This is a genomic window from Shuttleworthella satelles DSM 14600, assembly GCF_000160115.1.
GTDB lineage: Bacteria > Bacillota > Clostridia > Lachnospirales > Lachnospiraceae > Shuttleworthia > Shuttleworthia satelles.
This window is the reverse complement of the sequence record NZ_GG665867.1, coordinates 415,396-530,738: the sequence shown is the minus strand read 5'-3', so window position 1 is coordinate 530,738 and position 115,343 is coordinate 415,396. Positions and strand designations below refer to the sequence as shown.

88 protein-coding genes and 1 pseudogene (2 of these 89 only partly in view) are annotated in these 115,343 nt (G+C 51.3%); 22 read left to right on the top strand and 67 right to left on the bottom strand.

Annotated features, from left to right (window positions below; translation table 11 throughout):
- On the bottom strand, nt 1-632 hold the 5' portion of the coding sequence (locus GCWU000342_RS09135; protein ID WP_006907138.1) for an ABC transporter permease. It extends 358 nt beyond the left edge of the window; only the first 632 of its 990 coding nucleotides appear in the window; the start codon lies at nt 630-632; the stop codon falls past the left edge of the window.
- Nucleotides 632-2,140, bottom strand: coding sequence for a sugar ABC transporter ATP-binding protein (locus tag GCWU000342_RS09130; protein ID WP_045001190.1), 1,509 nt, complete (start codon nt 2,138-2,140; stop codon nt 632-634). The genes GCWU000342_RS09135 and GCWU000342_RS09130 overlap by 1 nt, the downstream gene beginning before the upstream one ends.
- 144 nt (nt 2,141-2,284) lie before the next feature.
- On the opposite strand from GCWU000342_RS09130, the gene GCWU000342_RS09125 reads away from it, so the two are divergent.
- Both GCWU000342_RS09125 and GCWU000342_RS09120 read left to right on the top strand, forming a co-directional pair.
- Complete coding sequence (locus GCWU000342_RS09125) at nt 2,285-3,880, top strand: response regulator (RefSeq protein ID WP_207635027.1); 1,596 nt, start codon at nt 2,285-2,287, stop codon at nt 3,878-3,880.
- A gap of 91 nt (nt 3,881-3,971) precedes the next feature.
- Nucleotides 3,972-5,759, top strand: a complete 1,788-nt coding sequence (locus GCWU000342_RS09120) for a sensor histidine kinase (RefSeq protein ID WP_006907135.1) — start codon at nt 3,972-3,974, stop codon at nt 5,757-5,759.
- Nucleotides 5,760-6,091: 332 nt separating this feature from the next.
- On the opposite strand, the gene GCWU000342_RS09115 is transcribed toward GCWU000342_RS09120, so the two are convergent.
- The gene (locus tag GCWU000342_RS09115) at nt 6,092-7,033 is read right to left on the bottom strand and encodes an ROK family glucokinase (RefSeq protein ID WP_006907134.1); all 942 of its coding nucleotides are present in this window, start codon (nt 7,031-7,033) and stop codon (nt 6,092-6,094) included.
- Nucleotides 7,034-7,327: 294 nt separating this feature from the next.
- Nucleotides 7,328-8,020, bottom strand: a complete 693-nt coding sequence (locus GCWU000342_RS09105; protein ID WP_006907132.1) for an MgtC/SapB family protein — start codon at nt 8,018-8,020, stop codon at nt 7,328-7,330.
- A 442-nt stretch (nt 8,021-8,462) separates the two neighbouring features.
- On the opposite strand from GCWU000342_RS09105, the gene GCWU000342_RS09100 reads away from it, so the two are divergent.
- Nucleotides 8,463-9,677, top strand: coding sequence for an ATP-binding protein (locus GCWU000342_RS09100; RefSeq protein ID WP_006907130.1), 1,215 nt, complete (start codon nt 8,463-8,465; stop codon nt 9,675-9,677).
- 137 nt (nt 9,678-9,814) lie between these two features.
- Here GCWU000342_RS09100 and GCWU000342_RS09095 read toward each other — a convergent pair whose 3' ends face one another.
- From GCWU000342_RS09095 to GCWU000342_RS09080, 4 genes are all read right to left on the bottom strand, one after another.
- Nucleotides 9,815-11,419, bottom strand: a complete 1,605-nt coding sequence (locus tag GCWU000342_RS09095; protein WP_045000995.1) for a UxaA family hydrolase — start codon at nt 11,417-11,419, stop codon at nt 9,815-9,817.
- A 326-nt stretch (nt 11,420-11,745) separates the two neighbouring features.
- Complete coding sequence (locus GCWU000342_RS09090) at nt 11,746-13,242, bottom strand: tagaturonate reductase (RefSeq protein ID WP_006907127.1); 1,497 nt, start codon at nt 13,240-13,242, stop codon at nt 11,746-11,748.
- Nucleotides 13,243-13,327: 85 nt separating this feature from the next.
- Nucleotides 13,328-14,767, bottom strand: a complete 1,440-nt coding sequence (gene uxaC / locus GCWU000342_RS09085; protein WP_006907126.1) for a glucuronate isomerase — start codon at nt 14,765-14,767, stop codon at nt 13,328-13,330.
- Between the two features lie 133 nt (nt 14,768-14,900).
- Complete coding sequence (locus tag GCWU000342_RS09080) at nt 14,901-15,128, bottom strand: hypothetical protein (protein WP_006907125.1); 228 nt, start codon at nt 15,126-15,128, stop codon at nt 14,901-14,903.
- 101 nt (nt 15,129-15,229) lie between these two features.
- Between GCWU000342_RS09080 and GCWU000342_RS09075 the strand changes: the two genes are divergently transcribed.
- The 4 genes from GCWU000342_RS09075 to GCWU000342_RS09060 all read left to right on the top strand — a co-directional run bounded on the left by GCWU000342_RS09075 (nt 15,230) and on the right by GCWU000342_RS09060 (nt 19,531).
- A complete protein-coding gene (locus GCWU000342_RS09075) occupies nt 15,230-16,279 on the top strand; it encodes a TRAP transporter substrate-binding protein (protein WP_006907124.1) in 1,050 nt (349 codons plus the stop codon).
- Nucleotides 16,276-16,788, top strand: a complete 513-nt coding sequence (locus tag GCWU000342_RS09070; protein WP_006907123.1) for a TRAP transporter small permease — start codon at nt 16,276-16,278, stop codon at nt 16,786-16,788. Before GCWU000342_RS09075 ends, GCWU000342_RS09070 begins: the two co-directional genes overlap by 4 nt.
- Before the next feature lies 1 nt (nt 16,789).
- On the top strand, nt 16,790-18,097 hold the full coding sequence (locus tag GCWU000342_RS09065) for a TRAP transporter large permease (protein WP_006907122.1): 1,308 nt from the start codon (nt 16,790-16,792) through the stop codon (nt 18,095-18,097).
- A 354-nt stretch (nt 18,098-18,451) separates the two neighbouring features.
- The gene (locus GCWU000342_RS09060) at nt 18,452-19,531 is read left to right on the top strand and encodes a LacI family DNA-binding transcriptional regulator (RefSeq protein WP_006907120.1); all 1,080 of its coding nucleotides are present in this window, start codon (nt 18,452-18,454) and stop codon (nt 19,529-19,531) included.
- Nucleotides 19,532-19,536: 5 nt separating this feature from the next.
- Here GCWU000342_RS09060 and GCWU000342_RS09055 read toward each other — a convergent pair whose 3' ends face one another.
- Nucleotides 19,537-19,809 carry a YbbN family protein gene (locus GCWU000342_RS09055; protein WP_242650002.1) on the bottom strand — a complete coding sequence of 91 codons (273 nt, stop codon included), beginning with the start codon at nt 19,807-19,809 and terminating at the stop codon, nt 19,537-19,539.
- Between the two features lie 119 nt (nt 19,810-19,928).
- On the opposite strand from GCWU000342_RS09055, the gene GCWU000342_RS11065 reads away from it, so the two are divergent.
- Nucleotides 19,929-20,129 (top strand): helix-turn-helix domain-containing protein, encoded by a 201-nt coding sequence (locus tag GCWU000342_RS11065; RefSeq protein ID WP_083790767.1) that lies wholly within the window; start codon nt 19,929-19,931, stop codon nt 20,127-20,129.
- Nucleotides 20,130-20,189: 60 nt separating this feature from the next.
- A complete protein-coding gene (locus tag GCWU000342_RS09050) occupies nt 20,190-21,689 on the top strand; it encodes a response regulator (RefSeq protein WP_006907118.1) in 1,500 nt (499 codons plus the stop codon).
- 140 nt (nt 21,690-21,829) lie between these two features.
- Here the strand turns inward: GCWU000342_RS09050 and GCWU000342_RS09045 are convergent, their stop codons facing one another.
- Both GCWU000342_RS09045 and GCWU000342_RS09040 read right to left on the bottom strand, forming a co-directional pair.
- A complete protein-coding gene (locus tag GCWU000342_RS09045) occupies nt 21,830-22,885 on the bottom strand; it encodes a nucleotidyl transferase AbiEii/AbiGii toxin family protein (protein ID WP_006907117.1) in 1,056 nt (351 codons plus the stop codon).
- Nucleotides 22,882-23,622 carry a DUF6577 family protein gene (locus GCWU000342_RS09040; protein WP_156784545.1) on the bottom strand — a complete coding sequence of 247 codons (741 nt, stop codon included), beginning with the start codon at nt 23,620-23,622 and terminating at the stop codon, nt 22,882-22,884. Before GCWU000342_RS09040 ends, GCWU000342_RS09045 begins: the two co-directional genes overlap by 4 nt.
- Before the next feature lie 183 nt (nt 23,623-23,805).
- Between GCWU000342_RS09040 and GCWU000342_RS10595 the strand changes: the two are divergent.
- Nucleotides 23,806-24,258: pseudogene (locus GCWU000342_RS10595) on the top strand (DDE-type integrase/transposase/recombinase); the annotation flags it as partial.
- A 167-nt stretch (nt 24,259-24,425) separates the two neighbouring features.
- On the opposite strand, the gene GCWU000342_RS09035 reads toward GCWU000342_RS10595, so the two are convergent.
- Both GCWU000342_RS09035 and GCWU000342_RS09030 read right to left on the bottom strand, forming a co-directional pair.
- Nucleotides 24,426-27,209: an alpha-L-rhamnosidase gene (locus GCWU000342_RS09035; protein WP_045000993.1), complete on the bottom strand. Its 2,784-nt coding sequence runs from the start codon at nt 27,207-27,209 to the stop codon at nt 24,426-24,428.
- 81 nt (nt 27,210-27,290) lie between these two features.
- Nucleotides 27,291-29,069, bottom strand: a complete 1,779-nt coding sequence (locus GCWU000342_RS09030) for a sensor histidine kinase (RefSeq protein ID WP_006907113.1) — start codon at nt 29,067-29,069, stop codon at nt 27,291-27,293.
- Between the two features lie 218 nt (nt 29,070-29,287).
- Between GCWU000342_RS09030 and GCWU000342_RS09025 the strand changes: the two genes are divergently transcribed.
- The 4 genes from GCWU000342_RS09025 to GCWU000342_RS09010 all read left to right on the top strand — a co-directional run bounded on the left by GCWU000342_RS09025 (nt 29,288) and on the right by GCWU000342_RS09010 (nt 33,149).
- Nucleotides 29,288-30,601 carry an ABC transporter substrate-binding protein gene (locus GCWU000342_RS09025; RefSeq protein ID WP_006907112.1) on the top strand — a complete coding sequence of 438 codons (1,314 nt, stop codon included), beginning with the start codon at nt 29,288-29,290 and terminating at the stop codon, nt 30,599-30,601.
- A gap of 104 nt (nt 30,602-30,705) precedes the next feature.
- On the top strand, nt 30,706-31,569 hold the full coding sequence (locus tag GCWU000342_RS09020) for a carbohydrate ABC transporter permease (RefSeq protein WP_006907111.1): 864 nt from the start codon (nt 30,706-30,708) through the stop codon (nt 31,567-31,569).
- Nucleotides 31,566-32,396, top strand: coding sequence for a carbohydrate ABC transporter permease (locus tag GCWU000342_RS09015; RefSeq protein ID WP_006907110.1), 831 nt, complete (start codon nt 31,566-31,568; stop codon nt 32,394-32,396). The genes GCWU000342_RS09020 and GCWU000342_RS09015 overlap by 4 nt, the downstream gene beginning before the upstream one ends.
- A 63-nt stretch (nt 32,397-32,459) precedes the next feature.
- Entirely contained in the window at nt 32,460-33,149 is a 690-nt protein-coding gene (locus GCWU000342_RS09010) for a D-lyxose/D-mannose family sugar isomerase (RefSeq protein WP_006907109.1), read from the top strand.
- Between the two features lie 133 nt (nt 33,150-33,282).
- On the opposite strand, the gene GCWU000342_RS10865 is transcribed toward GCWU000342_RS09010, so the two are convergent.
- The 20 genes from GCWU000342_RS10865 to GCWU000342_RS08920 all read right to left on the bottom strand — a co-directional run bounded on the left by GCWU000342_RS10865 (nt 33,283) and on the right by GCWU000342_RS08920 (nt 56,472).
- Nucleotides 33,283-33,411, bottom strand: a complete 129-nt coding sequence (locus GCWU000342_RS10865) for a hypothetical protein (RefSeq protein WP_006907108.1) — start codon at nt 33,409-33,411, stop codon at nt 33,283-33,285.
- On the bottom strand, nt 33,412-34,626 hold the full coding sequence (locus GCWU000342_RS09005) for a DUF4261 domain-containing protein (RefSeq protein WP_006907107.1): 1,215 nt from the start codon (nt 34,624-34,626) through the stop codon (nt 33,412-33,414).
- Between the two features lie 547 nt (nt 34,627-35,173).
- Nucleotides 35,174-35,905 carry a response regulator transcription factor gene (locus GCWU000342_RS09000; RefSeq protein WP_006907106.1) on the bottom strand — a complete coding sequence of 244 codons (732 nt, stop codon included), beginning with the start codon at nt 35,903-35,905 and terminating at the stop codon, nt 35,174-35,176.
- Nucleotides 35,902-37,491 (bottom strand): ADP-ribosylglycohydrolase family protein, encoded by a 1,590-nt coding sequence (locus tag GCWU000342_RS08995; protein WP_156784543.1) that lies wholly within the window; start codon nt 37,489-37,491, stop codon nt 35,902-35,904. Before GCWU000342_RS08995 ends, GCWU000342_RS09000 begins: the two co-directional genes overlap by 4 nt.
- Nucleotides 37,492-37,493: 2 nt before the next feature.
- On the bottom strand, nt 37,494-38,570 hold the full coding sequence (locus tag GCWU000342_RS10665; RefSeq protein ID WP_169304673.1) for a sensor histidine kinase: 1,077 nt from the start codon (nt 38,568-38,570) through the stop codon (nt 37,494-37,496).
- Nucleotides 38,571-39,481: 911 nt separating this feature from the next.
- Nucleotides 39,482-40,273: a carbohydrate ABC transporter permease gene (locus tag GCWU000342_RS08985; protein WP_006907103.1), complete on the bottom strand. Its 792-nt coding sequence runs from the start codon at nt 40,271-40,273 to the stop codon at nt 39,482-39,484.
- Entirely contained in the window at nt 40,270-41,133 is an 864-nt protein-coding gene (locus GCWU000342_RS08980; protein ID WP_242650000.1) for a carbohydrate ABC transporter permease, read from the bottom strand. The genes GCWU000342_RS08985 and GCWU000342_RS08980 overlap by 4 nt, the downstream gene beginning before the upstream one ends.
- Nucleotides 41,134-41,281: 148 nt before the next feature.
- Nucleotides 41,282-42,619, bottom strand: a complete 1,338-nt coding sequence (locus GCWU000342_RS08975; RefSeq protein WP_006907101.1) for an ABC transporter substrate-binding protein — start codon at nt 42,617-42,619, stop codon at nt 41,282-41,284.
- A 305-nt stretch (nt 42,620-42,924) separates the two neighbouring features.
- Nucleotides 42,925-43,701 carry an alpha/beta hydrolase gene (locus tag GCWU000342_RS08970; protein ID WP_006907100.1) on the bottom strand — a complete coding sequence of 259 codons (777 nt, stop codon included), beginning with the start codon at nt 43,699-43,701 and terminating at the stop codon, nt 42,925-42,927.
- Between the two features lie 165 nt (nt 43,702-43,866).
- Nucleotides 43,867-43,995, bottom strand: coding sequence for a hypothetical protein (locus GCWU000342_RS10860; protein WP_278081905.1), 129 nt, complete (start codon nt 43,993-43,995; stop codon nt 43,867-43,869).
- Nucleotides 43,996-44,328: 333 nt separating this feature from the next.
- Nucleotides 44,329-44,577, bottom strand: a complete 249-nt coding sequence (locus GCWU000342_RS08965; RefSeq protein ID WP_006907097.1) for a hypothetical protein — start codon at nt 44,575-44,577, stop codon at nt 44,329-44,331.
- Between the two features lie 103 nt (nt 44,578-44,680).
- Nucleotides 44,681-45,913 (bottom strand): ATP-binding protein, encoded by a 1,233-nt coding sequence (locus tag GCWU000342_RS08960; protein WP_006907096.1) that lies wholly within the window; start codon nt 45,911-45,913, stop codon nt 44,681-44,683.
- Between the two features lie 807 nt (nt 45,914-46,720).
- Nucleotides 46,721-47,035 (bottom strand): TfoX/Sxy family protein, encoded by a 315-nt coding sequence (locus GCWU000342_RS08955; RefSeq protein WP_044960167.1) that lies wholly within the window; start codon nt 47,033-47,035, stop codon nt 46,721-46,723.
- A 311-nt stretch (nt 47,036-47,346) separates the two neighbouring features.
- Nucleotides 47,347-48,633: an ATP-binding protein gene (locus tag GCWU000342_RS08950; protein ID WP_006907093.1), complete on the bottom strand. Its 1,287-nt coding sequence runs from the start codon at nt 48,631-48,633 to the stop codon at nt 47,347-47,349.
- Nucleotides 48,634-49,138: 505 nt separating this feature from the next.
- Entirely contained in the window at nt 49,139-50,155 is a 1,017-nt protein-coding gene (locus tag GCWU000342_RS08945) for a carbohydrate kinase family protein (protein WP_006907091.1), read from the bottom strand.
- Nucleotides 50,156-50,272: 117 nt separating this feature from the next.
- Nucleotides 50,273-51,727, bottom strand: coding sequence for a glycoside hydrolase family 32 protein (locus GCWU000342_RS08940; protein WP_006907090.1), 1,455 nt, complete (start codon nt 51,725-51,727; stop codon nt 50,273-50,275).
- Nucleotides 51,724-52,563, bottom strand: a complete 840-nt coding sequence (locus GCWU000342_RS08935; protein ID WP_006907089.1) for a carbohydrate ABC transporter permease — start codon at nt 52,561-52,563, stop codon at nt 51,724-51,726. The genes GCWU000342_RS08940 and GCWU000342_RS08935 overlap by 4 nt, the downstream gene beginning before the upstream one ends.
- 12 nt (nt 52,564-52,575) lie before the next feature.
- On the bottom strand, nt 52,576-53,448 hold the full coding sequence (locus GCWU000342_RS08930) for a carbohydrate ABC transporter permease (RefSeq protein WP_006907088.1): 873 nt from the start codon (nt 53,446-53,448) through the stop codon (nt 52,576-52,578).
- 167 nt (nt 53,449-53,615) lie between these two features.
- Nucleotides 53,616-54,926 carry an ABC transporter substrate-binding protein gene (locus tag GCWU000342_RS08925; RefSeq protein ID WP_045000986.1) on the bottom strand — a complete coding sequence of 437 codons (1,311 nt, stop codon included), beginning with the start codon at nt 54,924-54,926 and terminating at the stop codon, nt 53,616-53,618.
- 22 nt (nt 54,927-54,948) lie between these two features.
- The gene (locus GCWU000342_RS08920; protein ID WP_045000984.1) at nt 54,949-56,472 is read right to left on the bottom strand and encodes a family 43 glycosylhydrolase; all 1,524 of its coding nucleotides are present in this window, start codon (nt 56,470-56,472) and stop codon (nt 54,949-54,951) included.
- Between the two features lie 200 nt (nt 56,473-56,672).
- Between GCWU000342_RS08920 and GCWU000342_RS08915 the strand changes: the two genes are divergently transcribed.
- Complete coding sequence (locus GCWU000342_RS08915) at nt 56,673-57,707, top strand: LacI family DNA-binding transcriptional regulator (protein ID WP_006907085.1); 1,035 nt, start codon at nt 56,673-56,675, stop codon at nt 57,705-57,707.
- A gap of 360 nt (nt 57,708-58,067) precedes the next feature.
- Here GCWU000342_RS08915 and GCWU000342_RS10700 read toward each other — a convergent pair whose 3' ends face one another.
- From GCWU000342_RS10700 to GCWU000342_RS08890, 4 genes are all read right to left on the bottom strand, one after another.
- Entirely contained in the window at nt 58,068-60,971 is a 2,904-nt protein-coding gene (locus GCWU000342_RS10700; RefSeq protein ID WP_049921712.1) for a hemoblobin-interacting domain-containing protein, read from the bottom strand.
- A 457-nt stretch (nt 60,972-61,428) separates the two neighbouring features.
- On the bottom strand, nt 61,429-62,319 hold the full coding sequence (locus tag GCWU000342_RS08905) for a hypothetical protein (protein ID WP_006907083.1): 891 nt from the start codon (nt 62,317-62,319) through the stop codon (nt 61,429-61,431).
- 153 nt (nt 62,320-62,472) lie between these two features.
- Nucleotides 62,473-63,720 carry a 2,3-bisphosphoglycerate-independent phosphoglycerate mutase gene (apgM, locus tag GCWU000342_RS08900; RefSeq protein WP_045000982.1) on the bottom strand — a complete coding sequence of 416 codons (1,248 nt, stop codon included), beginning with the start codon at nt 63,718-63,720 and terminating at the stop codon, nt 62,473-62,475.
- 348 nt (nt 63,721-64,068) lie between these two features.
- Nucleotides 64,069-65,514, bottom strand: a complete 1,446-nt coding sequence (locus tag GCWU000342_RS08890) for an SLC13 family permease (protein WP_044960156.1) — start codon at nt 65,512-65,514, stop codon at nt 64,069-64,071.
- A gap of 357 nt (nt 65,515-65,871) precedes the next feature.
- On the opposite strand from GCWU000342_RS08890, the gene GCWU000342_RS08885 reads away from it, so the two are divergent.
- The 3 genes from GCWU000342_RS08885 to GCWU000342_RS08875 all read left to right on the top strand — a co-directional run bounded on the left by GCWU000342_RS08885 (nt 65,872) and on the right by GCWU000342_RS08875 (nt 68,568).
- A complete protein-coding gene (locus GCWU000342_RS08885) occupies nt 65,872-66,816 on the top strand; it encodes a LysR family transcriptional regulator (protein ID WP_006907079.1) in 945 nt (314 codons plus the stop codon).
- A gap of 157 nt (nt 66,817-66,973) precedes the next feature.
- The gene (locus GCWU000342_RS08880; protein WP_049921710.1) at nt 66,974-67,903 is read left to right on the top strand and encodes a putative ABC transporter permease; all 930 of its coding nucleotides are present in this window, start codon (nt 66,974-66,976) and stop codon (nt 67,901-67,903) included.
- A 194-nt stretch (nt 67,904-68,097) separates the two neighbouring features.
- Nucleotides 68,098-68,568, top strand: a complete 471-nt coding sequence (locus GCWU000342_RS08875; RefSeq protein WP_006907076.1) for an HD domain-containing protein — start codon at nt 68,098-68,100, stop codon at nt 68,566-68,568.
- 414 nt (nt 68,569-68,982) lie between these two features.
- Here the strand turns inward: GCWU000342_RS08875 and GCWU000342_RS08870 are convergent, their stop codons facing one another.
- The 4 genes from GCWU000342_RS08870 to GCWU000342_RS08855 all read right to left on the bottom strand — a co-directional run bounded on the left by GCWU000342_RS08870 (nt 68,983) and on the right by GCWU000342_RS08855 (nt 72,753).
- Nucleotides 68,983-69,744 (bottom strand): amino acid ABC transporter ATP-binding protein, encoded by a 762-nt coding sequence (locus GCWU000342_RS08870; RefSeq protein ID WP_006907074.1) that lies wholly within the window; start codon nt 69,742-69,744, stop codon nt 68,983-68,985.
- 9 nt (nt 69,745-69,753) lie between these two features.
- Nucleotides 69,754-70,404, bottom strand: a complete 651-nt coding sequence (locus GCWU000342_RS08865) for an amino acid ABC transporter permease (protein ID WP_006907073.1) — start codon at nt 70,402-70,404, stop codon at nt 69,754-69,756.
- Nucleotides 70,405-70,487: 83 nt separating this feature from the next.
- Nucleotides 70,488-71,363: a transporter substrate-binding domain-containing protein gene (locus tag GCWU000342_RS08860; RefSeq protein WP_045001176.1), complete on the bottom strand. Its 876-nt coding sequence runs from the start codon at nt 71,361-71,363 to the stop codon at nt 70,488-70,490.
- A gap of 379 nt (nt 71,364-71,742) precedes the next feature.
- A complete protein-coding gene (locus tag GCWU000342_RS08855; RefSeq protein WP_045000980.1) occupies nt 71,743-72,753 on the bottom strand; it encodes a helix-turn-helix transcriptional regulator in 1,011 nt (336 codons plus the stop codon).
- 455 nt (nt 72,754-73,208) lie between these two features.
- On the opposite strand from GCWU000342_RS08855, the gene GCWU000342_RS08850 reads away from it, so the two are divergent.
- The 3 genes from GCWU000342_RS08850 (at nt 73,209) to GCWU000342_RS08840 (ending at nt 76,606) form a co-directional block, all read left to right on the top strand.
- Nucleotides 73,209-74,783 (top strand): NAD(P)/FAD-dependent oxidoreductase, encoded by a 1,575-nt coding sequence (locus tag GCWU000342_RS08850; RefSeq protein ID WP_006907069.1) that lies wholly within the window; start codon nt 73,209-73,211, stop codon nt 74,781-74,783.
- A 13-nt stretch (nt 74,784-74,796) separates the two neighbouring features.
- A complete protein-coding gene (locus GCWU000342_RS08845) occupies nt 74,797-76,152 on the top strand; it encodes an NAD(P)/FAD-dependent oxidoreductase (protein WP_006907068.1) in 1,356 nt (451 codons plus the stop codon).
- A 76-nt stretch (nt 76,153-76,228) separates the two neighbouring features.
- Nucleotides 76,229-76,606, top strand: coding sequence for a DUF1667 domain-containing protein (locus GCWU000342_RS08840; RefSeq protein ID WP_045001174.1), 378 nt, complete (start codon nt 76,229-76,231; stop codon nt 76,604-76,606).
- A gap of 215 nt (nt 76,607-76,821) precedes the next feature.
- On the opposite strand, the gene buk is transcribed toward GCWU000342_RS08840, so the two are convergent.
- The 3 genes from buk to GCWU000342_RS08825 all read right to left on the bottom strand — a co-directional run bounded on the left by buk (nt 76,822) and on the right by GCWU000342_RS08825 (nt 80,351).
- On the bottom strand, nt 76,822-77,889 hold the full coding sequence (buk, locus tag GCWU000342_RS08835) for a butyrate kinase (RefSeq protein ID WP_006907065.1): 1,068 nt from the start codon (nt 77,887-77,889) through the stop codon (nt 76,822-76,824).
- 132 nt (nt 77,890-78,021) lie between these two features.
- A complete protein-coding gene (gene ptb / locus GCWU000342_RS08830) occupies nt 78,022-78,948 on the bottom strand; it encodes a phosphate butyryltransferase (RefSeq protein WP_045000978.1) in 927 nt (308 codons plus the stop codon).
- Nucleotides 78,949-79,151: 203 nt separating this feature from the next.
- Nucleotides 79,152-80,351 (bottom strand): pyridoxal phosphate-dependent aminotransferase, encoded by a 1,200-nt coding sequence (locus tag GCWU000342_RS08825; RefSeq protein ID WP_045001172.1) that lies wholly within the window; start codon nt 80,349-80,351, stop codon nt 79,152-79,154.
- 394 nt (nt 80,352-80,745) lie between these two features.
- On the opposite strand from GCWU000342_RS08825, the gene GCWU000342_RS08820 reads away from it, so the two are divergent.
- Nucleotides 80,746-82,377, top strand: a complete 1,632-nt coding sequence (locus GCWU000342_RS08820; protein WP_006907061.1) for an RsmB/NOP family class I SAM-dependent RNA methyltransferase — start codon at nt 80,746-80,748, stop codon at nt 82,375-82,377.
- A gap of 48 nt (nt 82,378-82,425) precedes the next feature.
- On the opposite strand, the gene coaBC is transcribed toward GCWU000342_RS08820, so the two are convergent.
- The 23 genes from coaBC to GCWU000342_RS10030 all read right to left on the bottom strand — a co-directional run.
- A complete protein-coding gene (gene coaBC, locus GCWU000342_RS08815; protein WP_006907060.1) occupies nt 82,426-83,628 on the bottom strand; it encodes a bifunctional phosphopantothenoylcysteine decarboxylase/phosphopantothenate--cysteine ligase CoaBC in 1,203 nt (400 codons plus the stop codon).
- Nucleotides 83,629-84,228: 600 nt separating this feature from the next.
- On the bottom strand, nt 84,229-84,951 hold the full coding sequence (locus tag GCWU000342_RS08805) for a ferredoxin--NADP reductase (RefSeq protein ID WP_242649999.1): 723 nt from the start codon (nt 84,949-84,951) through the stop codon (nt 84,229-84,231).
- Between the two features lie 190 nt (nt 84,952-85,141).
- A complete protein-coding gene (locus GCWU000342_RS08800; RefSeq protein ID WP_044960136.1) occupies nt 85,142-85,510 on the bottom strand; it encodes a DUF1304 domain-containing protein in 369 nt (122 codons plus the stop codon).
- Nucleotides 85,511-85,607: 97 nt separating this feature from the next.
- Complete coding sequence (locus GCWU000342_RS08795; RefSeq protein ID WP_006907055.1) at nt 85,608-86,918, bottom strand: hypothetical protein; 1,311 nt, start codon at nt 86,916-86,918, stop codon at nt 85,608-85,610.
- Nucleotides 86,919-86,977: 59 nt separating this feature from the next.
- Entirely contained in the window at nt 86,978-88,330 is a 1,353-nt protein-coding gene (gene larC, locus GCWU000342_RS08790) for a nickel pincer cofactor biosynthesis protein LarC (protein WP_006907054.1), read from the bottom strand.
- A 126-nt stretch (nt 88,331-88,456) separates the two neighbouring features.
- The gene (locus GCWU000342_RS08785) at nt 88,457-90,157 is read right to left on the bottom strand and encodes an alpha-glucosidase (RefSeq protein WP_006907053.1); all 1,701 of its coding nucleotides are present in this window, start codon (nt 90,155-90,157) and stop codon (nt 88,457-88,459) included.
- A gap of 104 nt (nt 90,158-90,261) precedes the next feature.
- Complete coding sequence (locus tag GCWU000342_RS08780; RefSeq protein ID WP_045001166.1) at nt 90,262-91,929, bottom strand: glycoside hydrolase family 13 protein; 1,668 nt, start codon at nt 91,927-91,929, stop codon at nt 90,262-90,264.
- 429 nt (nt 91,930-92,358) lie between these two features.
- The gene (locus tag GCWU000342_RS08775; RefSeq protein ID WP_006907050.1) at nt 92,359-93,228 is read right to left on the bottom strand and encodes a carbohydrate ABC transporter permease; all 870 of its coding nucleotides are present in this window, start codon (nt 93,226-93,228) and stop codon (nt 92,359-92,361) included.
- A complete protein-coding gene (locus GCWU000342_RS08770; protein WP_006907049.1) occupies nt 93,228-94,277 on the bottom strand; it encodes a carbohydrate ABC transporter permease in 1,050 nt (349 codons plus the stop codon). Before GCWU000342_RS08770 ends, GCWU000342_RS08775 begins: the two co-directional genes overlap by 1 nt.
- 104 nt (nt 94,278-94,381) lie before the next feature.
- Nucleotides 94,382-95,686: an ABC transporter substrate-binding protein gene (locus GCWU000342_RS08765; RefSeq protein WP_006907048.1), complete on the bottom strand. Its 1,305-nt coding sequence runs from the start codon at nt 95,684-95,686 to the stop codon at nt 94,382-94,384.
- A 316-nt stretch (nt 95,687-96,002) separates the two neighbouring features.
- Nucleotides 96,003-97,196 carry an AI-2E family transporter gene (locus GCWU000342_RS08760; protein ID WP_006907047.1) on the bottom strand — a complete coding sequence of 398 codons (1,194 nt, stop codon included), beginning with the start codon at nt 97,194-97,196 and terminating at the stop codon, nt 96,003-96,005.
- A 114-nt stretch (nt 97,197-97,310) separates the two neighbouring features.
- A complete protein-coding gene (locus GCWU000342_RS10045; protein WP_006907046.1) occupies nt 97,311-98,003 on the bottom strand; it encodes a phosphatase PAP2 family protein in 693 nt (230 codons plus the stop codon).
- A 126-nt stretch (nt 98,004-98,129) separates the two neighbouring features.
- Nucleotides 98,130-98,918 (bottom strand): hypothetical protein, encoded by a 789-nt coding sequence (locus GCWU000342_RS08750; protein WP_006907045.1) that lies wholly within the window; start codon nt 98,916-98,918, stop codon nt 98,130-98,132.
- Nucleotides 98,919-98,994: 76 nt separating this feature from the next.
- Nucleotides 98,995-100,398, bottom strand: coding sequence for an MFS transporter (locus GCWU000342_RS10040; protein ID WP_006907044.1), 1,404 nt, complete (start codon nt 100,396-100,398; stop codon nt 98,995-98,997).
- A 12-nt stretch (nt 100,399-100,410) separates the two neighbouring features.
- Nucleotides 100,411-100,647: a hypothetical protein gene (locus GCWU000342_RS10570; RefSeq protein ID WP_156784539.1), complete on the bottom strand. Its 237-nt coding sequence runs from the start codon at nt 100,645-100,647 to the stop codon at nt 100,411-100,413.
- Nucleotides 100,648-100,771: 124 nt separating this feature from the next.
- Nucleotides 100,772-101,395 carry a class I SAM-dependent methyltransferase gene (locus GCWU000342_RS08730; RefSeq protein WP_006907042.1) on the bottom strand — a complete coding sequence of 208 codons (624 nt, stop codon included), beginning with the start codon at nt 101,393-101,395 and terminating at the stop codon, nt 100,772-100,774.
- A 367-nt stretch (nt 101,396-101,762) separates the two neighbouring features.
- Entirely contained in the window at nt 101,763-106,733 is a 4,971-nt protein-coding gene (locus GCWU000342_RS10035; protein WP_006907041.1) for a Cna B-type domain-containing protein, read from the bottom strand.
- A gap of 246 nt (nt 106,734-106,979) precedes the next feature.
- The gene (locus GCWU000342_RS08715) at nt 106,980-108,599 is read right to left on the bottom strand and encodes a hypothetical protein (RefSeq protein WP_006907039.1); all 1,620 of its coding nucleotides are present in this window, start codon (nt 108,597-108,599) and stop codon (nt 106,980-106,982) included.
- A 145-nt stretch (nt 108,600-108,744) separates the two neighbouring features.
- Nucleotides 108,745-109,458, bottom strand: a complete 714-nt coding sequence (locus tag GCWU000342_RS08710) for a tRNA threonylcarbamoyladenosine dehydratase (protein ID WP_006907038.1) — start codon at nt 109,456-109,458, stop codon at nt 108,745-108,747.
- Between the two features lie 92 nt (nt 109,459-109,550).
- The gene (locus GCWU000342_RS08705; RefSeq protein WP_006907037.1) at nt 109,551-111,563 is read right to left on the bottom strand and encodes a homocysteine S-methyltransferase family protein; all 2,013 of its coding nucleotides are present in this window, start codon (nt 111,561-111,563) and stop codon (nt 109,551-109,553) included.
- A gap of 168 nt (nt 111,564-111,731) precedes the next feature.
- On the bottom strand, nt 111,732-114,257 hold the full coding sequence (locus GCWU000342_RS08700; protein WP_006907035.1) for a homocysteine S-methyltransferase family protein: 2,526 nt from the start codon (nt 114,255-114,257) through the stop codon (nt 111,732-111,734).
- The gene (locus GCWU000342_RS08695; protein WP_006907034.1) at nt 114,247-114,921 is read right to left on the bottom strand and encodes a vitamin B12 dependent-methionine synthase activation domain-containing protein; all 675 of its coding nucleotides are present in this window, start codon (nt 114,919-114,921) and stop codon (nt 114,247-114,249) included. The genes GCWU000342_RS08700 and GCWU000342_RS08695 overlap by 11 nt, the downstream gene beginning before the upstream one ends.
- Before the next feature lie 267 nt (nt 114,922-115,188).
- Nucleotides 115,189-115,343, bottom strand: the final stretch of a protein-coding gene (locus GCWU000342_RS10030) for a glycerophosphodiester phosphodiesterase family protein (RefSeq protein ID WP_006907032.1). Its footprint extends 1,789 nt past the window's final position; the window shows 155 of its 1,944 coding nt (coding positions 1,790-1,944); the start codon falls outside the window, past its right edge; the stop codon is at nt 115,189-115,191.

The following is a 115,343-nucleotide window of genomic DNA, read 5'->3' as shown; positions in this document are numbered from 1 at the left end:
ACATTGATTCCGGAAATCCCCGCCGCCTCTTCATTGGAGCCGACCGCGTAAATATTGCGGCCGAACTTGGTCCACTTCAAAATAACGAAGAAGAGCAGATAGCAGACAATCGTGACCAGGATGACATTGTTGATGCCCAGACTGCTCGTCAGAGCGAAGCTCTTGAACTCTCCCAGGGCGTCCGCACCGGCCCACTGGTCATTAGCCACAAGGTAGGCCAGACCCCGATAGATATACATGGCGCCCATGGTACAGATGATGGGAGCCACCCTTCCATAGGAGATAATCAGGCCGACCACAAGTCCGCAGACCGCCCCCATACCGATGGCGATGACAAAGCCCAGAAGCGTGCTTGACACCAGGCCGGTCTTAAAGAGCATGCCGACCGTCATCCCGGCAAATCCCAGGGTGGAGGCCACAGAGATATCAATCCCCCCGATCAGAAGAACCATGAGCATCCCTAACGAGAGGATCATGGTCACGGAATTGTTCTTGAGAATTTCCGTGATATTCTGCATGGACAAAAAGCCGGGGGACTTGATGGACACCAGCCCGATCAGGACAAGCAGGATCAGAAGGAGGGATATCTCTCTTGATCCGCCGATTTTCTTCAAAAATGACTTCTTCTCCATTAGACTTCTCTCCCCCCAGACTCCTTTTCCATGGCGAGCTCTAAAATCTTCTCCTGGCTCGCCTGGTCGACGGGCAGCTCTCCTGTGATTCTGCCCTTGCACATGACGTAGATCCGATCGCACATCCCCAGGATTTCAGGCATTTCCGAGGAGACCATGATGATGGCGTAGCCCTGTTTGGCCAGCTTGCTCATGATGCCGTAGATCTCCGACTTGGCGCCGACGTCAACACCCTTGGTCGGCTCGTCCATGATGACCACCTTCATGTTGTCCTGGGCCAGGGCCTTGGCCACGACCACCTTCTGCTGGTTGCCGCCGGAGAGGGTCGACGCCGCGTCGAAGATGCTGACCGCCTTGGTATCAACCCCTTCGAGGACCTCCTTGGCCAGCGTCCTCTCCCGGTTCTCATCGGTAAATCCCCGCTTAGAGAGCCGGTCATAGATGGGAAGGGTGACATTGCGTCCCAGTCCCCAGCTCATGATCAGCCCCGTCTTCTGCCGGTCCTCCGGCAGAAGAACCAGACCCAGGTTCTTGGAGTCCGTGGGATTCTTGATGCGAACCTCCTTGCCCTCGACAAAAACCCGGCCATCCTTGTATCCTGTGATCCCGCAGATCGCCTCGACGACTTCCGTTCGTCCTGCGCCGACCAGCCCGGTCAGTCCGACGATCTCGCCGGCCCTGACATGGAAGCTGACATCCTTGAAATAGCCCAGCCTGGAAAAGTTCTCGACGCGGAGCATGTCTTCTCCGACCTCCACCTTCTCCTTGGGATACATATCGCTGATTTCCCGGCCGACCATGTGCTTGATCAACTGGGCATTGCTGATCTCATCAACCTGATAGGTGCCAATGTACTGGCTGTCGCGAAAGACCGTAACCCGGGAGGCCAGCCGGTACATATCCTCAAAGCGGTGCGAGATGAAGATGACGGAGACCCCGTCGTCCCTTAATTTCTCTACAATTTTGTAGAGCTTCTCGGACTCATTGGCCGTCAGAGCCGCTGTCGGCTCATCCAAAATCACGATCTTGGCACATGTTGACACCGCCTTGGCGATCTCAACCATCTGCTGCTGGGCGACGGACAGGGTTCCCATTTCCGCTGTGCTCTCGAAATCGGCATCCAGCTGATCCAGATAGTCCTGGGCCAGGCGGTTCATCTCCTTCCACTGCATGAAACCGCCCTTGACCCGCTCATGATTCATAAAGATATTTTCCGTCACGGACAGATCCGGGTAGGAGGTCGGATGCTGATAGACCGCGGCGATTCCCGCTGCCTGGGCATCCCTCGGCCCCCGGAAGGAGACCTTCTTGCCATCCAGATACATCTCTCCCTCTTCCGCCTGGTGTACCCCTGTGATCACCTTGATAAAGGTTGATTTTCCGGCTCCATTCTCTCCCATCAGGGCATGAATCTCCCCCGGCTTGAGTTGGAACTGCACATGATCCAATGCCTTGACGCCGGGAAAAATCTTAGTAATTCCCTTTAATTCCAATACATAATCAGACAAGTTCACGCCCCCTTTTCCTGGTAGATACTCTCTCTGAAATTAATGCTAACAGCCGGAGTCATCCGCCAAAAGAGGAAATTTTTCTGATCCCGGGTATTATTTTTCTGTCATTCGGCCGGGCAATCTTGTAGACTGAGAGCGAGGGTGAGAGGAGAAATTGGGATTATTATGACTTTACTGATCGTTGACGACGAAGAACTGACCAGGCAGGGGATCCTGGGCTCGGTTGATTTTGCCGGATTGGGAATCGATCAGATTCTCAGCGCGAGAGACGGGGCGGAGGGAATACGGATCGCTTGTGAGCAGCCGGTTGATCTCCTTCTCTCGGATATCCGCATGCCCAAAATGGACGGCCTGACCATGGTCGGCGCCCTGCAGAAGACGAATTCCGACCTGGTCACCATCTTCATGAGCGGCTACACCGACCGGGAATACGTAAAGACCGCCCTGCGGCTCGGCGCTGTCAACTACATTGATAAGCCCATCGATATTGAAGAGCTGAGGAACGCCCTGCGAAAAGCCGTATCTCAGGTTCAAGCCAACCGCCTGCAGCAGGACAGTCACAAGCGGTCTTTAGAGCAAATTTCCGAGACCCTGGCTTTTCAGCTGACCGTTCCCTACGCCCAGGACGCCGACCGGGTCGATCGTCTCTGGGCCGATTACTGCAGCTACTGCCGGGAAGACAAGGAAGATAACTTTCTCTATGTAAACTCCATTGTCGTCCAGTTAGAGGACGTCTCCTCTGTGATTCCACAGCTTCCCTCCATCCATCAGAGGCTTGCGCAGATGCTGGCCCCCCACGGTCTTTATGTCATCTCCAGCGAGAAACACCTCTACTATGTGGTCTACCATATCTATAGCGGTCAGAGATCCCAGCCCCGACAGATAGAGCTGGCCGCCAATTTCCTGCGGGAGGCCTACCTCCCCTTCAGCCGCTCTTATGTCGCCGTCGGAGAAATGGAGCGGGGAATCAGCCGGGCCTATCTCTCCTTTCAGTCCGCTGTCCTCCTCCTGCAGAGGGCTTTTTCCTGTCCACCCGGCAGCATCTTAAACCAAACCGACTGGTCTGAGATCCCAGAAGGTTCTCTGTCAGACCTGCAGAACCTTGGCCGCCTTCTGACAGATGCCCTGGCTGACGGACGAAAAGAAGACGCCAACCAGTACAGAGCAGAGCTTTCCGATCTCAGCCGCAAATCCCGGGCTCTGCTTCCCAGCCAGATCAAGTCCCTCTATATCGATCTCTTTCGCGAGCTCGACCATATCCGTGAAAAGCAGGGAATTGTCCCCTCGCCATTGACCCCCACGGAATCCGTCATGGATCAGGTCAATGCCTGCTTCTGCCTGGATGACCTGAACCGGGGACTCAAGGACCGTATCCGGGCGTATTTCGAGGACCTCTCCTCTCAGAAGGCCGAAAACCAGACCATCTATCTGATCCGAAGCTATATCGGGCAGCATTACAGCCAGTCCTCGCTCTCCGTCAAGGACATCGCCGACTATGCCAACCTCTCCGTCTCCTACCTCTGCACCTTCTTCAAGGGCGAGACCGGGCAGACCCTGAATGCCTATCTGACCGATTTTCGGATGGAACGGGCCAAGCAGCTCCTGTCTGACCCCCGCAACCGGGTCAGCGAAATCTCCGGCATGGTCGGCTACAACGACGGCAACTATTTCAGCAAGAGCTTTCGAAAGTCGACCGGGCTCTCTCCCACAGAATTCCGCGAGAAACTCTGGAAATAGTAACCCCACAGCGCCAGGTAACCGCCTCTCTTTTCGCCCTCGGTGAGAAATTCCGGGACAGCGCCTGTAAAGGTCATAACGAGGCTTCGCAATGAAAAAGATCCTTCTGAACCTGAAAATACGAACCAAGCTATCCCTTGTCCTCCTGGCCGCTGTCGTCATACCCGCTCTCTTCATCGGACTTGCCTTCTCCGCGGACTTTCGCGATATGGTGATCTCCAACACCATCTCCCAGGCTCAGAAATCCTCCGCCAAGGCCTCTCCGATTCTGCGGGCCCTTGCCGTCCGCGCCCAGAATGTCGCCAACGACCTGTCCTCCTGTGCCTACTACCAGGAGCTCTTCTCATCCGCCTCCCCTGCCGATTTCAAAGAGGCGGCGCAGACCTCCCTGGCACAGGACTTTCTGACCAAGGCGCATTCCTATCAGTCAGAGGGCTATCAGACCCGGATCTACATCGATCTTCCGGAGGGGGACAACTTCTTCGCCAGTCCCACTGCTTCTCCTATATTCGCGCCCCTGACCCAGGCCAGAGGCCGCTATTGGTACGGCATTTTCCAGGCCTCTTCTGTCGATCACCTCTACTGCCCCTCCTCTTATCTGGGACCGATCGAGGCCAGCACCTACGGCGACAGCGCCTACATCCGCCGTTTTCGTTTTCTCTATCAGGGAAAGTCCCTGTCCGGCTATCTGGCTGTCTACTATTCCTCAGGCCTCTACCGACAGGCCCTGCGCGACAATCTGACCTTTCCCGACGGGGTCTCCTATCTGATCAACGACCGCAATCAGATCATCGCCGAGACCGACAGGGCCCGGTCCGCCACCTACCGCATCGACTACGGCCAGATCACCGACTATCTGGAGTCTTCCAACGCCTTTGTCGAGAAAAATGTCCTCGGATCCGATGTCTACGCCGCCTTCCACAGGATCCCCGGCCCCTCCTGGTACCTGGTGATCATCATCCCCAAGAGCAGCCTGATCCGCCAGGGCAATCAGATCATCCTGCGCTATCTCGCCATCATTTTTATCTGCATGGTCGGCGGTATTTTCATCGCCGAGCTTCTGGCCGGGTCTATCGTCCGGCGAATCCGCCAGGTCTCCGCCCAGATGTCCCAGGTCAAAGCCGACGATACTCCCTCTCCTATGCCCCCCTCTCCCTATAAGGATGAGGTGGGGCAGCTGGTGGATTCCTACAACTATATGGCCGGCCGCATCAACGCGCTTGTGGCCGAACAGCAGCGGATTTCCGAGGAAAAGACTATCGCTGAGTTCAACGCCCTGCAGGCCCAGATCAACCCCCATTTTCTCTACAACACCATGGATATGATCCACTGGATGGCTCAGGCCCGGCAGTACGACAAGGTGAGCGAGATTGTCATGCGCCTGTCCCGCTTCTACAAGCTGACCCTGTCAAAAAAAGATCCCGTCTCCACCATCGGAGACGAGATCGAACACGCCAGTATCTATGTCCAGCTGCAGAATATGCGCTTTGAAAATGCCATCGACCTGGTGGTGGACGTCCCGGACGAGCTGAACTCCTGCCATATTCCCAAGCTCACCCTCCAGCCCATCCTGGAGAATGCCATCCTCCACGGCATCCTGGAGAAAAACCCGCCGACCGGAACCATCGTCATCACTGCCTGGGAGGATGACGCCCTCTATCTGCTGATCTCAGACGACGGCGTCGGCATGGATCAGGAGCTTCTCGATCATCTTCTGACCTACACCCCCATGTCCAAGGCAAGCGGCTCCAATGTCGCCATCTACAACATCCACTCCCGCCTCCGCCTCCTCTACGGCGAGGGCTATGGGCTCAGCTACCAGTCAATCCCCGGCCGGGGGACAGAGGTGACCATACGAATCCCCAGGGAAAGGAGGTAAAAACTTATCTTACGTTATGTCACTACACAAGTCTTTACTGCAGGATCTTCGCTCCACAGAGGCTTAAGATCCACAAAGACATACAAGTAATTCGACGTCTGCCGCTCTGTTATTTGTGATCTGACGATCGTATTTCCGCAGGAAATAAGCCGAAGCACAGCTCCAGGCATATGACAATAGCTGTTGATAATCGCAATACTACAACCAAAGCAGAGCTGCTTACCGCATATCGCACTTACTCAAACTGTGTATGTGCGATATGCGGCGCGCGGCTCTCACAGGATTTCATTGTCCTGGTTTTGGATTTAAGGAGGTGCCTGCTCAGATCTCCCTTACAGAACCATCTTCACCGCGCCATACATACCGGCATCATTGCCCAGGGTTGCCAAAGCAAAGCGAGCCTCCTCAGAAGCGTGGAAGGCCTCCTCGACAAAATGCTTCTTGATGCTCTCAAGCAGGATGTCACCCGCCTTGGACACTCCGCCCCCGATCACATAAATCTCCGGATCAATCACACAGGAGATACGGGCGCAGGCCAGGCCGAGCATTCGCCCAACGAAATCCGCAATCTCCAGCGCCAGCGGATCACCTGCCTTAGCCGCGTCGTAGACATCCTTGGCCGTCAGCTTCTTATGCCTGCGAAGGGCAGACTCTCTCTGATCCGCCGACAGCACTTCATTGGCCTTGCGGACAATGCCTGTTGCTGAGGCATACTGCTCCAGATGCCCTTTCTTGCCACAGCCACAAGCCTGCTTCTCATGGGGATTCATAATCATATGCCCGATCTCTCCGCCTGCGCCGAAATTCCCCTCCACGATCTGACCATTCAGGATAATGCCTCCGCCAACGCCAGTTCCAAGAGTAATCATAACCACATTATCATGTCCCTGGCCTCCCCCCTGCCACATCTCGCCGAGTGCGGCTGCATTGGCATCGTTGGCCACCTGGACATTTTCAACATCGGTCAGCATGCGCATCTTGGAAGCGACATCCGTCACGCCCCAGCCCAAATTGACGCACTTGTTGACGACCGAAGCGCCTAAAACCGGTCCCGGCACATCAATTCCAATGCCCAGCACCTTGTCCGAAGTAATTTCCTTCTTCTCAAGATATTCCCGAATCGAGGCAGCAATATCATCTAAGATCATTTCTCCATTATTCTCGGTGCGAGTCGGAATCTCCCATTTATCCTCCAACTTGCCGTCATCTGTAAAAATACCGATTTTAACCGTTGTTCCACCAATATCGATCCCGAATGCGTATTCTACTGCCATGTTCTTCCTCCCTCATACTCACTCGCTCCGGCTTTTTCAACAGACCCGGGCATGAACCCTGTATCATCTGACTTCCAGCCGCGGTCCAAAGCGGCTTCCAACACGCTATCATTCTTTTCTGTTATATTACCTCTTTTGCATGTTCTCTGCAGGGATTTTGATCGTTTTTCAATCCAGATCTCAAGACGGTGGAGTCCCTGCGAAGCACGGATTCCGCTGTCAGGAATACATTTCCTGTCAAAGGTCTGGCGGACCGATCCCCTCCTCATGCGAGGGCCCCTATGCTTTTGCTCCTCACATCTCCTCCACATAATGCACATAATCAAGTTCCCGGATCTCCTTGATCAGATCCGCCCGCTTGCCAAAGCGGTCCATCTCCAGTGAGATGACCATGGACGCATACTTCCAGGGATCCTGCATTTTCCTGGTCTCAATGATCTCTGTCTTCACATTGTGATCCCGCATCTTCTGCAGAAAAAACTCTATACTCTTGCCGTCCTCCAGCTCCAGATACAGATCGAAGACCTTAGCGTGTTTCTGTAAAAAGAGGTCAAAGCGGTTGAGAATGCGAAGCACAAGGGCAATAAAAATCAGGGCATAAACTGCCCCCTCCACGAAGCCGATGCCGATCGCCAAGCCCACGCAGGCGCAGGTCCAGAGCCCCGCCGCTGTCGTCAGTCCCTTGATCCGCTGCTTCTCCGTCACCAGAATCGTTCCGACGCCCAGGAAGCCGACGCCGCTGATAACCTGGGCGCCCAGCCTGGCCAGGTCGGCCTGATGGTCAAACTGTATCATCATATACTGGCTGGTCAGCATCACAAGGGCCGATCCCAGACAGACAAGGGCATGCGTCTTAATTCCGGCCCCGCGCCGTTTCAAGCCGCGGTCAATTCCAATGATGGTACCCATAACGGTGGCAATTGCCAGGCGGCCGATGATCGCCGTAGTGGACCAGCCTGACAGGATATTCATCCACTCTCTCCACATGCTCTGCTTCTCCTATCTGCTTATATGGATTTCATCGCCAAGGCACTGTTGCATTACTCCTGAAGGCCTCCTGTACACGGCTCCTCTTCAGTGCCTTGCCGTCTTTACAACCATTATGCAAAAAGTCCTATGATTTTTGCAAATCACAAGCACAGATCTGACAATGCATATACTTACTTCCCGAACTCCTGGGCCATGACCTCCCTGACATAATCGCAGACAACCTTCATTCCACAGATATCGCAGTCCTCCATGACCTCGCGCGCCAAATGATCCAGCGCCCTGGTAATCTGCTCCGATTTATTTTGTCAGTTATAGCTGATAAAATATCCATATTTTATTCTTTGTCAGTTGTAGCTGTCATAAATTATATTTTAAGCTGGTTTGTCAGTTATAGATATGCTATGCTCTTGACAGATTTCTCTAGAAAGGCGGTGAGGACATGATTCCACGTGAACAGTACATGCAGCGCATTCGGCCTTTTATCGGGAACGAACTGATCAAAATCCTGACGGGAATGCGCCGATCCGGCAAATCTGTCATGCTCGATCTGATCAAGGATGAACTGCGAGGCCAGGGTATTTCTGATGACAACTTCATCTCCTTCAACTTTGAGTCGCTTGCGAATACCAAATTCTGCAATGCAAGAGCTCTCTATGGGGAACTCAGCCGACGTATTGCATCGATCTCCGGCAAGTCCTATCTCTTCTTTGACGAGATCCAGGAGGTGACCGATTGGGAGCGCTGCATCAATTCTGCCCGTGTCGATTTCAACTGCGACATTTATATCACCGGTTCCAATGCCCATCTGCTCTCAACGGAACTGGCCACCTACCTGGGTGGGCGTTACACTGAATTTGTCATCTATCCCTTCTCTTTTCAAGAGTATCTAATAGGACGAAAGCAGACGGCCACCCGGATTGATCCCGCGAAGGAATTTCACAGCTATCTGGAGCTGGGCGGTATGCCCTTCCTGATCAATCTCCATGAGGAGCGGGAGGCTTCCCTTCAGTATCTGCGTGATGTATATAGTTCTGTCATCCTAAAGGATATCATCAAACGAAATAAGATTCGCGATGTCGATCTTCTCGAGCGAATAATCACCTACGTCATGGCCAATATAGGGCACACCTTCAGCGCACGGAGCATTTCCAACTACTTCAAGAGTGAAAATCGCAGGGTTGCTCCCGAAACAGTCCTCAACTACATCAGGGCCTGTTGTGACGCTTTTCTCTTTTGCAAGCTGCGTCGCGAGGATCTTGTCGGCAAGCGCATCCTGTCTGTCAATGAGAAGTACTATCTGGTGGATCATGGCATTCGGCAGGCAGTCTATGGCGGAAACAATCGTGATATTGATCAGCTCCTTGAAAACATTGTCTGCATCGAGTTGATCCGTCGCGGCTACAATGTCACAATCGGTAAGGCCGGCGAGCAGGAAATCGACTTCGTCGCGGAGAGAGCCGACAAGAAGCTCTATGTCCAGGTTTGCTATCTGCTCTCGTCTCCCGAGACAATTGCCCGGGAATTCGGCGCCTATAAGCCTATCCGCGATCACTTCCCCAAGTACGTTATCTCTATGGATGAATTTGATATGAGCCGGGATGGTATCAAACACCAAAATATCAGAGACTTTCTGCTGGCGAAAGCATGGGACTAAATGAGCCAAAAGGCTTAAGACAGACAGGGGAAGGCATCGGTCCCAGAGCACCAGTGCCTTCCCTCTTAATTTAAACTCAATTTTTCCCTATGCCTTTAAATTGGTAAACACCCCGGTTCAAATCTGCGAATACCGATTCACAGCGTCACCCCGTCCTTGAAGATGGCGATATCCCTGCAGCCGCTCTTCTCAGCCTGGGTTCTCTGGCCGGAAGCCACAGCGAGGACAAAGTCCAAGAGCCTGTCGCCGGCCTGGTCCAGTGTCTCAAGTCCATCCGCCACGGTGCCCGCGTTAAAGTCAATCCAGTTCTTCTTCCGGGCGGCCAGCGGGCTGTTGGTCGCGATCTTGGCAGTGGGTACCGGCGCCCCGAACGGGGTGCCCCGCCCTGTGGTGAAGAGAATCATATGGGCTCCGCTGGCCGCGAGGTCTGTCGAAGAGACTAGATCATTGCCCGGCCCATAGAGGATATTCAGTCCCTTCTTGCTGACCGGGCAGGCATAATCTAAGACATCCACGATCTGGGCCGAACCGCCCTTCTGAACGCAGCCGCAGGACTTGTCCTCCAGTGTTGTGATCCCTCCCGCCTTGTTGCCCGGACTGGGATTCTCGTAGACAGTCTGTCCGTGATCCACGAAGTACTTCTTGAATCGGTTGACCATGGCGACGGCCTTGTCAAAGGTCGCCTGATCCTTGCACCTCGCGAAGAGAATATTCTCTGCCCCGAACATCTCCGGGACCTCCGTCAGAACCGTCGACCCTCCCAGGGCAATCAGGCGGTCAGAGAGACGTCCCACCGTCGGATTCGCTGTGATTCCGGAGAGGCCGTCGGACCCCCCGCACTTGAGTCCGACCACCAGCTCTGAGGCAGGAATCGGCTCCCGTTTAAAGCGATCGGCATAGGAGGCCAGTTCCTTTAGGAGCTTCCGCCCCTCCTCGTACTCGTCCTCCACATCCTGGCAGACCAGAAATTTAACCCGATCGGGATTATAATCTCCTAAAGCTTCTAAGAAGAGTTCCCGGGTCAAATTCTCACAGCCTAAGAAGACACAGAGAACCCCCGCCGCATTGGGATGGCGGACCAATGACGTCAGCAGGCGTCTGGTAGCGTCCAGATCTCCGCCCAACTGTGAGCATCCATAGGGATGGGCAAAGGAATACATGCCCTCGATATTTCCCTGGACCAGATCCTGATTCTCCCTTGCCAGGCCTCCTGCAATATCATTGACACAGCCGACGACGGGCAGGATCCAGATCTCATTGCGGATGGCCACTCTTCCGTCCGCCCGGCGATAGCCCTCGAAGGTGCGCTCAGGCAGCTCGGGCAGAGGAAAGACCTGGTGATCATAGTGATAGTCCGCTGTCTCGGTCAGAGCCGTCCTGGCATTGTGGGTATGCACCCAGGCGCCGGCCCTGATCTCCTCTTTGGCAATGGCGATTGGGTTGCCGTACTTGATCACCCGGCCCCCGGCAGGGATGTCTGTCAGAGCAACCTTGTGTCCTCTCTTTACATCCTCAAGGAGGGTGAGCGATCCGGCTCTTATCGAGACATCCCTGGCTGTATCCGGCTGATTTGAATATGCATTTCCCTGACCCGGATTTGAGACGGCATCCGCCTTCCCCGCCATCTGTCCCTGGTCCATTTGAGACAGGTCAATTTCAGACAGATTGATCTGCTCTCCCTCTTTTAAGTCCTCAAGAGCTACCAGGACATTGTCTCTGGGGTGAATATGAATATATCGCATTGTTCTACCTCTCGCTCCCTGCGCCTCCATCGTCTTTCAAGGGCGCACTTGCCAGCACCTCCATCACGTTTCAAGAATGCGCTTGGCCGCACCGCCATCATGTTTCAGGGACGCGCCTGACCACACCGCCGTCGTATTCCAAGGACGTGCTTGACCGCACCGCCGTCGTATTTCAAGGATGCGCCTGACCGCACCGCCGTTGTATTCCAAGGACGCGCTTGACCGCACCGCCGTCGTATTTCAGGGACGCACCTGCCCTTGCCGCGGATGGCGCTTTTCTAACCCGATCAGGTATTATTCAGGACAGTTCTATCTCCCTTCGGAGCTCAAAGCACTGAGGCATAGGCTTCCCTTGCCCCCTGCTCCCGGATCAGCTCCAAATCGCGGCTGACCTGCTCTGTCAGACCCGGAACAGCGTTCAGATTCTGATCCCACATCTTCTCATTTCCAAGGGCAGCCGCGGTCAGTGTCGCCGCGTCATCCTTCCTGTGCTCCCAGTAGAAGTCCAAAACCCAGTCATCATCCTGGATCTGATAGTCATCTCCTGCCGGGCGACGGGCCAGGATCGCGTCCGCGGTCCTCTCCTTCAAGTCATTGCTGAAGAAGGCGATATAGGCGGCGAAGCCCATGCAAAGAGCCTGCGGCAGCTTGCCAAATTTCTCCTGATATTCCAGGAGTGAGGGCAGGTCTCTGGCCTTCCACTTGGACGTGGAGTTCAAGGAGATGGACAAAAGCTGATGATCGACAAAGGGATTGTTGAAGCGGTCTGTCACTGCCGCCGCGAAATTCTCGCAGTCCTCCCGGTCCAGAGGCAGGATGGGAATGACCTCATCATAGAGAATCTTGTTCATGAATCCGTGGATAACCTCGTCCTCCATACAGTCGCGGACGATATTCTCCCCGGCCAGATAGGCTCCCAGAACAAAACCCGTGTGGGCGCCATTTAAGATGCGCACCTTGCGTTTCTTATAGGGGGCAACCTGCTCGACCACGTGGACATTGAGTCCCGCTCTCTTAAATGGCAGACGATCCTCAAGTTCCGCGGGTCCCTCAATATACCAGACGCCGAACACTTCTCCTACGTCTAACAGCTGATCTTCATAGCCGTTGATTTGGTTTAATTCGTCGACTTCTCTCTGATCGCGAATGCGCCCCGGGACAATCCGGTCTACCAGGGTTGAGCAGAAGAGGTTCTCCTTCTCGATCCATCTGGCGAATCCCGTCTCGAGATGCCAGTCCTCAATGTGCTTTTGAACGATCTTCTCAAGCTCTCTTCCATTGTTGTCGATCAACTCGCAGGAGAGGATGGTCAGCCCCTTCTTTCCCGCCTTGTAGCGCTCGTAGAGCAGGGCGGTCAGCTTGGCCGGGAAGGAGGCAGGCGGCGCCTGATCCAGGCTTGCCTGGGGGTCGTACGCGATCCCGGCCTCCGTCGTATTGGACGCGATGTATTCCAGGTCATCCGAGCAGGCAATCACCTTGACCTTGAGCCAGTCCTCGACATTGTATGGATTATAGCAGGCGTCAATGGCGGAGATCACCCGCTTTCGGTCCACCTTCTGCCCCTTCTCAGAGCCCCGCAGATAGAGAGTGTAGAGCCCCTCCTGCTGGTTGATCTGCTGAGTCAGTCCCTGGGCAATAGGCTGAACCACGGCCACCTTGCCATTGTAGCCCGCCTTCTCATTGGCCATGTCAAACCAGTAGTCCACGAAAGCCCGCAGGAAATTCCCCTCGCCGAACTGAAGAACCTTGACCGGAGCTCCCGGCTTCAGGATATACCCCTGGTAGTTGCTCTTTTCCAATACCCGATAATTAAGTAGACTCACTTGTGCACCTCTCCTGATTTTTCTGAATATCCCTTTTTACTGAATTTTTGTTTTTGCGAAAATAAAATATCCCCTTTTCCTTCCTTTATTCATGAATCCCGAAATAGCGCTCGGCATTGTAGTAGCTGATCCCCTCCACAATCTTCTTCAGGGAGGACTCGATGGCGGGATACTCTCCCTTCTCTACCCACTCTCCGATCAGATTGCAGGCGATCCGGCGGAAGTAGTCATGCCTTGTATAAGAGAGGAAAGATCTGGAGTCGGTCAGCATGCCGACGAAATTGCCTAAAAGTCCAAGGTTCCCCAGAGACTTCATCTGCTTCTCCATCCCATCGCGCGTATCCTGGAACCACCAGGCAGCCCCCATCTGTATCTTGGAGGGAATCTCCTCAGACTGGAAACAGCCCAGCATAGCTCCGATGCGGTCGAAGTCAGCGGCATCCAGGGAGAAGAGGATGGTTCTGGGCAGTTCATTTGTCTCGTCCAGATCGCTCAAAAGGGAAGCCAGCGCCGGAATACAGTCATTCTGCGCGATCGTATCAAATCCGGTGTCCGGTCCCTCTGCGGCAAACATGCGGGCATTGGTATTGCGCAGGCAGGAGTAGTGGATCTCCATTACCATCCCCTCCCTGTGATAGGTTCTGGCCAGATGGGTCAGAAGAGTGGTCTGGTACTCCTCCCTCTCCTCATCACTCAGGCTCTCCCCCTTCAGAGCCTTCTGATAGACCCTGTTTGCCTCCTCCATCGAGCAGGGACGATACATGACGTAGTCAAGTCCGTGATCCGTCGCACGGCATCCGTGCCCCTTGAAGAAGGAAACCCGCCGATCTAAGGCGTCAAGAACATCCTCCATCGTATCCAGGGACTTTTTGCCCACCGCCTGAGCCAGCTGCTTCATGTAGTCGGCGAATCCCTCGCGGTGAATATTGATAGCCTTGTCCGGGCGGAAGGATGGGCATACCTGGAAGGAAACGCCCGGATCCGCCGCAATCTTCTCATGCCACTTGAGATCGTCGACAGGGTCGTCTGTCGTCCCGACGAAGCGGACATTGGACTGCTCGATCAGGCCGCGGACTGTCATCTTCGGGTCATGCCGCAGCATATCATTGCAGTGATTGTAGATTTTCTCGGCATTCTCCTCCGTCAGAGGCTCCGTGACACCGAAGTACTTCTTCAATTCCAGATTGCACCAGTGATACATGGGATTGCCGATAGCCATCTCCAAAGCCTTCGCAAATGCCTTAAACTTGGTCAGAGGATCCGCCTCTCCGGTCACCAGATCCTCCGGTGTCCCGTTCGACCGCATGACTCTCCACTTATAGTGATCCCCGAAATAGGTCCCGTCGGGATTGCGCCCTCCCAGCCAAATCTGGGATATATTGTCGAAGCGGCGATCCTCATAGATCTCCTGTGGGGAGATATGACAGTGATAGTCGATGATCGGCAGCTGCTCCGCATAGGTATGGAAGAGACGTCTTCCTGTCTCGTTGTAAAGCATAAAGTTCTCATTCAAAAACTGACCCATACAATACCTTCTTTCTTAATGAAAGCACTTACATTACACTCCCAAATTAGCCCAGCTATTTTCATCTGTCAAGCCCTCAATTTCTTCTCCTTTCAGCAGCCATTTGCTCTTCTTTTTTCTTTCTCTCTTCCTTTTACATCCCCTTCTCTTTTCCCTTTTTAAGGATATGTCCTATCCGTAAAAGCCCCGTAAATACTGCATTTTCTCTCCATCCGTCTTCCCGGCGGAAATGTTTTTTCTCCTTTTCTGCAAGAGCTTTTACAGGCATTTTCCTCTCTGATTTTCGCTCTTGACCCTCTCCCACAGATCCATTTTCGGAAGACTGTACAAATTCCCAGTTCGTTTTTCTTGCAGCTTGCACAAATCTCTTTGCATACGCTCATTTCTCATTGACTTCAAAAGAATGGAACCCTATATTCAGTTAATGTAATCGCTTACATTTACGGGAGGTAACAAGACCATATGAAAAAATCCATTAAGAGATTCCTTGCCCTGGCTCTGACCGCCTGCATGGTTCTCCCCCTGGGAGCCTGCGGTTCCGGCAAGAGCGGATCCAGTCTGACTGGAGGGAAAAGAATCATCCGCATCTCGCACGCCCAATCTGAAACACACCCGGAGCACCTGGGACTTCTGGCATTTAAGAAGTATATTGAAGAGCGTCTGGGGGACAAGTACGAAGTACAGATCTTCCCCAATGAGCTCCTAGGCTCCGCCCAGAAGGCCATTGAGCTGACCCAGACCGGAGCCATCGACTTCACCGTCGCCGGGACAGCCAATCTGGAGAACTTCTCCCCCGTCTATCAGATCTTCTCCATGCCCTATCTCTTCACCTCAGAGAAGGCCTACATACAGACCATGAACGACACGGACTATATGGAAAAGGTCTACAACTCCACCGATGAAGCCGGCTTCCGCGTCGTCACCTGGTACAATGCCGGAACCAGAAGCTTCTACGCCACCAAGCCCATCAACAGTCCCGAGGATCTCAAGGGCTTAAAAATCCGTGTGCAGCAGTCCCCCGCCTCCATCGCCATGTGCAACGCCTTTGGAGCGGCCGCTTCTCCCATGAGCTTCGGGGAGGTCTACACCGCCATCCAGCAGGGCGTCATCAACGGGGCCGAGAACAATGAGCTGGCCCTGACCAACAACAAGCACGGCGAGGTGGCCAAGTACTACTCCTACACCAAACACCAGATGATCCCCGACATGCTGATCGGCAACGTCAAGTTCTTAAAGAGTCTGTCCCCGGAGGAATATCAGATCTTCAAGGAGGCCGCCGCCCTCTCCACTCAGGTGGAGAACAGCGCCTGGGATGACCAGGTCGCCTCCGCCAAGGCAACCGCGCAGAACGACATGGGCGTTCATTTCTCAGATGTGGATCTGACCCCCTTCCAGGAAGCCGTCGCCCCTCTGCAGAAGTCTATGCTTGAGAAAAATCCCAAGATCGTCGATCTCTACAACCACATCCAGGAGATCAATCAAAAGGTTAGCAAGGAGGGCTCCAAATCATGAAAATCCTGCATCAGATTCGTCACATCATTGACAAGGTCTTAGCCGCAGTCTGCATCTTCCTCTTCGCCCTGATGGTCGTCGTCGGAACCTACCAGATTGTCACCCGCTATTTCTTCAACCGCCCGTCTACGGTCTCTGAGGAGCTCTTGACCTACTCCTTCACCTGGATGGCCCTGTTGATCTCCGCCTATGTCTTCGGCAAGAGAGATCACATGCGCATGGCCTTTCTGGCCGACAAGGTCACCGGCAAAGCCAGAGTCGCTCTGGAATCTGTGATCGAGCTTCTCATCACCGCCTTCGCCGCCATCGTCCTGTTCTACGGTGGCATTTCCATCACCCGTCTGACGATGACTCAGTCTACCGCTTCTTTAGGCGTTCCCATGGCCTATGTCTACTGTGTGGTGCCCATTACCGGTACCCTGATCGTCATCTACGGCATCTTAAATATCATCGATCTGCTGACCGGCTCTATCGACGCCTCTGCATCAGCAGAAGGACAGGAGGCATAATATGAACATTGCAATTGTATGCGGCCTGATCATCCTGATCACCCTGGCCATCCTCTTGATCGCCGGCGTCCCCATCGCCGTCGCCCTCGGAATCTCTTCCATCGCGGCAATTCTGCCCGTCTTAAATGCTGACGCCACCGTCGTCACCGGAGCCCAGCGAATTTTTTCCGGCATTTCCACCTTCTCGCTTCTGGCCATTCCCTTCTTCATTCTGGCCGGAAACATTATGAATAAGGGAGGAATTGCCGTCCGCCTGATCAATTTGGCCAAGCTGATTACCGGCCGTACCCCAGGCGCTCTGGCTCAGACCAATGTCGTCGCCAACATGCTCTTCGGAGCCATCTCCGGTTCCGGCACAGCCGCTGCCTCCGCCATGGGCTCCATCATCGGCCCCATCGAGAAGGAGGAGGGCTACGACCCCAACTTCTCCGCCGCGGCCAACATCGCGACCGCTCCCACCGGCCTTCTGATTCCCCCCTCCAATGTCATGATCACCTACTCTCTGGTGTCCGGAGGAACTTCTGTGGCGGCCCTCTTTATGGCCGGCTACATCCCCGGCATTCTCTGGGGTCTCGCCTGCATGGTTCTGATCTACTTCACCGCAAGAAAGCTCGGTTACCGCAACCGCCAGCATTTCTCCGCCAGAGAGGCCGGTAAGATCCTGTTCCAGGCCATCCCCTCTCTTCTTTTGATCATTATCGTCATCGGCGGAATCATAGCCGGAATCTTCACCGCGACCGAGGGTTCTGTCGTCGCAGTCGTCTACAGCCTGGTTCTCTCCTTCATCTACCGCACCATCAAGGTCAAGGATATCCCAAAGATTCTTCTGGACTCCGCTGAGATGACCGGCATCATCATCTTCCTGATCGCCACATCCTCCATCATGTCCTGGGTCATGGCCTTCACCGGTATCCCCTCCGCGGTATCCGCCGGCCTGCTGGCCTTAACAGGCAACAAGTACGTGATCCTTCTGATCATCAACATCGTTCTTCTGATTGTCGGCACCTTCATGGATATGACTCCGGCCTGCCTGATCTTCACACCCATCTTCCTTCCCATTGTGAAGACCCTTGGCGTCAGCCCCATCCACTTCGGTATCTTCATGATCTTCAACCTCTGCATCGGCACGATCACCCCGCCCGTCGGCACAACCCTCTTCGTCGGCGTCAAAGTGGGGCGGACCAAGATCGAGAGCGTCTTCCGCTTCCTCTGGCCCTACTTTGTCGTCATCGCAGGCGTCCTCATGCTGGTCACCTACATTCCACAGCTTTCCCTCTTCCTTCCCGGACTCATGGGCTACGTGAAGTAGGATACTCCTGCGACAAATGGGTAAACGCTCACAGGCACAGCATTTTCTCTGACCTGCTGCCGCTGATCCGTATAGCCCTGTATTAACTTCCGGCAGGAAGATATAAAGAATCGCTTTCTGGATTACAGCTATGCTCTTCTGCGCGAAATCCCTTCCTTCCTGGGTTCCGCGCGGGAGGGCATTCCTGCTTTTGGGATTAAATCGGTTCAAAAAGGCGGTCGAGGGTTTTTCTTGCGAAAAAAATCCTCAATCCCCTATACTTGGTACATGAGCGGCACGGATCACTGGCGCCGACTCTCAAACATTAAACAGCGCAATCATCAGACAACGCGATGCTTTCCCCGGGGAGAAGTCATGGGAATCAACGAAAAGCACAGTCAAGTGAATATTTACGATGTGTCGGAGCACGCCGGCGTCTCCATCGCCACCGTCTCCCGGGTCCTCAATCAGAGCGACAAGGTAACCGCGAAAACAAGAGACAAGGTGCTTGCCTCGATCAAGGCGCTCGGCTACCAGCCCAACGTCTTCGCCAGGGGTCTGGGGCTGGGCTCCATGAAGACCATCGGCATCATGGTGACAGACGCCTCGGACACCTTTCTGGCCAAATGCGTCTACCACACAGAGCAGGAGTTAAAGCGTCACGGCTACTCCGCCATCCTCACCTGCACGGGAGAAGAGCTCTCCTCCAAGAAGCGGTCGCTGAAGCGGCTGATGTCCAAGCAGATCGACGGGCTGATCCTAATCGGGTCCTCCTACGCAGAGGAAAAGGTCTCAGACCAGGATTATCTGCGCAAGGCAGCCAGATCCATCCCCGTCGTCCTAATCAACGGCCGTATGGATGGGAAGGGCATTTACTGTATCTACAGCAATGACTTTGAGGCCATGTTCCAGACGACCAGCGCCCTGCTCGCGGCAGGCAGACGGCGGATCCTCTATCTCTACTGGGCGGACTCTTACAGCGGCAGACAGAAATTGGCCGGCTACAGGGCAGCTATGGGAGCAGCCGGGGTTCGCGTAAACGGCCGCTATCTGATCCGAATTTCCAAAGAGCTGGCCGCCATTGACTCCTGTCTTAGAAATCAGATTGCTTCCATGTCTGATGAGCAGTCCGATTCCAATCCCCACTCCTGCCCCGTCGACGCCGTTATCGGGGCGGAGGACATCTTCGCTGTGGCCGCCCTGAAACTGGCGCAGGAATACGGCGTCGCCATCCCCGATCAGGTTCAGATCATCGGTTACAACAACTCCATTCTCTCCCAGTGCACCATGCCGGAGCTGACCACCATTGACAACCACTGTGCTGACATGGCAAAGGGAGCTGCTTCCATTCTGATCCAGGTTCTCGAAGGTCAGCAGACCTCACAGGAGACCATGGTTCCCTGTCGCCTGGTGCAGAGGGGTACAACCCATTTTGCGGGAGATATAGGGATTTAACAGGTTTAAAATGTCAACCGCATTTGATTCCACACCACGTCGCCGTGCTCGAATTTATCCATATTGTCCATTGTCGCTGTTCTAATCGTCATTTCTGTCTTCTCCGTCATTTTCATGTATTTCTCCAGACGAAAGAGAAGCTCATCCAGACTGAAATAACCGGATTCTCTTGCCGTCTCTGCCCCATCGATTGTGACGATCACCGTTGGAACAGACAGGATCCCCTTCTGGGCCGCTTCCTCCAGATATTCTTCAATGGGAAGATAGCGGTAGGTCACCTCTGGATGATCCTGCTGCCACTTCTCAAGCTTTTGTCTGATTGCCGCACAGGGAGCACAGGTGTCCGATCCATATTGTCTGATTTCGATTTTCATAACTATAGTGGTTAAAAGAGCCCATCTATCGAAGCACCGGCCGCTACTACACGGACATTGTCAACACCTATCGCATCGACAAGGCGCGCGGACTCTTACAGTATTCCGGCAAAACCATAGCAGCGATTGCGGAAGACTGCGGATATCACACGGTCTACCATTTTAACCGCACCTTCAAAAAAATCATGCATATGTCCGCAGCAGAATATCGCAGGAAGAAATGAGGTCTATCCATACATCTGATATATTTTATATAATTTCATCCATAAGAGGTGAGGTATACTATGTACAATGTTATTGTTGCTGATGACGAAAAAACTGCACGAGAACTTCTTTTAAATCTCATTCAAAAAAGAGAACCGGATCTGCAGGTTATTGCAGAAACAGAAAATGGCTCCAAAGCACTGGAAGCCATTTCTTCAACCCACCCAGATATTCTGATTACAGATATCTGCATGCCAGGCGTCAATGGCCTGCAACTATGCCAGGAAGCTCATAATCTTGATCCTGACATACAGATGATCCTCTTAAGCGGATATCAGCGTTTTGAATATGCTCAAGAAGCGATTCATATCGGTGTGAGCGAATATCTTCTGAAACCGATTACACCGAAAAAATTTCATCTTGCCGTTCAGCGGGCAGTGACTCGTTTGGATAACGCAAGACTTCAAAAGAGAAACCATTTAATCAAAAATCTTTCCTCTGGGAAAATTACGTCTGTTGCCGATCTGCATGAAATATTCGCTTTTTCCCGTTACTATCTTGTTTTTATACGCCAAAACGGCTTATTATCTCGTTTCCATACGGACTCAATGCATGAGGTGTATTCGGAAATTGAGGAAGACGTGATCTTCTACGGTCGTGACGAGAGTGAAGCTTTTATATTCATTCCAGAGAAGATTCTCTCCCAAAATCACCTTCCAAGTACCATACAGCATCTACAAAATAAGTATTTCCGGCAGAGCGATTCCTACATTACAGCCGTTTACTCATCTGTTGCCTGTGCGACTTGTGAAATTCCCTCACTCATGAATCAAATCTATCAAGTTGAGCGAGAGCTCTCCACGCCAGGAGAATCCCAGAGTGTAGACATCGCAAATACATATTCCCTGCCAAGGACTCGACTCAATCGCGACGAAATCCAACATCTCGAAAATCGATTGATTCCTCTTCTTGACCGGGCAAATTACGCTGCAACTTTGGACACGATATTAACCCTCTTTCAGGCATGGGAAAAAGAACACCACTCTCAGTTGTGGTTGGAACATGCTGACCAAATCATCCTGGATCTCATTACAAAGTATGGTGTAGACGAAGTCGATTGCACTGTCTGTGATCGCCAGCTGGTTCAGGATATTTTTGAAAATGCAACAAGCTTAGATATTCTTGCCAATAATTTACTGCAACTATATCGTGAGCTCCTAACCTCTGCACAAACTGAATTCGATATTACTTCCAGGAACTCTTTTTCCCTTGTCACAACTTATCTGAGGAATCATCTGCAAGACCACATTACCATTCAGGATCTGTGTGACCACTTTTCTGTCTCTCAGGCATCCCTGAGCCGCATGTTTCGCAAGCACGAGGGCGCTTCTTTTGTCCAGATCCTGACAAAGCTTCGAATGGAAGAAGCTACAAAAATTATCCAGGAGACCCCTTCCACCCTCATCAAAGATGTGGCCGCCATGGTTGGCTTCGACGATCAATTTTACTTCAGCCGGGTTTTTCGAACCTACTTTGGGAAATCCCCCAGTACCTATGCAGAAGAAGTTCTTTCCAATTGATGGTTCTACAATAAATGTTGGGCGAATAGATGTTTCCATTCGCTCCTAAGCGTATGATTAAACACAAGAAGTCCCCGAACGCCATGTAACTCTTCTGACCCAAGGGGAGGGTTAATACCCATTTTAGATGATTTTTTGCTCTATCTGCTCCTATAATCGGTTAGTAACCTGTCAGCGCAGGCAAGATATGCATAACCAACAGGGCTGACGCGCCTTAAAGATTTCATTATCATCATATCCGGCTGTGTGAGCTTTTCTTTCAGATACGGCTGTGGATCATCGACACGAGTATATGTCGATCCCGTGAGCAGGCACGCTGCAAAGTAAATAACCTGTGGAGCCATTAACGCCGCCCTTTCCATACTGAAGCCCGATACATATATGTGCTGTGAAACATCCCTCGTTCCTCTCAGGTAGCTCGAGAAATCATCTTCATTAGACTTTCCACGGGAACCAATGCATACGGCTGCCTGTATGGAATCCAACAATGCATCTGCAGGAGTAATATTCTGCTCCCGATAGCCGATTTCCGTATTGCAAATATCAAAGTATGTTCTTCGGACAAGGTCAAAATCAGTTATCTCATTCATCAGCGTACTGACATCAAAGAATTGTTTGATGACCTCCATGTCTTTGTCCTTACGGAGCGGGATGCCAGTTGTATACGGAGCAAATGCTGTCAGCTTATCACCCAGCACGCAATCGACCGAGGGAATGCTTACCACTTGATTTTCACCATCGGTAAGCAGCAGATCATTTGCTATTTCCCTCTGGACGAGCTGTGCATAGTGATTTTCTTCGAACAACACATCCAGCAAAATATATAGCTCTTTCCCTCTTCTTACCGGTGAATCATAGAAAAACTTGAAGTGGCGCTTTTCAATCTTTCCACGGGCTTTACGTTCCTTCTCTCCACCGGATTTAAACGGAAAGATTGCAGCAGCTTTTTGGATATATGCGTCAATATCGGTTCCGGGTTCGACAACAATGTCGATATCTGTTGATAACCGCATCGGCTTGGAAAGCAGCAGCATCAGGCTGGTTCCACCCTTGAACGTAAATGACAGACCTACTTTTGACAGTGCCTCAAGAAGGCCGAATGCAAACAAGGTGCGTTCTATCAGACCGGGATCGCATTTGCTTTCTCTTTGGAGTTCCCTGATGTGTTCTTCACTGTAATTCTCTCTGATAATCATTGCTCGTCATCCTCCAGATTGATCTTGTATTTTTCCAGGAAAGCACGGAATTTTTCCTCCGCACCCTTTCGCTTTGTGTATCGGAACATTCCCTTTGTATCTAGGAAGTACCTGTCTATTGAATCCGTGAAAATATTCCGATATTCTCCCGCCGGAACAATCTGGCTGAGCAGCTTATCTACAGCGATGTCAACCAGAATTTTTTCCAACCTGGTCTCCCACGGCTGCTCCAGTCCCTTGGGAGATTCAGACGGCAGACGACCTACAACGATTTCGTCATCTAGCAAATATCTATAATACTCAGTAATTGATGGCTTTAACATAATCCTGCCAGCATATTCCCGTTTCATGGCATCAAAGGCATAATCTACGACATCATTCTCCACATACAGGAAGATGGTATTATGTGCAATCAGATGATTGACGAACTCGTTAAGCTGTATCAACTCAAAAATCTGAAAACGCACATCAGAGAATGCTTCCTGCATCTTTGCTGCTACTTCTTTAGCCGCCTCAGAATAATCATGTCGATAGATTCGTTTCTTTGCTGGAACGGCATACTGATTCCATGACACTCTTACGATGTCTCCATCCGATAGAGATTTACGCAGGGAATACGCAAGGGCATCTTCTTTTAACAATATTTCCGAGCCATTTTGAATTGCTGCATAGTATTCTTCTCTAGAAAATGTTCGGCCCGGTTCTATTGCTGACAGTCCCTTCTGGATATTCTGCATGTCGATCTTCTCCCTACGAAACACCATTTCCGCAGTATAATGTAATTACTGCTGATTTGGTGTTATGAGTATACAGCAAATCTGCCGGAACATCAACACCACTTTCGCAGTATTTTTAATTTACCGCGAAAGTGGTGTAGGAGAAGGAAGCCCTGCTTTGCAACGAATGTATGGTATAATTTTTTCTCAAAGCATCCTGTCTCTCTATATCGTATCTTTGCCAAACTGGGATATCGTAAATCAGCTATCAAAAAGAAGAAGTCGTACACACCAAAACCTTATCTCACGCCGACACAACTCGGCGTCAAATGGCAAATGGATGTAAAATACGTTCCAACGACCTGTTATACAGGACAAATGCCTGATAAGCTTTATCAGTACACTGTGATTGATGAGGCCTCACGAGAACGCTTCATCTATCCGTATAAAGAACAGAGCAGCTACAGTACAGTGGATTTCTTAAAGCGTGCGATCGACTACTTCGGATACTGTCCTTTGACTCTTCAAACAGATAACGACAGTGAAATGAAACGATATTTAAGACGTTCAAACCGGATCCCCATGAAGATACTTGGATGGAGCAACCCCATTCAAAAACGCGAGCAGTTACTTGACAATCGGCAATGCTGGTGGTGATATTTCTTCTTCTATCATGGCTCACTAGCTTTGTTCATCTGGTATCACATCATTTACAAACCAGCTAATCTGTATTGTTCAAACACAATATTGGAGCGGGTCCCCGAAGGATCCCGCCCCAACATTCAACATAGAGTCCTATTGATTACAAGGAACTCTTCCGCTTATTATTTCTTGGTGAATATCAAAGTTAACTGCTCATTGATCTTTTCCATCTCCTCCTCACGCATCTCCGGTTGATACTTACGGAGTAAGTCACGAAATGATTTACCCCTCATCTCGACCGGGACATTATCATGTGGCATAAAGCCTGCCATGAGCTGCATTGCCCTGGGATTCTTCGCCAGGCGTAAAACCGGAAGATCAACCGTATATCTTGGTGTGAGTTGCTTATCCGTCACATACTGAATTTCATAATGTCCGCTTGCCACAAAGTAGCGGCCATCCACTTCCTTTTGAAGAAGAGAATTCCCTTTATTGGGATATTTTTCCCTCTCAAAGTATGGAAGTTCAATATATGCCTCCGCCCCAAATGGAATATCAAAGGAAAGATATAAATGATTCAGATCTACGATCTTCCAGACGCTGCGATATAGTCCTGCCGGCGAATCGTACTCTGCCTCCAGCTCCTGTAAATCCCAGTGAATTTTTGGAGCGATCAGCGCTTTCTTAAATCCAACTTCCCCCTCCAATTGGGCAATACCTGCAACATGCCGATACATCCACTCCACAATGGAACCATAAGAATAGTGATTCATTGAGTTCATATCCATTCCAGAGACTCTCCCATCACTCAAGAGAGAGTTCCAGCGTTCCCAAACCGTCGTTGCCCCAAGCCTAACTTCATTCAGCCAGCCCGGATATCCCTCATAGAGGAGTAACTCAAAGGCAAGCTCAGCGAATCCATGCTCCGTCAAAACATTCCCAAGGAGCGGCGTCCCCGTAAATCCTGTTCTCAATTGATGATCGGATGCTGTAAACAAATCCCACAAAGTCTCCTTTATCAGCTTTTCATTGTCTGACAGATGATACTTTAAAGTCAGAATCATTGCGGTTTGCGTCTGAATACAGCAGCGACCAGTCGCAGAATAGTACTCCTTTCGAACTGCATCGAATTGATACTCAGATAATTTCAAGAACTCCTCCGCATCTTCCAGTTTCCCGAGAATTTTTGCGGCTTTTCCAACAATCTCTGCGCTCGCCGCATAGTAAATACTTGAGATAAACCCTTCATTTGTCGCTCCCATTGCATGCTGTGGATCCTGCTCCATCGCGTCCAACGCAAGCCAGTCTCCGTAGCTGAAAGCCGTTCGCCAGCGGAAATCATCTCCGTCATAGTTGCGAACCCAGTTCACCCATGCCTTCATACTTTCATATTGGTCTTCAAGAATCGTTCTATCCCCATAAAACTGATACAGGGTCCAAGGAATAATGCAGGCAGCGTCACCCCATACCGAAGATGTGGAGTGAATTCCTGCGGATGGAATGACATCCGGAACCATTCCGTCCAGTTGTAATTGCTCCGTGTACATATCAAAAAGATACTTGGCATAAAAGGCATAGGCGTCTGTAAGATATAAGGCGGTTGCCGTAAACACCTGCGTATCTGCTGTCCATCCCATTCTCTCATCGCGCTGTGGACAATCGGTCGGAACGTCTAAAAAGTTATCCTTTAGTCCCCAGGTTACATTCGACAGAAGCTGATTGACGAGCTTATGGCCCGTTCTCATCCTTCCCGTCATCTCAACATCGCTATAAATACAAAGTGCCCTGAACTGCTCTCTTTGAAAATTTGTAAGGCCTTCAACCTTAACATAGCGATAACCATAGTAGGTAAAATGCGGACGAATCGTTCTTTTTTCCCCATCTGAAACATAGATGAATTCGGACCTTGCCGTTCTCAGGTTGTCATTATAAAAATTCCCCTCCTGCAATATTTCACCAGTCTGAAGGTGAATCTTCGTTCCATAATCCTCCTTTAGATCCAACTCAAAAATTCCTGTGACCTCTTGCCCCAGATCAATGACAAGTTCTCCTTTTGGCGTACGAATGACTTCAACCGGTCTCAAGACCTCATGTACTGTCAGATAAGGACTCATCCGGTCCATGAGCTTTCCTTCCGGCCCCTGGGCAAGAGTCACTTGTTCTTCTGGCAAAAGAGCTAAGGTATCATCTATATGCTCTCCATCGTAGAGATTGGAAAAAGTAATATTACTAAATGTGAGCTTCCAGTCCTCATCTGTCTTAATTAATTCTTCTGATCCATCCCTGTATCGAATATGAAGCTCAGCTATCAAATGCCAGCAGTCCCCATAGAATCCCTTGTCCTCATGTGCGGTAAAACCAAATCTCCCCTTATACCATCCATTCCCCATGAGAACAGATAACTTGTCATCATGATTGAGTTGCTCTGTGACATCAATTGTCTCTACCTGCAACCACTGCCTGTAATTGTTAGAAAAAGGAGTCAGATACTCGTCTCCTAATTTTTCATCTCCATAATAAGCCTCATAAAGTCCTAAGCCGCATATATAAAGCCTCGCAGAGGCAACCTCTGCTCTTAGCTGAACCTCTCTCTGAAAAATCGGATGTCGCTTCTGATTTTGACAGCTGATCCAGGAAGCCTGCCACGGCTCATCCATCTTACCGGTTTCAAACCATGTCACCTTTGATTTCGCAATCTCGTTTAAATCCGAGATCACAATAATCTGCACATAATATCGTGTCCTCGGTTCCAGACGGATCGGAATATCACTCCCCAAAGAAGACAGATCTCTATTCCCACTATCCCATAAGAAGGTGGACATATTCTCCTGATCCGAGACAAGAATCCGAGCCGATTGTTGCCGCTTTCCCCTCGCATTTCTTATCTTCCAGGAGATCCGGGTATGTAACATACAAAAGCCCAATGGGCGTTGAATATGATTGATTCTGACATGATAAATTTCCATAGATAGATTACCCCCTTCTGTAGAATCCACATTTTGATTCTATCCGGTAAATAACCCGGTATCCATGGATTTGATCCTCATCTAGTCATGGATTTTTGAATCATCTAAGCTCTTTCGGAAGATAACCTTGATAAATGCGCTTCCTTTTTCGTTATTGCCGATAAACATATGCATATAAGTTCCATACAGAATATAAAGTCTTGCATACGCATTTTTCAGCCCCATGCCACCGATTTTATCCTCGATATTACGATCCAGATTTTTAAGTTTCCTCTTCACACGATCAAAGGCCCCTTGCAACCGAACCAGACTCTCTTCAGAGAACCCCGCACCATTATCAAAAACTTCCAGGACATAATATCCTTCTTCATTGATATAGCCCTTTACTACAACTTCGCGAATATCCTTAATTTGAGTAAAAGCATGTGAGACACAATTCTCAATAAGCTGTTGCAGGAACATTTTCGGAACAAGAATCGACTGCATATCCTCTACAATTGATATCTCAAACACGATCTTATCCTGCCATCTTGCCTGCAGTAAATAGATGTAGTGCTCCAGCCCTTCGATTTCTTTTTTCAAGGGAACGTATCGTTCTGTGGTATCCGTAGAATAACGAAGCATTTCCGCCAACTCGCTACAGGTATCACAAATCTCCTCACTGTTCTCTGCGACCGCTTGCGCAGAGATAATATTAAGTACATTGTAAATAAAGTGAGGATTCACCTGAGCCTGTAGCATGTCAAACTGTGCCTGCAGGCGAAGAAACTCCGCACTGTTTTCCTTGCTGATAGCCTCTCTCAGTCTCTGTGCCATGTGGATATATGCCTTTTGAATGTGTACGAACTCTTCGCTGTCATAATTGTGATAATGCAATTCCAGATTCGGAATCGTCTCCAGACTTGTTTGCTCTATCATCCCCTGGATCAAGGATAAGGGTCTGAGGAGCCGCCGTATTACTAAAAGCAACAGCAGAATAGAACAAATAATAAAAAGCAGAATACTCCCAATAAAAACAGGTGAAAACTTCAAGTACGATAAAAGTGCGATCTCCTCACTACAGGAAACCACAATACACACATCACGTTTCTTATCCCTGGAAATCACTGTAAGTTTGCGATCTCCCTGATAGCTGTTCTCCATCGTGGAATTCCCACTGGCCGCCATGGACGTTTGATATTTCACAAAATCCGAATCTGCCGCATTCGTGAAAAGAATGTCCTTCCCATTTAATAAAATCGTGACAAAAAAACCTTTGGGGATATCGGTTATGTTCATTCCATGATCCTGTTTATTTTGGACTTCCAAATAGCCGAGATTCTCTCCATAGATTTCTTTGACTACGGAATAAACCATTGGTTTTTCTGAATATCCCCAATTATCGGTATGTGGCGCCACCAGAATATTTTTTCCCGGTTTTTTATTTGCAGATGTAATATAAGGGATTTTCGTCAAATCAAAAGTCTCGACAATTCTTCCTGTCTGCGCATTCGATGAGCTATACACCTGGCCGAACTCATTATAATAAAGAACCCGATAGACATTTTGTCCCAAATAGTTCAGACGCATCTCACGGGCAAGTGATTTTTTCGCTGTGTTAATGTAATCTGTCGAGTAATGCGAATCTCCTTCATGACTCAACGCCGTAATTGATTGAAGCATCTCCGGATTAGAGAGAATAAACTGAATGGAATCCTCCATCACATTATATTGAGCACTGACTTGCCCCAATTTGTTATTTGCGACCTGCCCCATTGCCTGTGTCAACTGCAGTTTGGAGTGATCACTTACAGAATAGATCGAGATCACCGTCAGCAGCAGAGTAGCCAGCAATGTAAGAAGTAATAACAGTGCAATCATCTTTGATCGAAAGGTTCGAAACAATCGACACATATGCATAAAGCCATCCCCTCTTCCCTTATTTCTTTTAGGCTAACAGACTCTCATATTCACTTCCACTATTTTGAAAAATCCATGCCTTCTGCCATTATTGTCCATGTATTCCCGGGACATATCCTGTTATCTTTTATACAGTTGATCGAGTTTAGCTCGAAATCTACAATTCCAGGAGGGTATCTATGAGGGCGAAGAAACTAGTATCTATGTTACTTGCATTGTCTTTATCTGTTGGTATGCTCGCCGGGTGCGGAACATCTGGCAACGACAAAAAGAGTAGCCAGGGTGATAAGCCCTACACCGGCGTAACCTTAAAAGTTTGGGGTGGCAATATCGAGATAAACTCTACCACCAGGGCAATCATGGATAAAGCAACCGAGAAGCTTGGTATGCAATTTGAGATTGAAATAGCTCCCAGTGGCAGTGATGGGGATAATGTCTTAAAGACCAAACTCGCCTCAGGCGATTTACCCGATATCTTCAACTATAACAGCGGCTCAAAATTTTTATCCTTAAATCCGACACAGTACTTTGCTGATATGACGGATCAAAAAATGACAGCCCGCTTCGATGATAACTTCAAAAAGTGTGTCTCCGTAAATGACAAAATTTATGGTGCGCCATTCTCAACAACACAGGCCGGCGCTATTGTATATTGGAAACCTGATTACGAATCCCTGGGACTAAAAGTTCCCAATACCTGGGACGAATTTCTAAAGAACTGTGAAACACTCAAAAAGGCCGGAAAAACTCCCTGTTATCTGTCCAATGGCGACACCTGGACCACACAGGTTCTTTTCCTGGGTGACAATCATAATGTGATAACAAGCGACCCGAATTTTGCCCAGGAATTCGAGGCTGGGAAAGCAAAATTCGCCACAACAAAAGCCGCTTTGGAGAGTTTCCGAAAATATGAGGATCTTACTTCATATTATAATGCCGACGGATCAGCCGCCAAGTATCAGGATGGCATTGAAGATATGTCTGTTGGAAAAGCCACTCATTGGATTATTCTGACCCAGGCAATTGGAGAAATGATCGCAAAGCACCCTGATTGTGCTGATAAACTCGGTGTATTCCCTATTCCCGGAACGGATGCCAGCAAGACAGGTCTCACCGTATGGGAGCCACAGGCATGGTATGTCAGCAAAGACAGCCAGCAAAAAGAGGCTGCCATGGCCTTCCTTAATTTCTGGTATGAGGATGAAAATGTCAATGAATACGTAAAGGCGATGGGAGCAAATGGTCCCTCCTGTCTCAAGGGCTACAAGCTTCCTGACACCGTATGTCCTGCCATTCGTGTCGACATGCAAAAATACTTCGATCAGGGAAAAACCACCCCCGCACTAGAGTACCAGACCCCTATAAAGGGAAATAGTTGTGAGCAGATCACATCTGCCCTCTCCCTTGGTCAGCTAAATGGGAAAGATGCGGCCCAAAGATACGATGACGACTGCAAGCTCTCCGCAAATCAGCTGGGATTCAATTGGAAATAACCCTTCTACTCCCTGCAGCAGTGGTTTAACCACTGCTGCAGAACCTTTATACACGACAATGGAATACTCGCGAAGTATATATTCCATTGTTATGGAGGACTCCCATGAAAAAAAAATCGAGATATTCCTTTTGGTTTTTAGTCCCGGCGCTGGCTATTTTTTTGATCTTTTTTCTGATTCCAATCATCCAATCCTTCTACTATAGCCTGACCGTGTGGACGTTTGATTCAACGCGTTTCTGTGGACTTAATAACTACATTACTTTTTTCAAAGACAAGTCCCTGAACTCTTCGATTCCTCATACACTTATTTATGCTTTTCTGACGTCAGGCTTAAAGGTAGTGATTGCTTTTTTTATCGCTGTCTTCCTCTGTGGCAAGGTAAGAGCCAAGGGCTTTATCCGCTCTGCCGTCTTCTTTCCAAACCTTGTCTCTGCCATGGCAATCGGGCTGGCCTTCGGCTATCTTATGCACCCAACAAAAGGCCTTTTCAACCACCTGATTACATCCCTCGGACTTCCTGCCATAAATTTCCTCGGCGATGAGAAGCTGGCCCTATTTAGCATCATTGCTGTAGACGTCTGGAAGGGCCTAAGCATCTCCCTCGTCATCTACATTGCCGGCATCCAGTCCATCAATTCCAACTACTACGAGGCGGCTCAAATTGACGGTGCAAACTTTTGGCAGAAAATCCGTTACATCACTCTCCCCTTGGTAGCACCGGCACAGAACTCAATCATCATCCTGTCTCTCATTGGTGGCCTGCGCTCATTTGACCTGATCTGGGCAATGACCGGAGGTGGCCCCGGCTTTTCGACTGACGTCATGGCCTCTGTCATCTATAAGCAGTATGCATTTGGCTTCTATGGACTTTCAACAGCGGGTAATGTCATTATGCTGATCCTGATCTCGCTGATTACATTCCCCCTGCAACACTTCTTAAATAAACGTGAGGAGGCGATTCAATGAATAAACCCAAGAGAGAAGGCCTGATCAGCGGGGTTATAGGGAGTATTTTCGCTATTTTTCTCTTCATCGTCCCCTTTTACTTCATGTTTGTGAATTCCATAAAATCATCCGCAGAGGCAAACAAACTCAGCATCGCCTGGCCAAGCGAATTGCATTTTGAGAATTATATCCAGGTTTTAGTGAAAAACAATTTTCAGTTGCTGACGGCATTCAAAAACAGCACCATCCTTACCATATGTTCCGTCATCGGTTTGATCATCTGCAGTTCCATGGCCGGATATGTCATTCAACGCAGGCACGACAAGCCTACTCGAGCGATACAGTGGCTTATTATGCTTGGACTGATGATTCCTGCTGCCATTCTGCCAACCATATCTCTTCTTCAGAAAATGCATCTCTATAAAACGATGTTCGGAATGGTTATGATTGAGATTGCTCTTCAACTTCCATTCACCATCATGCTCTACAGGGGCTATATGGCTTCTATCCCGGTCGAACTGGAGGAAGCCGCCTGCATCGACGGCTGCAGTAACACGCGCATCTTCTTCGACATCATTCTTCCACTGCTGAAACCGATACATGCAACCGTCCTCATTTTAGATGCAGTGACCATCTTCAACGACTTCACCAATCCTCTATATTTTCTTCCCGGCGCAAAAAACGCGACCGTCCAGCTCACCCTCTACAACTACAAGGGGCAGTTCTCAAGTGACTACAATCTGCTCTTCGCAGATGTCATCTTAATTACACTCCCGATGTTGGTTCTCTTTCTCCTCTTCAACAAAAAAATTGTTGCCGGGATGGTTGCCGGATCGGTGAAGGGATGAAGACTGTACACTTGTTGTGCTGACAAACATAAGCGGAATAGGAAAAACAATGAGGGGTATCACATGAAGCGTTCAGAGATCAACAAAGCCTTAAAAGAGATGGAAGCCATGATCCGGGAGTACCGGATTGCGCTGCCGCCATTTTGCAATCTGACGCCGGAGGATTGGCAAGGCATGGATCATGAGTATGATGAGATCAGGGACAATATGCTTGGCTGGGATATCACGGATTATGGTCTGGACCGATTTGACAAAGTGGGATTTTCCCTGATTACTTTGAGAAATGGCAATCCGAAGAAAAAAGAGCAGTATCCGAAGCCTTATGCGGAAAAGCTCCTGTATATCAAAGAAGGACAGATGGCTCCTATGCATTTTCATTGGTATAAAATGGAAGATATCATCAACCGAGGCGGTGGAAATGTGCTGATCCGTGTATACAATTCTACGCCGGAGGGCGAGTTTGCCGATACGCCAGTGACCGTGCATTGCGATGGACGTGCCCATACAGTGCCCGCAGGAACCCAGGTACGGCTGACTCCGGGAGAAAGTATCACGGTTTTCCAGAATATGTACCATGATTTCGAACTGGAACCAGGAAGCGGCCCTGTGCTGCTGGGAGAAGTTTCCATGTGCAATGACGATGAGCACGACAACTGCTTCTATGAACCAATTGGAAGATTCCCGGAAATCGAAGAAGATGAGCCGCCTTATCGCCTGCTCTGCAATGAATATCCAAAGTGGGAAGATGATTGATAAGAGAGCCTTCCAGTGGTTTTCAATGATTAACTGAAACTTCCCACACGGGAAATGTCCGCGAACCTTGAAAACTCACTTTTGATGTAGGAAGTTTGAGTTACTCATTTGTAAAGGAATCTTCCTCCTCGTTTTATTCTTTTATAATGGCGCCTTTCTTTTTATAGTATATCGGAAAATTCATGATCCTCCTCATGCTCTTATAATGCTTTTTCCCAGGATCTGACCCAAAGACCCCCAGCCTGCAATAGCTCTCCTGCATCTACTCTTCCCGCTTCCCGGCCGCATACTCTCCTGTATCTACATCAACAACCTGGCGAACCGGCTGAATCAAGGCTTCCTCATAATATACTTTCCAAGGCACCGCATCATCATACTGACCCTCTCGCAGGCCTGCGACAGAATCCCCATTCTCAAAAGGGCAGTCCTGCTCAAACATATAGATCAGTACATCATAGGCATGTTTTACGACCTCCTCCACTTTCAGTCCGTGGTAATGATACTGCACATCCGGCAGGAAGAGGGTGCTCATTCCGACCGAGTCCACCATACAGTCGTCTGTCCCCCGAATCTTAAAGAATCGAATATTCACTGCATAACGAAGAAAGCATAGTTCCCCGTCCTGCTCGCAGGAGGCAATCTCCTCTGTAGTCAGCATCTTCTTGGATGTCTCAAAAACAAATGCCCTTGCTGTCGGGAACAGCTCCGCCAGGGCTTGCATATAGCGAACCAGCATCTTGGCTCTCTGCTTATAGTCAAGGCATGCCGCCATCATATCCGATGCAATGATTTGATAAGGACAGGACGCCAGAATCTCCTCCCCATCAGGGCAGTCCCATAGCTGGGTTAATTCCAGCTCATTTAAGATGGGCTTCTCAATCTTTTCGCAGACAGATACAAAGAGAATGGGCGAAAAGCTTTTTCCGTCTTCGCTTTCCATGAAATATTCCCTGGGAGAAAAGCAGGCCGCGCTCTTGTCGTCATAGTTGACACAGTCAAGCACCCCCAAATGCCTGGTCATGGTCTCCATCATCTTCTCCCTTGAAGGGAGGGCACAGGCTTCCTCCATCAATAGATGAACCAGAAAAATTCCGCCTGGACGCTCCTCCTTTTCAGATAAATCCTGACGGAGGATTTGTTGCTTTTCATTGTGTTTTTTTCTTCCATAATTTACGCTCCTCACATACATCTGTTTCCTGCTCCTGGGTTTCTGCGGAATCGTCATGTTGACAAGTCCTCGTTCAATAAGCGGATGAATATAAGCCTGTATCGCATAGCTCACTGTTCCGATCCCCAAATATTCGGCGATCTCCTGTCTGTTCCTTGGTTCCTCTAAGAATACTAACAGCCGGGTCTCCTGATCGCTCTGTCCCATTGCCTGATGAATAGCTGTAACCTGCGCTTCCTTATAGAGCGTCACAGAAAAGCTTCCTCTTTCGTCGGCAAAAACAGGTTCTTTTAACCCCGCTTCTCTCATCGCTCTTCTTATGGTCGGAATACCGGAATGTTCTCCTCAATCCTCTGATTATCTGTAAAGCGATCCTCCTTCATTTTTATAATATGCGCATTTTTAGCAAATACAAGATGAGTATTTTAGTTATTCAGCTTCTATTTTACTTTTGTTTTGATTTTTGCTTTCTTGATTTGAGTTATTGTTATCTGATTTCGTTTTCATTTGAGTTATTTGCATTTGCTTTTGTTTGAGTTACCTGCATCTGTTTGTAGTACATTGCCAAATTGTAAAGTGCCATCTCGCGGTTGATTGAATTAGGATCGTGATCCTCCGCTATGATATATCCCGTCCTGGACACACAGACCAGTCTTTCCCAAAACAATGGAACGCGGGCACCGCGAGTATCCTGTTGTCATCGACAAAAAATTCAATAGTATGACCACTTTTTCGTCTATATGTGAGATTTTTCTGTTATATTTTTGTTGATTTCGCTTAAAGCAGGCACCCTTCGCAAACGATATGACTCTTCAAAATCGCGCTAATAGCAATCTCCAACAGAGAATCTATCGTTTTACTTGAATCCCCGATCATGGGACGGAAGGACCCCCATATAAGCCTTATATGCTCTCGTAAAAGCACGGTAATCACTATACCCTACCTTCTCCGCAATCTCGCTAATACTCTTGTCACTCATACGAAGCATTGTTCTTGCTTTTTCAAACCGTATCTTTGCCAGGTAGGCGGAGTAATTCTTTCCGGTTTTATGCTTAATGAGCTGACTTATGTATGATTCGTTCAAATGAAATTGCCTGGATAAAATCTCCAGACTGATATCATCCATATAATGCTCATGAATCCACCGGAGCATGTTCTGTACGGTTCCCTGATCTTCCTCCTCTGAATGAAAGAACTCCCCTGCTCTCTCCTGATCAATCCGCTCAATGGTCTTCTGAATCACCTTTCCAAAGACTTCATAGTCAACCGGCTTCAGAATATAGTCGTCCAAGGACATTCGCAAAGCGCTTTGACAGTAGGTAAAATCGTCATAGCCTGAGACAATAATGCCATGCACAGACGGATTCTTCTCTTTCATCTGTTGAAAAGCCTCCAGGCCCGAACAGATTGGGAGATTGATATCAATGACAACAATGTCCGGGCCTATATCGTCAGCCATAATCACTGCTTCATCACCGTCCATTGCTGTCCCTGAAATCTCACAATGATACTTCTCCCAATCAAAAAGTTTTCGAAAGCCTTCCAGAATGATCCGCTCATCATCTACCAACAAAACCTGATATTTCACACTCTCTCCTCAAGAACCGGATAACAGGACTCCCTTACCAATACAAATTTCATGCTGCCGGAAGAATGTCTCCCCACCAAAGAGACATCAATCACTCCTTCCAGCCGTCCAGCTTGATATTCATCCGTATCAATATAAAACTCAGCATTTGCCTCTGATAAATAATTGTTGTTCAGCGGAAGTTCAACGCTGCTTCCTCCCACCGAACGCGCGCCTTCCGGTAAGTAAATCGTTATTTTAACCCACTGCTGCTGGTGCATCCGCTCCGAATTCCTGATCCTTACCTTGATCCGCTTCAACTGCCCATAATGATAGCTGACAGACCCATCATAATCTAAGATTACAGCAAACGACGGATAATAATATCTCACACAGAACGGAGAGAGCGCGCATAATTCCCTCATTGGCAATTTCTCTGTCTTCCCGTTTCCATTAATATATCTCAGATATTCGCCCGCCTTCTCACAGTAGAGATCTTTTGAATCCTGACAATATACGACCGTCCCCTCCGGCGCAAGAATGTCATAGTACTCATTTCCCAACATTATGAACGCGTCCCGTATGACACGCTCCGTGAGCTGTGTAACAGTATCGGGCACCCAGATACCATGGCTTGTCAGGTCAATGCACATTGTGGAAATCCGATCATTCACCGGATCTGTCCACTTTTTTGGCAGATTCCTGGCCCCGGTGATAATCCCCATCACAGCGCCTAAGCTTCCGCAGGTACAATCTGTGTCCTCGCCAAACGAATTTGCCATGCAAAGGCTCTTCCCAAAATCATCCTCTCCATACAGCCATGCCGCAATCACATATCCTATATTTTCCGGGCAGTCCAAACCCGGTGTTCCGATCGCCATCCCCTCGTTGTCTTCCCCGGAAATTTCCGAAAGTTTGATTGTTTGAATTCCAAAGGTTCCCGGTGCGGTGTTATGGATGATCTTTCGCACATCTTGAAAAGGCACATGATCTGTCCAGCACCTTAAGGCGGTTCGAATGGATTGATACAAAAGTGTCGTCTCCGGGATGTAAGACAGCGCTATTTCAATTAAATCAAACTTATTACTCTCCACGAAAGCCGCGCTCTCCAGCGCAGCCATGAAAACTTCCCCATACATTCCCTCATCCGCATGGTCTACAACCGCATCCTCATAGGCAAACCGAGTTGCGATTTCCGGGTGCCCGGGAGCCAGGCAGGCCCATATTTCCGAGCGGATCCAACATCCATTGCTGTCCTTATATGTGTTATCCAGAAACCCTGATATCGGCGGCTGAAATCCTTCTCTCAGATTTGCCTTGCCCGTCCCGTATTCAACCCAATTGGGGATCATATAGGACAGCCAGTAATCACCGAGTACCGATGCCGTCAGGTTGCGTCCATATCGTTCAAACGCTGCCAGGGAAATGATCTGTAAATCCAGATCATCATTGGCTGGAGGACCCATAGAGAGGTCCTGCTGATAAAAATCAACCTTAACAACCTTTCGAATCGATTCAAAGGGCGCGCCCAGGATTCCTCCGATATTTTTTCCCGCCCAACATCCCATCACCTTATCGCGATATACATCCAGGCTCATTTTCTTCATAGTCATTTTCCTCCGCTTTTCAAGCCATCTGTCTCCACTATTTCCGGCAGCATTTTTATGACAACCGTGCACCCTCCCAAGGCATTGTTTTCAAAGTGTATTCCTCCCTTCTCTCTATAAAAAATATGAAATCTTGCCTTCACATTTTGGATCCCAATATGCCTGCCTGATCTTTCCCTCTGTATGTTCGCATCGAAGGTGCCGTCCGTTTGATTCAATTCCCGAATACACTCCTCACTCATCCCCATACCATCGTCAATAATGTAGATAAAAATGTATCCATCCTTTTGATTCGCCTTAATGGTAATATTCCCCTGGTAGCCGCGATTTTTAAAGCCATGAAACAAGCTGTTTTCCACAAGCGGCTGGAGAATAAAATTCGGAATCTCAACCTTGTTCAAGGATTTTTCAATCTGAAACTCATAATGAAGGCCCTCATAGCGATAGTGCATCAGGTTCAGATATGCCTTGAGTGTCACAAACTCATCCTCGAGAGGAACAAGTGCGCTTTCTGCCCTTGATCCCCGCCGATAAAAGGTAACCAGCTGCATTAACATATTTGCCGTCACCTTATCATGATTTAACGCCGCAGTAATTCGAATGGTCTCCAGCGTATTGTAAAGAAAATGCGGGTTAATCTGGTTCTTAAGATATCGCATCGCCAGATCCTGCTCAAAAATCTGATTCTGCTGCAATTTGATTTTATGTTCATATTCTGACTTGACGAGATCATCAATGACATGCAGCATTGAATTGATCGCTCTTTTGACCTGTCCCACCTCATCGTTATTCTCAACAATATAACGTCTTGTCAGATCCTTCCGATGAAACTTCCCCAAATCCACTGACAGCTCTTTTAATTCCCGCAACCGTTTCTTAGTCACATAGGTACTCAGCAAAATTGTTGTCACCATCAATAGGAGTCCTGTTCCGATACTGATCAAAAAAGTTGGCAGCAGATTTTTGGCAATGGAAGAAACCGGCACAAGCAACTCAAATGAGCAATTACTGAACTCAGACTTCGCCAGTGTGCGCATGTATAATGCCCCATTGCGCTTGACAACAGAAGCGTTCCACAAGCGAAGACCTCCCTCCTTCCCCTGATCTTCCATCGAAACCTTTGTGCCAATCAAGCCTGCGTCTGATGAGCATATCACCGTTCCGTCATACGAATAATACGTATACAATGCGCCCTGCTCCAGGGTCTCCTCCAGGCTCTGATAAATCACCTCCTGAATATGTGAAACACGCGCATTCAAAACAATGTGTCCGATTTCCTGATACGGAGAGAAACGATACACGGTCCTTGTCAGATACAGGAAACTCATATGATATATGTCATCCCAATTTGAGGACCGATACGCGAAATAATCTCTTAAATTCCCCACAAAAATATTACAACCGGATACTGTCCCTTCCTGCTTTCCCACTTCATCCAGTTTTTGGATAAAACTCTCACCATAGCCTCCAGACCGGATGGATGAGGCAGGATCCTTGTGAAAAATGATTCCATCATTATCTGTAATTGTGATCCCCTGGATATCCCCCCGTATTTCAACCATAGATGTGTACAAATGATCAAGATACTTCGTGTCATCAATTTGCTCTCGAATTCCTTCATTCCGATAGGAATGCACAATTCTCTGTGTTCGATCATCTGAAAAGCAGATCAGAGACACCCTCCCCATATCGCGCAAAGTATTATCAAGAAGATTCATGGTACTGTTGGAAAGAACTCGCATACTCTCATCACTTTTGTGGAAGAGAAAAATCCCCTCACACACCAGCAAAATCGTAAGCACAGCAATAAAGGCGGCCAAAAAGGTAATCCCATTGGCAATACTCACGCGGGAAGCAATACTGGTTTGATGTCTTTTGCTTTTTTCTTTTCCTTTTTCTTCTCTGAACAATGATATCTGAAGCAGAAACGCTTCCTCCCATATCAACCGCACAACAAATTACAATGGCTTATTTCCCTCTTGTTCTCTTTTTACCCCTTCACCGCACCGGCTGACAACCCCGATACCAGCTTACGCGAAGCGAATACATAGAAAATACCAATCGGTACCAGACAGATAACCAATGCCGCATAGAGAACATTACTTGTAAATCCGGGCGATCTCGTCTCCAGAAATCGAAGTGGAATCACAGACAGAGGCTGTATGTCATTATCTGTAATAAAGATCATGCCCATCTGAAGCTCATTCCATGCGCTAAGGAAGGTCTGAATCAGGACGAATACCAACCCGGGTCGGGCAATTGGCTGCATCACCAGACAAAAAATCTGCCAAGTATTTGCCCCATCAATCCGTCCCGCATCCATCAGTTCACTCGGAAGTGTATCATAGTAATTTTTGAGAATCAGCAGGTTAAAACAACAATTCAAGGCCGCATAAGGAAAGATCAATGCCAGGGGCGTGTTATTAAAATGAAACAGCCGCACAATCTGATATAATGGGAAAATCAGAGAGGAAGCCGGTATCATCAATCCGGTCAAAAAAACATAGTACAAGATGTTCTTTCCCCGAAAACGCAGCTTTGAAAAAGAGAAAGCCGCCAATGATGTACAGAATCCCACAATCAGTAAAGTTCCCCCTACCGTAAGAATGCTCGTCCACAAATTTTTCCACAAATCAAAGAAGCGAAAGACCCTGGCGAAATTTTCAATCCCCCCATTATCAAATGCTTTCCCAACCATTAATACGAGTGGGTATACGAAAAGTAGAAGGAAAAACAGGCACAGGATTTCTGAGATCACTGTATACTTCTTTGAATTTCTCATCCTTGCGCCTCCTTATCCTGTCTGATATAAATCCGCAGTTGGATAAATGTTACAATCAAAGCGATGATCAGCATGACCACTGCAATCGCCGAAGCCATTCCCTGCCGGAAGTGATTGAAGGACTGCGTATACAGATACGTAGAAAAGGTCTCCGTCGCATGCGCCGGGCCTCCGCGCGTTAATACATAGGGAAGGTCAAAACATTTCAATGCCCCAAGAACACCAAGAATAACCAATGTCGAATGGGTCCGCCGAAGCATGGGAAATGTAATATGCAAAAAGCGCTGCACAGAATTAGCCCCATCCAACTCTGCTGATTCGTACAAATCCTGTGGAATCGTCAGCATATTGGCGTAGTACATCAACATACTGTAACCGGTCCATTGCCAGATATTTACAAAAATAATACACAACATTGCTGTCTTACTGCTGGCAAGCCACTGCTGGCACAAAAAATCCATATGAATCGCATGGAGAAATACATTTAAATTTCCTCGATTCGTCTCGAAAATCTTAGAAAACAGATCTCCGACAATCGTTGGCGTCGCAATAACCGGAAGATAGAATAAGATCCTGTAGGCCTTAGAAAATGGGATCTTTCTGATAAAAAAAGAAGCGAAGATGATCCCGAGAAATGCCTGGATCAAGGTCGTAAAAACCGCAATCAGGACGAAGTTAATCATGGACCTCATCATAATCGGGTCATGAAAGAGACGAACATAATTTTGAATGCCGCAAAAGGTTCGATTGACCTCAATCCCATTCCACTCATAGAAACTAATCGCGACGTTATAGACAATAGGATATACAATAAATACAGCAAATAAAATTGCCACCGGCGCGATGAACAGGTATCCCATCCTACTCTCTTTTTTGCTCCTGCTCATAAGATTACCCTTCCAAAAACACATGCCAGATGTAAGAAGAGGGGTGACTACATTTCTGACCTGTAGTCCCCCTCACTCCTTCTGCTCATCCAATTTACAGATTGACAAATTCAGCTCTTAACTACCGGGTTGATTCTGATGTCTGCTGAATTTTCGCCGCCGCTTTTTGGGGTGTTGTATCTCCGAGGGCCAGATTAGTAAGTTCATCTGCAAGCGCCTGCTTCAGATCGACATTACTCATTTCACGATATCCTCCGATGTGATCTGATGCCTGCTTCATAATGAAATTCAGACATTCCTTTCCATTTTCCGATAAACCCTGAACATCCAGCTTCAAGTCTGTTCTGGATGGGCAGTACTGCAGCAGCTGATTGACAAGAATATCCTGTCCCCGATGAAGCATCCAGTCAATCACCCTGTAAGCAGCGTCCGGGTTCTTGGTGTTCTTGTTCATACACAGCGCAACATCCACTGTCTGTTGAACGGGGGCAGCCTTACCATCATTATTCCAATCGATCAGGAAAGCCGTATGGTGAGCCCCCTCTCCATTCCACTCCTTATGTGTCTGCTCATCCGTTTTCAGGAATACCCCGCATTCCCAGGATCCATTCAAGCACATGGAAATCGTTCCCTCTGTTTCAAATGGATTGGTTGTATCCGTGTACATTCCGACACCGGTTGCCCCATCCTGAAAGACACCGTCAGAAAAGCATTCCTGCCAGATCTGAAAGGCTCGAACGAGATCCGGGTCCTCAAATGAAGTCTTGCCATCTAAGGCTGAATACAGCTTTTCAGAATTGATGTCATTCGCAATATTCATCCAGGTATCAATATTGACCCACGAATCCTTCGCTCCGATTGCAAGAGGATACTCTCCTTTCTCACGAAGGGTCTTACATAACTTCTTTAAGTCCTCCAGTTTCTCATTTTCCGAGACGTTCAAATTATGTTTTTTGAGTATTTTATCATTGGACCAGGCAAAGCCCGCATAGGTAAGCCCAAGGGGAAGAGCATAATAGCCCCCCTTATCTGTTTTCAGCATTGAAAGCGCATAGCTATTGTACTGGTCTGCCCACTTATCACCGTATTGAGCCTGTACATAGGGAGTAAGATCAGCTTCAAAATCTCTGAACGCGCTGTAATTAGCTCCTAATTGCATCCCATACACATCTGCGGCGTCTCCCGCGGCCAGATCAACCTTTAATTTCTCATAATGATCCGAATCTGGTACAAAGCGGTATTCCAGGTCAATATCCGGATTGTCTTTTTTAAACTCCTCAGCAAGATGCGCCCATTCCGATTCTCCCGGATTCCATGTTTGGAAGACGACTTTTGTTTTTTCCCCCTTGCCCGCGGATGAATTATCCGCTTTATTCCCCTTCCCGGAAGAACCGCATCCTGCCAGTAATCCGACTGACAATGCCGCAGTTAAGACATATGCAACAATTTTTCTCTTCATATTATCCCTCCTCTTGTATATGATGTCCCTCTTTCCCTTTGATTTTTCTAGAAAAAATCAATTTTGTTTATAATCTGATGCTATCACACGTTTTTTATCATTAATATGACAATCCTATGGCTCTATGTAGCAATTCTTTAGCTCACGCATACAATATGGACTGAAAGACACGCAAAGTAACTCCCGAAATTCTGCCACAAAAAGTAACCTCCAATCATTAGAATTTTGCTCTAACAATTGGAGGTTCGTTCAACAATCGCAATCCTTCTGTGGATCTCTTTGCTTCCGACAATATTCCTTATATCTTATTGTCCATCCTTCATCCAGAACTCTACCGCCTGATCGATCCAGCCCTCTGCAGACAAGCCTTTTGCTGTTCCGACACCATGGGGCACTCCCGGATAAATATGCGCCTCGTAAGCAATCCCCTGAGCCTTTAAGGCTGCTGCTAATTTTTTTGTGTTTTCCGGCGGCACTGCTTCATCCGCATCCCCGCACCAGACAAATGTGCGCGGATAATTCTGATCGACATTGGTCTGAATACTGTAAGCGAGGGCCTTCTCCTCCGACGCCTTCTTTCCAAGAAGATTTTCCCTAGTTCCGAGGTGCGTCTTCTCCTCTTCCAGAGTAATCACCGGATATGCCAGGATGATGGCAGACGGCTTCGGCAGACCATAGTGAGGATAGCCCATTTTCGTCGTTCCAAAGGATGCCGCCAAATGCCCTCCCGCGGATGATCCCCACACAGAGTAGTCCTCCATGTCCACCATGTATTCCTCTTTGCGTGATATGATCTCCTGTACAGCCCTCGCCAGATCATCCTGTGGATTGGGGTAAAGGGCCTTATCTCTCACACGGTAGTAGACGATAAAGGCTGATATCCCCTTCTTATTCAGTGCCCTCGCAAATGGAACGCCCTCGACGAAACTGCAGACCAGCTGATAGCCCCCGCCGGGACAGATGATTGCGCATTTATGATATTTCCCATCGCGAATCACAAAGCGATCATCTAACACGTATTGATTTTTATGAAAAATATCTCTAACTTTTTGCAGGCGATCAATTTCTATTCTTGTAGACATTTCCTCTTTCCTTCCTATCAGCGTCCGTCCCCTTTGCGTCAATCAATATTCAACCAAGGCTCTTGCATACAGCTTGCATATGATCCGCACGATATAATTCAAATCCATTCCTTCTACATATTCCTCGTATCTTCCCCCGTCGACTCTCTTTCCACCAGCTTCGCCTCAAAACGAAGTTCTTTTATGCTTGTTCTTCTTCTCATCCCTCTCGATCAGGTCAATCAGCTGATCTGCCGCCCGCGCCCCGATCTCAATCCCTGGCAATTCCATGGAAGTCAGAGAACTCTCCAGCATATCTCCCACCCGATGTCCAGTCATACCCAAAACGCAAACGGCAACTTTCACCGGTTTCTTCAAGTAAGAGATTCCGCCTGTTCTTGATATCATCACTCCAACCGGATTAAATATCCAAGTCACTGATATGTATTCTCATACACCCCTCCCATAGCAGAGAGAGAGTTTTGCAAATAGATCATGGATGGTAAGCCTGTTGTCGATCCAGTCATATACCCGGATCTCTTTGCCGTTCGGATTCCTGGCATATGTGTCAACCGGGTATATCCATCTTTCACTCGTCATCTGTGGCAGCTGACCAATCCCGGGTTTTTGATCAGCTGCCGGAATGAATCACTCTAACCCCACATCCTTAGGGTCCAGTGTCACACTGCCATCTTCCAGGACAAAGCAGGGAATCCCCGCATAGCCCATCCTCCTGGCCTCATCGAATTCCGGGCACGTATCTCTTAAGTGCAGAAATGCCTTCAAATGCACGACATGAGCTCCAATATCCACCATGCGAAAATCCTCCCTGCCCCTGATCTGTTCCTCAACTGCCGCACAATCCGGGCAGCTTGGCATGCCGTATACCGTAATCATTGCCTTCTCCTCTCTCTAAGACGGGAAACACTTTCTCATCATGATCACATTATCTATTCTCCACGCCAAGTCTCAAATCTTCTCTTACTGATAAACAGAGCATTCAGATATAGGCGATCGGAAGCGCAAGCAGATTCTCCCTCAGATACATCTTCTCAGGAATCAGGCACAGGATCACTCCCATTCCCCGCTTTCTGTCAGGAATCTTGTCCAGAACCGGGTTCGTCGCCCCCATGGATGCCTTTGGATTTGCTGTCATCTTGATTTCGATAGGATAGAGCACACCATTTTCCTCCAGGATCAAATCAATCTCATTTTCCCGCCTGCTGCTCTTGTCTTTACCACGATAATAAAAGACGCTGAAACGATAGTCCTTCCCCTCATTACTATATGATTTGAGAATTTCCGAGACGACGAAGGTCTCAAACATATTCCCCGCAACAGCCGAGTTCTTCAGTGCATCTGCCGTCAGCCATCTTGTCAAATAGCAGGCCAGGCCTGTATCTCGAAAATAAATCTTAGGGGAACGGATGGTGCGTGTCAGAGCGCTGGCGCTGTAAGGCTGCAAGAGATAGACGATCCCCGTTCGCTCCAGAACCGAGATCCACTTGCGCACCGTCGGTTCACTGACTCCTATCTCACCGGCGATATTGGAATAATTCAAGAGCTCCCCTGTTCTGGCGGCAACCGCCACGAGAAGCTTGGTGAAGGTAATTCCATCCCCGGAGACCAGTTCATTGATATCCCTCTCCAGATATGTGGACACATAGGAGGAATAATACTCCTGCCAATCCCTGTCAATATCATAGAGCTCCGGATATGCGCCCTTGTGGATGATTTCCCAGAGGTCCGGGGAAAGACAGAGTTCTTTCTCTCTCTCCTTCAGATAATCATCTGTTGGGATAAAATGCCTGTTAAATCCCACCCCATGGATTTCACGCAGAGAGAGTCCTGCCAATTCCGTAATGGAAACTCTGCCCGCCAGGGACTCACTCATTCCTTTCATGAGCTCCAGTCCCTGTGATCCGCTCATAATAAAGAGGCCTCGCTCCTCGGAGGCATCTACCCTCTGCTTAATGTCCTCCAGAATACAGCTCTCTTTTTGTACTTCATCAATAAAAAGCGGGCAGGGATGATTCATAAAGAAAAGCCCCGGCTCCTCCCGCGCCTGAAGGCGGGTCAGGCGGTCGTCAAAGCTCGCCTGCTGATACTGGGGAAACTCATGCCTGATCATCGTTGATTTCCCAACTTGCCTTGCACCTGTGATCAAGGCACATTTGCTTGTTGCGACCCGCTCCTTTAAGATCGGTGTGATTGCCCTCTTGATGTATGTCATACCAGCTCCTATGTCTAATTTAAATTTTGATTTTAGTATAGTCGATCTGATTTATTTTTTCAACAGAATAATTCGTCTGATCCAAACTAAAATTTTGAATTAGACGAATTTAACCAGGTATTTATTCTCACATGATATTAAAAACTGTGCAGGAGCGCTTTATCTCCTCAGCCTTTCCGAATCTTACGGATCCCTTTGACAATTTCAGGGACGTACTTTTTAAGCCCCCACTACAACGGCAGCAAAAACTTTACCGCTATTCTTCAGTCAGTCCCCTCTCGTGTCAAGCGAATGACACAAAATATTTTTATAAATCTATGATTGCCTCATTAAGCAAAAAATCCTCTGCTCCAATGTATAAAATACCATCATTATCATGTTTAGGAATAATGTGCTTCCTTACAATCACAATCTTTTTAATATAGATAATAATCTCGTTTAATTATCATATAGCTACCTCTCAAGAATAATTCAGGTGGATTTCCACCTTTTTATTTCGAGTTTTATAATTTCGTTCAAACCCGGAGATGTGTATAAACACTTGAAACAGGTTAAAAGAGAGTGATTTCTCTCTCCCATGCGTCTATTTCCATATGATTTTCTGAACGATGTTCCCCTCACATAGAACAAAGTCAATGTATTTTCCCATTAGCTCCCTTGTAAGCTCATTGTCCTTAACTACCTCATCCTGTCTTTTTGACTGAATAAATCCCTATATGTGGTTGCAAGTAGGACACTGAACATAGAATACGAATATCCGGATAGTTGAGTTACTTTCTTTTCGTTGATTTCATCAGATTGCCTGTCTCATTTAGCTTTCTTGGGTTTCTTTTCGGGCAGTTCTGCATACATACCATCCAGAAGTTCTGTAATCAAATCCGTATCCTCAAATCTGTCGAATACATACATCAATGTCTTTGAACCTTCATAGGGATAACGCAATTCTGAGTCTGCAAGAAGTTTATCAGTTGTCGGCGTTCTCTTTAAAAACAGTTCATTATCACAAATATCACCTATCAGTCTGCCATTGAGGTATACAAGATATCCGCCCATCATGGATTTTATGACAATATCACCTGCTGCAGAAAAAACCTCACGAATAAATTCGTTAAATTCATTCACTATGATTACCTCCTTCAAATTCAAATATTCCTTACTTTATGATAACTCTTTCCCTATTTATCCTCAAAATTTCAGCAATGGCTGATGATTGCCTCGTGGTTTTTTGAATTCCTTCTCGCCCCCAAGCCGATCTTCAGACCGAAATTGTCAACCATGCACCGTCACCTCCTTGTAGTTGGCATGAAAAAGCGCCCTTTCATCGAGAATTTGGTGCAAAAACGTCCGAACTTCTCGGTAAGAGAGTGTGCCTGATGATATGAAAAAGGAGCGGCCCCGAAAGGTCACTCCTTGTAAATATATGAGTTATTTTGTCAGAACAATTCTACACGACCAAGCAGCAGATCGATCAGGTTACAGTGGAAGATGCCGTTGTCGTCATAAAAATTGTGTGGCACATCCATACGGACAATGATCTTTTTGAAAAAGTCCTTGGTAAGCATCAGCGATGACAGCTCTGAGGACTCTTTTTTATCGGTATCCATGCGGAAAGCGGACTGAATATAGATTTTCTTGTCCGCGTCGTTTACCACAAAGTCGATCTCCTTCTGAACCTTACTGTCTCCTGTGCGGTCACAAACCACACCGACATCAACGGAATATCCGCACCGCAAAAGTTCATTGTAAATCATGTTTTCCATGATATGACCGGGATCATACTGGCGGTAATTCATCCGTGCATTCCGAAGCCCGATATCTGTATAGTAGTACTTGTTCGGATACTTAAAGTAGGTCTTTCCCTTGACATCATACCGCTTTGCCATTAAAACGAGGAAAGAGTCGATCATATACTGCACATAATTTGAAACCATTGCAGGATTGACTTTCTCATTTTTCATGGACGAAATGGCGTTTGCAATATTGGTCGGATTTGTCAGCGAACTGATCTGCGAAGCAAGGAAATCCAGAATGTCATTCAGAACATCCTCGCGCTCGATGCCGTTTCGCTCCACGATATCCTTGACGTACAGTTCGCTATAGAGGGAGGTCAGATAATCCTTCTTGTCCTTGTCATCCTCCAGTGCTAAAAGTCTCGGCATACCGCCGTAAAGCATATAGGTATCCAGTGCTTTTCGCTCGTCACCGCCCACGGCAGAATAGAACTCTGCAAATGACAGCGGGAACACATGAATCTGCGTAGCGCGCCCGCGGAACTCAGTGGCAATGTCTTTCGACAACCCTTTGGAATTGCTGCCTGTGACATAAACGTCAAGGTTTTTATATGCCTTGAGTTCGTTCAGCATATCGTAGATGGTAACCTCGATGCCGCCATTTTCCTTGTCCGCCACTTTCGTGGTGAGTTGCACCTCATCAATGAACAGATAAAATTTTTCATCCTTTCTGTCCCGGACGGTGCTTTCTACATATTCGCACAGAGTAATTGGATTTCTGAACTTATAATACCGCCGCTGATCCAGTTCGATTTTCAAAATATGATCTTCCGAAACGTTCTGCGAAAGAAGATACTCGAAAAACAGATCGAAAAGCAGTACGGACTTGCCGCACCTGCGTATACCTGTGATGACTTTTATCTCACTGTTCCACATACTGTGGATCAGTCGGTTTATATAGGAATCTCGTTTAACCATGCGTTTAACCATGCGTTTCACCTCGCACTTATGACGAAACCGTCCAAACTTCTATGTTGGTATATCACGATTTTTGAAAAACATCAAGGTCACAAGACAAATTCACAAAGAAGTTTCGCCGGAAACGGACTAAGTGCGAGGTTAAAATCTCCGATACGTTTCAGATTCCATAGGGGATAATTTCATCAATGGTCAAATTCTGTTTCGGTTTGGAGATGACGTTATACTGTCTGTGGCACTCCCACAAATCCATAAACAGACCGAAAGGCATCAGCCAGAACTCATCCTACGTAAGATGAAGCTGACCGATGCCGTAATATAAAAGCCGGGCAAATCAGCACTTATCTGCCAGAGCTTGGCCCGGACAGTCTCGAGGGCGGCGGCGATATTTTCTATATGAACGGGCGACAAGGGAACCGGGTTTGACTGGTTCGTCAACCAAAGACTGCCCTACTTTATGGTTTTTACGCGACCAAGGCATAAGCATAAAAAAGAGCTGGCACCGGACACCCGATTCCTACTTTTCCCCACAGAGAGCCGTAATTTCCTCCGGCTCCGGCATCATGCGCAGAGCCCCTCTTCTCCTGACAATCAAAGATGCTCCCGCATTGGCTCTCTTAAGCATCCGCTCTAATTCATCAGCCTCAAGATCCTCTAGAAGAACTCCTGTTCCTTCCTCCTGCAATCCGTCCGCTCCAGTATTCTTTTGATCTGCCCTCTCCAGAAGAAAGTTCAGCATAGAACCTGTAAAGGTGTCCCCCGCTCCGGTTGTGTCAACGACCTGATCCGCCGGATAGGGATCGGCGCAGACTACCTGATCTCCGTAATAGGCCCTGCTGCCCTCCTCTCCTAAGGTGACGCAGATCAGCTTCGTATAAAACTGATCCTGCAGAGACCTGGCCGCACGGTCATAGTCCTGCATTCCTGTGATAAATTCGATTTCATTATCGGAAATTTTCAGAACATGGCACTGGCTGATTCCATATAAGATGGCTTCCTTAGCCTCTGCCAGGTCCCTCCAGAGGGGCGGCCGCAGGTTGGGATCAAAGGAAATCAGAGCCTCCGACTCTTTCGCCAGCCCAATGGCCGCCTCCGTCGCCTGCCTGCAGCCCGGGTCTGTCATGGAAAGGGTCCCGAAGTGAAAGATCCGACTCTGCCGGATCAGGTCTTTCCTGACATCCGCGACTGACAGCATCATGTCCGCCCCCGGATTGCGATAAAAGGAAAAGTCCCGGTCCCCGTCGGCCAACTTGTGCACAAAAGCCAGCGTGGTATGAACCTGAGGATCAAAGCAGAGCCCCTCGGTATCAATCCCGCACTCCGCGAGAATCCCTGCCAGCTTCCGGCCGAAGGCGTCCTCGCCCACCTTGCCGATAAACGCCGTCCTGCGCCCATACTTGGCCAGCATGGCCAGCACGTTGCAGGGAGCCCCTCCGGGGTTGGCCTCCAGAAGGGGATTCCCCTGCTCGGAAAGCCCGTTCTCTGTGAAATCAATCAGCAATTCACCCAGGGCTGTTACATCATACTGTTTCATGACAGAATCTCCTCTTCCAGACAGCCTTCCCCTTCTCTTTCATAACAACAGCCTTTCCCTCCTCTCTCATAATCTTATTGTACCCCTTCTAAGGAATCTCCGAACATCTGTTGCGCATCATTCACCCAGATTTTGTACTTCCCTCCCGGGCTCTCGTGCTTCCTCCCAGGACAGACTGCATCCTCCCCCCTTGCTTTCAAGCGAAATCCGCAGGTTGCTCTTTGTCGGATACAGCATTGAAGTAACATGATAGTCTCCCTCGAAAAGACAAATTTCCAGGGCATTCCCATCATAAATTATGTCAAATGGAATCTCCTCTTTGCCCTCGATTTCGGCCTGGTAAATCTTCACTCCACTTCGGCTCCATGGATCTGCCCTGTGATAGTCCCGAATAATATTTCCAAAGAGAAAATCAAGTGTCAGAGATATCATGTGACCGCCATCATCACGAAATGTAAAGGAAATCGAACGAACCGATTTTTTTCGTGAGATCTGACCGTGCAGGTATAGAGATTGTTTCCCCGTGTTCGCGCTCGCGATCTCCAAAGACCCATTCATCGGTATCTTTCTCACACACAGGTCCCCGGTCATCTCTATCGGACGAATTGGCTTCATCTCCAACCGCCCGTCCTTTCTTATCGACAAGAGGCGGGGGCAGGACATGAGTCCCCGATACCCCTCTGTCTCTGACGGACCATGATCCTCAATCCAGGGCATCCACTCCCAGCCCCCCAGCCAGGCGATGGAAAGAAGATGGCCATAGCGATCATGATAGGTCTGTGACGCGTAGTAGTGGGGACCAAAGTCTAGTGTTCCGCTCCCCTCTTTACAGAACAGGCAGTTTTTAAAGCTCAAGGCCCCGACCATGTATACCGTAGGCAGAAAATCCGTCCGATTCATCGGAGATGCAGTGATGATCCATTTCCCATTCAATTCAAAGAGATCCGGGCACTCAAACATCGTCCCCTCTCCATCTTCCCCCTCATAGAGGATCCCGTCATATTCCCAGTGCGTCAGATCTTTGGAATGATAGAGATATATGCGGCCATGGCTCGTCATGTCAGAGGCGCTGCCGCTCGTCCCCCCCACCAGCATCTGCCAGCGATCCTTGTGGAAAATAACCTTGGGATCTCGAAAATCACTGCTGCCGGACGGACTCTCCGGGATAATGGGATTTTTCTGGTATTTCTTGAATTGATACCCGTCGTCTGACCAGGCCAGACATTGCTGAGAACGGATCAGCCCGCTTTCCGCGTCTCTGGCCACGGCCGTATAAAATGCATACAGTCTTCCCTCGTGCTCAATGACTGAGCCTGAGAAACAGCCTCCCCTCTGATCATTCTCATAGATCTCCTCCGGAAACAGGACCGGCTGATACTCCTCCCAGTGAATCAGATCCTGACTCACTGCATGCCCCCAGTGCATTTTATCCCACTGATTACTATGAGGATTGCATTGAAAATAGAGGTGGTATTTCCCGTGAAACCATACCAGGCCATTTGGATCATTGATCCATCCCTTTTGGAGGGCAAAATGCCATCGGGGACGGGTAATACAGGCTTGTTCTCTCATGACTTCACTGCCCCCAATGTCATGCCTGACGTGATCTTCTTATTGAGTCCGAAATAGAGGAGCAGCGTCGGCAAGATAGAAGTCGCTATCGCCGCATAGGTAGCGCCCCAGTCCTTGAGTCCACGGGGGCCGATAAAATCCGTCAGTCCGAGTGATACGGTCTTCAATGCTGTGCTGTTAATGAATACCAGGCTGAAGGTATAGTCATTCCACACCGTGATAAAATTCATGGCGACCACGGTGAGAATCGTATTCAGAGAAAGGGGCATAATAATCTTCGTATAAACCCCATAAATGCTTGATCCGTCGATGATGGCCGCCTCAATCACCTCATCTGGAATAAAACGATAGAAATTCGTGAAAAGCATGATCGAAACCGGCAGCTGAAAGGCCAGAAGAGGCAGGATCACACTGAGTCGGTGATCGATCAGACCAACCCGCGAGAACATGGTAAAGAGCGGAATCAGGGTTACCGCATAGGGAATGGTCAGACCGATCAGAAAATAGCGGTAGATCTTTTTTCTCCCCATGAACTTCATCTTGGCAATGGCAAATGACGCCATAGAGCTCAAAAAAACAATGAATACAAGAGAGATTACGGAGATGATAGCGCTGTTCTTGATATAGGTCAGGACATGACTGCCCTCAAAAATCTTTATAAAGTTCTCCAGGGTCAATTCATGGGGCCAGGAGAAGGGTTCTGTCAGAAGCTCCCGGTTGGAGCGAAAGGCTGCCAGCAGAAGCCAGAGAATCGGATAAGCCTGAATGACCAGGAAGGCGATCATAACAATCCAGTAAAGGCTCTTCTTCGCTCTTTTCCGAAATAAATAGTGCATGCTCTCTCCTCCTTAATCCTCTTCTTCCCGGTCCATGTAGCGGCTGATCAGAAGCACTCCGACGATACTTAAAATGACAATCACCACTGCGATCGCGCTTCCATATCCATAGTCTCTGCTGGTAAATGCCTTCTTATACATGTAGGTTGCAAGAATCTCCGATCTGTGATTGGGGCCTCCCTTTGTCATATTCATCGGCGCCGCAAATCCCCGCAGAGCGCCCACCAGGCTTAAGATGCAGGAGAGCATAATGACATTGGCGATCGATGGAATCCGTATTTTAAAGAGGATCTGCAGCTCCGTCGCCCCATCGATGCGAGCCGCCTCTAAAATATCAGGCGAGACAGACACCAGGGCGGAATAGAAGATAATCATATAAATGCCGATATACTGCCATCCTTCCACCGCGGCGACTGCCGGAAGAACCGACTTGTAATCGCTCAAAAAGGCAATTGGCGCCATCCCCAGAGCCCTGCGGAAAAGATTGAACAGACCCATGGGCTCATAAGAATAAAAGCTGGTGAAGAGTTGGGCGATGGCAATCACCGTGATGACAGAGGGAATATAGTAGACCGTTTGAATAAATCCTCTGCCCTTCTTCAAATAGGTCAGAAGAACTGCGATCGTAAAGCCAATGCCAAGCTGCATGACCATGACGATCACCACATAGATCATGTTGTTGAAAAATGCCCTGCGAAAGATTTCATCCCCAAAGAGCTTTCTGAAATTCTCCAGACCGACAAAGACCTTGTCACCGAGCCCATCCCAGTGCAGGAGGCTGTAGTAAGCTGATCCTAAGATCGGGACCATCACCATCACAGTATAGAGAACCAGGGCCGGAACCAGAAAGAGCGCGATTGCCTTTTTATCTCGTAAAACCTTCATAAATTACCAACTCTCATAACAGATCAGCCGCCTCTGATCCTATCCTCGCAGGCGGCTGATCTCAGTCATTCTATTGTCCGCAAGAATCGAATCTTTACAAGTCATCTATCTTGCGATTGATCACAATCTTGCATCCACAAAAAAAATTGCCCTGCATAACGCGATTGCTATTTCCCGGTGTTTTCCGCCAGGGACTCATCCACTGCCTTCTCAAACGCCTCCGGGGTCTCTTCTCCCATACAAAGCCCGGGAAGATTACTGTTAATTGTCGCTACCACATCCTCTTTCAGGACGACATCCCAGGGACGGGCAGACGTCTCCCCGATCTTCTGCGTATCCTCCATCACCTTGAGGAAAAGGGGGTCAAACTTGCTCTTATCGTCCGCATTCACCTTCTGCGGCGCTAAATGCTGATGGGCGAAATAAGCGGAACTGTAATTCTTGACCACATAGGTCAGATAGTCTTTATACTCCTGGTCAAAGGCATTGGGATTCACAGAGAGCCCGATTCCTCCGAAGGCCCAGTATTCATTGCTCTGCGTCTTGGCATCCTTGATCGTCGGCATGTAGAAATAATCGACATTCAGATCCTTTGGTCTCTTGGCATCTGTAAAATAGTTGAGTTCCCAGGTTCCGGTCGGATACATGGCGCATTTCCCGCTCAAAAAGAGATTCAGGCCTGTTGCCACATCTGTTGTTGAAAAACCGGGCTGGAAATACTGGCCTATCTGTGCCATAAACTCACTTGCCGCCTTTCCCTCCGGGTCGCTCATCTTAGCCTGGCCAGCTGCCAGCTTCTGCAAATAATCATTCCCGCTCATACGGAAGGGGTAGGTGGCCAGAAGGCGAAGCAGGGGCCATCCATCACCGCCGCCGATTCCAAAAGGCGTATACCCTTTGGCTTTCAGAGTCTTACAGGCCTCAAGCATTTCGTCCAGGGTTTTTGGCGGGGTCACACCTGCTTCCTTGAACATATCGGTATTGTACCAGATCATTTCTGTGGAGAACTCCAACGGCAGAGTATAGAGCTTTCCATCTGTCGTTCTCCCGTAATTCAGAGCCAGAGGAATATAACTGTCCTTCTCCTTGATCTCGTCCAGGAAGGCATCCATGTCGGTCAGTTTGCCCTGTTCCCCCAGCTCCTTTGCGTATGGCGTTGCGTCCAGATCAAACATATCCGGCATCTGCCCGCCCGCAATCATGGTGTGCAGCTTCTGGTCATATGAGGAGCGATCCGCGTTGCTGTCGACCACCAGCTTAATCTTGCCTCCCTGCTTGTTATATGCCTCTGTCACCTCCTGCAGGGCAACCATGGTGTCATCCGAAGCGGCTCGGGATGCGAAATAGTGAATTTCTCTCATGCCGGATTCGTCGGTCTTCTTCTGACTGTTGCCTCCCTTTGAGCCGCCGCAACCGCTCAACAGCATTGTTGCGGCAAGCCCCATCGCTCCGATTTTTCTCAGTTTTCTTCTTAACATTCTCTCCTCCTTTTTCATTGTCTCAGAATGTATCTCTATGGATTTCTCTTGCCGTTAAGCGCACATTCTCAATCTGAATTCCTCCGTCATCTACAAAGAAACCCCAATGGCTTCGCCCGCTCTCATAAGCGCGCATGGTCAGCGCCAATGAGTCATTGACATAGAGACAGAGAATACTTCCCTCTGCGATCAGACACAGGTGCAGCCGCCGATTTTGTAGCTTACTGAAATCCAAAGGCCGTTCCAGCTCAACCAGAAAGGCCTTGTCCCCATCGATGTACCACTGGTTGACGCCGGCGATCCGCCGGGGCCACATGTCTGCAACAAGCCGGTTATAAAAAGGCTCCAGGCGGAAGTAATAGCCCTTTTCCATTTTCTCATCTTGCCGGACCGCCAGGCCAAATGCCCTCGTTCCCTCTTCATAAATCAGGTCCGCTTCGATCATGCAGTCCTCTTCCATACCGTCAAAGATCAAATTCTTCTTTCCCTGGATATTACGAAGCTCCAGCTTTGAGCCGCCTCTCCGATACTCTCCTTTATCCTCTGTCTCTTTTCCTCCTTCCTCAGGTTCTGGCCCGCAGAGAATCAGTCTCGCCTCGAATGCTTCCCGCACCGCTCTCGGCGGTGAAACCGATAATCTTCCGTCCGCCTCCTGTTTCAGCTGATGCATCAGAAGGGTTCCACCCCACTCGTACTGACCGAAATCACTTCCCCCCCGCCTGGTCGGCACCCAGGCAAATGCCCATCGCCTTCCCTTTGTCTCCGCCGTTTTCGCCGCGTAGAAGGCCCGACCATCGAAAGTATCTTCCACCGGAGCCGTCCAGGGACCTCCAAGCGAATCCGCCACCCGATAATGTGTGACAAATTTCTCCGAAAAAGTGGAGTAAACCAGATACCACTTGCCCCCCATCCGAAAGAGGTCCGGACATTCATGGGTCATATAAGACTCAGGGTGATAGAAGGGCTCTGCCGCCTGCCAGTGAATCAGGTCTTTTGAGTGGCAGAGCCCCACGCAGCCTCCGTTCTTATCCCCCGCTCCCTTCAGCCGTGCCGCTAGCAGCATGTTATAGCAGTCTTCCTCCCCGTTGTAGAAGACGAATGGGTCTCGCCAATCAAAGGGTTCATAAATACTCTCATCCGCCCCGAAGATCGCCGACGGATCCTTCTCCCAGTGAATCAAATCCTCGCTTATCGCATGGGCCACGAATTGAAGGGGTCTGCCGTCTCTGTGGTAGATCGGATTGTAATTATTCTGCGCCGTATAAAAGAGATGAAAGCGGCCATCCTTTCCCGCAATTACGGAACCTGTATAACAGGCGTAATCCGCATCCTCATATCCTCCAACCGGGAGGACAATTCCCTTGTCCTCAAAGTGAACCCCGTCCTCCGTGATCAGAAGATTCCAACTGGTTCTGTAGCCGTACTCATCTTCGCTGTGCCCTTTTCGCTCATCGTGCAGATAAAAAATATAGAACTTCCCATCGTGAGCAAAGGGAATGGTATCTCCGACCCATCCGCCCTCAGGCTGGTAGAAAACTCCGCTCATAAAAATCTCTCTTTCTCTTTGGACTGACTTTATCCTAACCGCTTCCATTCCCTTTGAATATGCGCAAATCGAATAGATTTTCAAAAAATGATGTTGCACTCTGTCGTTTTCTTGCATTTTCATTGGAAATATACGATGATTTTCATGGTTTTCATTATTTCCGCTCCCGTTTTCATTTCATTGTTTTTGGAAGGAGTCCTATGGTTACCATTCACGATGTGGCGGATGCCGCCGGTGTCTCTATCTCCACAGTCTCAAGAGTCATGAATCAGAGTCCTTCCGTCTCTAAAAAAACTCAAAAACGCGTTCTTGAAGTCATCCGAAAGCTTGGCTATGTCCCCAATGCCGCCGCCAGCAAGGCCGCTCACAAACACAATAAATATATCGGCGTCCTCTTCCCCGACATCTCCAACCAGGTCTTCGGACGAATTCTTCAGGGAATCAACAGCGTCTTAGCTCCTCTCGGCTACAACATCATCATCTGTGAGACCAACGGTGAACTGGATAAGGAGATTCATTTTCTCAACATCCTGAAGGAAAAACAGGTGGAAGGTTATATCATGGCCAGCGTCACGATCCCCCAGGATCATCTCATGTGGATCCACAAAAACCGCCGTCCCCTGGTCTATGTCTGCCAGGATCTCCCCAAATTTGACCTAAAGGTTCCCGCCAGTTCTGTCAATATGGATAACAAGCAGGCCATTTGTGATATGGTACATTTTCTCTATCACATGGGCCACCACGATATCGCCTTCATCGGCGGCCCGCTCAGCGACCCATCCGCGGGAAAATGCCGCTATGACGGTTACATGAAGGGGATGAAGGAATGCCGCCTGCAAATCCGCCAGGACATCATCAGCTTTCAGGAGGCCTTCGGCATCCATGACGGATACCAGGGCATGCATGAGATCTATGAACACGCCATGCTTCTTCCGACTTCTGTCCTATGCGCCTGCGACAACATGGCAGTCGGCGCCATTGACTTCATGTATGACAATTCCATCCAGGTCCCCCGGCAGGTCTCTGTAACCGGGGTCGATGACTCCAGTTTGGCAGCCTGCATTCGTCCCTCGCTGACAACCATCCGCCACGCGACCAACGATAGCGGCGTCAAGGCCGCGCAGCTCCTGCTCGAATATATTGCCAATCCTGACTTTGCGGGCACTGCCTTCAAGACGCCCTACCAGCTTCTTCGCAGGCAGAGCGTCCGTCAGCTGATGGATGGATCAAAGTAGGATATATGCTCCGCCTGCCGTCAGAATATATGCCCCGCAAACCTTCAGAATAAATATCCCGCAAGCCTTCAATGACCATAAAAGAGCGAGGACCTGTCATACAGACAAATCCTCGCTCCTTACTTCCTCTTCCAAACCGCGGATCTCATTAAAAACCATGCCCGCGTTTTACCCTTATACGGCAGCTCTTGGGGCCTTGGAGCCTTGAGCTCTTATTCCCTTGATCTCTTAGTTCTCTTGATCCCTTGGTTCTCTTGATCGCTTGGTTCTCTTGATCCCTTATGCGCTTACACTCTTATGCTCTTGATTTCTTGGCCTCTCGCCCTCTTGATATCTTAATCCCTTATACTCTTGGCTTCTTTACTTCTCATTCCTTCTGCGCTTGATAATCGCAAGACGAACCCACGTCAGAAGACTGCCTGCAAGCAGGGCGACAGCGATTCCGATCAGAAGCGACTGTTCGTCGCCTGTCTTTGCGGCCGTCACCTCCTGCCTCATTGAATTCTGCCGGTTCTGGGCAGACTTCCGAGACTTGTCCGTCTTTTGACTGCCAAGCGCCGTCTTCTGATCTGATACAGACTTACCATTTGCTCTAATCCGCGCGCTTGCCTGATCCTGCTTCTTAATCCCTGAATCTTCTGTCTCCGGCCTTCTCAGATTCTCTCTCCCGGAGTCGTCTGTCTTGGGCTTCTCTTTTCCCTGATTCTCTCTCCCGGAGTCATCCGCCCCCGGCTTCTTTTGCTCGTCCGTCTCAGGCTTTTCCGGACCCGGCTTCTTTGGATTCGGATCCTCTTCCTCGGAATCCTGTGGCTTTACCTCCCGCGTCTGATACAGATCCATTGCCGGCGTCGGGTCGATTCCTGTCCTCCAGTAAAGCTTCAGCAGAGGATCGTCTGCACCAATCGCCTCGCTCTGAATCCCGTTCCTTATGTGCTGTCTGGGACTGGTCACCTTCACCTCTCCGGCGATTGCCTTGCCCGGATTGGAATTTCTCAGCTTGCTGGCATTTGCTCCCTGCAGGAAAGCCTCAGCTGTCTCAATGCTCCCCTTTCCGCTAATGGCGTTCCCGCCATCGCCCCAGAGGACATCGCCGCCGATCGCTATCACTTTCCCCTTGCCGTCGATCTTGCTTCCTTCCTCTAATTCAATGGCGTTTCCTCCCTTTGCGTTCAGAAGAACCTTTCCGGCTCCGCCGTAAGCGGCCAGCTGTGCCCCGTCCTCCAGATGGAGCCTGCCCTTCACACGCAGAGCAGTCTGTCCTCGGTCACTTCCCGCTTCATCTCCCCTGATAAATACCTGTCCCTTTACTGTGACATTTCCACTCGTCGTCACGACCGGCTCCGCGGTCGTGCGATCCGTCCGGCTTCCATTGGCCAGGTAATTCGCATTAGAATAAATAGCCGCGTTCTCGAGGATCGCTCCGTCTGCCAGGCGAAGCTGTCCGCAGATGGATGCCCCTGTCGTGAATTTCCCCGCGAAGGAATCATAATTCATGGAGAATTTTCCCCCGTCCTGCACATCGATGATTCCCTGAACCGTGGAGTCTGACAGGGTCAGTTTGCCCCCCTTCTCAACGACGATGCGGACACTGCTCAAGATCTTCATATTTTTCAGGGTCAGATCGCAGCCGGCGGGAATATAGAGGGTCTGCGGAATCCTTCCCTGCTCCACATCTTCCCAGGCGATATCATAGCCGAGCACCCCATAGGTTCCACTCTCATGGGAACCGAACCAGACCTCAAGCTTAGCCGGTACTCGAACCGCATTGTCCTGTCCGGACACATTGCTTCCGAACTCCCGGATCGCCCAGGGCTCCATGATATCCCAGGCCATCAGGCCGTTGGCATATTTTTTGAGATTTTCCTCCTTCAGCTGATCCGCCAGCTTCTCCTGTCCCGAATATACTGTGAAGGGGAGGCTGTTGCTGACTGCCACCCGCCCCTGCCGGTCTGCTACCGAGACAGAAATCAGATAGCGACCCGGATCCTTCGGCGTTCCACTCAGGGTCAGACTGCTGGACAGGGTCAGGTAACGTCCCTCCATCCCGCTCTGGCTTCCCGCCGCAGTACCGCTGGCCGTATCCGGCACAAGATTTACCCTGCACTGGCCGGGATCCAGCTGGATTTTCGAAGTATGATCCAGTTCTTCCCAGTCCTGGTCTTTCGGCTCCTGCCCCTTCTTGACCAGGGCTCCATAGACCTTGACATTGCTGTTCTTGTTCTGGGATGCTCCGCTGAGACTGGCGCTTGTCACACCGTCATAGTTCTTCTGCCCCTTGATGGCTGCCTCGAAAGAGCCCTGCAGCTTAACCCTGAGTTCATAGGGATCGCCCTGCTGATCGTCCTCAGCCAGGCTGGCATTCCCATCAGCATCGATAAGGAACTTGAAGCTCAGATCCTCATAGCCCTCCGCCTTAACGCGGACGCTGTCTCCGCTTTTTAAAATAGGAATGGTCTGCGCGGCGCTGAAATCCTGGGCGGCGAAAATCAGCTGATTTGTCTCAGCCTTTTTCTGGTATCTTCCTCCCATATTGGGACTGTATGGATTCTCCGTCCATACTTTTCCGTTGACAGAGACCTCCTTTACCTTGGCAACATAAGCATCCGCGTCCGAGACCGTGATCTTCCAGGTGCTGCCCCAGAGACCCAGGCTGAGCTTCAGCTGACTCAGATTGATCTTGCCTGCCGTGTTTCCGCCGCCAGACTGGTTCCCGCTTCCAGACTGGTTCCCACTTCCGGACTGGCTCCCGCTTCCGGACTGATTTCCACTTCCGGACTGGCCTCCGCCACCCGACTGGCTCCCGCTTCCCGACTGGCTCCCACTCTCCTTTTCTACCGTCGCCTTATATTCATAAGGGTAAACGGCGGCATTCTTCTCTACCTTGACCTTTATTGTCTGGTAGCCCTTTGCCTTGATCGTGATTTGGGCCGGATAATCCGGGTTGACCAGCTTCAGCGCCTGGTAACTCCCATAGGCTCCTGTGACCTCCGTCACCTGCCAGACCTTCTCAGACGTCCCCCAGCTGATCGTTCCCTTCACATATTTACTGCCGTCAACCGTCAACTCCTCGATCTGATTCATCCAGTTCTGATCTGTAAATTCCAGATTCAAAGTCTCCGGCATAAACCCGCTGACGGTAGCGCTCTTGACCTCACTCGGTCCCTCTTGCTTCTCTGCCGCCGACACAGGCAAAAAGCAGCTTGTCATGACAAGCAGAGCGGACGCCAGCAAGCTTCCTCCCCTTGTGATCATGGCTTTTTTCACGTTTTTCTCCCTTCTTCCGTTTCCGATTCGTCTTCTGACGACTCATTTCCTCGCGTTTGAAGCATTCACTGAATCAATGTGTTGTTAGTAAAAACTAACTTTTCATCGAAAATAGTAATCGTTTACCCCGGTCCTTGTCAATTCCCCTCTCGCAACTTTACAGATTTTGACAGCGGCCCGATATAAGGAAGTGAGCTCCGGCCAAACACAGTATTAGAGCGGGTTCCCAAAGGACCCCGCCCCAACATTTGATATAAAACAAAAACACCAACCTACGTTGACAATAAAGGAAAGACGATACTTGACCGGACATTCTACCAGAAAAACTTAAAAACCCCTCCCACCGTCTGGTGGGAGGGGGTATATCATTCAGCGTTGATTCATGACAATAGAGAATGCTCAAAAAACATATATTCCATTGTCCATCTGTAGCCTGACAAGATACAGGATGATTTTCTTAATATCCGCCGTAGGAGTAGGTTCCCCACTTCTTCAGCAGCGTTCTGATATTGCCGCCGAATCTGCGATTGACCTGCTTGGTCAGAAAAGCCTGGTGGCTGGCATGGCTGTCGACTCCCGCATAACCGGAGCTCGTCTGCCCGAAGCCCTTGCCCTCAATGGTGTGAATGACCCAGGTGGCCTCCTCGACAGAGAGAGAATCAATCAGGCTGTCCAGTCCGGTTGACTTGTGGTAGGCGGATCCCCTTCTATGTCCCGGAATGGCCAGAAGCAGTCTTGCCACCTCGCGGGCATTGGCGCTTCCCGTCATGACGAGAAGTCCGTCAGAACCGAAGTAGGGGCTGACCGTGCTGACTTCCACTGAGTCCGTTTCCTGAGATGTGCTCTCGCTTGCAGCCTCTTCCGTCTGTGTACTTACAGTCTGCTCGGCTGCAGCTGCCTGAGCCTTCTTCATCGCCCTGCTCTTGGCCGCTTTTGTCTTGGTCTCCTCAGCTGCCTTTGCCTTGGCTTCTTCCTCGGCCGCCTTCGCATTGGCCTCGTCGGCCTTCTGCTTAGCCTCGGCAATCGTCTTGTCGCCGGTCTGTGCCAGGGACTCTGCCGCCTTGGCCGTCAGCTGGCCCGAAAGACTCGCTGCATCTGTCTGTGCTTCATTCTCGGAAACACCCACCAGGTCTACCTGCTCCTGGCTGACACTGGCTGTCGTAGCCTGGGCAGAAACCATTGCCTCAGACGCCGAATCGCCGGTACTTCCCATTGTCTGCAGGGACATGGCGCCGGAGAATACTGTTGTCGCAACCAGCAGGCCGATTGCCAGACGATTCTGCAGTCTGTGATTGGCCAGTGACTGGCGCAGGTCCTTGACTTTGTTTTTTACATTTTTGTTATCCATGGATCTTATTATTACATAAATGTTACAAATGTCAAGTCTGTCTGAAACATTTTTGTGAAGACTTAGTGAAGGCGCTTATGCGCACACTCCCTCCTATCCCCTCCATGAACCGCAAGGCGGATCCTCCGGTTTCAATTTCCCCATTCCCTTCCTTCAGTTCCCCTGCTTGGGAGAGACCTCCAGATAGTCAAGAAGCGTCGCCTGAAAATCTGCCCCCTTCATGCGGCAAAGAGCGCCCGCGGCGCAGGAGATCTCGTCATATTTCAAAACCGCGTCCCGCCTGATATTCACTCCAGAAATAACGACGGGTACAGGATCTCCGCTGTGCTCTCTTCGCTCGCAGGGCGTCGAATGATCCGCGGCGAGCGCAATGATGACATTTCCCAGATCCTCCCTGGCGGCGATCAATTGCTCGACACAGGCGAGCATGTGGTCATATTTCTCGATTGCCTGCACCTTCCCTGACGGACGATTGTCATGTCCCATCAGATCTGTCGCCTTATAGTGAAGCGCGACAAAGTCATGGTCTTTCAGCGCCCCCACTGCCATGCCGGCCTTCTTTTCCACATCTGTGTCCAGGTTCCCCGTGAAGCTGCTGTCGGTCATGACATCAAAACCCGCGAGTCTGGCGACACCTAAAACCGTGCTCTCCGCCGCGACACAGGCCGCGGTATAGTGAAGAGCTTCTGTGACCTTCTGGATCGCGGGCATCTTACCCGCTCCTCTGGTCAGGATTGCGTTGGCTGCCAGCTGTCCGGCGGCAAGGCGCTTTTGATTCAGAGCGTGCCCGCCCAAAATCTCGTGCGCTCTTATGAGAAACTGATTCAAGACCTCCGCTGTAAATGCCGCCTCCTTGGACCCGTCGAGAGCCCGGGCAAAGTTGATCCTATGATCCTCGACCTTGGGATCCGTATCAGAAATGCGGTCTGACAGGCCCTCTCCGCGGAGGACCAGAACCGCGCGGTGCTCTGTAGCCTCTTTAAAAAGGATCTGAACCCCATCGATCTCCAGTCCGTTCAAGGCCCGCGCCAGCTCCCCGGTCCCCTCGCGAATCCGTCCCGCCCGCCGGTCTTTGACGAGGAAATCCCCGTCGACGCTGGCGAAATTACAGCGGAGCGCGACATCTCCAGGCAGGAGCTCTACCCCCTCTCCAAAGGCTTCGATCGGACCTCGCCCCGGGTAGTCCTTCAGGTCATATCCCCCCAGGAGAATCATATGCCCGAAATCCGTCCCCACCGGCACGCCCGCCCGGTAAAGGTCTACGATTCCGCAGGATCCCTTCTCAGCCAGCCGGTCCAGGTGCGGCGTGTTGGCATATTGCAGCGGCGTTTTCCCGTCAAGGCTCGGACAGGGCCGATCTCCCAGACCGTCTGCAATCGCCAGAAGAATTTTATTCTTCATAATAAAAAGTTCCTTTCCTGTCAAGCATTCTGCATTCCAATCATTCCAGATTTCAGCCGAACAATTATCCAAAGACTCAGTCGGGTAATCTTTCCAGGCCTCAGCCGAATCATCACCCCAAACCTCGGCCAAATCATCATTTCATATTTCGGTTGAGCAATCGTTTCATACTTCAGACGTACGATCATCCAAAGCTTCAGTAAAATCATCATTCTAAACTTTGACCGGGCAATCATTCCAAACCCCAGCCTCCATAATGCGATCTGACCTCAGCCCTCAAAATACTCTCTTGCCCTATGAAGTCTATGATTTAATTCCACGGACACAAGCCCTTTTTCACAGACCCTTTTACAGGACAAATCGAATCCAGGCAAAATATACCAGACACAGGGCGCATGCCTCAATGAAGCAGGCGATGACTCCGTAGAGCAGCTCGTCCTTGACTTCAAAGTAACCGGTCCCGAAATAGAGCGCGTTCACCTTGGAATGGGGCGGCAGCGTTATGGTACAGGAAATGCCGAAGGAACAAACCAGGGCAAGAGCTGCCGCGTCCATCCCCAATCCCTTGGCCAGAGTGATGATCGCGGGAATCAGGATAGTGGTGCGAACGGTCTTACTGGTGAAAATCAGATGGCTGAATACCGTGATGAAAATAAGGGCGATCGCGACCATCGACGGGGCCAGGTGATTCAGGCCTGTCGCATTGATCAGGCGGTCAATCATCCAGCTCGCGGCCTTGGAATCGTCCAGCGCGCTGCCGACGGCATATGCCCCGGCGGAGAAAATCATCAGATCCCACTTGATATTCGCCTCCTTCCATTTAATGACGCCGATTCCCGGCATCAAACAGAGGAGCATACTGAGTACGGCGGTCTGCTCTGTGCTGATCGCAAATCCGAACCAGCTCTTCTGATAATCTCCGGTCGCCCACAGAAGCAGGGTGATCAGGAAAATAACCGCGGCCCGCTTTTCTTTTGCGCTCATCGGCCCGAGATCCGCAAGCTGTTGTTTCAGCGAGGCAACCGCGTCGGACATATTTCCAGAGAACTCATCCCTGTAGCGATAGAGGCGGATCCCGATCAAAAAGACAATGACTGTCGTGATGATCGCCTGTGGGAGAGAACCGATCAGCCACTGCATATATCCGATGTGCGCGCCGGTCTGCTCATTGATAAAACCGACGGCAAGTACCTGGGCGCTGGTCGCCGTCATAACGACGGATGTTGCGAAGGCATTGTTTTGAACTCCCTGTAAGGCCAGGAGCTTTCCGAACCTGCTCTTTCCGGGCGTCGCCTTGTACACCTCCAGAATTACCAGGGCGATCGGAATGATCAGAGAGGCTCTCGCTGTCGTGGACGGCACGAAGAAGGCCAGAATATAATTCACCAGGACAAAGACTAGCAGGGTCTGTGTCGGCGTCTTGGCAAATCTTGTGATCAAAAACAGGGCGATCCGTTTCCCCAGATTGGATGCGCTCATGGCGGAAGTCAGCACGAAGGCGGCGACCATCAGCCAGATGATGTCTTTCCCAAGCATTCCGAACGCGTAGGACTGCTTCTCCACAACGCCCAGCAGGGGAAGGAGCAGGACAACGGCAATCGATGTCAGATAGATCGGAATCGGGCGGGCAATCCACATGATCAGCGCAAATGTGAACAGGGCCAGTGCCTTTTGTCCGACCACAGTCATCCCCTGCGGACAGGGCATGAGCATCAGCGCAAGCAGCGCGGCAACGGCCAGGCAGGCCCCGATCACCTGGCCCCGGCTTATCTTATTAGATTTTTCTTTACTCATAAACTTCTCCTGAAATATTGTTTTCCCTCTTGAGGAGCTCCTGAAAAAGTTCATGCATGCATTTCTTATGATTGATTCTATGGGATGAGATAAGGTGAATCAAATTAAATTATATTTGTCGATCAATAACGATCTGTTATAATTTTGTAAGCAATCTAATTTGAAATGTCGGTCTGAGCATCAAATTCTGGATATTGAATCCCGGATATTGATTTCCAAGTATTAAATTACGAATATTAAATCCTGGATATTGATTTCTGGGCATCAAATTCCAAAGATCAAATCCTGAATAATAAATTCCGGATATCGACTCAAATGGCTCCCGACAAATCAGGAAGGCGCATCTGGTGACGTAAAATGGATATAACCAAGCTGAATTCATTCATCGTTCTCGCAAAAAAGGGGAATTTTGCCAGAGCATCAGAGTTACTTTACATTTCCCAGCCGGCTCTGAGCAAGCGGATTCAGTCCCTTGAAGAAGAGCTTGGCGTTCCCCTCTTCAACCGAATCGGTTCCAGGAGCTATCTCACGGTGGAAGGGCAGAACTTCCTTCGCTATGCCCAGCAGATGGTCTCGACATATAACCTCGCCGTTGAGGATTTGCGTCAGATCAACGGACTGGAGACCGGCACCCTGAATTTCGGAGCGACCAATTTTATCGGCGTCTATATCATGCCCTCCTTTATTTCCCGCTTTCACAAGAAATATCCCAAAATTCATATCAACATGATTATCAACAATTCCAGAACGATCCTGGATATGCTCCATAAGAACCAGCTTGAGTTTGCCGCGATCTCTGATTATATTCTCCGGGATAAGACTTCCAGAGACCAATATCTCAGCTGTCCCTTTGTGAAGGACCGCCTCAAGCTAGTCGTGGGCAATGCTCATCCACTCTTCTCCCGGGGTCACTGTTCCCTGAAGGATGTGGAAAATGAGCTCTACATCTCAAAGACAAAGTATTCCTCACAGAATCAATTCCTGGAGGAAATCTTTCAAAGGCATTCCTTTGACTTTAAAAACCGCATGGTTATCAGCAACCAGGAAGCAGTGAAGGAATGCGTGATCAATAACATCGGAGTCTCGATTCTATCCACGCGCTCCGTGACCCAGGAGGTCCTCCATCAGAGACTCGCGACCCTGTCCTTTGATGAATTTGAAATCGAGAGGAATATCCAGTACACCTGTCTGAAGGACCGTCATCTGACCCCGGCGGCCCGGATATTTCTTGATTTCCTGCGTCAGCCCATGCCTGAGCCAAAAGATTCGGATCAATCAGAATCAAACATCGAAGTAGTTTAAACTCAGAATAAGCTATCCATGCGATTGAAGCTCAGAATGCAAATCCGTGCGATTTGAACTCCGAATGAACCATCCATCCGATTGAAATTCAAAATAAATATCCGAGCGATTGAAATTCAGAATATAATATCCATGTGATTCAAATGAGGTAGACTTTATGATCCTGGCTTCTTACTTTAACAAGTTCATGTTCTTTTCCTTCATCGGCTGGCTCTATGAGTGCAGCTACTGCACCATCCGAAACCGCCACTGGGACAACCGGGGCTTCCTCTACGGCCCCATCTGCCCCATCTATGGCTTTGGCGCAATCCTCTGCCTCTTCCTCTTCGGGGACCTTCCCCTTTATCTGATTCAGACCAATCGCCTGCAGCTGCCGCTCGCTGACAACGGCCTGGCCCAGATTCCCCTCTGGCAGATCTTCCTGATCTGCATGGTCGGCTCCGCCATCATGGAATATCTGACCTCCTATCTCCTGGAAAAGCTCTTTCACGCGGTCTGGTGGGATTACAGCCATGTCCCCCTGAATCTTCACGGCCGCATCTGCCTTCCTGCCTCCATCGGCTTCGGCCTGGCCGGCGTCGTAATCAGCAAATGGGTCATCCCCCTGGCCATGGAAGTGCCGGATCGGGAACACCCCCTGACGACCATCGTCCTGGCCCTGCTCCTGGCCTTTTATCTGGGGATGGATTCCGGCCTGACCATCGAATCGCTGATTCAGCTGACCCATCGTCTGGACCTCCTCCAGGAGTCCTTTGACAACCGCATGGAATCCACGGTACAGATCGCCTCTTTGGGACCCGGGGCTATTGCTGTCGCCGCCGGCTCCGCGGCCAGAGAAGCGGCCTTAAACGCCAGGGAAAACCTGTCTGAAGCTGCCGCCATGATACGGGAATCCGCTGCCAGACAGGCCCTTCCCCTGAAAAACAATCTGTCTGAGATCGGTCCCCGCATGACCCGGCGGGAGCGCTATCATCTGCACGCCATTCGCAGCTACCGCGGCCGCAGGCCGGACCCGGACTCCGCCAAACGGGCAGGCAACGCCTTTCGCCGCCTGCAGGACCGCATTAACCGCAGGGCAAGGCAATAAGTCCGGTTCCCTGATTTGGCCCTTCCTCCTTCCCTGACCCGGGAGAAAGAGGAAAGGGTTAACCTGTGGCAATCGGCCTGATGGCAAATAGTGAAAGCCATGGTTTTAAGCTTTAGAAAACTCTTGCCAGGCTGACAAAAAGCATACATAATCATCTTGACAGATCCATTTCACAATGAGGAGCAATTCAGGCGATGAAAGAACATGAAGAGGCGCACTTTCGGGAGCTCTCAAGAGACCTGGCAGAAGATATCCGGGTTCGCCGCATGAGCCAATACATCCAGCACGGATCCACCACGACCTATGACCATGTCCTGCGGGTGGCGCGCACCGCCTACCGGCTCAACCACATTCTCCATCTGAAGGCCGATGACCACTCTCTGATCCGCGCTTCCATCCTTCACGACTACTATCTCTATGACTGGCATCAGCGGGGCGATCGTCTCCACGGCTACCACCATGCCCGCATTGCCGCCGACAACGCCCTCCGGGATTTCGCCATCTCCCCGGCAGAGCAGGCCATGATCCGAAGCCATATGTGGCCACTCAATCTCTTTTCCATCCCCCTTTCCCGGGGCGGTTGGCTCCTCACAATCGCCGACAAAATCGCCTCGGCCCAGGAGACAGTCATGGATCGGATTCGTCCCTCCGCCAACCCCTGCTGATGGCTGCCACCGCTGGATATCATATTTAGTCACACATAAACCGGACCCCTGTATTTCGCTTTTGCACCCCATGTGCGCCTGCGCTCTACAGCGGTCCGGTAAACTTATGCTTTGGCTTTACCCCTGATCCGGTAAATTGATACTTTGACTTTCCTCCGGTAAATCTTTCCTTCTATATCTACTCCCGTCTTCTATTTCTGACTTCCACTCCTGACTCGGCTGCTTTTTCCTTTCTGCTCCTGGCTTTCTATTCCGGGCTTCCACTCCTGGACTCGGCTGCTTTTCCCTTTCTACTCCTGACTTCCACCCCTGACTCGGCTGCTTTTCTCTTTCTACTTCTGACTTCCACCCCTGACTCGGCTGCTTTTTCCTTTCTGCTCCAGACTTCCACTCCTGACCCGGTTAATTTTCCCTTTAACTCTGCCCGTAATATTTCCCCAAAAACTCCCTGGTTCTCTCATTTTCGGAGGAGAACATAGCTTCCGGCGTCGCCTCCTCCACGATCAGCCCATGCTCCATGAAAATCATCCGGTCAGAGACATCCCTGGCAAAGGTCATCTCATGCGTGACAATCACCATGGTCATCTTCTCCTCCGCCAGGCTCTTGATCACCTTGAGGATCTCCAGCGTCAGCTCCGGGTCGAGCGCTGATGTCGGCTCGTCGAAGAAGAGGATCTTCGGCTTCATGGCCAGGGCTCTGGCAATGGAGACCCGCTGCTGCTGCCCTCCTGAGAGCTGGCAGGGATAGGCGTTTTCCTTATCCTTTAGCCCCATCTTAGCCAGGAGGACTCTGGCCTCAGAGCAGACCTCCTCCTTATTTCTTCCCTGCACATGGATGGGGGCGTCGATGACATTTTTCAGAACAGAATAGTGGGGGAAGAGGTTGAAATTCTGAAAGACCAGGCCGAAGATCTGCATGGCCTTTCTCTGGCTCTTCTTGTCCACATAGACTGCCCTGCCGTCCCGGCTCGTCACAATCGGCTTTCCCAGATAAGCCATGGACCCGTCATCCATGGTCTCTAAGAGGGTTGCACAGCGGAGCAGGGTGGATTTGCCGCTCCCGGACGGGCCGATGATGGAGACCACTTCCCCGGGGGCGACCGCGAAGCTGATATCCTTCAGCACCTGGTTGTCGCCGAAGGTCTTTTTGACATGGCTCATTTCGAGTAAATTCATCCTTGCCTCCTAGTCGTAGTAGCGCATGCTCTTCTCGATGAGCGCCATGATCTCCGCGACGATGAAATTGAACACATAGTAGAAAATGCCAGCGGCAATCAGGGGCAGCACATTGTGGGCAGAGGCGGCGAGCGCCTTGGCCTGTGTGAACATCTCTGCATAGGCGATGGAGAATGCCAGGGATGTGTCCTTGACCAGGGTAATGACCTCGTTGGTGACAGAGGGCAGAATGCGCTTGATCACCTGGGGCAGAATGATCTTGAAGAAGGTCTGGCTTCCGGAGTAACCCAGCACCCGGGCGGCCTCATACTGGCCTGCCGGCATAGACTCGATCCCGCTCCGGTAAATCTCTGCGAAATAGGCCGCGTAGTTGAGGGCAAAGGCGATGATGACAGCCGTCCCCCGGTAGGCGGAGGAGATCTGTATTCCAAAGATATAGTAGGGCCCGAAGTAGACCACGATCAACTGCAGCATGAGGGGGGTTCCCCGCATAATGGAGATATAGATTTTTAAAATCCAGTGGAGGATGGGGTTCTTCGACATATAGCCGAAGGCCACCAGCATGCCCAGGGGCAGGGAGAATACCAGAGTCAGGAGGAAGATCTCCACCGTGGTCAGCATTCCTCCGGCCAGCTGACCGATCAATACGGAAATATCCATCTTTTATTTACCATCTTTCCTGGCGGGACAGGGATGGGCCGTCCCCGATCGGACGCCCAAATTTCCACCGGCCCGCTTTTCACTCAATCCTGTCCCGCGTTCGTTTTCTGGGACAGGATGCTGACATTCTCGCCGAAATACTTCTGGGAGATTTTGGCAAATGTCCCGTCGGTATCCATCTCATGCAGGACGCTGTTGACCTGATCCCGCAGCTGCGTGTTGCCCTTGAGGAAGGCGACCGCATATTGCTCGGAGGAGATCTGTTCGTTTAAAATCTGAAACTTGTCCGGCTTATTCTTCATCTGATCCAGGGCGACGAACTTATCCATGGCGACAGCGTCAACCGCTCCGGACTCCAGATCCATCATGGCCGTATTGTAATCAGCGACCTGATTGAGCTGGGCGAAGCTGTTCTTTAAGGTCTCCTCTTCCTTGGAGTTTAAGGCAGTCTCCGCCGAGGACTCCTTCTGAACATCGACCACCTTGCCCGCCAGACCCTGTTCGTCCTCTATGCCGGAATTCTTGCGCACCACAAAGACCTGGGCATTATTCATGTAGGAATCTGAAAAGGTGTAATTCTTCTCCCGGCCGTTGACGGAGAAACCGTTCCAGATGCAGTCGATGGTTCCGGCCGACAGCTCCATATCCTTGGTCTCCCAGTCGATGGGCTGAAGGACCAGCTCTACCTTCATCCGATTGGCGGCCTCCTGCGCCAGTTCAAGGTCAAAACCGGTAAAATTTCCATTGCTGTCCAGATAACCGAAGGGAGGGAAGTTCTGATCGAAGCCGACGATTAAATTCTGGTCGGTGTTCTTGACGTCCCCCTTTTTGGCGGTTTTACTCTCGGCCTTACTTCCGTCCCCGGAATTCGCATTTTTCTGATCTCCGGACTTGGTCCCGCAGGCTGTTACGGCAAGCGCCATCACAGCGATCAAACCAAAAGCCATGATCTTTTTCATTCCTCTCATTTTACTCTCCTCTCACTCTCCTCAGTTCCCTTTTGACCTGTCATCTCTCCCGACCGGAATCTCATTCCCTCGTCAGATGAGCGATTGCAATTCTCTTTTCCAAAAGTGAGTCTGAATGCGCTCTTGTCTTATCCAGACAAGGACAGGATAAGAGCAAATTCACTTTAGCATGCTAACACGATAAAGAGGATAACACGGCCGCCAGCTCTTGTAAAGAACTTATTCCAGGGGACAGGCCAGGCCCTATTCAGGGGGGATAAGTCAGACCTTTAGCCAGCAGGCCACTGATGAGATGATGCCTGCCCCTGTTCAAGGGGATGAGTCAGGCCTTATTCAAAGCGATAAATCAAAACGAATTCCAATGGATACGTCAAACCTTGCCCAAATACTGATCCAGAATTTCCTCCATATAAGACCGATACTCCTCACGGACCTCCTCGGGGCCCGCGATCTCAATCTCCGGCCCCAATCCCGTCAACCAGCCAAAGAATTGCGGGCTGACCTCCACCAGAGCCCTGGCCTGGACTCTCCCGTCCTCCAGCTGCCGCATGGCAAGGTCTGTCCCGAACCGGTCGATGAGAACACCGGTCAGACGGGCATTTGCCCGAAGGGTCACCCACTCCTCCTGACCCGCGAACATGGAGAAGGTCCGCTTGGTATAGGTGGACGGGTCCATCTGATTCCAGGCAGCCATCCCCTGGCGGTCACGGGGCTGATCCAGCTCCAGGGCGTCCGTGATCTTATCCACCCGGTAGAAGCGGATCGCGGCCTCCCTCTCTGCGTAGGCGATCAGATAGTAGCGCTCGCTGTCCCAGAGCAGCTCGCAGGGACTGACCCGGTAGAGGGCGCCCCCGTGACGGGCCACCAGCTCCTTGCGGTTGCCCATAAGCTTCCAGTCGCTGTAGTGAAAGCTCATCTGGTGGTTGTGGTCAATACAGGAGAAAATGGTGTCTATCCCATAAAAGCCCGCCTCCCGCTCCGCCTTGACCCGGTCGGAAACCGTCACCTGGCGGTGCAGCTGCAGGGCGTCGTAGCGATTGGTCAGAGTCCCGATCTTGGAGAGCAGGGTCCTGGACTTCTTCTCCGTAATGAAGCGGGAGGCTGCCACGGCATCCGCCAGCATCTTCAGCTCCGGGAGTTCAAAGGTCCGGTCCGCCAGGTAGTAACCCGGGGCCCGATCTCTCGTCCTCTCAATGTCCATGCCGGCGTCCTCCAGCTCGTGAAGGTCTCTGGTGACTGACTTCTTCTCCGCCGGAAAGCCTGCTGCCTCCAGCTTCTCCACAAGGTCTGCGATCGTTAAGCTATGGCTCTCGTTGGTCTCCCGCTCAAGGATCTCTTTGAGCGCAAGGATTTTTCGCTTGTTATTCCTGGTGTTAGCCATATGATCCCCTCCTCTTGCCGGTTCATATCCCCTATATTGTATCGGAGAATGATCTCTTCCGCCCAAAATCTTCCCTGTTTTTGAATCTTCTCGCTTCCCTGTTTTAGATTTTCTCTCCCTGCCCTCTTTTCCCACTCTCCTCGCTCTGCTCTGACCATCTCCTTTTGCTGCCTTTGGGAATCTGTTTTCGCTTTTTTCTATCTTGTCCCCTCCTGCCCTCCTGACATACTTTCCCGTTTTATCTTGCGCTTGGGGCAAAACAGAACTACAATGAGATCAATTCAATCAGGTCGTACCGGGAGAAAAAGAGCAGGGTATGAATGAGGCGGCGCTGTCCGTCTTGTTCTCCCTGCTCTTTTTGTGTTCCCAGTGTCTGCGGAAGTACTGTCTTTTCTTCAGCTGTAGGTCACAGTGACTCAGTCTCCGGCGCGATCGCTTACAAGGGAGGTTTTCAAATGTATGATGTAGCAATCATCGGCGCGGGAGTCACCGGTTGCGCTATCGCCAGGGAACTGGCCAAATACAGGCTCTCCACCTGCGTTATCGAGCGGGAAGAAGATGTCTGCTGCGGTACGTCCAAGGCAAATTCCGCTATCATCCACGCCGGCTACGACGCCCATCCGGGCAGTCTCAAAGCCAAGCTCAATGTGGAGGGCAACCGGCTGATGGACGGCCTGGCCCAGGACCTGGACATTCCCTTTCGCCGCAACGGCTCCCTCGTCGTTATGACGCGGGATAATGATCCTGACGTCCTGCACAGACTCTACGAGCAGGGCCAGGCCAACGGGGTTCCCGGACTTCGCATCTTAGACCAGGAGGAAGCGCGCCAGATGGAGCCCAAGCTGTCAGAGGATGTGATCGCTGCTCTCTACGCCCCGACCGGCGGGATCATCTGCCCCTTTGAGCTGACTATGGGACTCGCGGAAAATGCCTCCGCCAACGGCGTGGATTTCTTCTTCAACGCGCCGGTAGCTTCGGTGGAAAGGGTCTCTTTCCCTTCTTCCTCACAGAGCAGCCAAAATGAAAACCATATTGCCGCCCCCTTCTTCCTTATCAAAGGCAAGGCTCCCTCTCTTCGCTTTGAGCCCTCTGGCAGCGCGAATTCCAGCAATTCTCAGACCGCATCTGATCCCGACCTTCGTCTGGATTCCGATGGCAGCTTCTCGATCCATGCCAGGCTTCTGGTCAATGCCGCCGGTCTCTACGCCGACCTCATCAACAACCAGCTCTCCTCCCGCAGGCTGCATATCGTCCCCCGCCGGGGCCAGTATCAGCTTTTAGACAAGAGCGCGGGAGGGCACGTGGATAAGACCATCTTTCAGGCCCCTTCTAAAATGGGCAAGGGAGTCCTGGTTGCCCCGACGGTCCACGGCAATCTCCTGGTCGGCCCCACGGCGGAGGATATCGACAACAAAGAGGGCGTAAATACCACCGGGGAAGGTCTGTCTTATCTGGCTGAAACAGCTTCCAGATCCGTGGCCGAAATTCCCTTCCGCGAGGTGATCACCTCCTTCGCCGGTCTTCGCGCCCACGAGGATGGCGGCGACTTCGTCTTGGGCCCCTGTGAGGATGTCCCCGGTCTCTACAATGCCTCCGGCATTGAGTCCCCGGGGCTCTCCTCCGCTCCCGCCATCGGCCGCATGATCGCGGACCAGATCGCAGAGGCTTGCAAGGCACAGATAAAATCCGACTTTTGTCCTGTCCGCCGCAGAGTTACTGATATGGGACAGATGGATCTGGCCGACCGCAATATGAAGATAGCGGAAAATCCCGCCTACGGGAGGATCATCTGCCGCTGTGAGTCTGTCAGCGAGGGCCAGATCCTGGAGGCGATCCACAGGCCTTTAGGCGCCAGATCACTGGATGCCGTCAAGCGTCGCACCAGGGCCGGTATGGGCCGCTGCCAGGCGGGCTTCTGCTCGCCCAAGGTCATGGAAATTCTGGAGCGGGAGCTGGCTTTGGCTCCGGACCGGGTGACCAAGCACGGTCCCGGCTCCGAGATTGTCTGCGGCGAGAATAAGAAGATTTAAGGGGGGTATTGAAATGTTATCTTACGATTTGGTTATCATCGGTGCCGGCCCAGCCGGCCTCTCCGCCGCTGTCTCCGCCTACGACGCTGGAATCAGAAGCATCCTGGTCATCGAGCGCGACGACCGCCTGGGCGGCATCTTAAATCAGTGCATCCACAACGGCTTCGGCCTGCATATGTTCAAGGAGGAGCTGACCGGGCCCGAGTACGCCCAGCGCTTCATTGACCAGGTGGCAAAACGGGGCATCGAGTGCAGACAGGGCACCATGGTTATGGATATCTCCCCGGACAAGGTCGTCACCGCTATGAACCCTGCAGACGGCATGTTCCAGATTCAGGCCAGGGCTGTCATTCTCGCCATGGGCTGCCGTGAGCGAAGCCGCGGCGCCCTCAATATTCCGGGCTATCGGCCCGCCGGCATTTTTTCTGCCGGGACGGCCCAGCGGCTTGTCAATATGGAGGGGCAGATGCCCGGCCGCAAGGTGGTGATCCTTGGTTCCGGAGATATCGGCCTGATCATGGCCCGCCGCATGACCTTAGAGGGGGCGAAGGTTCAGGTCGTCGCTGAGCTCATGCCTTATTCCGGCGGTCTCAAGCGCAATATTGTTCAGTGTCTCAATGACTTCGACATTCCCCTCAAGCTGAGCCACACCGTGGTTGACATCGAGGGAAGGGACCGGGTGCAGGCGGTCACGATCGCCCAGGTTGACGAGAAGGCCCGCCCTATCCCGGGCACCAAGGAGCGCTACGAGTGCGACACCCTCCTTCTCTCCTGCGGGCTGATCCCCGAGAATGAGCTGTCCAAGTCCTCCGGCGTCACCCTCTCCCCCGTCACCAGAGGGCCCGTCGTCAACGACGCTTTGGAGACCAATGTCCCCGGCATCTTCGCCGCCGGCAATGTCCTCCACGTCCATGATCTGGCGGACTATGCCTCCCAGGAAGCCGCGGACGCGGGACGCCATGCGGCGGAATACATTCTCTCCCTTGATGCAGGCAATATAGACAGGCAAGCCGTCTCCGACCGGGCAGAGGCTCCCGCCTCTTCTTCTGCCTGCGGTCCGAAAGCCCATCCCCTGGCATCAGAGACTTCCCCTTCACCGGAGATGATCCCCGTCTTGGCGACAGACGGCGTCCGCTACACCGTCCCCCAGTTCATCCGCCCCGCTTCCATGGCGGACCTGCTGACCCTCCGCTTCCGCGTCGGCGCCGAGTTCAAGGACAGAGCCATTGCCCTCTACTTCAATGACCAGAAAATCTCCTCCCGCAAAAAGCGGGTCATGGCCCCCGGAGAGATGGAGGAAATCAAGCTGAAGAAGAGCCAGCTGGCTGACTTTCCCGACCTCAAGTCCATCCGGCTGGCCATTGAGTAACCCCAGTGTAAATAAAAGACAAATTTTCCCGCCATAAATCAACCAGGCTCTCTGCCACGGGAAAGGAGAAACCATGATCGAAGAAAAGCACTTAACCTGTATCAACTGCCCTCTGGGCTGTCAGCTGACCGTTTCCTTAGAGGACGGCCGGGTCACTTCCGTATCCGGCAACACCTGCCCCCGCGGCGACGACTACGGACGCAAGGAGGTGACCCATCCCACCCGCATTGTCTGCTCCTCCGTCAGGGTGACGGGCGGCGATATGGATATGGTCTCCGTCAAGACAGCCAACGATGTTCCCAAGGAGAAGATTTTCGACATCTGCCGGGCCATGAGAGATGTTCAGGTGGCCGCCCCGGTTCACATCGGAGACGTCATCCTCCCCGATGTCTGCGGCACCGGCGTCAATCTGGTGGCTACCAGGGAGATTAACCTCTCCTCCGGGAATCGATAAAATATATACGCGCACCTGCTGCCGACTGACAAAAAAGAGACTGTGAGAAAATGGACAGATCCTTTCTTCACAGTCTCTTTTCGTATCATTTCTTTATCTGACTTCTGACCTGCAAGGGAGCATGCCTGGGAAAATATGTTCCCCCTGCGTCCTCATTCATCCCACTGAGCTTCTCTATACGGGCATATAGGGGTTCGAGAGCCATTTCGCACGTATCAGTACTCCTGCACCTTCTCCTCGCCTCTCATGACACGCAAGGCGCCCTGTGCCAGAGCCAGCATCTCCTCTTCGCCCGGATAGGCGGTGACAGGAGCGATCCAGCCGACGCGATCGCGGATAGCCTCAATGACCTTGGGCTGATAGGCGATGCCTCCCGTCACCAGGATCTGGTCTACACGCCCCTTGACGACAGAGGCATTGGCGGCAATGTTCTTGCAGAGCTGATAGATAAAGGCATCCATGACCGTCTTGGCATAGTCATCCCCATTCTCTATTCTCTGGAAGATCTCACGGGCATCATTGGTGCCCAGATAAGCGTTGAATCCGCCGCCGCCGATGATCTTCTTTGTCACCTCCTGCTGACTGTACTTGCCGCAGAAGCAGAGCTTGATCAGAGAGAGTGGAGGCAGGCCATTGGCTCGCTCCGGAGAGAAGCATCCGTCGCCATTGAAAGCGCCGTAGACATCTACAATCCTTCCGTGGTCATGAATTCCGCAGGAGACACCCCCGCCCAGGTGGCAGACGATCAGATTCAGGTCCTCATACTTCTTCCCCTGCTCCTTGGCATACCTGCGGGCGACAGCCTTCTGATTCAAGGGGTGGAAAATGGAGACTCTGGGGCACTCCGGCACGCCGGAGAGTCTGGCAATATCCGTCAGTTCATCGACAACAACCGGATCGACAATATAGGAGGGAACTCCGATCTCATCCCCGATCTCCCTTGCGATCGCCCCTCCCAGATTGGAGGCGTGCTCCCCCTGTACGCCGATCTTGAGATCCGCCAGCAGCGCATCCGTCACGGCGTAGGTCCCTCCCGGAATGGGCTTTAAGAGACCGCCGCGGCCAACGACCACATCGAAGGAGTGGATATCCACCTTCTTCTCGGAAAGGAAATCCAGGATCATCTTCTTGCGGAAGTCCTTCTGGTCAAAAATGTGCTCGAAGCCTGCCAGCTCCTGGGTGGAGTGGCGCAGGGTCTCATCAAAAACCAGGGTTTCGTCCTCAAAGACAGCCAGCTTGGTTGATGTGGAACCCGGGTTGATGATTAAACTTTTGATTGCCATGGTTATTTACCCCCTCATGATATTGTGTTTTCTCTTGCCTTTGTCAGGCGTGAAAAGATCTCTGCCTTTGCGCTCGCTTAGCTCAGCAAATCCATCTCCTGGCGAACAGACTCCCATTCCGAAGTCCCTTTGTCAGAGTGTACCCTCTCTCTTCATCTGCTCAGCCACAACCGCCGCCAGAGCAATCGAGTTGACCTTGGTCTCGAAGGTATCCGACCGGCTGGTCAGGATAACAGGAACCTTGGTCCCGGTCAGGATACAGCCGTTCTTCATGCCGTCAATGCGGACAACCGCCTTATAGCAGAGATTGCCGGCATGGATATCGGGGAAGAGAAGAATATCCGCATCTCCCTGAATCTTGCGGTTCGTCGCCCCCTTGTGCCTGGCCGCCTCGGGATCAATTGCCAGGTCAAGAGAGAGGGGGCCGTCCACGATACAGCCTGTGATCTTGCCCTCATCATTCATCCTGGTCAGCTCAGCAGCCTCCACCGTGACAGGCATCTTGGGATTGACTACCTCGACCGCGGCCAGTACTGCCACCTTGGGAACCTCAATGCCGCAGGCCCGGCAGACGGGAACGGTATTATTGATGATATGAACCTTGTCCTCCAGGGTCGGATAGGTCATAAAGGCCACGTCCGTCAGAAAGAGCAGCTGGTCTGCAAAGGGGAGATCAAAGACGCAGACATGAGAGAGGGGCTTGCCGGTCCGAAGTCCCACCTCCTTATCCAGCACAGAGCGAAGGAAGTCCTTGGAATCGATCAGTCCCTTCATGTACATGTCGACCTTGCCGTCATGGGCCAGCTGAACTGCCCTCCTGCAGGCCTGAATGGGGTCTTTTTCATCAATAACCTCAAATCCGGCCGGATCCATGCCGAGTTTTTCGGCGATGGCGCGGATCTTCTCCTCATCCCCAACCAAAACCGCATTGGCAATACCGCGCTTTTTGGCCTCATGGACAGCCTCCAGAACAGCGTCATCCTGGGCATTGGCCACAGCGACCGTCTTGGTCTCAAATTCTTTGACCTTAGAGACGATATCTTCGAAATTCTTCTTCACTTTACCACCCTTCTTTCTGTCGAAACCTGCGGCTTGCGGATCATTTCCCGATCCGCACTCGTATGTTAAAACCTTAACCCTCTTAGGGTAAAAAGACAAGATCTCTCCGCCTGAAATCACGCCGGGACTCGTCTGCGCTCAGTCCAAGACTCCCCTGAAATCGTATCCGGGCTTTTTACAACCAGGCCAAAGCCTTTCTGAAATCACAAGAAGCGCCCGGGATACTCCGTCTCCACGAATCTGCGCAGCACCGGCAGAGACCGCCGGACCTTGTCCGTATCCAGGCAATAGGCCATACGAAAATAACCGGGCAGACCAAAATGATCCGAGGGCACCAGGATCAGGTCATACTTCTTCGCCCTGTTGCAGAAGGCAATCGCATCCTCCTCCAGACACTTGGGGAAAATATAGAAGCTGCCGCCGGGTCGGGTCACCGTAAATCCTAAATCAATCAGGGTATCATAGAGCAAATTCATATTGGTCTCATAGACCGACAGGTCGCTGGTCTGGTCGATACAGTCCGCAATCCCATACTGAGCCGTGGACGCGGGACAGTTGTGCCCGATCCCGCGGCTGATCTGTCCGAAGATGAGCGCCAGATCATCCGCCTCTGTCGCCTTTGGATGAACCGCCACATATCCGATCCGCTCCCCGGGTACAGACAGGGACTTGGAAAAGGAATAGCAGGTCAGCGTATTGCTGTAGAAGGCGGCCGGATAGGGCGTTTTCTTCCCGTCGAAGACGATCTCCCGGTAGGGCTCGTCGGAAATCAGGAAAATATCATGTCCGTATTCCTCCTCCTTTTGGCGCAGGATTTCCGCGATTTGCCCAAGCGTCTCTTCTGACCAGAGCGCACCCGAGGGATTATTGGGCGTATTAATCAATACCGCCTGCACATCAGGCGTCAGCATTTGCAGGAAGGCGTCTGTGTCGGCCTGAAAATTCTCCCTCCTGGCGGGAACGATCTCCAGTCTGGCCCCCGCCCCCTCCACGTAGGGCACATACTCGGGAAAGAAGGGGGCAAAGGTCAGTACGGTGTCTCCCGGACTGGTCACGGCGCGCACCGCATGGGCAATGGCTCCGGCCGCCCCGGATGTCATGAAAATATGCCTGGTCTCGTAGGGAATGCCAAAGCGTCTTCGCAGACTGTCCGCCACAATTCCCCGCACCTGCGTATTGCCCAGGGAGGGGGAATAGCCGTGCAGATCCATCGAGCTCATGGTCTGATAGCGGTGGATCACAGACTGATTGTACTCTGCCGGAACCTCCACGCTGGGATTTCCCAGGGAGAAATCGAAGACATTCTCGTAGCCGATCTCCCGGCCTCTCGCCGTGGCATACTCGGCTAATTCCCTGATGACAGATTTTGCAGCCAGCATGGACTGATAGCGCTGATTAATCATAGAGGCCTCCTTGATCCCTTCTGCCAGATACAAGAACTCACGGGAGTCGGGCGCATCCTGCTCAGCCATTGCCGGTCGAAGGCAAGCGACGACACACTCCATCTGACATCTCTTTTACATGTTACACCTAATCTCTCTTTCGCGCTCCTGTCTTCCGTCTCCTCCCTGCAGAATCTTCTGGACAGAGTCTGATACATGCAAGAATATTCCGCTCTCCCTCACAGGATTTCGCAGGCACTCCATCGTTATGAATACAGCAGCTGCCGACCCTGTGATCTCGTGGTATAGTTACAACATAACTTTCTTCCCTGTGCTTGTTCTGAACTGGTCCTGGGATGATCCTGTACCGGTTCGGACCTGTTTCCCATAATAAAAAAATCCTGTGAGGTCCTCTATGTCTGTATCCCCTGTCCAAACCCCCACTCCGGAAACGGTTGAGTCCCTGCTTCTCCCTCCCGCCTTTATCGAGCGCATGAAAGAGCAAATGGGCTCTGACTTTGACGCCTTCATGAAGAGCTATCAGAGACAGGATCGCTATCACGGCCTGCGCCTGAATCCTCTGGCAATCTCTGCTTTTTGGCCTGTGCAGGGGGAAACTCCTCCCACAGACATTTCCCATCTCTCCGACAGCCAGCCTGCCCGTCATCCTTCCTCCGTCAAGGCCCTCCTCGCCTCTGTCATTTCTGACCTCTCTGACCCCATCCCCTGGGCAAAAGACGCCTACTACTACGGCGAGGAAGACCGGCCCGGAAAGCACCCCTATCACGAGGCAGGCCTCTACTATATCCAGGAGCCCTCTGCCATGGCACCCGCTGTCTATCTGGACGCCAGGCCCGGCGAATATGTCCTTGATCTCTGCGCGGCTCCCGGCGGCAAGAGCAGCCAGATTGCCGCTTGTATGCAGGGGCAGGGCCTTCTGATCTCCAATGAGATTGTCCCCAACCGGGCAGCCGTTCTCTCTGAGAATATGGAGCGCCTGGGTGTGGTCAATGCCATCGTGACGAATGAAGATCCCGACGGCCTGGCGGATCACTTCCCCCTTTTCTTTGACAAGATCATGGTCGACGCTCCCTGCTCCGGCGAGGGGATGTTCCGCAAAAATGCCATCGCTCTCTTAGAGTGGTCCCCGGAGAATGTGCAGGTCTGTGCAGATCGAGACGATCTGATCCTGGATGCCGCCGACCGCATGTTAAAAGAGGGTGGCCGCCTGGTCTTCTCTACCTGCACCTTCGCGCCGGCCGAGGATGAGGGAAGCATCGAGCGTTTCCTGGACCGTCACCCCAACTACCAGATTGAGCGCGTTCCTCTCTATCCGGGCATGACCCCGGCTGATCTGGAGGGAACCATCCGCCTCTGGCCCCATAAACTGCGGGGCGAGGGACACTATATCGCAGTCCTCTGCAAGAAAACGTCGGACAGAGCCTTGTCCGCGGCAGGTTCCTCCTCCCTTCGCGCCGTCTCAGCCAAGCGTGAGAGCGCAGTAAGGGGAAGTGATTTCGACTTTCTCTCCAGGTCTCTGAGAGAAATTGTCAAGAGCGAGACCGCCGATTGGATCCTTGGTGACGGCGAGCTTCTCCGATTCAGAGACGACTTCTATCGCATTCCCCGGGGCCTTCCCACGCTGAGAGGGCTGAAGCTCACGCGGGCCGGTCTTCATCTGGGCACCGTGAAGAAGAATCGCTTTGAGCCTTCTCACGCCCTCTCGCACGCTCTTGAGCCCGATCAGGCGCTGCGGATCGCAAATCTGTCAGCTGGCAATGTCGGCCAGGGCTCCAATGAAAGAGCTCTTTTCGGCGCAGATCAGATTCGACAGTTCATCGGGGATAGGAAACAGAAGATTCCGGCAGTCATCACAGATGTTCCTGGATTCTCCGCCAGGCGCTGGATTGCCGGAGAGACCTTCCGCATGGAGGGGGATAAGGGCTGGTACCTGATCACCGTCGATGGAATCCACCTGGGCTGGGGTAAGCTGGCCGGGGGATCTATGAAGAATCACTATCCCAAGGGACTTCGGCGAAATCTGTAATTACCGGATTTCCGTACCCGTAGAGCGCCCGCTATTCCTGTGCAGCTCTCAGAGGATCCAAACGCCGCACTCCTTCATGTAGTCTAAGATCGCGTCCGCCACCTGAGCCTTGGTCATAAGGGGCAGTTCCCTCTGTCCCCTGTGGTCGATCAGAGTCACCACATTGGTGTCGGTGCCAAAGCCGGCCCCGGCGGTTCGCAGGCTGTTGGCCACGATCAGATCGGCGTGCTTGCTCTCCAGCTTGCTCTTGGCGTTCTCCAGCAGATCTCTGGTCTCCATGGCAAATCCGCAGAGGAACTGTCCCTCCCTCTTGTGCTCTCCCAGGTATCTTAAGATGTCCTGAGTCCGCTCCAGCTCAATTGTAGCGCCGCCCTCCTGCTTCTTGATTTTCTCATTTTCAACCTTGATCGGACGGTAATCCGCCACTGCCGCCGCCTTGACAATCGCGTCCATCTTAGGGGCCAGGCGGATGACCTCCTCGGCCATTTGCTCTGCTGAAATGACAGAGATCAGATTGACAAATGGCGGCGGAGCGATCTCTACCGGCCCGGAGACCAGGGTCACCTGCGCCCCCCGCAGCATGGCCGCCCTGGCGACGGCATAGCCCATCTTGCCGGTGGAGTGGTTGGAGATGAAGCGAACAGGATCAATGGCCTCCCTGGTCGGACCGGCGGTCACCAGAATCTTCTTGCCGACCAGATCATGTCTGGCCCCAATCTCCTGTTGGATGTAGTCGAAGAGGAGGTCTGGCTCAGGCATTTTCCCGGCGCCGACATCCCCGCAGGCCAGGTAACCTTCAGCGGGACGAATCACCCGGTATCCATAACTCTCCAGCTTCTTCAGGTTGTCCTGAACAATCGGGTTTAAATACATGTGGGTGTTCATGGCGGGGGCGATCAGTCTGGGAGCCTGGGTCGCCATGATGGTCGTTGTCAGCATATCGTCCGCGATTCCGCCGGCAATTTTCCCGATGATATCCGCGGAAGCGGGGGCCACTAAAAAGAGATCCGCCTTTTTGGCCAGAGCCACATGCTCCACATGGAACTGAAAATTCCGGTCAAAGGTATCAATCAGGCATTTGTTGGAGGTGAGCGTCTCAAAGCTGATGGGATTGATAAAATTGGTCGCATTCCTCGTCATAATGACATGGACGTCCGCCTTCTGCTTGACCAGCATACTGGCCAGACCCGCGATCTTATAGGCGGCAATGGAGCCGCTGACTCCTAATACGACTGTCTTCCCCTCTAACATAAGGCTCTCTCCTTTGCGTCAGCTTTTATCTCTGCCCGAAAATCAGTGCTTTTCGAGGAAAATCTTCCTGGTGATGAAATTGTAGACCATGACAATGGCGGTGGTGCCCAGCTTGGCGATGGCATTGGCCCAACCGATGGCAAGCCAGGAGGACAGCCAGGCCCAGTGATGGTAAATGCCGTCAATACTGATAAAAAGTACAAGCTCATTGACCCCAGGCCAACGCCATTATTCTAACATATTTCCCAAAATCACTCCTGTCGCGATTCCCTCTGTCCGAACAGGCATTAATTCATAAGCCTCTGTTTCCCGGGCGATAGAACATATCAGCACCTCATGGAGCGGCTGAATCGGCGCAAGTACAGAAATGGGGCGGGTTCCCGCAGGATCCCGCCCGACATTTTGCATAGTACCTGTCTCAGCTTCAATTTGACACAGAGCTTTGCTGCACCATTAATTTTGCCACCGTACCTTATCACGCCCTTGATTTAACACAAAGCCCTTGCGGCACCGTGAATTTCAACACATTGCCTTTTCACGCCTTTGATTTGATCCGAAAGCCGGTTGTGCTTCTGCTTCTATGTCTGCTTCCGAATTCCTCTACTCATAGCCGAAGAACTCGTCCGTTTTCATGTTGCCTCCGCTGACGCCGGCCTCTGTCAGACTCTTCTTAAAGGCCTGATTCATACCGGGGGACCCGGCGATCAGATATTCAGCCTCATTTCCATGGCTGACAGCGTAATTCCTTGCTTTCTCTGCGAATACATTGGAGTCAGTCAGAAGCTGCAGCTTGACATTCGGCATCTTCCCCTCAATCTGCTTCCAGAAGTCACCATACGCAAACTCCCCCCGATTGTCCGCATAGAGCAATTGTATCTTATGCGTGGGCACATTATTACTGCTGTAATGGCGCAGAAGCGAGCGGATGGGCGTCACGCCGATCCCCCCGGCGATCAAGAGGCTCCGCTCCTTTCCCTCCATATCAATATCCATCTCTCCTAAAGGCGCGGACACAAGCATCGTGTCCCCGGCCTCCAGCTGCCTGAGCAGGATATCTTTGAACCAGCTGTGCTGGTCCGCAATCCGTGTAGAGAACATGAGGAAATGATCCTCCATAGCTGAGGCAATTGTAAAGACCCGATCCTCCTTCTCTCCCTCCGGAGCCACATAGTCCTGCAGCTGCCAGATCGCATACTGTCCGGCCCTCCAGGTATAGCCCTCAGGGATCTCCATCTGAATGCTGTAGATGTCACTCGTCTCCTTGACGATTTTCGTTACCTTTGCCTGTCTGAATTCCATACTGTACCAGTTCTCCTTCCCCATACAGTCTCCCTGGATAACAAGCATCTTTTTCCCTCTAAGAGTAACACAGAAAGGAGAAAATGCCTAGTTGTCAGACACTTTCTCCCCTGCATTCACGGCTCTCCGCCATGAATATACACAGCCCGTCTCCAAAAAAGTTGCGGAACCTTCCTGAAAACAAACGAAATCTCCGCCCCGCGTTCAAATACGCTCAGACTGCCTTCCCGATGGCCAGGCAAATGGCCGCAATGACAGCAAGACCCGCCTGCATGGGAAAAATCCTGGGACTGGAGCTGATGGCTCCATAGGCGGCGACCACAATGATATTGGCCAGAAAGAGCGCAACGACCAGCGGCGAGTGGAAGACGAAAGCTCCCAGAATCAGCATCAGCGCAATGACTAAATTGTAGACTCCCTGATTCTTAAAGAGCAGGTCGACCGAGGGGCGCTTCAGTTCCCCCTCTTCCATGCCAAAGACAGACGCCGTCCTGGCGGACGAGGTTCTTACGCTCTCCAGATAGAAAATAAAGCAAAATTCCAGGGCCACAAGAAGCACCAGAATATCCGTGAGCAGTTTCATCATTTCTCCTTTTCTCTTGAACGATTCGCGATCTGACCTTTCTGTGATCTGTTTCCGCAATCGATTGCCACAATCGATTGCCACGGTCCGGGAAGGCTTAGCGCCCTTCCTCGTTTGTATGTCTTCCCCCGTCGACGGGAGAGCATGTTACGACCAAGTCTCCCTCCAGGGTCAACTCAATCGTAGAATAACTTCCTTCCCCGCCCAGGTCATTTTCCCTGTTCACAATGTATTTGCCATTGTGGATCACCTTAAAGGAGGAATACTTGGGATCATAATACTTAAAAATCGCAATCCGTGTCCCGATGGGCAGTCTGGCGCCGGAGGAAATCTTCTTCACATTGTTCGGGTTCAGATCATGCGATTCCTTGTCATCATCTGTCACAACTCCGACAAAGACGCTGCCGCTCTCATCCTCTATGGTCACTGTCGCGTATTTTTCCTCCGGATTGTCATTCGGTTTCTGGTCAGACGACTGGTCTTTCTTCCCGGTGTCCGGCTTGGTCTGACCGCCCGACTGATCCTGCTTTTTAGGATCGGGCCTGGTCTGGCTTCCCGACTGACTCTTCCTGTCGGCTCTGGATTTTGCCTTCTCTTCCGATGAGGACTTCTCTTCACTGACGCGTGCCTGGGCCTCCTTCTGCTCGGCCTCCTGCTCGGCTTCCTGCTCCGCCTTCACCTCCTCGTCACTTGCAATATCCAGCTGGAAGAAGATATCTCCATCAATGTTCAGATCATCCACAAAAGCGGCTCGCCCCTTAAGGATCACCTTTGTCGCGGCTATGCGGTCTCCGATTTTGATCTGCGCCTTCAGATCCCTGTCTTTTGCCGCAATGGAAACGCTTCTCTGGCCGAAGGCAATATCCTGACCATCACTCCACTCCTGCCCGTCGCTGGTCACAAGAGCCAGGCTGCTGTCATTGATATGTACCGTCGCAATTCCCTGCTGGTTCTTGAGATTGATCTCTTTGGTCTCAACCTCCAGGTCGCCGTCTAAGATCAAGTCAAAGAACTTGACCTTCTTCTCATCCTCCAGGCGGGGAAAATCGTCATCCGCGAAGATCTCCCCCTTGTGCCGGATGGTCAGATGTACGTCACTGGCCAGATTGTACACATAGATGGCAACATGACTGCCCAGAGGCTGCTGGCTTCCATCCGTATACTCCGCCAGATTGTCCGAATCCGGATCATAGACGCGCAGGCCATTTACCTTGCCGTCCTTATCGGCACTGGCCGCATTATTGTGAATCGTCACTGTCGCCGTCTGCGCGGTTCTCCGATCCTGCGGCAACGGCGGCGGCATAGGGATGGAATGCTTACTTATCCCCCATCCGATCACAGCTGCCAGAACTCCCACGACTAACACGGCAATCAGGTCGAAAGCGAGATTTTGGAATAATCTTCTCATCTTCTTTCTTCCTTTTTCATCTCTCCCGCCTCAACTCCCTGACGCGGACAACGTCCTCTTTACTCCTTTATCCCTGCAATCACATCTTCAATGGAGCAGGATCTCTCTCTCGCAATTCTCGCCAGGTCGTCATACTCGTACTTGGCGCGGTTGACCCCATAACCTGAGGCAAGCTTTTTCCGGATCGGTCCCAAATCCGTATCCACCGTCTCGATCCGACGGTCCAGGATATAGCGCTGCCGAATGCTCTCCCGGATCCCCAGAGTCGTCGTATACTTAAAAATACTCTCGACAAGGGCCTGTCTCTGCTCCTCCTGACAGAGCACGACAAGCACCACTCCGGGCCTGGATTTCTTCATTGTGGCCGGGACCATATATACTTCCGCGGCGCCAGCCGCATAGAGACGGTCCATGGCAAAGCCCAGTCGCTCCGCTGTCATATCATCCAGATTGCAGGTCAGCTCGCAAATGCGGTCTCCCTCCCGGTCTGTCTCACCTAAGAAAGCGCGAACGGCATTGAGACTTGTGTATTTCTTGCCTCCGATCCCATAACCGATCTCAGACAGGCGCATGGCAGGCATCGGACCGAAGTCTTGGACAAAATGACGAATGATCGCGGCCCCTGTCGGTGTGCAGAGCTCTCCCTCGATCTGGCCCGCGTAGACAGGCAGACCGCGCAAAAGCAGAGCCGTGGCCGGGGCAGGCACCGGAAGCAGACCGTGGGCGGCTCGAACCTGGCCATAACCCACCCTGACAGGGGAGGCTGTCACCCGATCCGCCGCCAGCATATCCATCAGCAGACAGGCGGAGGTCACATCGACAATCGCATCGAGAGACCCTACCTCGTGGAAATGAATCTCCTCGACAGGCATGCCGTGCACCGCCGATTCCGCTTTGGCAATCTCCCCATATATCGCCAGAATATGGCTCTTTACCTCTTCCGAGATATCAAAGCCCGCAACAATATGATGGATTTCTCCTATTCCATGGTGCGTGTGGCTGTGCTCTGATTCATGGGTTCTATGCTCTAACAGACGCTCACCCTTCCGGTCGGTCTCCGGCTGACAATCCTCATGCTGATCCGTTCCCTGTGCCAGCTGATGACCCTCATGCTGGTCAGTCTCCGGGTCTGGCTGACATTTCTCCTGCGAATCGGCCGCCTGCGCCTCCTGATCTTTCTCATGCAAGTCCTGTCCGACCTCTTCCTGACCATGTACAAGGACTCGCATATGTACTCCGCAGATCCCCGAGCTGCTGACTGTCTCGGCGCTGACCCGGACGCCGTCCAAACCCAGGCTGTTGACTGTCTTCAGATACTCCTGCTTTTGATCCTCATTTAAAAGATCAAAAAGAGCCGCCGAAAACATATCTCCGGCAATTCCCATTCCCAGATCTAAATAGAGTGCGCGCATGCGTCCTGCCTTCTGTCCCCGTTCACTGATACTCCCGTTCTCTACCCTAGCATATTTTCAAGGTACATTCCAGCGCCAACAACACGCATTAACATGCAAAAGCACATGAAAAGGCTCTGGCTGTCTTCAGGCAAGCTCCAGAATCAGCGCCTGATAGGGGGCCAGGCTGATCTCTGTTCCCTCACCCCCCTGACCAGGCCGGATCTGACCGGGATCAGAATTAACATTGGACAGGATTACCTTCTTAACCTGATCTGAGATCCTGACCTTCTTTTCATTCATTGAGAAATTGCCGAGAACCAGAAGCTTCTTGTCTCCCCTCCGGTAAAAGGACATGAAACGGGGCTCCTCCGGCATAAAGGGATCGAAGTCGCCGTGGACAATGCTGTCGCCATAGACTGGATCCGAGCGAAGAGCGGTCAGCCTGCGGTAATAGTTGAGAACAGAATCCGGATCTTTCTCCTGGGCAGCCACATTAATCTTCTTATAATTGGGATTGACCGCCAGCCAGGGCTTACCGGAAGTAAAACCGGCCTGGGGCGCGTCGGACCACTGAACCGGTGTCCTGGCATTGTCTCTGCTCATGCGGTTGACCACCGCCATGGCCTCATCCTGACTCAAACCGGCCTCGCGAGCAACCCTGTACTCATCCCTGGCTGAGATATCACTGATCTGATCGGGCGTATCCACATGGGTGTTCTCCATCCCGATCTCCTGCCCTTGATAGATAAAAGGCAGTCCTCTTAGCATCAGCTGCATGGTTCCCAGGAACTTCTTACTCCTGTCAGAGAGCTCTTCCGCAGGAATATAGCGGCTGACGCCTCTCGGCTCATCGTGATTTTCAATGATGGTAGAGATAAATCCCCGTTTTCCGATTATCTTCTGCGTCTGATAGCAGGCGTCCCGATACTGGTCCGGCCCGACGGGCTTCCCGTCATACCAGCCCTTATCAGATCTTCCGACGCAATTAGCCTGAAAATCAAACATGCTTGAGAAATATCCATCCTCTGACCCGATCAGTACAGAGGCCTGCTCTGGCCTCTCATCAAAAACCTCAGCGACAGCAAAGGCATCGTGGGGAACAAAGCAGCGATCCCTCATTTCTCTGAAGAAGTCCCCGATCCCCCTGGCCTCCTGAATCATCTGCGCGCAGGAGGAGAGACCGTCCTCCCGGTCGACTGGATAATCGTGCCCCGCCAAGGGAAAGACCTTCTTGATATTCATGATGGCGTCGATGCGAAAACCGGCAATTCCCCGGTCCAGCCACCAGTTGATCATCTTGTAGATCTCCTCGCGCAGTCTGGGGTTCTCCCAGTTGAGATCCGGCTGCTTCTTATGGAAGAGGTGCAGATAGTACTTATTTGTTCCGGGGATGGGCTCCCAGACGGAGCCCCCGAAATAGGATCGCCAGTTATTGGGCGCGTGCCCGTCAACCCCCTCTTCGATGTAGAAGTACTTGCCATAAGGACCCTCCGGATCGGCCAGGGCCGCCTGAAACCACTCGTGCTCATCCGAGCAGTGGTTGACCACCAGGTCTAAGATGACAGAGATTCCCCGCTTCTTCCCCTCCTCTACCAGGGTAAAGAGGTCCTCATTGCTGCCAAATCTGGGATCAATCCGGTAGTAGTCCGCGATATCATAGCCCTCATCCGCCAGGGGAGAGAGGAAGCAGGGGGAGAGCCAGAGGATTCCCACATGCAGCTTCTTAAGATAGTCAAGCTTGGAGATGATCCCCCGAATATCGCCGATTCCATTTCCTGTCGTGTCCAAAAAGGACTTGGGGTAGATCTGGTAGGCAATCTTACCCTGCCACCATGTTTTTTTCATTCTTTTCACCTCACGCAAAGAGACCTTCTCTGCTAAAAACCATTTGTCAAAAGCTCATTCCCCGGAGAATCCGCGCATCGGACTCCCCCGGCGCACTGCCCCTCTTATACCTCAAGGACATAGGCCTCATAGGGCGCCAGCTTCCCGTCATGGATATCGTGCTCAGATATATTCTGAATCAGGACTCTGCCCTTCGCGAAATCCGACGGAATTTCGTACTCCCTCTCGTGTCCGGACAGATTCGCCACGACAAGCATTCTCCTCTGATCCAGCTCTCTGCGATAGACAAAGAGGTCCGGATCCTCCGCCAAAAGCAGCTGATAGTGCCCGTAGACAATCAGGTCTGAGCTGTGCCGAAGGGCTATCAGCTTCTGATAGTAGTGGAAGACGGAGTCCTTTCGGTCCATCTGCTCTTCGGCATTGACCCTGACATAATTGGGATTGACGTCGATCCAGGGCCTGCCGGAGGTAAAACCGGCCTGGGGAGCATCGGACCACTGCATCGGTGTCCGGGCATTATCCCTGCTCTTGTGAGCGATCTTTGGAAGCAGGTCAGCCGGGTCCATTCCTGCCTTCTCAGTCAGTTCATGGTAAGCGTTGATGGACTCCAGGTCGCGGAACTGGTCTACGGAAGTAAATCCCACATTGGTCATTCCCAGCTCTTCCCCCTGATAGACATAGGGTGTCCCCTGCATCATGTGCAGCACCGTCGCGATGGCCTTGGCACTTCTCTCCCGATACTGGTCTGAGTCGTCCCCCAGGCGGGAGACAATTCTGGGCTGGTCGTGATTGCAGAAGTAGAGGGAATTCCAGGCGCAGCCGTCCAGTCCCAGCTGCCACTTGGTCAGATTCTCCTTCAGGGGCACCAGAGGCATCTTCCTGGTTGACCACTTGTAGGGAACATGCGGATCCTCGTCCAGCCCCACGTGCTCGAACTGGAAGACCATGCCCAGCTCCGTCCCCTGACTGTTCGCGTATTTCTTCGCTTCATCCAGGGTGACGCCTGCCGTTTCTCCCACAGTCATGATGTCAAATCTGGAGAGAACCTCCCGGTTCATTTCCTGCAGGTAATCATGTACATGAGGGCCATTGGCCACGGCGTCAAAGGCTCCGTAGATTCCGCCGTTCGTGGGGGCATCCGCGAAGACCTCTGGCTTGGAGATTAAAGAGATGACGTCCATGCGAAAGCCGTCGATCCCCTTCTGACACCAGCGGGTCATCATATCGAAAATATCGCGGCGGACCTTCTGATTGTCCCAGTTGAGATCCGGCTGCTTTTTAGAGAAGAGATGGAGATAGTACTGGCCCGTCTTCTGATCCCACTGCCAGGCGGAACCGGAGAAGGCGCTGCCCCAGTTGGTCGGCTCATGTCCGTCCACCGGATCTCTCCAGATATAGTAGTCTCTCTTTGGATTATCGCGGCTCTTTCGGGACTCCAAAAACCACGGATGCTCGTCTGAGGTGTGATTGACCACCAGATCCATGACCAGCCGGATTCCGCGAGCATGAGCCTGCTCCAGGAGCTCATCGAAATCCTCCATCGTCCCAAACTCATCCATGATATCCTCGTAGTCACTGATATCATAGCCGTTGTCATCATTGGGGGACTTGTAAACCGGGGAGAGCCAGATGACGTCGATCCCCAATTCCTTCAGATAATCGAGTTTGGATGTGATTCCCTTTAAATCACCGATCCCGTCTCCATTGCTGTCGCAAAAGCTGCGAGGGTAAATCTGATAGACGACGCTTTCCTTCCACCAGGCTTTCTTCATGATTTTTCCTTTCTCTCTCCGCTCCTTTCGCGGGAGGTCATGCTTCTTTTGGCTTCTTCTGAATCTCTTCTGATGAATCTCTTCTGACGAATCCCGATTGACTGTTTTTCCTTCCGTCCGAGCCTGTTTCCAAGATTTCCTGCATAAGCACATTACCACACACGAAAGGGTCTTCACAAGAGAAAAAGCCCGCAAAAAAGCATAAAAAGACTGTGAAAAAACGCCAGGCAATCCGTCCTGTACCGCACCACTTTTGACATGGATGCGGCAGCCGACTTCTGTCTTTGATTTCTTCACAGTCTCTTATACTTTGTCTCTTATATTTCGGCCAGCAAATCCGCCTGCCGTAGAGCATTGCAATGGCCACTCAGCGCACTGACGGCAGCCTGATCGCAACCATTCCGTCCTCAGAGAACATTGTAAGGGACTTTAACCCTTGACGGCTCCCTCGACCATGCCCTTCATGATCTGCTTCTGACCGATCAAAAAGACGACGATCATGGGAACGATTGCCAGAAGAGCCGCCGACAGGATCAGGTCCCACTGCTTGACATAGGATCCGACGAAGGCCTGCACGGCGACGGGCAGGGTCTTAATCTTACCGTTGAGTCCCAGCATCAGAGAGGGGAGGAGGAAGTCGTTCCAGATCCACATTCCGTTTAAGATGGTGACCGTCGTAATGACCGGCTTTAAGAGCGGGAGGATAATCCGAAAGAAGGTCCCCTCGGGAGAACAGCCGTCAATGGCCGCCGCCTCTTCCAGATCATAGGGAACTCCCTTGATGAAACCGGTCAGGATGAAGACTGTCATCGCTCCTCCGAAGCCCAGATAAGCGAAAATAATGCCGGGAATCGACTGCAAAAGGCTGATACCCACGAATTTCCCCGCGTCCCGGAAGGTCGAGATCAGAGGAAGCATAACAACCTGGAAGGGAATGATCATGGACGCGATAAAGACCATGTAAATGGCCGCGGCCCACTTCTTGCGATTGTTTCTGGAGATAACCCAGGCCGCCATGGATCCTAAGACTGCCAGAAGCACCAGAGAGCAGACTGTGATCACAACGGAGCTCCCGAAGGCGGACCAGAAGCGGAAGTTCGAATTATTGACGACACTGTGCAGGTTGCTGATCAGCTGACTGAAGGAAGCCCCCGCAAAGGAGATCGGGTTGGCCACAATGGCGCTCTGCTTCTTGAAGGCGTTTAAGACAACCAGATAGAAGGGAAAGAGAATATAGACCGCAATCACGATTCCCAGAAGGGTTAAGAGGATTTTCTTGATCTTGCTTGACGTACTCATTACAGCTCTACCTCCTTACTGTTCATCGTTCTCACCTGGATGAGCGATACCGCCGCCAGGATAATAAAGAAGAGGACTGCCTTGGCCTGGCCGACCGCGTAGCTGTTCTTGGAAATGGCCGTATTATAGATGTTCAGGGCCAGCATCTGGGTTCCGTTGGCCAGGTATCCGCCCAGGAAGCCATCGACGGATCCGGTTCCGTTGGTCAGAGCCATGTTGACGTCGAACTGCTTGAAGGCGGAGGTTAAGGTCAGGAAGGTGCAGATGGTAATGGTGGGCATGATCAGGGGAATTCGCACATGGAACAGAACCTGTTTGGAATTGGCTCCGTCGATCGAAGCCGCCTCGATCACATCCTTGGGCACCTGGGTCAGACCGGTGATGTAAATCAGCATAATATAACCGGCATACTGCCAGATATAGACGATGATAATTCCCAGCATGGCCGTCTCTGTATTGGCCAGGAAGGAGGTCTTGGTCATCTGAATCAGGACATTGTTGAAGACGAACTGCCAGATATAGCCGAGTACGATCCCTCCAATCAGGTTGGGAAGGAAGTAGGCAGCCCGAAAGAAGCCCGTTCCCTTGATCGCGGAAGTGCAGAGCAGAGCCAGCGCGAAGCCGATCAGGTTGACCATGATAATATTCAGAATCACGAAGAGGAATGTGATCAGTACGGACCAGAGGAAGGCCGGATCGTGGAACATACTGGAATAATTCGCCAGCCCCACGAACTTAGTGATCTTAATCCCCGTCCAGTCCGTAAAGGAATATCCCACGCCGAGAACCAGAGGGATAATCACCGTCACGGCAAAGGCAAAGACCAGGGGAAAGAGAAAAATAAAATAGACAATTCCCCTGTGGTACTTCTGGCTGGGGAAATGGTAGAGGCCATAGAGAGCAGCCAGAAGACCGATAATCAGCATTGCTCCTCTTGCGCCAAATTTTATCCCTGTAATATCAATGATCAGCGCGCCTACCATAAGAACAATTCCCGTGGTGAGCACGCCGATGGAAATAGGTTTTCGTATCGCGGAAGTCTTATTCATCCCTCTTCCTCCTAACTCTATTCCGGTGCGTATTCTGCCGGATTGATTGTCAGTTCTGAAACTGGAAAAAAAGGGGGGCCAGGCCCCCCTATTCCAAGCAGCGCTTACTTGCTGTAATAATCCTTGATCGTTGTCGCCATCTTATTGGTGAAGTCCTCAGGAGTCGCGATCTTGCCCTGTGCGAAGTCGTTGAAGACCTGACCAAGCGCGTTCTGAGCCAGACCCTCCTTGTTTCCGGGCCAGGTCCAGCCGGAGGTCTTGCCAGCCTTCTGATAATCGGTCAAGGTCTGAGCGAAGGGATCAGACGCAACGTACTTGGAAGACTTGAAGGGGCTTACAAATCCAGCTTTTTCAACCAGAATCTGCTGTCCCGCATCACCCGCGCACCACTGGAGGAACTTCTTGGCGGCATCGCTGTTGTCGTTCTTGGTGACAGCCCAGTAAGATGGAGAGTCAGACTCCAGACGATCCATACCTTCCTGGAAAGCGTATGGGAGAATACCGCACTTGAAGTTGCCGGCCGCCTTATAAGCGTCCTTGTCATCCTTGCCGGTCATCGTCGCGCCGATCCAGGAGCCCTGGGTAACAAAGGCGTACTTGCCGGAGGCGAAGTTCAAGATCTGCTGATCATAGGTACCTGAAACCAGGAGATTGGGATCAGAGTACTTGTTAAAGAGGGCGACCATCTTGGAGAAGTCGTTGAAACGGGTCTTGTCGATCTCTCCCTTGGAGAGCATATCAAAGTACTTGGTATCCCCTCTCTGTAAGCCCCCGTCCTGGTATGCGGAGAAGATGTGGTTTCCGGTAGACCAGTAGAGGTTGACCGGCTCAGCGGAATAGCCCAGCACTGCGGTCAGTCCCAGCTCGCTCTTCTTGGCGTCCAGGGTCTCGAAAGCCTTCTTCATGCTCTCAGGTCCGGTAATGGACTTGGGGTCAATGCCCGCCTTCTGCAGAATGTCAGCGTTGTAGCAAAGGCCGATCGCCTCCTGGGTATAGGGGAAACCGTATACCTTGCCGTCCTCCTTGTAGGCCAGCTCCGTGTCCTTGGTCCACTCCTGGTCACTCAGGTCAACGATGTTGTCCGTCCAGTTCTTGAAATCACTGGAGCCGCCGCACACAAAGATGTCGGGCATATTCCCGGCCTGGTTGTAATTCTTCAGCTGGCCCTGGATATCGACTCCGCCGCCCATGGACTCGATGGTGACCTTAGTCCCGGTCTCCTTCTCATAGGCCTCGGCCAGCTCCTTGAGCTGAGCATCAACCTCGATCTTACCGTTTACCAGGCGAAGCGACTTGCCGGAAGAATTGTTATCACCGGATGAGGACCCGCCGCCGTTCCCGCCGCAGCCGGCGAACACGGAGGCAACCATGCAGGCTGCCATTACAAGAGCTAGCGTTTTTTTCTTCATATTCCCTCCTACTATGACCCAGTGAAAAAACGATTCCAACGTTTCAAAAACAACCGGGTTCAATGTTTACAAGAGGTATTATAGCACTTTGCTAAGGTCTTCCACGAAATATTGCCCTCTCCCGGTTAATTTGGTTAGGCTCACAGATTTCTCCTCTGACTTTTGTGCATTTTGCCAATTGAAAACCTTTCCAATATCGTTTATAGCCCTACTTTTCTTCAAAAAATGGTCATTTTGTCAGTATTCCCCTGAGATTGCTCCTTTTCTGCCCATAGGATTCGGTAAAATTCTGAATTCTTCAAAATCAATCGCGCAATCACTCACGCGTCTCTTTCTCCCCGTCTGTCGCCCTGTCAATCTTCTTGCCCAGTTTCTCATCCGTCTCCTCGCACCGCCAATCGACCAGCTTATCAAAATAGATGCGAATCAGAGAAGCCACAGGAACGGCCAGAAACATGCCGGTCACCCCGCCCACCGCGGATCCGACCAAAAGAGCCGCGATCACGAGAACCGGGTGAACCGATACGGCATTGGAGAGAATACGGGGATTGATCACATTGCCGTCAATCGTTGTGACGACGAAGACCGCGATCAGGGCGATCAACAGCTTGCTGTGATCCTGGGCGAAAACGCAGACGAAGGTCACGGAGACGTAACCCACGGCCGGCCCTACATATGGGATCAGGTTTCCGATTCCCATCATCATACCGATCAAGAGGGCATAGGGGACCTCGATCAGAGACAGGATAATGGACATGGTCACACCGACGAAGACGGCGTCCAGCAGCTGACCCCGGACATAGCCGATGAAGGCGTGCCCGGCATTTCCCAGAAACTCCATGAAGTAGCTGTACTCCCGCTCAGGCAGGATAGACTTGGCCGCCTTGGTCCAATAGGCGATAAAGCCCTCATGATCCGCCATGAAATAGATGGAGAAGATCAAGCTGAAAAAGGCGGTGGTCATGAATCCCGTGACCCCTTTAGCCGCGCTGGTGGCGGAATTTCTCGCCCAGTTGGAGGCGTTATTGACCGCCTCCTGGAGGAAGGACCGGTCGATATGAAAACGGTCCATCACCTCCGTCACCAGACTCCAGATCCCGGAAATCGACTCCTGGAAATTGTTGGCGATAATCTTCAGGTTCTCCACACTGACCGCCTGCAGACTATTGGTCAGAGAGGACAGAAGCAGGGAGGCCACAAGGAAGAAGACCAAAAGCGCGGCCAAAACCGTAATTGCCACGGAAAGACCGCGCGTCCTATGCTTGCGCAGAATGGGGACGTGCGAGAACCCCCTCTCCAGCCTGTGCACCACGGGCGAGAGCAAAAGGGCCACCATGATCCCGAAGACCAGGGGCTTTAGGATTCCTGTAATCCACCCGATGAAGGTGCCCGCCTGCCAGAGGATCGTATCCATGTGCCGATAAGCCCAGACCATAATCAGCATGATCAGAAAGGTCAGGAGAACATAGCGCATGATTTTATTGAGAAAGTTATCGTTGAAATTCTTCATGGTTGCCTCTTCTTCTGACAGATTTTACTTAGAAAGCAGCCCGGTCCCGTCGCGGCCTTTGGCTTCTTTCATCCTTTAGCCCATGATACGTATCGGGCATTTTCATCCTTCGGCTCATGATGAGGCTTTTTCCCCTCTCCCCAGATTTCCCAGGTGGAAGTGACAGGCAAGGGCATACGAAAAAACGGCCAGAGCAATTCCCGCCGGAATGTCGATGATAAAATGCTGTTTGGTCGTCACCGTACTGATGAAGATCAGGATGCAGAATATGCCGGTAAAAATCTGGTATTCCCTGGAGATCTCAGGCCTCTTATAGACCACCAGAAAATAGGAGGTCGAAATCAGACAGTGAAAGCTGGGAAGAAGATTGGTCCCATAGGTCAGCCCATCCGCGGCATAGGTCCACTGTAAGATTCCGTTGAAGAAGCCCGGGTTATTGTTGAGCAGTCCCTCCGCAGCCCGATTCATCCCTGTGGGATAGAGAACGAAGACGGCTGCTCCGATCAGCTCCGCAATCACGACCCCCGCAATGAAGTCACGATAGTGCGCCTTGTCCACCTTCGAGGCCGCGATCGGTCCTATAATCCAAAAGATATGGCTGAAGAGATAGATGATAATCCAGAACTCCGGCTGCAGGGGGATCAGATCGTCCAGCAGGGGGATCTTGGTCGTATGCCAGACCACCCCCACCCGCTCCTGATACATACGGATCTGCTCATAGAGCAGGTTCTGCAGGGCATAGAGCAAAACAGCCGTCAGATATCCATACAGTGGGCAACCCAGCAATTTTTTTTCGAGGAATTTCATGAATTCGTTTCCTTCATATGTTTTTTAGTAAATCTTTTTGTCCCTTTTTTACCTCCTTAGTTTAATCGGTCGGGAGCGGAAAAGCTACTGTTACCTAACCGGCTCCTCACCTGCCTCTACAACCTCTTATTCTTGTTCGGTATCATCCAGTTCCACATAGGTCTTCTGACTGGTGAACTTCCCCTCCTGCACTTTCTTCGCGATTTCTTCCTCGCTCATACCGGTCGCCGCCTTAATCTGCGCAATGGCAACATCCTGATAGATATAAGCTCCCTTGGGATCACAGAGGAAGAGATCCGAATAGCAGACCGTGCGGTTCAGATCCAGAGGCTCTACCTCGATTACTTCAGCCGCTTCCATAAGACCGCTCCCTGTTCTCTTTGCATCCTGCAGCGCTGTCAGAAAAACCTCCAGATTCCCTTCAAAAAAGTCTGTCAGGATCTGATGGACTTTTGCACTCTTCTCATAATCTGCCAGAAGTGCCTTAACCTGATCTGGGCTCATGTAGACGCCGGCAGCGTAATTCTCCGTCAGCTTCTCATGCTTTGGTGATGGAATCCAATCCGGCAGGAAACTCCTCCAGGAACTGCAGTACTCCCCCATCTGCGGCTGCCTGTCTAGAAGGAAAGAGTAAGCCGCGCCGCGAACATACTGGTATCTGGTAAAGAAACCACTGATGACAGCCATTCCATAGAGCAGTCCCTTTTCGGTCGGCTGATTGGGATCCCAGCTGGCCAGAGTCTTCATGATATCAATGTACTTCTCCGCGAAGAACTTCTCCTGCTGCTTGCTGCGTTCCTCAGCGACCCTCCGGATAAGGCTGTCATCGCCCTCTCTCAGCGCCTTCATCGGCGCGAAAAACCACGCTTCCATCTCATCCTCTCGAATAGGATGATAACTGATATCAAAGCCCATTTCCCCTCCTTATCTCCCTTGACCGTCCGTCCTCTGCCTGCAGAAGATGATGACGAACGTCCTCCGAATTCCCCTCTTATAGCTCTCTTATCTGCTCTCCCCAGCGGAGGAGGGCCAGATAGGTTCCCAGGCTCAGGCACATGGCCAGGGGCAGAATCATCATGCCCATCCCGTATCCGACCCGGGCAATCACAAGTCCGAAAATAGCATTGAACGCAATATCAAACAGGGTTCCTGCACTCATAATCGCCCCCGTCGCAGTTGTTGTCAATTCCCTGTGAAAGTAGAGCTGAATGCACATTGTCATGGTCGGGTAAATGACAGACAGACCCAGCCCTGCCGCGAACAGGAGAAAGAAGGCCCGCTGTCCCAGAACAAAGGACAGGATGTAAACTGCCGTACCGGATCCAAGAAAAATCAGAAGCGCCTTTCGAATTTTCAATTTGGCGATCACAGGGGCGAAGAGAAGGCGTCCCAGCATCATACCCCCGTAGAAAAGACTGGGGATGAGGACCGCGTCCCGGGCGCTCATTCCCAGTCCGTCACGGCAGTAGATATTCATCCAGTTCATCACCCCGTGCTCGCCGATAAAGTAGGTGCCGAAAATAAGAATAAAGAGCCAGAAGGCCGGTCTGTGCAGAATTATGATATAGGGAGCTTCTTTTTCTTCCGGATAGGGAGGCTTCTTTCTCTCTGAGGCCCTCCCGGCGGCTTTCTGAGGAATTCCCTCTCTTGCCTCCGCCCTGTCCTTCTTATGGATGTTCCCGGCCGCCTCCTCGCTGACCTTCCTACTGAGTTCTCCGACTGTCTTCTCGCCGACTTCCCTACTGATCTCTCCGGCCGTCTCCTCGCCGACTTCCCTACTGATCTCTCCGATCACCTCCTTGCGGATCCTCCTGTCGTATGAGAGACCGGCATCCCCGGATGACAGCCTTGCGAAAGCGAGCAGAGCGATGACCCCGATCAAGAGGAGGCCCAGGCTGACCAGCTTCCAGGCCAAAAAGGAGGTCGCAAGGCGTCCGATTCCGCCCTGGGTAAGCGTTGTCCCAATCGCCTGGATAAAGAAGAGAATATTGATTGCGGCCCCCGGCACTGTAAAAAGACGCGGACTCATGACATTCATCAGCATATTCAAAAGGGTCGAGGTCCCCATGGCGAAGAAAACGCCGACCAGAAGAGCCGGGTAGTGATCGGTCAGAAGATAAAGTGCCTCCGCGCCTATCCAGCAGCAAAGGGAGCCGCAAAACGCCCTCCGAAGGCCGAAATGATCGGAAAGCCTCCCTCCCAGGAGCATGAAGACGAAATTCCCCATGTAGCTGACGGTAATAATCAGGGACAGCTGCGAGGTGTTGAGGGCAAAATGCTCTCTGAACACAGGGGCAAAGACGCCCCGCAAGGCGTCGCTGCTGCCCAGCCCCAACATCAGGAGTCCCAGGATCAGATAATAGGCTATCGTCCGGCTCTCAAATTTTGATTTCACGATCTCTTTCTCTCATTCTTCCGACAGCTCAGAAAAGCAGTCATTTCTCACACGGCGGCAGGACTCAAATTTCACCGCCTCGCCGAACGCACCCCCTGCCTTGTCCGCGAAACGGACGGAACAATTCTCCATCGCCAATCCATCCACATGACGGAACAAAAAGCCGCTGCTGGGGCGCGCTTCGATTCCCTTACCATAGCCCGGCCGCAGGTCATACATCCCCTTGGGCCACCTGGACTTGCTCGACATGCGCACCTGCACATTACGAAGATAGACATCCTGTATTCTATCATCTTCTCCGCCGGCTTTTCCTTCAGATTCTTTTCCGGATTCCGCGCCAGATTCTTCTCCGAATTCTCCGCCTGCTCCTCTCCTATTTTTTCGCGATAAGGACAATCCAGGGCTTTGAGGGGTGGTGGATCGCCTTGATCTTGGAGAATCCGGCCCTCATAAGATCCGCCTGAATTTCTTCCGATGTATAGCAGCGCATGCCATCGATGATCTTCTCAAAATGCCTGCCTGCCGCGTCCATCCCGTCGCACTCATTGACAATCAGGAAAAACCCGCCCGGGCGCAGGACGCGGGCCACCTGTTCAAAACATCTTTCCAGTCCGGGCCAGAAGTAGATGGTCTCAAAAGCCGTGGCCAGATCAAATGTTTCTGGATCGAGACTCAGCTCCGAGACGTCTCCCCGAATAACCCGACATCTTCCCTCCTCAATCTGCTTTTGGTTATATTCTCTGGCCTTCTGTACAGAAAGAGGAGAATAATCGACAGCCGTCAGCTGAGCCGCAGGGTATCGCCGCAGCAGCTCTCCCGCGTTTCTTCCCCCTCCGCAGCCCAGATCTGCAATCTGCTCCGCCTCGATCCGCGGCAAATGCCGCATGCCCCAGTCCGCCATCTTCGCGTGACTGCGGTTCATACCGGAAATCATAACTTTCCCCAAAAAGCCTGCCGGCTTCCTGGTCTGATTAAAGAAATCTCTCAACAGTCCCATCTTTCCCTCCTTCTTCCTGCTCTCTTTTTTGCACCTTTCCCCTCTGCGTCTCTTTTAACGAAAGAGTACGAAAAGAGGTGACCTCTAAAGGTCACAAAAAAGCCGATTATCTGATCTTTTTCTTGCGCGTCTGCTGTTCATCATCTGTTATGCGAAGCTAACGCTTGTTTAGATTATGACCTATTTCCGCCCATTTGAAAATATCCATATGATGAGGACCGCATTGCACATACATGTCAGAAACTGCGTACGTCTCAGCGCCATGAACACTGGCAATAAACCGCACAGAGACAAAGCGCACAGGAAAGAGCGCGCAAGTCATCAGACTCGCGCGCCCTTTCTCTCAATCAACTGTTTTCGTCTGTGGTTACCTGGTCTGTCTTCTTCTCTTTCCGGCCAGAAGGCTGGCAGCTACTGCCGCAAGAAGCAGGAGCGATCCATAGAGAGGAAGGTTGCCCAGATCTCCTGTCTTCGGAGCCTTGGGGTTCCTGGGAACGACATTGGGCTTGGGTGAAGGCTTGGGCTGATCCTGGGTATTGGTGATCACAAAGCCATTGGCAGCATCTCCACTAATGCTTGTCGTATAACCGGCAATCGCCTCCTCCTCAATGGTGTACTTGATCTCCTGACCATCCTTGTACTGGTCCAGGTTGGCGAAGGTGTACTGCCATTGATTGTCCCTGGACAACTTCTGGCTATCCACCTTCTGTCCGTCCGCGTAGAGGTTTACCGTGACGAACTCTGCAGGATCTCCGATCCACTTCTTAGTCACTGGAACAGAGACCTTACCGGTAATGGTATTGGTCACCGTAAAGCCATTCTCTGCCGTTCCGGAAATGCCAGTCACATAACCCTCGACCTTAACCTCGTCTAAGGTGTAGGCGATCTCATGACCATCGTTGGCGTCATACTTGGGCAGATCAGCAAAAGTGTGCTTCCAGCCCGTATCCTTGGTCAGAACAGCGGTGTCCTTGACGGTGCCGTCTGCCAGGAGCTTCACGGTTGCCGAATCGGCCGCCTTGCCGACCCAGGTCTTGGTCACCGGAATGGAGATCTTCTCCGTATTGGTGTTCTTAACCGTGTAGCCGGAGGTCATATCGCCACTGATCTCAGACTTGTAGTTGGCGATCGGGTCTTCCTTGATCGTGTACTTGATCTCAACGCCATTCTTGTACTTGTCAAGATTAGCGAAGGTATGCTGCCACTGGTTGTCTGCGTTTAAGGTTACAGACTCCTTCTCGACCCCATCCGCGTACAGATGAATCTTCGCGGAATCAGCTCCCTTGCCGACCCAGATCTTGGTTACCGGAACAGAGACCTTACCGGTGATGGTGTTGGTCACCGTAAAGCCATTCTCTGCCGTTCCGGAAATGCCAGTCACATAACCCTCTACCTTAACCTCGTCTAAGGTGTAGGCGATCTCATGGCCGTTGTTAGCGTCATACTTGGGAAGATCAGCAAAAGTGTGCTTCCAGCCCGTATCCTTGGTCAGAACAGCGGTGTCCTTGACGGTGCCGTCTGCCAGAAGCTTGACGGTCGCGGAATCGGCTGCCTTGCCGACCCAGGCCTTGGTCACCGGAATGGAGATCTTCTCCGTATTGGTGTTCTTAACCGTGTAGCCGGAGGTCATATCGCCACTGATCTCGGACTTGTAGTTGGCGATCGGGTCTTCCTTGATCGTGTACTTGATCTCAACGCCATTCTTGTACTTGTCAAGATTAGCGAAGGTATGCTTCCACTGGTTGCCTGCGTTTAAGGTGACAGCTTCCTTCTCCGTCCCGTCAGCGTACAGATGAATCTTCGCGGAATCAGCTGCCTTGCCGACCCAGGTCTTGGTTACGGAGACAGAGACCTGACCGGTGATGGTGTTGGTCACCTTAAAGCCATCCTTGGCGTTCCCGGTGATTTCGGTCTTATAGCCCTCAACCTTGACCTCGTCCAGCTTGTAGGCGATCTCATGGCCGTCATTGATATCATACTTGGGAAGGTCCGCAAAAGTATGCTTCCAGTTCGTTCCCGCGGTCAGAACAGCGGTGTCCTTGACAGCGCCGTCGGCCAAGAGCTTGACGGTCGCGGAATCGGCGGCCTTGCCAACCCAGGCCTTGGTCACATCAATAGAGATCTTCTCTGAGCCGGTATTGGTAACCTTAAAGCCCGTGTTCGCGTCTCCGCTCACCGCGGACCGGTACTGCCTGCCACCGATCTGAATCTGATCGTTGGCATCCAGGCCTTCCTCCTTGACCGTATAGTTATATGCCTGATGGGTCGCCGGATCCTCTGAGGCGATGTTGCTGAAGCTACCCTTCCAGTTCTTGGCAGCGTCCAGGGTAAGCACTTCATTGGTCGCCTGTCCGTTCCGGTAGAGACGAACCTGTACTGAGTCCGCGCTGTGATCTACAGCAGCGCTGCCCAGATCCTTCCAGACCTTCTCGACCGGGATATCCACCGCGGTCGTCTTGAAGCTGACGGCAGCGGACTGTCTGGTCAGTGTGGATGTATTCCCGTCGATATCGTAGTCCAGGACAGGAGAGATGACATTGATCTTCCCATTATAGGTCGGTGAAAGAGTCGGACTGACCTCATAGTTCAGGTCAATGGTGCCTCCATCCCCAATCGCCAGAGCCTTTGTCGATTCAAAGACAGCCATATCTGCCTGTGCGGGATCTGTCACCACATCATAATCGCCGGGCTGAGGTGCCTGATTCATGGAGTAGGTCTTACCCGGGTGGAGCTTGATATACTTGACCGTGAAATTGGAGGTCATACTCGTGTCGGTCAGTTTCAACGGCCACTGGGTCTTGCCTTCCGGATGGTATCCCAAGCCGTTGTTCTTGTTCTCTGAGAAGAGCGGGACATAGAGCGTTGTGTGCTTGACTGTCTTGGTCGTATTATTGCGCACAACAATCCTCTGCGTCACCTTGCCGCCTCTGTCAAGAACCGGTGTCGTTGCTTTCTTCGTGCTCTCTGAGCTCGGATCATAGATATAGGTCTTGGGCCCCTGGTCTCCGTCCGGCACAATCAGTTTGGAATCCGCTCTGACCTCATAGGCCTGGTTGACCTTAATCCCGCGTTTCTCTGACAGAGAAGACATGGTCTCTCCGCCGTTGACGGCGTTACCGAAATCAGCCGTATACTTTTCCGTTGTCGAATTGGCGCTGTCCCAACGCATGCCCTTAAGCTTGGCTCCGATATCCTTGAAATCCTTGGTGGTCATCCCGAGAAAATCATTGATATGGTAGGTACCGACTTTGGCGTCCGTGTTGGTCGTCACATCCATGCTGATCTCAGATGTCTTCCAGGTGAAATCAGGCTGATACTGGCCCCTGGTCTCCTGCCCGATATCAAGGGTATACTTCCATACCTTGACCTTCTCGGTACCATGCATGAACTCACCTACATAGACGGGCTTGGACAGTTTTCCATTGGTTACCTTGAGGTTGGAGTAACTGAATCCCTCGGGCATCGTCACATAGAAGACAGGCTCCTGCAGGGGATTCCAGTCCCAGTTCGCGTCGCTGGTCTTACCGGAGATGTGGAACTTATCTCCTCCGTTGATCTGGGACTTGTCAATGGTTCCGATCCCGTTGACAACCTTGGGAGGTCCTGATTTGCCCAGCACTTCATAGGTATTCGCAGCCTGAGGCGTGGTTCCCGTGTTATAGAACTTAATGGTACTCTTGACGTCGGCATCAGTCCCCTTCTTCCAGCTTCCGAAGACGCCGCCGGGCATATATGACCAGCCGTAATAGGCGCTCTCATCAATGAAAGCTGAATTGCGGCCGCCGGGCTTGACATTGTAAGCCTTTGTCTCGGGATTATAGTCGTAGTTGGTATTGTCCTCATACCTTATCCCGTTCCAGCTTCCGGGGATCGTCCCGAGATCAACCTTGATGGTCTTGATGGAGTCGTTGATCCCCAGACCCAGGTCGGTATTCTTAATTAGAGTCGAAACCCCATCGTGCTGGAGTGAGTTCGGATCAATCGTCCCGCTCCTGCCGTCTGCGGAAGTCCAGGTCAGCATTCCGTAATGCATCCCGGCCGCATAAGGGATCGTGACGCCACGGATAATCGCCGTATTAGCTTCATCCAGATTCATCTCCAGAGTTTTGGGACGAGAGGCGGTACCCATCTCATTGCGAATCATCAGACCGCCAAAGCGCACGTTATAGGTGTCATACTTTTTCTTGGCCCAGTTAGGCATGGTATCGCGCACATTGACCTTGGTGAGAAGCTCCGGAGTGGAACCGTCCAGAATGGTGATCGACAGATCCTGCTCCTTCGTCGTAGAAGTCCGGCCGATATTCTCGTTCCAGACTGTCTGGCTCAAATTCTTGAGCTTGACGGGGAAGGTTGAACCATTGGGACGGGTCGTTGTGCTCGGAACTGTGAATCTGGGTTTCAGACTCAAATTGCCCATAAGACGCCCGCTCTCCGGGAAGGTCACCCTCGTCGTCTTGTTGGTCCCATCATCTGTGGTGGCGCCAATGACGCCGTCCATGTGATAGATGCTGTCCTCTCTCAGTCCATCGAACTGTATGTCGCTGGGATAGACGACATCAATTGTAGTGCTGCTTCCGGCCTTGGTCAGAAATCCTGTTCCGGCCCCGGTTGTCCCTACAGACAACTGGCTGGTCTGTCCGCCTTTGGTGACAACCTCTGAGCTGACATCGGGCCAGAAGCCGAGTGTCGGTGCGTCCTTCGCGTTGACCGGATAGGACTTGGCGTCGACAGAGCTGCTGCTGTCTGTCCGCAGGTTCAGCTTGATGACATTGGCGAGAATCTGGTTGGCGTCCATATTCTCATAGGCGTCATCCAGGCGGAACTGAATCTCCTTGGTAGAGGCAACATTGGTCAGGGAGTACTTGCTCTTAAATGAAATCTTTCCTGTCTTGGATTTGCCCACCGTCGGAGGAGTCGCGGACGGATCTGCTGTGGACGCTGGATACCCATAGGGTGAGTCCGCGTTGCCCGTCGGCGACAGAGTCAGCTCCTCAAATCCCGTACTGCTGATCGGTCCTGTCTTCCAGGTTGAACCGGGCAGAGACATATAGTAGAGTCCATTGCCCAGGGTCAGATCCATATAGGTATGGGAGAACTGCAGACCAGCCGGTACGGAGTAGGCTACATTCAGATAGTAGTCCTTTCCCGCCTCCAGACTGGGCTTCCCGCCAGCCAAAAGATCTGCCTTGACATTTCCTGCCGTGTCTGTCACTTCAATTTTCGTGAATTTCAGGCCGGTCGTGTCTTCTGCGTGTACTGACATGGTATTACTGAATATCGTAGTGACCATTGTCAGCAAGGAGATGGCAAAAGCCAATAGTTTCTTTCCTTTTTTCATAACACTCCTTTACTGATCTGCCTTTTAAAAAGTTGCCTGCGCTTCAAAGGACATTATACATTTTTCACACTTTTTTCGCAATTTCTTTTTTAACAAAACACATTTCCCGCGAGGATTCAATTATGATGAACCAAAAATGACTGTCCAACTCGCTCTTTCCCTCAATGGAAAGATACGAGCTGGACAGTCGATCTCTTATCATCAGAGCTCTCGCTCAGGTTCTGTGAATTCAATCCTCAGAATTCTTTATCTGTCGGTCTTTCTCTTCCTGCCAAACGCAACCGTTCCGATAACCAATGCCCCGAGCAGAATGCTTGCATAGATGGGAAGATGTGTCTGGTCACCCGTCTTGGGCGCGATCTTGCTATCCTTGACAGGAACCACAGGCTTGTTGGGCTTAGCGGGATCTGCGGGCTTTACAGGCTTGTTGGGCTCTGGCTTAAGCTCTGGCTTAGGCTCTGGCTTGGGGGCAGGGGCAGCCTTATACTTGAGGGTAAAGCTGATATCCTTGCTGGTCGGATTGATCGCGTCCGCGCCTGAAGGCAGCTGCTCTGCCTCCCAGTTAAAGCTGAAGCGGATGGTCGTCCCGCTCAGGGGATTGGTCGCCCTTGCCTTCAGCTGGCCGTTCATGATTCCGCGAACCGTGTAATTGGTGTCGGCCTTTGCCTGGCTGTTGAAGACCGTGCCGTTGACAAGGACCTTGAGCTGATCGTCCATGCCGTTGACGGCATCCTTCAGATCAGCGAAGGAGGTCACATTCTTATTAACCGTCATAGTCACGGTAATGGTCCTGCCGGTCACCTGGCTGCTGATGATCTTGTACTTGCCGTTGTCGTTCAAAAGAGATACGTCCGGCGTCCCGTCGAAGTCCATCTGATCGGGAAGGGTCAGCTTGGCGGTAAAGGTGGAGCTGTAGTCAGAGACGGCAATGGAAGCCGGATCCAGGTGAGACTGGTTAAATTGCGCCTCCACCTGCTTTAACTGCTTCTTGACCGGAGTCACATCAAGAGCTCCCGTAAAGGCAACCTTGCTTCCCTCAGCGACCTCATAGACCTGATTGTGCTCTGTCTCATCTCCGACCAGGATATCGCCCGGAAGCTTCACATCTGCATGGAATACCTGCTCTGTAGACTCTGCGTATCTTACGGACAGGGCAATCTGACTTGGATTATGCACGCTCTTACCTGCCTCGGTCTGCTTGCCGTTCCAGGTCAGGTTAAAGTTGATCTGCCTGCCGCTGACCTTGTTAGTCGCCGTCGCCGTCAGATCTCCTGAGATGCTGCCTGTGACCTCGTAGTCCGTGTTGGCCTGCGCATTCCCATTGAACTTCGCGGTCTTAAAGGTCACCTTGAGCTCGTCGTCCACCTTGTTGACAGCAGCCTTGAGCTTGGCAAAGGTATCGATCTGATCATCATTGACCAGACGGAAGGTCACGGTAGCGGAGTGGTCGTCTCCCGTAACGCTCTCGATCTTAAAGGAACCGTTGGCTCCGTCTAAAACGGCATTCTTAGACGCGAAGGTCAGCTCATTGGGAAGCGTGATCTTGGCCGTAAAGCCCGTCTTGAGGTTGGACAGGGCGATTTTGTCCGCATCCGTGTGATAATTAGCTTCAATCTGAGCCATCTGATCCTTGATGGTCTTGGCATTGATCACACCGACGAAGTCCATGTTATCCGTCTTCTGAACCGTGATCGTATTGTTCCCGGTGTCGCTGCCCAGCTTCAGATCAGCGTCAATATCGACCGCCTGCGTCACATTCTCGGCTGCCTCTACAGTCCTTACCCCAGGCAAAAGCAATCCTCCGACCATGGCCAGAGCCATAACCCAGGCAAATGACCTTGCCAGAATATTCTTGTGTCTTTTCATTTCGTCTCCTTTCCTAAATCAATTGCTCTCCAATTTGCGTCTCTAATCCAAAATATTTCACAATAATTTCAAGCAATGATCGCATGCACGACACATATATTATAAGCGTATCAGAAAAATTTGTCACCCAAAATCAGATCTTTCCTCAATCTCTAAAATCAGCCCTTTCATCAACACGATCGCCCATCAAATCTTTCACCAGCTCTGCCGCCAGAATCATTCCAGCGACAGAGGGGGCGAATACCGTTGATCCGGGAACAGATGCACAGGTTTTTATAGGCTTCTCATCGGAGCAGACGACCTTGAGCCTGTCAATCCCCCTCCTTCTGCACTCCCTGCGCATAACCCTGGCCAGGGGATCCATGCTGGTCTCCGAAATATCTTTCACCCGAAAACATCCGGGATCTGTCCTGTTGCCCGCCCCCATCGATGAGATCACCGGGACCCCGCACCGCCTCGCCTGCGCGATGATCTCTAATTTGGCGGTCACCGTATCCACTGCGTCCACAACATAATCATAGGCGGAAAAATCAAACTGCCACGCCATCTTTGGAAGATAAAAGCACTTGAAGGTCTCTACCTCAGCCCGGGGGTTGATGTCAAAGATCCTGTCACGCATGACGTCTACCTTGTATTTGCCCAAGGAGGAGTGAGTCGCGATGATCTGCCGATTGAGATTGGACAGGCTGACCCGGTCGCTGTCAACAAGAGCAAGCCGGGACACTCCGGATCTGACCAGCCCCTCGACTACATATCCGCCGACCCCGCCGATTCCAAAGACAGCGACTCTGGACGCAGCTATCTTCTTCATCTTCTCCTCTCCAAAGAGAAGTCTGGTTCTGGAAAACTCTTCCGACATGTAAGTCACCTCTGCCTCCTATGGCCCGCTGAGCTATCTTTTTTCTCCGCGACCTTCTTGTCCTCTGCTTGCGCGTTTCCTGTATTCTGTCCCTATCGTCCCGGAAGGCGCTCCATAATCCGTCGGATCAGATAATCCCGCATAAAAGGCGTCACCAGATAGTAGCCGTCCACCGCGTCCTCCATCGTTTTCGCCAATTCCAGCGAGGAGTCCACCGCGATCTCTTCACAGTCTGCGCGGTCCTTTCCCACATATCGCTCAATCAGCGCGTCCGGCACATCGATCCCTGAAATCTCTGACTGCATGAAGCGCCCGTTTCTCTCACTGATGACGGGAATGATTCCCCCGAGAAGTCTGATCCTTGAATTCTCTGCTCGCAGAGTCTCCGAGGCCCTGCAGATATTTGCGATTGCCTCTGTGGTCAGCGCCGGCTGGGTCAGAAAACCGACCGCTCCGGCCTGCACCTTCTCCCGGGCCCTGTCCAGTTCAATTTCAAAATTTCTGGCATTGACATTGAGCGCTCCGAAAATATGCATGGGACTTGGAAAGGTCCCCTCCTCTTGTCCGAGGGCCTTCATATAGGCCATCAGCTTACGGGAGTTGAATTGATAGACGACCTTGACCTCATCGCGCCGGGCGCTCGGAATGGGATCCCCGGTAATCACCAGAACATTGCGGATTCCCTGCGCGTAGTTTCCCAGGAGCAGACTTTTCGTCGCGTTGAGGTTGCGATCCCTGCAGGTCATATGTGGCAGAGCGTCCAGACCGACTTGCCGGCGAATGATTCCCGCCACGATGGAGGAGTCCATGCGGGCCTTGGCAATCGGATTATCCGCAATGGTAATAATGTCTGCCCCGGCCTCCTTCAGATTCTCTGCCGCCTCCATGAACCTCGTGATGTCACAGCCCCTGGGAGAATCCAGTTCCACCGCGACGACCTTCCTGCCGGACATGAGCTTTTGGTAGAAGGCATCCTGATCTTTTGACACAGACAAGCCCCTGTCGCTTAAACCACTGTCTCTTGAGCCCTTATCACTTGAATTCCCGTCACTTCCTGTAGCAGCATATAAGTGCTGATCGCTTCTCTTGCCATGATCCTGCCCGAGGGCAGGATCCGGCTCCTTGAAAACAGGTCCTTGTCCCCCTTGATGTCTGACCGGATTCTCTCTCAGGCGATCTGCCAGAAGCCTGATATGATCGGGGGTTGTTCCACAGCAGCCGCCCACCATAGCGACTCCCTGGCCGGCATCTCTTGCCAGAATTCTGGCAAAGTAATCGGCATTGCCCTCGAAAACCGTCCGGTATCCGCGGACAACCGGATAACCGGCATTGGGCATCAGAAGCAGAGGTTTCCCCGGATCCGGGATCTGTCGAATCAGATGATCCATATGCCAGACCGAGGACATGCAGTTGAGACCGACCGCATCGACCGCACTCTCCCCTGCGGCCGCCGCAAGCATATCTCTGTAATTGCAGCCCTCGCTGCTGAATCCGTCGGGCATCACGGCAAAGGAGCTGATCGTGTAGGCCCCGGGACATTGGTCTTTTAAATAGCGGATCGCCTCTAAAACGGTTTTCTCCTCGGGCAGGGTCTCAAAGAGGAAATACCTTGCCCCCGTCTCCAGAAAGGAGTCAATCGCCATCTGATAAGCCAGAATTCGCTCTTTTTCCTCTTCGCCAGGCGCCGGACCCAGATCCGCAAAGATAAAGTAGTCCTCTTCGCCCGAAGCTTCTGCAGATCTCTCCTGTCCGGCTCTCCTTGCAAATTCTCCGGTCGTCTCGGGGCGGTTTTTTACATCCTTGCTCAGGTGATTCAAAAGCGCTTCCTCAGCAAGAGAAAAGCCGGCTGTAATCAGCTTTTTCGTTTCCCCGGCGTCTTTCATTAGAATCCCGGGATAGGCTCCGAAGGTATTGGTTTTGATGGCATGGGCACCTGCTGACAGATATTTGCGATGAATCGCCTTGACCCGGTCCGGTCTGGATACGTTGACGTACTCCGGGAAAAAGCTCTCCTCCTTCTCCGGACGAAACTGTTTTGTGTAATAGGTTCCAAAGGCCCCATCAAAAAGGAGGGTGTGTTCCTTAAGATACTCTCTGATTTGCATGGACGCACTCCTGTCTTCCTTCACTTGCCGTGTCTTCCTCGATCATTCCCCGGCCTTCACTTGCTGTGTCTTTCCCGATCATTCCCCGGCCTTCTCTTGCTGTGTCTTTACTGATCATTCCCCGGCCTTCTCTTGCTGTGTCTTCTCCGATCATTCCCCAACCTTCTCTTAAGCCTCGCCCAGTACCCTCTGGGCAATTTCTACGGACTCCCTGGCGTCATCCGCATAGAAGTCCGCCCCCATCTCCCTGGCGTATTCGCGGGTCAGAACAGCCCCGCCGACCCAGACCTTGGTATGGGGGGAAGCCTCGCGCAGCCGATCAATGGTCTCCTGCATCGCGGGCAGCGTTGTCGTCATAAGGGCTGACAGACCGACCAGCCGGACGTCTTCTGCGACCACTGTATCAACCACCTTCCCGGCAGGGACATCCCGGCCCAGATCAAATACCTTGTAGCCATAGTTCTCCAGGATGACCTTGACAATGTTCTTGCCAATATCGTGAATATCTCCCTTGACTGTACAGACAACAATCTTCTTGTCCTCTTTGCCGGAGGCTCCCTGACCTCTGGCTGCAATGCGGTCCTTGATCATGTCGAAGGCGGCTGAGGCCGCATTGGCCGAATTAATCAGCTGAGGAAGAAAAATGGTCTGCTTTTCATACTGATCTCCTACCAGGTCAAGTGCCGGAATCAGGTAACGGTTGATGACCTCCACCTCGGTCAGGCCCTGCTCCAACAGTCCCTCGGCAAGTTTTCTGGTCTCCTGCTTCAGACCCTTTAAGATCGCCTGATCAATGGCTGTCTTAAAAGAATCCTCTTCTTTTTTGCCGGACAATCCGACGGAAGACTTCCCCTGATCTGATATTCCCCTCTCCCCGTTCGAAGCGTCCCCGGCGACGGCTCCTTCTGCCGACTCAGCCTGAGGCCTGCTGTCTGAAACAGACGTCTTAATCTCTTTGCGTCCGGCGAAACGGTCAATATAATGCATGCAGGAAATATCCTCCCCGGACAGGGCCTTGAAAGAAGCCACTGCATCCATCAGGGACAGGATGTTTGGATTGATGATGGGAAAATCCAGACCGCAGTACATGGCCTGAATGAGAAAATTCTCTGTGACATGTTCTCTGGCAGGCAGGCCAAAGGAGATATTGCTGACGCCCAGCGCCGTGTGCAGCCCCAGTTCCCTGCTGATTCTCTCAACCGCCTCCAGGGTTTCTCTCGCCTGTTCCTGCTGAGCAGACACTGTCAGTGTTAAGGCGTCAATGATAATGTCATCCGCCTCCATGCCCGCTTTTAGACATTTTTCCTTAATGTAGGCCGCCTTTTCAAAACGCTCCCGGGCCGTCTGCGGAATTCCCCCCTCGTCTAAAGCCAGACCGATCACCGCCGCACCGTACTTCCTGGCAACAGGAAGGATAGCCTCCAATTTAGCATCATCTGCATTGACTGAATTGATAATTGCCTTACCGGCATAAATGCGCAGAGCAGCTTCAATCACCTCCGGATCCGAAGAATCAATCTGCAGGGGAACAGACACCACCCCCTGCAGAGCCCGCACGACCTCCAGCATCAGCGGCTTCTCCTCGGCGCCGGGCAGTCCTACATTGACATCCAGCAGATCTGCCCCGGCCTCCTCCTCGTCCAGAGCCATCTTGCAGATATACTCCATATCGTGCTCACGCAGGGCCTGTTGAAAGCGCTTCTTCCCCGTGGGGTTAATGCGCTCTCCAATGACTCTGACCCCGCCGAACTCACAGACATTTGTCGTGGAACAGATTCCCTTTCTGACTTTCGACCGGTCTGCCCCGGCAGATGCCTGACTTAGATCCTGCCATCCACTGATATATCCGGCCTCTCTCAGGCGACTGACCAGACAGCGAATGTAGTCAGGATCTGTACCGCAGCATCCCCCAAGAACGCTTACTCCAAGTTCGGCATAAGCCTGCATCTGTTTTCCGAAATCTTCCGCTGTCAGGTCATAGACCCCTGTTCTCGGATCCGGCAGGCCGGCATTGGGTTTTGCGATGACAGGAAGATGGGTCCACTCCCTCAGTTCTTCAATCAGCGGAAGAATCTCCGTAGGCCCCAAAGAGCAGTTGATCCCGATGGCATCAACGCCAAGACCGGTCAGAGTCAGAGCCATGGAAGCAATGGTTGTCCCTGTGAAGGTTCGTCCGGACCGCTCGAAAGTCATTGTCGTCCAGACAGGCAGAGGAGTGTTCTCTTTTGCTGCCAGAACCAGAGCCTTGATATCTAACAGATCTGTGAAGGTCTCTGCAACAATCAGATCGGCTCCCGCCTCATAGCCGGCGACAACTGCCTCTCTGTAAATTTCATAAGCCTCCTCAAAAGAGAGCGTGCCCAAGGGTTCTAAGAGTTCTCCGACCGGGCCGAGATCCAGAGCAACTCTGACCGTCTCTTTTGCCGCCTTTTGGGCCGCCCTTTTGGCCGTCCGGATCGCCGAAAAGACGGCTTTCCCTGTATCTATCGAACAACCCTGCAGCTTTCTGGCATTCGCCCCGAAGGTATTGGCATAGATGACATTGGATCCCGCCTCAATATACTGGCGATGAATCTGTTCAACGATCTCGGGATGCTGATGACCAAAGACCTCCGGATGCTGACCGGCCGGCATACCGGCCGCCTGCAGCATGGTCCCCATCCCTCCGTCCAATACGATGATCTTATTGTCCACAGGTCACTCCATTCATTCGAAAGCGACAGGAACCATTCAGGTTACAGGCCGCGCATGATTTCTGTTTCTTCTCTCTCGGTTGCCTGGACACACCGATCATCGCCGTTACCGATTTGCGGGGGATCATAATCCCGGAAGCACTGACTGTAAGGCCGATCCGTCGGCTCTCCATCAGAGCCGCGAACTGAGAATTGATGCCGATGGGCAGGTCTCCGTATCCGGGTGAGAAGCGAAATGTCAGATACTTCCCCCTCTTCTGATATTGAGCTCGAAGTTCTGCGTCTAACGAGTCACAGACTGCCTCTATCAGGGTAGAAGCGCAGGAATCCATGATGAGGGCATCCGCCATATCTCTGATCTGCGTCTTTCGGAGCAGACTGTCGATCCCGCTTCCCAGCGTAGCCGCCAGGCAGATAATCTCTTCACAGCCGTCCAGATGACGCCTGATATCCTCGCCGGTCAGAAATGCAAGTTCGGGAGGGTAATCATCCCTGTCTTTCCTTGAAAAGATCTTCATCAGGCAACGGGGATCAGCTGCCCGGTTGACCTGATCCATGCAGTAATCCACCTGGTCTGTCAGCTCTGCCGGAAGCTCCTGTCCCCGGTACTCCAGATAGCGCAGAACTTCGGATCGATCCTGCGGTCCCAATGTTACCTGCTCCATGTGATCACCCGCCTTTGATCTCAACTGATCTGTTTATGGTCAAGCCGTCCCGACATTGTCTGCCGCAAGGGATCCGGCAGACAGATACAAGCGGCGCACGGCTATTATTCTATCAGAGAAAACAGGGCAAAAAAAGTGCGGGCAAAGCCTAGAACCAGCTCCAGTCTTTGCCTCACACTCCGATACATTTTCTGCTTTCATCCAGGGTCCGTTTTCGCCTTGCTCAGCCCATAAAATCCTCTGTCTTCTCTTGTCTGCCCCGGCTTGCTATCTTGCCTGCAGGATCCCTCCCAGCTTAATGGGCTGAGAGATATTGACCCCGAAGAGCGGATTTCTGGACAAGTAATCAATGACCCTCTCCGTATCAGAACGGGCCTCAAGCCCCTTCTCGACATCCTTACACATAGAGACCTGATCTGTAA

Coding starts and splice junctions, on each gene's coding strand:
- GCWU000342_RS09120 (WP_006907135.1), top strand. CDS start 3,972: ATGAAAAAGATCCTTCTGAACCTGAAAATACGAACCAAGCTATCCCTT.
- GCWU000342_RS09115 (WP_006907134.1), bottom strand. CDS start 7,033: ATGGCAGTAGAATACGCATTCGGGATCGATATTGGTGGAACAACGGTT.
- GCWU000342_RS09105 (WP_006907132.1), bottom strand. CDS start 8,020: ATGTGGAGAGAGTGGATGAATATCCTGTCAGGCTGGTCCACTACGGCG.
- GCWU000342_RS09100 (WP_006907130.1), top strand. CDS start 8,463: ATGATTCCACGTGAACAGTACATGCAGCGCATTCGGCCTTTTATCGGG.
- GCWU000342_RS09095 (WP_045000995.1), bottom strand. CDS start 11,419: ATGCGATATATTCATATTCACCCCAGAGACAATGTCCTGGTAGCTCTT.
- uxaC (WP_006907126.1), bottom strand. CDS start 14,767: ATGGGTCAGTTTTTGAATGAGAACTTTATGCTTTACAACGAGACAGGA.
- GCWU000342_RS09075 (WP_006907124.1), top strand. CDS start 15,230: ATGAAAAAATCCATTAAGAGATTCCTTGCCCTGGCTCTGACCGCCTGC.
- GCWU000342_RS09070 (WP_006907123.1), top strand. CDS start 16,276: ATGAAAATCCTGCATCAGATTCGTCACATCATTGACAAGGTCTTAGCC.
- GCWU000342_RS09065 (WP_006907122.1), top strand. CDS start 16,790: ATGAACATTGCAATTGTATGCGGCCTGATCATCCTGATCACCCTGGCC.
- GCWU000342_RS09060 (WP_006907120.1), top strand. CDS start 18,452: ATGGGAATCAACGAAAAGCACAGTCAAGTGAATATTTACGATGTGTCG.
- GCWU000342_RS09050 (WP_006907118.1), top strand. CDS start 20,190: ATGTACAATGTTATTGTTGCTGATGACGAAAAAACTGCACGAGAACTT.
- GCWU000342_RS09045 (WP_006907117.1), bottom strand. CDS start 22,885: ATGATTATCAGAGAGAATTACAGTGAAGAACACATCAGGGAACTCCAA.
- GCWU000342_RS09040 (WP_156784545.1), bottom strand. CDS start 23,622: ATGCAGAATATCCAGAAGGGACTGTCAGCAATAGAACCGGGCCGAACA.
- GCWU000342_RS09035 (WP_045000993.1), bottom strand. CDS start 27,209: ATGGAAATTTATCATGTCAGAATCAATCATATTCAACGCCCATTGGGC.
- GCWU000342_RS09030 (WP_006907113.1), bottom strand. CDS start 29,069: ATGATTGCACTGTTATTACTTCTTACATTGCTGGCTACTCTGCTGCTG.
- GCWU000342_RS09025 (WP_006907112.1), top strand. CDS start 29,288: ATGAGGGCGAAGAAACTAGTATCTATGTTACTTGCATTGTCTTTATCT.
- GCWU000342_RS09020 (WP_006907111.1), top strand. CDS start 30,706: ATGAAAAAAAAATCGAGATATTCCTTTTGGTTTTTAGTCCCGGCGCTG.
- GCWU000342_RS09015 (WP_006907110.1), top strand. CDS start 31,566: ATGAATAAACCCAAGAGAGAAGGCCTGATCAGCGGGGTTATAGGGAGT.
- GCWU000342_RS09010 (WP_006907109.1), top strand. CDS start 32,460: ATGAAGCGTTCAGAGATCAACAAAGCCTTAAAAGAGATGGAAGCCATG.
- GCWU000342_RS10865 (WP_006907108.1), bottom strand. CDS start 33,411: ATGCAGGAGAGCTATTGCAGGCTGGGGGTCTTTGGGTCAGATCCTGGG.
- GCWU000342_RS09005 (WP_006907107.1), bottom strand. CDS start 34,626: ATGAGAGAAGCGGGGTTAAAAGAACCTGTTTTTGCCGACGAAAGAGGA.
- GCWU000342_RS08995 (WP_156784543.1), bottom strand. CDS start 37,491: ATGAAGAAAATGAGCCTGGATGTATATCGCGATAAGGTGATGGGATGT.
- GCWU000342_RS08985 (WP_006907103.1), bottom strand. CDS start 40,273: ATGAGAAATTCAAAGAAGTATACAGTGATCTCAGAAATCCTGTGCCTG.
- GCWU000342_RS08980 (WP_242650000.1), bottom strand. CDS start 41,133: ATGGGATACCTGTTCATCGCGCCGGTGGCAATTTTATTTGCTGTATTT.
- GCWU000342_RS08975 (WP_006907101.1), bottom strand. CDS start 42,619: ATGAAGAGAAAAATTGTTGCATATGTCTTAACTGCGGCATTGTCAGTC.
- GCWU000342_RS08970 (WP_006907100.1), bottom strand. CDS start 43,701: ATGTCTACAAGAATAGAAATTGATCGCCTGCAAAAAGTTAGAGATATT.
- GCWU000342_RS10860 (WP_278081905.1), bottom strand. CDS start 43,995: ATGCTGGAGAGTTCTCTGACTTCCATGGAATTGCCAGGGATTGAGATC.
- GCWU000342_RS08965 (WP_006907097.1), bottom strand. CDS start 44,577: ATGATTACGGTATACGGCATGCCAAGCTGCCCGGATTGTGCGGCAGTT.
- GCWU000342_RS08960 (WP_006907096.1), bottom strand. CDS start 45,913: ATGACATACATCAAGAGGGCAATCACACCGATCTTAAAGGAGCGGGTC.
- GCWU000342_RS08950 (WP_006907093.1), bottom strand. CDS start 48,633: ATGGTTAAACGCATGGTTAAACGAGATTCCTATATAAACCGACTGATC.
- GCWU000342_RS08945 (WP_006907091.1), bottom strand. CDS start 50,155: ATGAAACAGTATGATGTAACAGCCCTGGGTGAATTGCTGATTGATTTC.
- GCWU000342_RS08940 (WP_006907090.1), bottom strand. CDS start 51,727: ATGAGAGAACAAGCCTGTATTACCCGTCCCCGATGGCATTTTGCCCTC.
- GCWU000342_RS08935 (WP_006907089.1), bottom strand. CDS start 52,563: ATGCACTATTTATTTCGGAAAAGAGCGAAGAAGAGCCTTTACTGGATT.
- GCWU000342_RS08930 (WP_006907088.1), bottom strand. CDS start 53,448: ATGAAGGTTTTACGAGATAAAAAGGCAATCGCGCTCTTTCTGGTTCCG.
- GCWU000342_RS08925 (WP_045000986.1), bottom strand. CDS start 54,926: ATGTTAAGAAGAAAACTGAGAAAAATCGGAGCGATGGGGCTTGCCGCA.
- GCWU000342_RS08920 (WP_045000984.1), bottom strand. CDS start 56,472: ATGAGCGGAGTTTTCTACCAGCCTGAGGGCGGATGGGTCGGAGATACC.
- GCWU000342_RS08915 (WP_006907085.1), top strand. CDS start 56,673: ATGGTTACCATTCACGATGTGGCGGATGCCGCCGGTGTCTCTATCTCC.
- GCWU000342_RS08905 (WP_006907083.1), bottom strand. CDS start 62,319: ATGGATAACAAAAATGTAAAAAACAAAGTCAAGGACCTGCGCCAGTCA.
- apgM (WP_045000982.1), bottom strand. CDS start 63,720: ATGAAGAATAAAATTCTTCTGGCGATTGCAGACGGTCTGGGAGATCGG.
- GCWU000342_RS08890 (WP_044960156.1), bottom strand. CDS start 65,514: ATGAGTAAAGAAAAATCTAATAAGATAAGCCGGGGCCAGGTGATCGGG.
- GCWU000342_RS08885 (WP_006907079.1), top strand. CDS start 65,872: ATGGATATAACCAAGCTGAATTCATTCATCGTTCTCGCAAAAAAGGGG.
- GCWU000342_RS08880 (WP_049921710.1), top strand. CDS start 66,974: ATGATCCTGGCTTCTTACTTTAACAAGTTCATGTTCTTTTCCTTCATC.
- GCWU000342_RS08875 (WP_006907076.1), top strand. CDS start 68,098: ATGAAAGAACATGAAGAGGCGCACTTTCGGGAGCTCTCAAGAGACCTG.
- GCWU000342_RS08870 (WP_006907074.1), bottom strand. CDS start 69,744: ATGAATTTACTCGAAATGAGCCATGTCAAAAAGACCTTCGGCGACAAC.
- GCWU000342_RS08865 (WP_006907073.1), bottom strand. CDS start 70,404: ATGGATATTTCCGTATTGATCGGTCAGCTGGCCGGAGGAATGCTGACC.
- GCWU000342_RS08860 (WP_045001176.1), bottom strand. CDS start 71,363: ATGAAAAAGATCATGGCTTTTGGTTTGATCGCTGTGATGGCGCTTGCC.
- GCWU000342_RS08855 (WP_045000980.1), bottom strand. CDS start 72,753: ATGGCTAACACCAGGAATAACAAGCGAAAAATCCTTGCGCTCAAAGAG.
- GCWU000342_RS08850 (WP_006907069.1), top strand. CDS start 73,209: ATGTATGATGTAGCAATCATCGGCGCGGGAGTCACCGGTTGCGCTATC.
- GCWU000342_RS08845 (WP_006907068.1), top strand. CDS start 74,797: ATGTTATCTTACGATTTGGTTATCATCGGTGCCGGCCCAGCCGGCCTC.
- buk (WP_006907065.1), bottom strand. CDS start 77,889: ATGGCAATCAAAAGTTTAATCATCAACCCGGGTTCCACATCAACCAAG.
- GCWU000342_RS08825 (WP_045001172.1), bottom strand. CDS start 80,351: ATGATTAATCAGCGCTATCAGTCCATGCTGGCTGCAAAATCTGTCATC.
- GCWU000342_RS08820 (WP_006907061.1), top strand. CDS start 80,746: ATGTCTGTATCCCCTGTCCAAACCCCCACTCCGGAAACGGTTGAGTCC.
- coaBC (WP_006907060.1), bottom strand. CDS start 83,628: ATGTTAGAGGGGAAGACAGTCGTATTAGGAGTCAGCGGCTCCATTGCC.
- GCWU000342_RS08805 (WP_242649999.1), bottom strand. CDS start 84,951: ATGGGGAAGGAGAACTGGTACAGTATGGAATTCAGACAGGCAAAGGTA.
- GCWU000342_RS08800 (WP_044960136.1), bottom strand. CDS start 85,510: ATGAAACTGCTCACGGATATTCTGGTGCTTCTTGTGGCCCTGGAATTT.
- GCWU000342_RS08795 (WP_006907055.1), bottom strand. CDS start 86,918: ATGAGAAGATTATTCCAAAATCTCGCTTTCGACCTGATTGCCGTGTTA.
- larC (WP_006907054.1), bottom strand. CDS start 88,330: ATGCGCGCACTCTATTTAGATCTGGGAATGGGAATTGCCGGAGATATG.
- GCWU000342_RS08785 (WP_006907053.1), bottom strand. CDS start 90,157: ATGAAAAAAACATGGTGGCAGGGTAAGATTGCCTACCAGATCTACCCC.
- GCWU000342_RS08780 (WP_045001166.1), bottom strand. CDS start 91,929: ATGAAGAAAGCCTGGTGGAAGGAAAGCGTCGTCTATCAGATTTACCCT.
- GCWU000342_RS08775 (WP_006907050.1), bottom strand. CDS start 93,228: ATGAGTACGTCAAGCAAGATCAAGAAAATCCTCTTAACCCTTCTGGGA.
- GCWU000342_RS08770 (WP_006907049.1), bottom strand. CDS start 94,277: ATGAATAAGACTTCCGCGATACGAAAACCTATTTCCATCGGCGTGCTC.
- GCWU000342_RS08765 (WP_006907048.1), bottom strand. CDS start 95,686: ATGAAGAAAAAAACGCTAGCTCTTGTAATGGCAGCCTGCATGGTTGCC.
- GCWU000342_RS08760 (WP_006907047.1), bottom strand. CDS start 97,196: ATGAAGAATTTCAACGATAACTTTCTCAATAAAATCATGCGCTATGTT.
- GCWU000342_RS10045 (WP_006907046.1), bottom strand. CDS start 98,003: ATGAAATTCCTCGAAAAAAAATTGCTGGGTTGCCCACTGTATGGATAT.
- GCWU000342_RS08750 (WP_006907045.1), bottom strand. CDS start 98,918: ATGGGCTTTGATATCAGTTATCATCCTATTCGAGAGGATGAGATGGAA.
- GCWU000342_RS10570 (WP_156784539.1), bottom strand. CDS start 100,647: ATGTCGAGCAAGTCCAGGTGGCCCAAGGGGATGTATGACCTGCGGCCG.
- GCWU000342_RS08730 (WP_006907042.1), bottom strand. CDS start 101,395: ATGGGACTGTTGAGAGATTTCTTTAATCAGACCAGGAAGCCGGCAGGC.
- GCWU000342_RS10035 (WP_006907041.1), bottom strand. CDS start 106,733: ATGAAAAAAGGAAAGAAACTATTGGCTTTTGCCATCTCCTTGCTGACA.
- GCWU000342_RS08715 (WP_006907039.1), bottom strand. CDS start 108,599: ATGAAAAGACACAAGAATATTCTGGCAAGGTCATTTGCCTGGGTTATG.
- GCWU000342_RS08710 (WP_006907038.1), bottom strand. CDS start 109,458: ATGTCGGAAGAGTTTTCCAGAACCAGACTTCTCTTTGGAGAGGAGAAG.
- GCWU000342_RS08705 (WP_006907037.1), bottom strand. CDS start 111,563: ATGCAAATCAGAGAGTATCTTAAGGAACACACCCTCCTTTTTGATGGG.
- GCWU000342_RS08695 (WP_006907034.1), bottom strand. CDS start 114,921: ATGGAGCAGGTAACATTGGGACCGCAGGATCGATCCGAAGTTCTGCGC.